The sequence below is a fragment of the Pedobacter aquatilis genome, assembly GCF_030409415.1.
In the GTDB taxonomy this organism is placed as follows: Bacteria; Bacteroidota; Bacteroidia; order Sphingobacteriales; family Sphingobacteriaceae; genus Pedobacter; species Pedobacter aquatilis.
This window is the reverse complement of record NZ_JAUFPW010000015.1, coordinates 57,672-168,950: the sequence shown is the minus strand read 5'-3', so window position 1 is coordinate 168,950 and position 111,279 is coordinate 57,672. Positions and strand designations below refer to the sequence as shown.

Below are 111,279 nucleotides of genomic sequence, written 5' to 3'. Positions count from 1 at the left end.
CGAATCGTAAAAAGTAAAAGAACCAAAGGAAAATATCAAACATGGACCAACTACAAAAGAGCGATATGAGCCTTAAGTTAATGACATTGGGGGTTGGGGGTGGTTAGTTTAAAGTTGGATGATTCTAAACCATTGCCAGCCACTGCCTCAATTCTATACCATTAGTGTCCAGTTCTTCACTGGCGCTCGCGTGCATTAGCCAATTTAGTAAACTTTGCAACTTCAAATAGTAGCAAGGCCTTTGCCTAATAAACGGGATTGAAGTGATATCCTTTTTTGTTGTACTTCGATAAACTCATTATGACAGTAACAAAAAAGATTTAACGTAAAGCCCGAATAACAATTAATAGAAATACTGAATTGCTTTTCTAAAAAAACAATTACAAAATTATGCCGTTCTACTTTTAACAAAATAGTAACTTTGCAGCCTAATTTAGAATGACCGAATTTTGAATGAGGGAATGTATTCTGGAACATTCTATCATTTAATCATTCCATCATTCTATCATTTCAATAAACATGAAGAAAGTAAATGTTGGCTTGGTACAAATGACTTGTACTAATGATAAGCAAGAAAATTTAGATAAGGCGATCGCGAAAGTGCGTGAAGCGGCCGCAAAAGGTGCACAAATTGTGTGTTTGCAAGAGCTTTTTACTTCGTTATATTTTTGCGATGTAGAAGATTATGCAAATTTCGATTTGGCTGAAGCTATTCCAGGTCCATCTACTGATGCTTTGCAAGTTGTTGCGAAAGAGTTAGGCGTTGTGATTATTGCATCTTTATTCGAGAAACGTACAGCAGGGATTTATCATAATACCACAGCGGTTTTAGATGCTGATGGCTCTTATTTGGGTAAATATCGCAAAATGCACATTCCAGACGACCCAGCTTTCTACGAGAAATTTTACTTCACTCCAGGCGATTTAGGATATAAGGTTTTCGATACGAAGTTTGCTAAAATCGGTATCCTAATTTGTTGGGACCAATGGTATCCAGAAGCTTCGAGGATTACGGCTTTGATGGGTGCTGAAATTATGTTTTACCCAACAGCAATTGGCTGGGATACAACACAAGATGAAGAAACTAACAAAGACCAATATAATGCTTGGCAAACGATTCAACGTTCGCACTCGGTTGCCAATGGCGTACCAGTTGTGAGTGTAAACCGTGTTGGTTTTGAGCAAGATGGCGCCATGAAATTCTGGGGTGGTAGTTTCGCAACGAATGCCCAAGGTAAGTTGCTTTATCTGGCTTCGCATGATAAGGAAGAAACCGAAGTGGTTGAGTTGGATTTAGACCAAAGCGATTTTATGCGTAAGCACTGGCCGTTTTTAAGGGATAGAAGAATTGATTCTTACCAGCCAATTACGAAAAGGTTTATTGATTAAAGTTGGAAAGTCCGATGACCGAAGACTGAAGTTTGGATGCAAATAGCAATTAGTTAATTTGGTTTGAACATTAGTATTGTGTAATTTGAGGTTTTATTCAATTATACCTTCTGATATCAGACCACAAACTATGGCTTTCAAACTATATCTTCGGACCTCTGACTACTAACTTCGGAATATAAATTATAAACTATATCTTCTGACTTCGGACCTCTGACTAAAAATTATGGCTTTCAAATTCGAGAAACTAAAAGTTTGGCAAAAAGCTTTAGACTTAGCTGACGAGATAGATAAAATGACTAAAACTTTTCCAAAGGAGGAGGTTTATATTTTGACATCTCAAGTAAAGCGAGCAGCAGATTCTGTTTCGATGAATATTGCTGAGGGAAGCACAGGGCAAAGTAATCTGGAGTTTAAAAAGTTTCTCCGCTATTCACTAAGGTCGGACATTGAAGTTGTAAATTGCTTGCATTTGGCTATCAGACGGGGCTATATTACCGAGGATATTTTTAAAACGCATTACCAATCTTGTGAAGAGATTTTGGTAATGATTTCTGCGTTAATAAAATCTTTGGACTAACACTGTATTATCTTCCGACTTCGGACACCCGACTTTCGGACTAATTAATATAACTAAAACATCGGATTTCGGACACCCGACTTTCGGACTAATTATAAAACTAAAACATCGGACTTCGGACACCCGACTTTCGGACTAAAAAGATATGTCAAATTTTCCTCCAAGAAAAGAATTAAATCTAAATCAATTCGATTATTCTCCAAAACAACAAGCTTATGCTTTCCCTGCTGAATGGGCCAAACATGAGGCAACCTGGTTAAGTTGGCCACATAAAGAGGCGAGTTGGCCTGGAAAGATTGAAACCATTTACAAACCGTATTGCGAGTTTATCAAAATTGTAGCAGAGGGTGAAAAAGTTCGCATCAATGTAAAAGATGAAGAAATGAAAGCTTTTGCAATAGCAGAATTGGAAAAAGTTGATGCTGATTTAACGCAGATAGAATTTTATTTCAATGAAACCAACGATGCTTGGTGCAGAGACCACGGTCCGGCTTTTGTTTTGAAGGGAAATGAAAAAGCTGTTATTGACTGGGGTTATAATGCATGGGGCGGAAAATATCCTCCTTTCGATTTGGATGATGTAGTACCGACCAAAATCGCTAAACATTTTGATTTGCCTTTGTTTACACCTGATATCGTAATGGAAGGCGGTTCGGTTGAATTTAATGGTGCTGGTACGGTTTTAACCACAACAGCTTGTTTGCTAAACGAAAACCGTAATCCACATTTGAACAAAGAGCAAATTGAGCAATATTTGCTTGAATATTACGGGCAAAAGCAGGTTTTATGGTTAGGTGATGGTATTGTGGGCGATGATACCGATGGACACATTGATGATATTACGCGTTTTGTTAATGAAGACACTGTTTTAACGGTTGTAGAAAGTAATCCTTTGGATGAAAACTATATTTTGTTGCAAGAGAATTTAGAGGCTTTAAAGGCGATGAAATTGAAAGATGGTCGCCCATTGAATATTGTGGAGTTACCGATGCCATCGCCTGTGATTCATGAAGACACGCGTTTACCAGCATCATACGCTAATTTTTACATTGCAAATTCGGCTGTTATTGTGCCTATTTTTAATGATGTAAACGACCAAAAAGCTTTAGATATCATTGAAGGTTGTTTCCCAGATAGAAAAGTTGTTGGCATTAATTCGGTTGATATTATTTGGGGTTTGGGCAGTTTTCATTGTTTGAGTCAGCAGGAACCAGCGGTTTAGAATTATCTGTTCTGGGTTTCTAGCGCTAACAATTTAGCAATTAAACAATTTAATAATATTTCATCAGAGTTATTAACTTTACAACTTTAAAACATTTCAACTTTACAACATTTCATAATGAAATTACTAGAAGGAAAAACAGCATTAATTACTGGCGCATCAAAAGGGATTGGTCGTAAAATAGCTGAAAAATTTGCTGAGCAAGGTGCTAACGTAGCATTTACATATTTATCATCGGTAGAAAAAGGTGAAGCTTTAGAGCAAGAATTACAAAGCTTTGGTACTAAAGTGAAAGGTTACCGTTCTGATGCCTCAAAATTTGACCAGGCAGAGCAATTAATTAATGATATTGTTGCCGAATTTGGCACAATTGATATCGTTGTAAACAACGCTGGTATTACAAAAGATGGTTTGTTGATGCGCATGAGCGAAGAAAATTGGGATGATGTCATTAATATCAACTTAAAATCTATTTTCAACGTTACTAAAGCAGCATCTAAAGTGATGATGAAAGCACGTAAAGGTGTATTCATTAATATGAGTTCGGTTGTGGGTGTTCAGGGTAACGCAGGACAAGCGAATTATGCGGCATCAAAAGCAGGTATTATTGGTTTTACAAAATCTGTTGCTAAAGAATTAGGTTCTCGAAATATCCGTGCTAATGTAGTTGCTCCGGGTTTTATCCGTACAGAAATGACGGAAGTTTTAGACCCTGCAGTTGTTGCGGGTTGGGAAAAAGATATTCCACTTAAACGTGCTGGCGAAACAGAAGACATTGCTAATGTTTGCGTGTTTTTAGCGTCAGATATGAGCGCTTATGTAACCGGACAAACTTTATCAGTTTGCGGTGGAATGCTGTAAGATAGGGTATAGGGATTAGAGGTTTAAGGTGGATGGTTTACTTTCATCACCATAAAATGTAAGGCGTAAGGTGGGTTTTTACCCTAAACCTTACGCCTTTTACCTTATAACGTACTTCCCATTCACTTCCTTAATATCTGCTAAGTTTTTATTTTTTTCAAAAGCAATGTAAGCAGGTTGCAACAATTTCCAAAAAGTAGCTTGAGCAGGAAATTCTTTTCCATACTTCTTCAAATTTCCATCGGTTATTTTAAATGGATAAATATTAACCGGAATTTTTTCCTGACCTGAGTTTTTTGCTTCTACAGCTAACACATAAACCTCTTTAATTTTTTCATCAGTTAGTGGAATACAACCTACGGTTACGCAGTTGCCATGAATGTAAATATCTCCACCAGTTTTTTTTTCTTTTCCAGTACGAGCTAGATCAACCGAGTTGGGGTAATTCACACCTAGCGATAAATGGTATGTACTCATCGGATTAAAAACATTAATGTAATAAAAGCCCTCAGGTGTTTGCTTATCACCTTCTATAACCTTTGGACCTAACGTGCCCGAGTATGCACAAAAATCATAGGTTCTAAATAACTTATACTTTTTATCGGAATTGTTTCTTAGCCAAACTTCAAGTTTTCCCTCACTTTTGTAAGCACTTATGAGCATCGAAAAGTCATTGCCAAAGCCATCAGCTTTTAAAAATTTTTGTAAGGTTTCCCATTTTTCACCGTAAGCATTTTCTACTCTTTCGAATTTAATTTGGGTTGCCTTGAAATTGCTTTGTGCAGTTGTCATTATGCTTAGAGAAATTAAAAAGGTTAAAAAGGTTAATTTCATAGATTTTGATTTAGCTAAAGCTAAGATTTTAAAGGTAATGTTTGCCACGGAAGCACGGATTTACACGGAATTATTTATTGTCTGATTCAAATTCAATTATAAAGATTTGAATAGAATTTTTCCGTGCATTCCGTGTTTCCGTGGCAATGAAGCTTTACTTAGCATTTCTATATTTAAAATGATTTTTGCCACTGAAACACAGATTTACACGGAATTATTTATTATTTGATTAAATTCAATTATAAAGATTTGATTAGAATTTTTCCGTGCATTCCGTGTTTCCGTGGCAACGAAACTTTATAGCTTTTTCTCAACGTAAAATCTTTGCATTCTTTGCGGTTAACTACAAAATCGCCATCTTTATAAAATATGGCCAGTTTTTTTTTCGCTACTTCTTTTTTATATCTTATTGGCTGTTTAGTACTAGGTTTATTATACGCCTGGTTGCTTTACAGGAGCAATAAAAACCTCGATAAAAAACTGCAATACGGTTTAGCTGCTTTAAGAATAATTACCGTATCATCAATTGCCTGGCTTCTATTCGCTCCATTAATCAAAACCCTAAATTATACTTTAGATAAACCTGTAATCATCATCGGGCAAGACAATTCATTATCGGTAGGGCAGGTTAAATCTGCAGATTTTGACCAGAAATTGTACGAGCAAAACCTCAAAGCACTTCAAAATAAATTATCTGATAAGTATGAAGTGAAGACCTATAATTTTTCTGATAAAGTAAATGATGGCTTAGACTTTAAAAGCCAGGGAAAATTAACAGATGCATCTGCTTTTTTTCAGAAAATAAAAGACGAATATACCAACAGAAATGTAGGCGCAATGATATTGGCAACGGATGGGATTTTCAATCATGGCGGTAATCCTTTATATAGTATCAACCAAATCAACGCACCTGTTTACACCATTGCACTTGGCGATAGCATCCCGAAAAGAGATATTTTAATCGCTAATGTAAATTATAATAACATTGTTTATTTGGATGATGATTTTACGGTTGAAGTTCAAATTCAGGCCTTTCAGAGTGGTGGAGAAAATACCATGTTATCAGTTAATCAGAACGGAGCAAAGGTTAGTCAACAAAATATTTCAATTACTGGAAATTCATACGTAAAAACCATTCCAATTAAATTACATGCTAGTAAAATTGGCGTTCAGAAATATACTGTTCAGCTAAATGTTTTACCAAATGAAATCACCACAAAAAATAATACACAAACTTTTTATGTTGAGGTAATTGATGGGCGACAAAAAGTATTGCTCGCTGCGGCAGCTCCGCATCCTGATTTGGGTGTTTTAAGAGAGGCGATTTCACTTAACAAACATTATGAAGCCAAACTCGTATTAGCAGATGATTTAAGTACAACAGACCCTTCAAAGTTTGATTTAATTGTACTTTATCAATTGCCTGATGCTCAAAATGCTTCTTTGAGTTTTATTCAAAAAGTGTTGAGCTTGAAAAAGCCAATTTGGTATGTTTTAGGTGCCCAAAGTGGTGTTAATGCTTTTAACCAGCTACAAAATCAGGTTAATCTGGCTTCTGCAAATGGTTCTATTCAGGAAGTTTATCCAGATTTTGCTAATGGCTTCATTAGTTTCAACCTCACTGAGGAAGATAAAAAAACGTTTGCCACTTTCGACCCTTTGCTGGCTCCATTTGGAAGATTAACGGTTAACACAAGTGCAATACCAGTTTTAAACCAGCGCATTGGTAAAATTAGTACACAACAACCATTGCTTTTCTTTACAAATGAAAATGGCTTGAAGACAGGTTATTTAATGGGAGAGGGCTTATGGCGGTGGAAATTGGCAGAAGCTGAAAATGAAGTTTCTGAATCTTCTTTAAACGGTTTGATTTCTAAAACCATTCAATACCTTTCTGTAAAAGATGATAAACGTAGATTTAAGGTTTTTACCTCAAAATCTGCTTACGACGAAAATGAATCCATTCAATTTAATGGAACACTTTACAACGAAAGCTATCAAGCCGTAAACGAGCCAGAAGTAAATTTACAAGTCAAAAATGAGGCTGGTAAAGTTTTCAATTATACCTTTTCGAAAACTGAAAATGCTTACCAACTCGATGCTGGAGCAATGACAGCAGGAAATTATACTTACCTCGCCAATACAACTTTAGGTGGAAAGAAATTTACAGTAACAGGCAGTTTTTACGTAAATGCTTTAATTGCCGAATATCAGCAAACTACAGCTAACCATCAGTTACTCAATACTATTTCTAAGCAAAGCGATGGAAAGTTGTTTATGCCAAAAGATTTACTGAAAATTGCCGATGAAATCCTTAAGAACGAGAACATCAAAACCATCAGTTACGAAGACCGTAAGTATGATGAACTGATTAATATGAAATGGTTGTTCGGGTTAATTTTGATTTTATTGGGTACCGAATGGTTTTTACGTAAACGCAATGGAGAATTATAATATTTCTACTTCTGAAGTTATTGAGGTTTTAGGAACCATTGCATTTGCCATATCGGGTACTTTTACGGCCATGCAACGCAAGCTAGACCCCTTTGGCGTTTTAATTATTGCTTTCGTAACGGCCATTGGTGGCGGAACCGTTCGAGACTTGCTTATCGGTGATACGCCTGTAGCCTGGATGCGAGATATGCAAACCTGCCTGATTATTTTATTCACTGCGTTGATAACCATGTTCTTCAAAACTCATGTGCAGAAAATGAAAATCACGCTTTTCCTCTTTGATAGCTTAGGACTTGGTGCTTTTACAATGGTTGGTTTATTAAAAGGAATGGCGTTTGGGTTAAATCCAGGCATTTGCATTACATTAGGCACAATTACTGGCTGTTTTGGCGGAATCATTAGAGATACTTTACTTAACACCATTCCTCTTGTTTTCCGTAGAGAAATTTATGCTTCAGCCTGTATTTTGGGTGGTTTGCTTTACTATTTGTTAATCAATATCAATTTAGAAAGCGTGGTAGCAAAATTGGCTGTGGTAGCCTTTATTTTTGTGTTCAGAATTGTTGCTGTAAAATTTAAATTATCCTTACCGAAATTTGAGTATTAATTAGTTCTAATAAAATGGATATGGAATAAAGATTGCTTTGGCTCGCTCAATTCCAGCCTCGCAATGACGAAAATCTTTAAATAATCTATTCCCTAACTAAAATCCTGAAAATCCTTTAATCCAGATAATCTTAATCCTAGTCCTTTTTCTCCTCATGAATAATAACAAAAACATCTTCGTTATCTTTTTTCATGAAATATTTTTCGCGGGCAAACTTTTCGGCAGTGTTAAGGTTGGTGTTCAATTCGTTTAAATCCTTTTTAATTTGAGTGGTTTCTTTTTCGAAATATTCTTTTTCTTCCTGTAATTTATTCGCCTGACTGCGGTATTCGTACTGCGACATCATATCATTTTTATCAAAAAACAACATCCAAACAGCAAATGCAGCGGTTGCCAGGAAATACTTGTTACGGAAAAGTTCAATTAAACGCTTCATAGGTTTTAAAAAATTGTCATTGCTTCGCACCTTGCAATGACGTAAATGTATAAAAAAACATCCGAAGATTTGAAATCTCCGGATGTTCTACAAATAAGTTTTTCAACTTGTTAACATATCATTGCCGTTGGTTTTACCCAACGAACAATTATTTCTTAGCGTATTTAAATTTTGAACCAATGAAACGAGCATTCTCGCCTAATTCTTCCTCAATACGTAATAATTGATTGTATTTTGCAATCCTGTCAGAACGAGAGGCCGAACCAGTCTTAATCTGTCCGCAGTTTAATGCAACAGCTAAATCCGCAATCGTAACATCTTCAGTTTCTCCAGAACGGTGACTCATTACTGAAGTATAACCACTGTTTTGAGCTAAAGTAACTGCATTGATTGTTTCCGTTAAAGAACCAATTTGATTCACTTTTACCAAGATAGAGTTTGCAGTTTCTTCATCGATACCACGTTGTAAACGCGTTACGTTGGTTACAAATAAATCATCACCAACCAATTGAACACGGTCGCCAACTTTATCCGTTAAACTTTTCCAGCCAGTCCAGTCGTTTTCATCCATACCATCTTCAATAGAAATGATTGGATATTTTGCAGAAAGGTCAGCTAAATATTGTGCTTGCTCTTCGCTAGAGCGAATTACACCAGTAGCACCTTCAAATTTAGTATAATCGTATTTACCATCTTTGTAAAACTCAGATGAAGCACAGTCTAAAGCCAGGCAAATTTGAGAACCAGGTTTATAACCAGCAGTTTCAATTGCTTTTAAAACCGTTTCAATTGCATCTTCAGTACCATCAAAAGTAGGCGCAAAACCACCTTCATCACCTACAGCAGTAGATAAACCTCTATCGTGAAGAATTTTCTTTAAGCTATGGAAAACTTCAGTTCCCCAACGTAAAGCTTCAGAGAACGATGGCGCACCAACTGGCATAATCATAAACTCCTGGAATGCGATAGGCGCATCAGAATGAGAACCACCGTTAATGATGTTCATCATCGGGATTGGTAAAGTATTCGCGTTAACACCACCAATGTAACGATATAAAGGCTGTCCGATTTCATCAGCAGCAGCTTTAGCAACCGCCAAAGAAACGCCTAAAATTGCATTAGCACCTAAGTTGCCTTTGTTTTCTGTACCATCAAGCTCCAACATTAATTTATCAATCGCATTTTGCTCAAAAACATCAACACCTCTTAAAGCCGTAGCAATTTTAGTATTAACATTTTCAACCGCTTTTAAAACGCCTTTACCTAAGTAAGTCGCTTTATCGCCGTCACGTAGCTCAACCGCTTCGTATTGACCTGTAGATGCACCACTTGGTACAGCTGCACGGCCAAAAGCGCCAGCCTCTGTAACAACTTCTACTTCTATAGTTGGATTTCCTCTCGAATCGAGGATTTGTCTCGCATGGACATTAACAATTATGCTCATTTTATTTGATTTTTGTTGATTTTTTAACCTGCTTAGTGTACAAAGTACAATTACTAAGCTTAACTTCAAAGTTAGTATATTTTTTAAATAAATAAAGCGTTTCAGGCGTTAATGTTACGATAGTAATTTGAGGTTAATTTCGAGTTAATTTTAAATTAATATTGAGTTTTTGGAAAGTAATTGCAGTGGTTTTTCGGTTAGGTTCAGTCCCGCTTTTCGTTGCAATCTTTTTTAAACTTCTGCTGTGCTCAAATGGTTGAGTCATTGCAGGGATGTACATTGCGATCATCTTTGTCGTGAGTACAGTAAAAAAGTATTTTCACTTCAATCGGGGTTTGGGGAACTTAATTCCAGCATTGAAATTGCATGTCTGTTTATCCTTCTGTTCTGCTGAGGTACGAAGCATCTGTTTCATCGGTTGAAGATGTTTTCCCAAAATCAGGGATAGGCTGTACCTCAACATGATAACTTATTCAAGGTTGCTGCATCAAAATATTTAACTATTATAATGGGAGAGGGCCTGCCAAATTCCGTCAGTTAAAACTGACGGCAATGATTATAACAATTCTCTATCCCTTGCTATGGAAATTGAAAGCAATAAATTATAAATGCGATTTGCAATTCCTTACCGTTGACTTCAGTCAACGGTCTAAGAGGAATATTAACAATCCTATCCCTATTTCAATGCATCCAAAACCCTAAACAATTTTTTATTAATTCCGCTTCCACTATAATTATTAATATTAATGACAACAACATATTTGTTTCCTGCAGTATCCGTGTGATAACCTGCAAAAGCCGAAACATCATTAATCGTTCCACTTTTAATTTTCATACCGTTATATTCTGGTAATCCTTTATAAAAATCTGCAAACCAATTTTCTTTTTGAATTTGAAATAAAATACCCGCCATTGCCGAAGTGGTAACTCTGTCGCCTGGTGAAAGTCCGCTGCCATCAATGATATTCAATGCCGATTTATTAATCCCTTTATTCGCCCAAAAATTAATTTCCGTTTCAGTACCTTTAGATGTTGTTGCAGCTTTACCAGATTTTAAAGCAATTGTTTTAAGCAAAGTTTCGCCATAAAGGTTTATGCTTTTCTTTAAAAACCAATAACCAATTTCACTCAAAGTTGGCGAACTAATTGTGTTTATTTTTTGCGTAATTGAAGGAATAGACTGTTTGTTTAATTCCATTAACCTCGCAGTTGTAGCTTGCTCGGTAATTGAAAAGCCTAATCTTTTTAAGGTATCTTGTAGTCGGTAAGCACAATCAAAAGCAGGGTCGGGTAGGGCGACCGAAATGCCCGATTTACCAATTCCTAAACCCCAGCTTCCGCGTAGGTATGCAACATTGCTGTAAGGTGGCAGGAAAGCATAAGTTCTATCACCACTGCCAGAAGCTCCGGTTTTTAATTCATTTACAATTTGAATGTAAGGCGTTTCTGGAACAGATTTTACAATCCGAACGGCATCATTTGTACTTGAACCAGATTTTAAATGAATGTCAAATTGGTTTTCTCTCCAGGCTAAACCTGATGTTCCTGCACCGTAATAATTGCCAATATCTTGCCAAACCCAACCCTCGGGTGTGGTTTGCGTACCGAAAATTCTATCATCGCCAATTATCGAACCCTCAATTTTTTTAATGCCAGCGGATTTAATTGCAGTAACCCATTGCGTTAAAACTGCATTTTCTTTGTTTTGGTATCTCCAAGAACCTAACGTTGGGTCGCCGCTGCCAACAATAATTAAATTTCCTTTTAAGGTGCCATCTGGTGTAATATTCCCAGTATAAGCTAAAGTAGTTTGAAACTGAAAATCCTTACCTAAAATACTAAAAGCAGTTGCTGCTGTAATCGTTTTTAAAGTTGAAGCCGTCGCCAGACCAATTTGCTCATTTTTTGCAAAAAGCACTTTACCGGTATTGGCATCTAAAACGCAAAGCGATGTAATGGCGTGTTTGGTCTGTTCATCCGCCAGTAAATTATTAAAGGCTTTTTCGAGGTTTTGAATGCGGTTTTGGGCAATGCAGCTTATCGAAAGGAGTACAAAAAAAATGACTGACTTTAAAAAATTCATGTTGTAAAATTAAAGGAAAATAAAAAAAGTGATGTGTAACAAACACATCACTTTTATAAAATTTCGCCACGCTGAATTTATTTCAGCATCTTTCTCAAGAAACTCTCAAACAAGTTCAGAGTGACGGGTATAATTATTTAAACCAATTCTTTTTGTAAAAGATATTCGGCAATTTGAACTGCATTTGTTGCGGCACCTTTACGTAAGTTATCCGCAACAATCCAAAGGTTTAAAGCTTTCGGTGCCGATTCATCCCTACGAATACGACCTACAAAAACCTCATCTTTTTCATGCGCATCTTTAGGCATTGGGTACTTTAAATTCGCTACATCATCCACTACGATAATGCCAGGCGACTTTTCTAAAATGCTACGCACCTCAGCCAAATCAAAATCATTTTCAAACTCGATGTTTACTGATTCAGAGTGACCACCCATAACCGGAATACGAACCGTTGTTGCGGTAACTTTAATGCTGTCATCGCTCATAATTTTGTTCGTTTCCTTAACCATTTTCATTTCTTCTTTGGTATATCCGTTTTCCATGAAAACATCGATATGAGGAAGCACGTTTAAGTCGATTTCATAAGCATAAGCTTTCGGTCCATCAACACCTTTACGCTCATTCATCAATTGCTCAACCGCCTTAACGCCAGTTCCGGTAACCGATTGGTAAGTAGAAACCACCACACGTTTGATTTTGTATTTATCGTGTAAAGGTTTTAACACCACCACCATTTGAATGGTAGAACAGTTCGGGTTGGCAATAATTTTATTGTCGATAGAAAGCTCATGCGCATTAACTTCCGGAACGATTAATTTAATCGCTGGGTCCATTCTCCAGGCCGATGAATTATCGATAACGGTTGTTCCAGCTTCTTTAAAGCGTGGCGCATGCTCTAATGAAGTATTTCCACCAGCAGAAAACAGCGCAATATCTGGTTTCATGCCAATTGCAGTATCCATGCTAACGATTGGAAACTTCTTACCCTTAAAAGTAATTTCCTTACCAACACTCTTCTCAGATGCTACGGGAATTAACTCTGTTAAAGGGAAATTTCTTTCCTCCAATACTTTTAACATAACGGTACCAACCAAACCGGTTGCACCTACTACTGCTACTTTCATTTTAAATTTTAATTATTATATTTATTAAACATTGATATAAGCCAAATATGAAGAAAATTCTGCTTATATCCCTATTGTTATTCAGTAAAATTGCATTTTCCCAAGTTTTCGATTCATTTGATGATGGTGATTTCTCCAAAAATCCACCTTGGAGGGGCGATTTAGCTTATTTTCAGGTTAATGCACAAAAGCAGTTGCAATCTATCGGGCAGCAAGTAGCATCTCAAACCATTTTTTTGTCTACAGCATATAAATTAAGTTTAGAAACAAGTTGGGAGTTCTTTGTTCAGCTAAATTTCAATCCCACATCAACTAATTTTGTGCGTATTTATTTAACTTCTGATAAGGAAAACCTCGAAGGAAGTTTAAATGGATATTTTATCCAAATCGGTGAAACAGGCGTTAATGATGGTTTTCATTTGTATCGTCAAACGGGTACTTCAACAACAAAAATTATAAACGGACCGCAGAAAATTAGGGCAAACGCTAATCTTTTTATGGCTAAAGTTAAGGTAACCAGAGATGCGTTGGGCAAATGGAATTTGTTTACAGATATTACTGGTGGAAACAACTTTAATCTGGAAGGAACGGTAATTGACAATACTTTTAAGACTTCAGAATTTGCTGGCGTTTATTGTAAATATGCAACGGCTTCAAGGTATAATCAATATGTTTTTGATGATTTTAAGATTGACGATATAGTTCCTGATGTAACTCCACCAAGTTTGACTGGGATTGCTGTAGTGAATTCAACGGCTTTAGATGTTACTTTTTCTGAAGCATTGGATATAAATTCTGCCCTTGCTTTAAGTAATTACAATTTATCAAACGGTTTTAATACACCGCTTACGATTGAAGCCACAAACTCAGCAAATGTTTATCGTTTAACATTCGCAAACGAATTTATGTCAGGAAATTACAACTTGCTTGTAAATAATGTTAAAGATAAAAAGGGCAATGCGATTTTATCTAATAGTCGCTATGAATTTATTTACATTAAACCATACATTCCAAAATATGGTGATGTTGTAATTAACGAGATTTTTGCAAATCCAACAGGAAGTCCATCTTTACCACAAAAGGAATTTATAGAGATTTGGAATACAACCGATGAATACATTTTAACGCAAGGCTGGAAATATGCCGACCAAACTTCAACCTATACTTTTTTAACGGATACCATTAAGCCAAATCAATATTTAATTCTTACCGCAAAAGCGGATGAACAATTGTTTAAGTCCTTCGGTAAAACCATTGGATTATCGCCTTGGCCGAGTTCAAATAACGATAAAGATATATTGACTTTGACGGATAATTCAGGCAAAATAATTGATAAAGTTGCTTATAGTGATACTTGGTATAAAGGATGATACCAAGAGAAACGGTGGTTTTAGTTTAGAGTTGGTTGACCCTAAAAGCGTTTGTAAAGGCATTCAAAATTGGGTAGCTTCTAATGATGTTTCCGGTGGCACACCAGGAAAACAAAATTCTGTTTATAAAACACAAATAAGCATTGAAATTCCAAAATTATTAGCGGCAAATATAATCGATAGTGTAACTGTGCAAATAGAATTTTCTAAAAGTGTAGATAGTTTATCGGCCAGTATTTTTTCTAATTATGTAATAAATAATGGCGTGGGCAGTCCCAAGTCCGTTGTTGTTCAATCGCCAAACTTCAATATTGTTAATATTCAATTTTCTGCACCTTTTACCAGAGGAATTGAAAATACATTAACTACACAAAATATAACAGACTGTGCTGGAAATTTAATCAGCTCTGCTGCAAATACTGCTAAGTTGTTCTTAGCAAAGAAGATTGAGAAAAATGATATTTTAATTTCAGAAGTTTTGTTTAACCCGAAAGCCAATGGAGTTGATTTTGTAGAAATTTACAACAATACGAATCAAGCATTAGATTTAAAAGATTTACAAATTGCCAACGTAGATAGTAAAGGAGCTATTTCAAGTATCAAATTAATAACAAGCAAAAGTTTGCTGCTAAATCCATCAACCTATTGGATGCTTAGTATAAATCCATCGAATGTAAAAGCCAATTATGGCGTTCTAAATCCAGACAATTTTGTTCAATTGGCTTCCATGCCAGCTTACAATAACGATAAAGGCTCGGTAATTCTTTTGAGTGGTAATTTACCTATTGATAGGTTGAATTATGATGCTAAAATTTATCACCCGCTAATTCAGGATGAAGATGGCATTTCAATTGAACGGGTTTCTTTTTCTGTTGATGCAAATGAACCTGGTAATTTTAAATCGGCAGCCGCAACTGTTGGTTTTGCAACGCCAACCTATAAAAACTCTGTAACATCGTCAGGTAATGAAAACTTCGTTGCCTTAAAAAATAAAACATTTTCCCCTGATGGTGATGGTTTTGAAGATGCTTTAACTTTGGAATATCAATTTGCTGAAAATTCGAGTTTGGCAACCATTAATATTTACTCAGATAAAGGTATTTTGGTGAAAAAGCTATTGAAAAATCAAACGATTGGCACGTCAGGACTGATAAATTGGGATGGTATGGATGATAATGGAAGTTTAGCCAAAATCGGAATTTACGTTGTTGTATTTGAGGTTTTCGATTTGAGAGGAAACACAAAACGATTTAAAAATGCTTGTGTTTTGGCAGGAAAACTAAATTAGATTTTCTGTGCTTGAAATGTAAACTAAGTCGTCATTTCGAGCGAAGCCGAGAAATCTTTGAAAGTTGTAACGAATGCCTAAATAGAATTCCGAAGTTTAATAGTGGAGAAATCTATAAATGTTATTGAGTTTAAAGATTTCTCCACTTCGCTGCGCTTTGGTCGAAATGACGAACGAAGCTATATCAAATTCGCTTTAATATAATCGTAACTTGTTTTTATTGAATCGATTGGTGTAGGATTATAATTTGTTTCGTGTTCTACAAAAAAATGTTTCATTCCTGAAAGCTTTGCTTCGGCGAAAATAGATTTAAAATCAATTGAGCCTTTACCAATTTCAGTATTCCATTCTGGCTTGGCTTTATCCATATCCTTTACATGCCACATTGGGAAACGACCTGGATATTTTTTAAACAAATCTAATGGGTTGTTGCCTGAACGAACAGCCCAATATAAATCCAATTCAAAATTTACCAGTTCCTTATCTGTATCGGTTAGATAAATATCATATCCTGTGGTATCGCCTAACTTTTTAAATTCGAAATCGTGGTTGTGGTAAGCAAATTTTAAACCAGAAGCTTTTGCAATTTCTGCAACTTTATTAAAACCATCAGCAGTTTTTTTGAATCCATCTGCACCTTTGCTTACATCTACATGAGCGCCAGCGATGGTAAAATAATTACCTCCGATAGCTGCAGCTGAATCTATGTCTGCTTTAAGCTTATCAGTGCTTCCGGTTTTCATGAAATCATCCATTCCATAGTGGCCACTCGGTGCTTTTAAACCATTATCTTTTAATAATTTTAAAAACTCTTTAGGTGTTAAACCCCAGAATTTTCCGTTAGAAAAACCATAGGTTTCCACCTCTTTATAACCCGCCTGGGCAACTTTTTCAATCACACCTTTAACATCAGATGGCAATTCTTTTCTCAAAGAGTATAATTGCAAACCAACATTTTTGGTAGCCTTATCAAATGCAAAAGATGGTAGGAGTAGAGCTGCTCCGGCAGCTAAACCTGCTTGCTTAATAAATGTTCTTCTTGAATTCATTTGAGGGTTAATTAAATTAATTCCTTTTTGATATAGCTACAGCTTGCGGTGATTGAACCAATAGGATTTGGTTTGTAATTGGTTTCATGTTCAACAAAAAAGTGCTTCATGCCTGATAATTTGGCTTCAGCAAAAATTGCCTTGAAATTAATTGAACCTGTTCCAACTTCAGCATTTAAAGCCGGATTTGCCTTGTCCATATCTTTAACGTGCCACATTGGGAAACGACCAGGGTTTGCGGTAAACAATTTCTTAGGGTCGTTGCCTGACCGTACTACCCAGTATAAATCCAATTCAAAATCTACCAGATCCTTTTCGGTATTGTTAAGTAGTATTTCGTAGCCTGTTGTATCGCCTTGTTTCTCGAATTCAAAATCGTGGTTATGATATGCCAACTTAATACCGTCTGCTTTGCACATTTTACCAGCTTCATTTATTTTTAGAGCAAGGTTCTTATAATCTTCAGCATTTTTCCTGATTGAAGTATCTAACCATGGGATAGTTACATAACCCATTCCAAGTGCTTTAGCTGCAACGATTGCTGCTTTTAATTCGTCAGTATTACCATCAGTCAAATATGAGCCTAAACCAAAGTGCCCGCTAACTGCTTTTAGACCGTTATCGTCCAAAATTTTCTTTAAATCAGCTGGGGTTAAGCCCCAAAACTGATCTTTAATTGAAAATCCATAAGTTTCAACCTCGGTAAAGCCTGCTTTTGCTACTTTTTCTAAAGTTCCTTTAACGTCTTTCGGAAGCTCATCCCTAAGCGTATACAATTGTAAACCAATATTTTTTTTATCTGCCATGCAGGCAAATGATGGCACCAATAACGCTGCCGCTGCAGCTAAGCTGCTATTTAGGATAAAACTTCTTCTTGATATCATAATTTGAGTTTTTGCTAATAAATGTTTTTTTCACTTATTAGCGAATTTAAAAATAGGCCAGAAGCCGTAATTATTAGCGAGCTGAAGTTTCTATTTCTGCTTTGGAAGAATTATTATCTTTAAAAAATAGTATAAATAATAGTGCAACTGCACCAGCAATACCGGCTGGAATTAACCAGATTGAGTGCCAATCGTGTAAGCCATTTGAAACATATTTATTAACAACCATTCCAGAAATTATTGAACCAATAAGCATCCCAACGCCGTATGTGGCTAATGTAATAAACCCTTGCGCTGCGCTTTTGAATTTTTCTCCAGCTAATCTGTCCGTATAAATTTGACCTGTAACAAAGAAGAAATCGTAACAAATTCCATGAAGAACAATTCCTCCAATTAACATCCAATAATTGGTGTCGGCATTTCCAAAAGCAAAAAATAAGTACCTTACAACCCAAGCGAACATACCAATGGCCAGCATTTTTTTAACTCCTAAACGAGAAAAGAATAATGGCATTAGCAACATAAACAAGGTTTCTGATACTTGACCTAAAGACTGAATTCCAGCAGCTTTTTTCATTCCAACCTCGTTTAGAAAAGGATTGGTGAAATTATAATAAAAGGCTAATGGTATACAAATAGCAACAGAAGCTATAAAAAATAGTAAATATGATTTATTCTTTAACAAACCAATTGCATCTAAACCCAAAATATCACCAATAGATGTTTTCTCTCCTTTTTTTACCGGTGGCGTATTTGGAAGGAAAAAACTAAATGCACCTAATATTATCGAAGCAATGGAAGCCATTTTGAAGGTTAAAATTAAATTTCCACTCTGTTCCCAATTTAGCCATCCGATAACAATTCCAGCAACAATCCATCCAATGGTTCCAAAAACCCGTATAGAAGGAAATTCCTTACCTGGATCTTTTAGTTGCTTGAAGGAAATTGAATTTACCAATGCTAGAGTGGGCATAAATGCAATCATGTAACCAAGTATGAATGGGAAAAATGCATCAAAGTTTAGCGATGTTCCAGCAACCCAGAGAAGAACACCTCCAACTAGATGCAAAACACCTAATACTTTTTGGGCAGAAAAGAATTTATCAGCAATTAGACCGATTAAAAAGGGAGCTATTATTGCCCCTAAAGATTGAGTACTGTATGCTGAACCAATCTGTACATCGTTCGATAATAGGTTTTTACCAAGGAAAGTTCCCATAGTAACAAACCATGCGCCCCAGATAAAAAATTCCAGGAACATCATGAAAGAGAGTTTGAAGCGAGTAGTGCTGTTCATTAGTTTATTTGGTTTTATATATAATTAGGTTGTAAATAAATGTAATATGGATGATTAAAAATGGATAATTTAAGAGGTTTTGATAATTCACATTATACACTTTCCCTCTTACATCATCTATACTTTATAACTCTTTAATTAAGATGTTTTTGTACCATACTTCATCTCCATGATCTTGCAAAGCGATTTTTCCGGTTTTGAAAGTACCCCAATCTTTCCAGGTTGCAAACTTGCTTCCTGCGATAAGGTTTTTCCAGTTTTCATCCCATAGCGTAGTTTTAACAACTTCAACACCGTTTAAAATCAATGTTAAATTTCCTTTTTTGCTGATGATTTCTGCTTTATTCCATTCGCCAACGGGTTTTACAGGTTCTGACGAGCTTTTTACTAAATCGTAAAGGTCGCCTGCACGGTGTTTGGTGATTTTACCATCAGGATGTCCATCGTTATCAATTACTTGCATTTCTAATCCTGTTGAATAAGTAGCGCCATATTTTGGTGCTTCATTGATGTAGAAGATAAGTCCGCTGTTTGCTTTTGGAGCAACTTTCCAATCATATTTCAAGTGGAAATCGCCATATTCTTTGTCGGTAACTAAATCGCCACCACCATCTTTTCCTTTGGTTGCAAGATCTAAATGTAATGCACCGTCTTGAACTTGCCAAGCACTGCCAACCATTGTTTTGTTGTAAGTATGCCAACCTTTTGTTGTTTTACCGTCAAATAACGGCTTAAAGCCCTTTTGTGCGTTTGATATTTGAGTAACCGCCAGTAATATAAAGGCAGATAGGAAGATTTTTTTCATGTTTTATAATATTGTTAACAAAATATGAAGCAATCTAATTTAGAAGATTGCTTCATACCTCGTAATAATGATTTAGTGGAATTTAAAGCGTTAATTCATTCCAACCTTTACGGTATTCACGTTTAACGAATTGGTTTGCTTCATCAAAATTAGTAATTCTCATATTATCATTATCCCAAAGCATTTTCATATATCTACCAGGATAAGTTACTTTTCCGTTAACCGTTTTTTGAATGTCAAAACTTCTTATTGCAAGATTAGCCATTAAAAGTGCTTCGGTAAGTGGACCAGCAATCTCGAAAGGAGAACTAACTTCCTGCTTGCCATAACCAGCTATTGCTGCATCAACCCATTGCGCATAATGTCCATTTGCACCATCTTTTACACGGGCATATTTTTCAGGAACTTTAATGTCTTTGTTTCGGCTAAGTGGCAATAATTTTGGATTAGCACTATAAGTTTCAGCCATCATTTTACCTTTAGTTCCGATAAATAAAGTTCCGTTACCGCCATCACCAAAAGTTTCGTTTGCCTCTAATTCGGCAGGACGCTCAGGTTGAATACCACCATCCATCCAATGCATCGTAACATCACCTTTGGTTTTATTCGTTTTAGGGAATTTCAAAGTAACGTGACTAGAAGGAGGGCAGCTTTCAGGGAAATAACCACGTTTAAATTCATCTACATAAACAGAGCCGACACTTGCTTCAACTTCTTTAGCGTATTTTAAGTTTAAAACGCTAAATGGAGCTTCGATTAAGTGGCAACCCATATCGCCTAAAGCACCGGTTCCGTAATCCCACCATCCACGCCAGTTGAAAGGCACTAGTTTATCTACGTAGTCTTTATCCGGAGCAGTTCCTAACCACAAATTCCAGTCTAATTCTTTAGGAATTTCGGCTTTCTTATCAGGCCAGGGGATACCTTGTGGCCATACCGGACGATTGGTCCAGGCGTAAACAGTATGTACATCGCCGATTAAACCAGCTTCGTACCATTCCTTCATTTGGCGAGGGCCATCATTTGACGCACCTTGATTACCCATTTGTGTAACAACCTTATATTTTTTCGCAGCAGCTGTTAAAATACGAGCTTCGTGGATATCGTGTGTTAAAGGTTTTTGAACATAAACATGCTTACCTAATTGCATAGCTGCAAGTGCTTGTACCGCATGACTATGGTCTGGAGTTGAAACAGAAACTGCATCGAAGTTTTTATGCTCCTTATCAAGCATTTCGCGATAATCTTTATAATATTTAGCTTTCGGAAATGCTTTAACACTGGCTGCGGCACGTCTATCATCAACATCGCATAAGAATGCAATATCGGCTTTGCCACTTTTTGCAAACATAGCAATATCGCTCTGACCTTTACCGCCGGCACCTATTCCGGCGACAAGCAATCTATCACTTGGTGCTAAAAATCCTTTTCCGCCCAAAACATGGCGAGGTACAATCATAAATGCAGCTGCCGCAATGGCGCTGGTTTTAATAAAATCACGGCGGTTACTCGTGTTTTTATTTTCTTGCTCTGTTTTCATATCAATAGGTTTGTTGGTTGGTCTATTTTTTTCTCAACGATAAAATATATTTTGCCATCAATTTGGCATCTTCTTTCTTTAAAGTTGCATGAGCTGTCATTGGCATAGTTCCCCAAACGCCAGTTCCGCCTTTAATAATTTTATCAGCTAAATAGTTTACATTTTTCTCAGTGTTGGCATATTTTTTTGCAACCTCAACATAAGCCGGACCAATGATTTTATTGGTTTTATTATGGCAGCCTAAACAGTCTGATTTATTAATCAGTTTTTCTCCTGCTGATACTTGAAAAAATGCATTGTTTGCTGCTACAACTGTTGCAACAGCTTTCTCCTTCTCTAAATCTGCCTTTGAAAAGGATGCCATAAAAATAACTACGGCTCCTAAAATTAAAATTGTTTTTTTCATGATATTGTTATTTGTGTGTTTTGCTAATTAATTATAAACCTAAAATTCTTCTGTTAAATGCAGCATCGCTACCAGATGCGGCAAAATCATCAAAAGCTTTATCGGTTACGTTTATAATGTGTTTTTTGATAAATTCAGCACCTTCTCTAGCGCCATCTTCCTGATTTTTAATGCAACATTCCCATTCCATAACGGCCCATCCTTTAAAATCATATTGAGCCAATTTACTAAAAATGGTTTTAAAATCAACCTGACCATCGCCTGGTGAGCGATATCTGCCAGCACGATTTGCCCAACTTTGGTATCCACCAAAAGTACCTTGTTTTCCAGTCGGATTAAACTCAGCATCTTTAACATGGAAAGCTTTTATCCTTTCGTGATAAAAATCGATGTACTGGATATAATCTAATTGTTGTAGCACGAAGTGTGATGGATCATACAATAAGCATGCCCGAGGGTGATTGTTTACCGCTGATAAAAACATTTCATAGGTTTCACCATCAAATAAATCTTCTCCCGGGTGAATTTCGTAACAAACATCTACCCCACAGTTGTCAAATTCATTAAGAATTGGTGTCCATCTTTTAGCTAATTCTGCAAAGCCTTCTTCTACCAAACCTGCAGGGCGTTGTGGCCAAGGATGAAAGTATTGCCACAATAATGAGCCACTAAAAGTAGCATGCGCATTCAGGCCTAAGTTTTGTGAAGCTTTAGCCGCATATTTCATTTGCTGAACTGCCCATTCAGTTCTTGCTTTTGGGTTTTTATGAACTTCTTTTGGTGCAAATGCATCAAATAAATCATCGTAAGCCGGATGAACGGCAACCAACTGACCTTGTAAATGCGTAGAAAGTTCAGTAATCTCCAAGCCATAAGAAGCAATTTTACCTTTAAGCTCATCAGCATAGGTTTTACTTTCAGCAGCTTTTTGTAAATCAATAAAACGGCTATCAAGCGTAGGCATTTGAATACCTTTAAAACCTAAGCCTTTGGCCCATTCGCAAATGCTATCTAATGAATCAAATGGAGCTTCATCACTAATAAACTGTGCTAAAAATACAGCTGGTCCCTTTATCGTTGTCATTATTGATTAAATTTTATAGTCCCACCACTTTTGGTCAGAATTACTTGAATTTACTACATTTTCTATAAATGCCATTCCACGAATACCATCTTCAGTGCTTGGAAAATCAAGCATTTCTTCAGTAGGTGTTTGCTTATTTAATTTAGCGTCAACCGTTAATGCAAAGTTTTTATAAATATTTGCAAAGGCCTCTAAATAACCTTCGGGATGCCCGCCTGGTGTACGCGTATTGTGTTTAGCAAAGCTAGCCATGTAACCATTTCCGGTGCGATAGATTTGTGCAGGGGCATCAAGCCATTTTACGATTAAAGTATTTGGCTCCATCTGATGCCATTCAAAGCCACCCTTTTCGCCATAAACTTTTATTTTAAGTGCGTTTTCTTCACCTGCTGCAACTTGTGAAGCTACGAGAACGCCATTAGAACCATTATCAAATTTTAATAGAACGTTACCATCATCATCAATTGCTCTGCCTGGTACAACAATATTTAAATCGGCACAAATTTTAGTGATTTTTAAGCCTGAAATATATTCTGCAAGTTGTGCAGCGTGTGTGCCGATATCTCCCATACTTCCACTTTTACCTGTTTTAGATGGGTCGGTACGCCATGCAGCCTGAGCATTTCCTTCGCGTTCTGATAATTTACTTAACCAACCTTGAGGGTACTCAACAATGATTTTGCGAATCGCACCTAAAGCACCTTCCTTAACCATTTGCTTAGCCTGCTTTACCATCGGATATCCAGAATAGGTATGCGTTAAGCATAATGTTAATCCGGTTTCTTCAACTTTTGCTTTTAGCTGCTTTGCTTCTTCTAAAGTTAGGGTAATCGGCTTTTCGATTACAACATTAAAACCAAGTTCTAAAGCCATCATTGCCGGAGCAAAATGTGCAAAGTTTGGAGTTACTATAGTTACAAAATCAATCCTTTCATCAGCTGGTAATTCGCTTTCCTTTTGCAACATTTCTTCATAGGTTTTATAAATTCTGTTGTCTGGTAGAAATAACATTTTACCCGATTCATACCCAACCTCTGGATTTACACTCAAAGCGCCCGCAGATAGTTCGATTAAACCATCCATGTTTGCCGCAAGGCGATGTACGGCACCGATAAAGGCGTCTTTGCCGCCACCTATCATGCCCATTCTTAGTTTTCTTTGCATAACGATATTAGGATATATGGTAAAAGGTTTAAGGCGATGGATGAATACCCTGCGCCTTAAACCTTTCAGCTTTACCTTTATTTAAATATTATTTTTCTTTAATTCTTTTACTGCATAATCGGCAGCACGTGCGGTTAAAGCCATAAATGTTAACGATGGATTTTGACATGCGATAGATGGCATGCAGGAACCATCGGTTACAAAAACATTACTAACTTCATGCATTTGGTTCCATTTGTTTAGAACTGATGTTTTAGGATCGTTACCCATTCTGGCAGTACCCATTTCATGAATTGCCATACCTGGATAACAGCCATTGTCGAATGTTTTGATATTTTTCATGCCTGCTTTTTCTAACATTTCAGCAGCATCATTCATCATATCAACACGCATTTTTTTCTCGTTCTCTTTGTACTCGCAATCGATAGCCAATACTGGTTGACCCCACTTATCTTTTTTAGTTTTATCGATGTAAACTTTATTTTCGTAATAAGGTAACATTTCGCCAAAACCACCTAAACCCATGCTCCATTTACCTGGTTTGGTCATTTTTTCTTTTAAACCTGAACCAAATGATAACTCAGCAACATCGCTTTGCCAATTGCTTCTGTTCGCACTGCCTTGATAGCCAAACCCACGTAAATAATCACGCTTATCGTTACCAATATTTTGGTAGCGCGGAACATAAATTCCATTGGCACGGCGACCGTAAGTGTATTTATCATCAAAGCCTTCAGCATCGCCAGAAGCGCCACAGCGAAAATGGTGATCCATTAAATTGTGACCTAACTGACCACTACCATTACCTAATCCATTTGGATGTGCATCGGAAGTTGAATTTAATAAAATGAAGGTAGAACCCAATGTAGAACCGTTAACGAAAACGATTTTAGCATAAAACTCCATTGTTTCATTTGTTTGTGCATCAATTACCATAACACCCTTTGCTTTCTTCGTATCCTTATCATGAATGATATGGTTTACGATAGAGTACGGTCTAACAGTTAATCTTTTAGTTGCCATTGCTGCCGGCAGGGTAGAAGATTGAGTAGAAAAATATGCGCCAAATGGACAGCCACGGCTACATAAGTTTCTATATTGACAATTTCCGCGACCTTTGTGAGGAACAGTAAGGTTGGCAACGCGGCCAATCATCATGATACGCTCTCTGTTGTAGGCTTCCTCAATACGTTTCTTAACCGATTTTTCAACAATATTCATGTCCATTGGAGGCAAAAACTCTCCATCAGGACAAGTTGACCAGTTTTCTTTTGAACCACTGATGCCAGCGAATCTTTCTGCATAATCGTACCATGGAGAAAGTTCTTTGTAACGAACAGGCCAATCGTTTCCGTGTCCATCCTTTGCGTTATCTTCAAAGTTATGGTCGCTAAAACGGTAACTCTGGCGACCCCACATCAGTGATTTACCACCAACATGAAATCCACGATACCAATCGAAACGTTTATCTTCAGTGTAAGGGCATTCCAAATCGTTAACCCACCATTTTTCATTTGCTTCCTGGTAAGGATAATCTCTTTTCTGAACTGGGTGCGTACGTTTTTGTTCTTCAGTTAATCTACCTGCATGCTTAAACTCCCAAGGGCTTTTCATAGCGTTTTCATAACCTGTGATGTGCTCTATGTTCATGCCTCTCTCAAGCATTAGAACACGTAAACCTTTCTCAGTAAGTTCTTTTGCAGCCCAGCCGCCACTAATTCCCGATCCTATAACAATAGCATCGTAAGTATTTTCAGCTTTTAAATTTGTATTTAAATTCATGATGTTTTGTTGTTGTTTTAGAAATTAGGTTGCCCAAGATTTTTGACCTGGTTTTAATTTTGCATTGCCATCGTATCTTCCTGGAACAAGAACATACTCGCGGGCTTTTGTGCAACCAATTTCAGAAGAATAGTAGCCTAATAAAGTTAAATCTCTTGCGGTGATGAAGAAATAAACTAAATCTTTGTTTTCTTCAGATTTAGTTTCTTTTTGCGCCAACGACATTGCTCTTAAATCAATCATGAGCTTAGTTCTTTCCGGAACAGTTAATGCAACATAATTTTTCTTGAAATCGCTAAGTGATTTAGCCTGTAGTTCACGAAATCCTTTAGCAAAAGAATTTTGCATTTCTTTAGGATAACAATCCTGCATCATCATTGGGATGAATTTGCCTAACCCGGCAGCCTTTGCTCCGGCAGATGATTTTGTAGTCGGTACAATTATATCAGCAAATTCAGCAAAGATTTTCTCATCCTGCTGAGAGAATGATACAAAATTCTTCTCGTTTTCCGGGAGCGTGAAACCTTCGAATAAAACGCCCATCGTACTTGCCGAGATGGCTCCTCCCAACAAGAAAGCCACGTTTTTTAGTGCTTCTCTTCTATGCATTGTTATAGTATTTTATATATTTTGGTTGTAATATATTGATTTAGTAATATTAGAAAAATATGCCGGAAATATTAAATCGCCTGTGTATAATTAACACTATGCAATGCTATTGTTACTTCGTGGAATCGTTCTAAATAATACTGTATGGATTTCGTTTTGCGCCGTTCTAAATCGATTTTATAATGCTAAAATCATCCAAGATTTAAATGTTGTTTTTACTAATGAGTTAAGTGTTTATATTTGAATTTAATAAAACTTAAATCAGGTTGTTTTTTATGTAATTATAGCTTTCGGCGATGCTTGTATAAACGTCTTTTTTAACTAAATCTTGTTCAGCAAAAATATAGTCTAAACCAGCAGCATTAGATGCTGCAAAAATGCTCTTGAAATCGATCTGTCCGGAACCTACTTCAGCAAAAACACTTTTATCTGTTTTATCCATATCCTTAACATGAAACATTTTATACCTGCCTGGGTTTTTCTTAAACATCTCAACAGGATTTAAACCTGCATTTACAGCCCAGAAAATATCCAATTCAAAACCAACCAATTTTGCATCAGTTTCGTTTAATAAAACATCAAAGCCTGTTTTGCCGTTACCTTGGTCTTTATATTCGAAATTATGATTATGATAAGCCAACTTTAAACCTGATTTTTTACAAAGCTCAGCTGCCTGATTAAATAATGCTGCCATTTTTTTGTAATCATCTAAAGTACCATTAGTTCTAATATCTGTTGGTAAAGCTGGAATTACAAAGTATTTCTGACCAACTGTTGCTGCGGTTTCGATGTGTGATTTTAAAACAGAATCACCTTTACCCGATAAGAAATCACTTGTGTTGTAATGTCCACTTGGTGAAGTAAGGTTGTTGTTTTTTAATAGCGTTACAAAATCCTTAGCTTCTAATCCCCAGAAACCTTTAACTTCATATTTGCCTGGATAGCCGTAATAGGTTTCTACCTGATTATAACCAATACTTGCTACTTTTTGAATGGTTGCGTTTACATCAGCTGCTAACTGATCTCTTAATGTAAAAAGGCCAATTCCAATTTTAGAAATTTTGGTCGGATTTGCTAGGGCTGATGATATAAATGATGGAGACAGGTAAGCTGCTGCTGCGGCTAATCCTGCTTTTTGTAAAAATTCTCTTCTGTTTGACATGATGTTTTTTGTTTAAATGAAAAAGCCGGAACATTTGCTCCGGCTCTATTTGTTAAAATGAATAAGCTAACGAACCCCAGAAAGTACGTTGTAATAACGTTCTTCCTATTAAAAGTGTTCCTGGAGCAATGTTAGAGAAATCTCTAAATTGGTCTCCACGAACATCACCCTCGGTTAAAACTTTTGCATCTAACAAGTTGTCTGCCCAAAATCTTATTGCTATTTTCTTTGTGAAATTATAACCAGCTCCTGCTTTCATTACAACGTATGAAGGTAATTCATAGCTTTCGCTTGGCGAAGTAAATCTGCTACCTACATAATTTGCTGCAACATATAAGTTGAAGTTTTTATACTCGTAGTTTGCACCTAACTCTGTGTTAAGAACCGGTACACGCTCTGTTCTGTTACCAGTAAAACTGTAAACACGGTTGCCAAATTCTGCCGCAACTGCCGCATTTGCACTTGTGTTAGCTTCGTAATCTGTGTATTTTGAATCTTGTAAAGTTCCTGTAAAACGTAAGCTTAAAGGTTTAGCAATTTTGTATGATACTTCATATTCCGCACTCCAGGTACGGGTAGAACCGAAAGCAATTAAAGCTTGCTGTCCTGCTGCAACTGTAGGTACGTTAATAGTTAACGATACATTTTTAATTGCTGAATAACTTCCTGATGCAAATACAGCTAAGTTGTTTTTAGCATATTTAAAACCAACCTCACCTAAATAAACAGGACGTTTTTTAATGTTTGCTGCATTATATGCTGAAGCATTATAATCGCCGATGTTTGGCGCATTGTATGCTTTAGTTGCACGGGCGAACATGCTTGCCGTTGAATTGATTTTGTAGTTTGCACCAATAGATGCAGACCAGTTTGTTAAGGTTTCATTATAACCCGTGTAACCCAGAATGTTCGGACTAGCACCTGCAGCAATATTAACGGTTCCGTTAGCATTTAATGCATAGTATGGTCTATCTCCTTTAACATTTTGATTGTCGATTCTTGCGCCGATATCTAAACGCCATTTTTCGTTGATTTTTATTTCATCGCCAGCATAAAGAGATAAAGTTCTGGTATCACCAATAAATGTATTTTTTGTTTGGATGGTTCTTTCCAACGCAGTTGGCGATTGCAAGATAATGCTTGGATGCTCTTGAAATTCTGTGAAAGAACGGAAAGCAAAACGTAAATCATCACGATTGTATTGATGTATCCCTGCACCTATGTTTAAGCTGTGGTTTTTAAATGTTTTTCTTAAATCTAAGTAATTTACCACTTGAACATCGCTGTTAATCTGCCCTTGTGCGTTAGATGTAACTACATAATCACCAGCCGCAAAAGGTGCAACTGCTCCACCAGGATAATAGTATGGAGTAGCAGCAGTTCTTGCCGTGATACCTGCTGGCGCAGTGTAAGTGCTATTTGTGTGTGTATTTTGGTAACGGAAATTGTTTACAATTTGCCATCCTGCATCAGTAGTATAATTAAACTGGAAGCCAGCCGAACCTAATTTGGTATGAATACCATCAGTTAAACTAAAGTTGTGAAGTCCTGTTGATGGGTCGTTATAGCTCCATTCTGTTTGACGAGGCAAAATTGATTGCTCTGCCATATTGTAATCGCGGTAAGTTGTTGGTTTACCTGTACCATCATAAGGGTAATAGCTGGTTAATAAGAATTGAACTTTATCATTCAAATATTTACCATATACTCTGATGAATCCCTTGTTGTTTTTGAAACTGAAAGTCATGTTACCTTTAATCTGCCCACCTTGGTTAGCCGGATTAAAACCTTGGTCAACAACTCCGTTATCAGTTCTGTAAAAACCACCGATGTTGTATTTAATATGATCGCTTATTTTGCCACCAGTATTTCCATCAAAACGATATAATCCCTGAGAAAAGCCGGTCGTAAATTTGAACTGACCGTATTGTTTATCAGCACCAGCATAGCTGATGTTATTAACTACAGCGCCTGGCGTATTTGCCTGAACAATTGCAGCGTTACCACCTCTAATGGCCTCAATGTTTTGAATGGTTAAATCAGTTTTATAATATTGATCTACCGATGGATTGGTGTTAAAACCGGTAGGTAATAATGGCAAACCATCCTCCTGAATACCCAAGAAAATATAACCACCTTGTTGCGGAAACCCACGTACCCACACGTTACCAGGGCCATCACCACCTGTACTTTCTACTGTTAAGCCTGGTATAGCTTTTAATAAATCTGTACTGTTTAGTGGTGCTCTATTGGTAATGTCTTTATTACTTACAGATGTTAAGGCAACACTACTTTCCAATTTTTTCTTTGGATTTCCGCCTGTTACTACGACACTCTCTAACTGTAAATTATCTTCAGATAAACTGATGCTAATATTTTCATCAGCATTTCCTGGCGATAACATTACTTCTTTAGAAATGTAACCTACATATCTAACCACTAATACGCGACTGTCAACAGTTAAACTTTTTAAAGAGAAATTACCATTTTCATCGGTTGTTGTGCCTGTAGTTTTACCTTTTACGGTTACCGATACGCCCGGAAGCGGGTTACCTTTACTATCCGTTACCTTTCCGGTTACGGTTCCATCAAAAGCCTTTAAAATTTCTAAGTTGTTATTAGCGGGAATAGAATAGAGCAAAATTTGATCTTTAACTATCCTATATCCCACATCATAACGTTTTAGCGAATTCTCAAGAAAGTATTTAAGTTTTTGATTGACAACATTGATTGAAATTTTCCTGTCAGAATTTATAAGTTGTGGGCTGTAAACAAACTTTACATTTGCTAAAGATTCTGTTTTTTCAATAATGGTTTTTATATCTGTTTTATCAGCTTTAATTGAAATTGATTTATTAAGAAATGCCTGAGCATCTGCGTTTTTAGCAAGTGCTGTACAAGAAAATATTGTTATTGCAAGTATTTGGTAAATCGAAACTCTCATTGCATATATTGCCAGCGAAATAAGTTGATTTTTTTTCATAAATTTGGTTATTGTTCATTAAATGATTGGATTTATTGGACATAGAAATACCATGAATACATTCAGATGTATTTAACTCGCCGGCAATGCCCCACATTGTCGGCTTTGTTTTTTAAGAATATATTATGGAAAGGGTGCCGCGGTTACGGGCTGTTGGTAAGTACTGCTCTTTTCATAATTGTTTATATTTGGTTTTAGTTTTTATTTGAAACCACAATGCTGGTTCCTTTTATTTGGTATTTGCTTGAAATAGAACCGCAGACAAGGTCTAATTGCTCATAAAGACCTTTTTTGCTTAAATCTCCGGTAAATGTGTAGGCTAAAATATCTTCATTATCAGAAATGATATCTATGCCATAAGCTTCAGTAAGTGTTTTAAAAATCGATTTTAAACTTTCCTCTTTAAAGTTGTAGTTTAAGTTTGTAGTTATGTTGTAAGCTTCAGCTAATGGAATAGGCTTATCAACCAATGTTTTATTTAAATTATGATTAGCAAAAACCCCCTTTTGGTTTGGTTTTAATAAAATTGGCTTTGCTATTTTTTTATTGCTGTTAAATAATGTGCTTTCCTCATTTTCATTAACCTGAACTTTACCTGTTCTAACACCTACCTGTGCTGGTAAACCATTCTTTGCAGATTTTACATGAAAACTTGTACCTAAAACCTTAACAACAATATTCTGATTGTAAACATAGAAAGGTTTTTTACGATTTTTACTCACTTCGAAAAAAGCATCGCCTTTTAAATAAACTGTTCTTTTATTCGTTGCAAATGCTTCAGGATAAATTATGGTTGCATTAGGTTTCAGTTTTACCCTGCTGCTATCACTCAAAAAGAAATAAATTGGCTCAGTGCCATCATTTGTTTTCGTGATAAGATTCAGGTTTTCATTAGCATTAATAAATGAGTTTTCTGCATGGTTTGTATTTGCCATGTATAAACCACCAATTAAAAAAGCAACCATTATCGATGCTGCAATGGCAATTTTTGGCCAAAGCTTTCTTATTTTAGAAACCGGTCTTACAGTTTTAGCCGGATTTATTTTTTGCCATATGCCATCCTGCATTTCTGCAAGTTCTGCCGATGAAATATCCTGAAAGTTTTTGTTGTTTAAATTATGATACCATTTATCAACCCAAAGCTTTTCGGCTTCTGTGCACAAACCGTTATTATAGCGGTTAAGTAAATCGATGAATGATTTCTGATTCATAAGGAAAAATATTTGGCTTTATACATACAAGTAACGCAAAGCCTATTAACCCCTAAACCTATCCCTTAAATAATTTCAATTATTTTTTAAGTGTCTGATTATCAATTATAAAAATATATAGAAATTCTTAATATATTCTTTAATTCTTTTTATCGAACGAGTGATATGGTACTCCACGGCCTTTTCAGAAATGTTCAATTCGTTAGAAATATCCTTTACAGATTGATATCGATATCTACTCAGCCTAAAAACTTCTTGTGTTTTTGAAGGCAAAGAATTGATGCTTTCTTCTATTATGCCAGATAAATCATTAAGCGCAATACTTTGGTTTGTATCATCGTTATTTTCGGTATAACTTAAAGTTTGGTATTCAATGTACTTATTTTCGGTAACCAAACTGCGGATGTGATTAATCACACTCAGCTTTAACGCACCAAATAGATAAGCTTGTAAATTCTCAATTTGTAGCGTTTCTCTTTTTTCCCAAAGGGTGATAAAAATATTCTGAACCAGTTCCTCTGCTATAACCCTATCGCCGGTTTTTTTAAAGGCAGCAACCAAAAGTTCTTTACTGAAAGCAAAGTATATTTTCTCGTAAGCCAACTTATCACTTTTTTTTAGGCGACTAAGTAAATCAATAGAATTTTCAGGCTCAAAGGGGCTCATTTTTTATTTGGTGTGCTACAATTATAGTAAATGTAATTAATTATTTTAATCGGTAGTGTAAAAAACAACTGCTTTTAGTATGTTACATTAGCATTTTTTCAACGTTAAGCATTAAGTCTAAATACTAAGTTTAAATATTTTATGGCCCTTTTTATCTCATTTTTTTAACTTTGCTCATTCTCCCAAAAATATATGAAAGAAAATATAGTTGTTTTAGGTTCAAACGGACAAATTGGCACCGAATTGGTAACCATGTTGCGCAAAATATATGGCGATGATCATGTTGTTGCTTGCGATATCCGTAGACCAGATTATGATATAAAAAACTCGGCTCCTTTTGAGTTTGTGAATGTACTTGATAAGGAAATGATAAATGGTATTTTTAAAAAGTACAAGCCAACACAGGTTTATTTATTGGCGGCACTTTTATCCGCCACAGGCGAGCAAAATCCAAAACTTGCATGGGATTTAAACATGAACGGATTGTTAAACGTTTTGGATTTGGCACTCGAATATAAAACTGCAAAAGTTTATTGGCCAAGTTCAATCGCGGTATTCGGTCCAAATTCGCCAAAAGATAATACACCACAATATTGTACGATGGACCCAAATACGGTTTATGGTATTAGTAAATTGGCGGGCGAGCGCTGGTGCGAATATTATCATCAAAAATATGGTTTAGATGTTAGAAGCATTCGCTACCCGGGTTTAATCAGCTGGAAAGCCGCTCCAGGTGGCGGAACAACAGATTATGCCATTCATATTTTCCACGATGCATTGAAGAAGGGTAGTTACCAGAGTTTTCTAAATGCAGGCTCCGAATTGCCAATGATGTATATGGATGATGCCATTCGCGGTACTATTGAACTAATGGATGCACCTGCCGATAAAATTTCGGTTAGAAGCAGTTATAATTTTGGAGGTGTTAGTTTTACGCCAGAAACTTTAGCAACAGAAATCAGGAAACATATTCCGGATTTTAAATTAACTTACGGCGATAAAGATCCTCGTCAGCAAATTGCTGATAGCTGGCCTCGTTCTATTGATGATAGCGTTGCTGCAAAAGACTGGAATTGGAAACCTGAGTACGATTTATCGAAACTCACAATTGATATGTTAAATAATTTAAAAAAATAAAAAGGTAAAATTGGTTAACTGTTTAAATTGGTTAATCGTTATTGAGCATAAGTTAAACAGTTTAAGCAATTAAACAATTAACCCTTCTCGATACTAAATACTTGATACTAAAAAATGGGAAGAGCATTCGAATTTAGAAAAGAAAGAAAATTCAAACGTTGGTCTAAAATGGCTGTACAATTTACCCGTATTGGTAAGGATATTGTAATGGCAGTTAAAGAGTCGGGCCCAAATCCTGAAACCAATTCGCGTTTACGTACGGCAATGCAGAATGCAAAGGCTGTAAATATGCCAAAAGATAGGGTAGAAGCTGCAATTAAACGTGCATCGGATAAATCGATGGCAAATTATGAGGAAATTGTTTACGAAGGTTATGCACCACACGGCGTTGCTGTTTTAATTGAAACCGCTACCGATAATACAAACCGTACCGTAGCAAATGTGCGCAGTTATTTCAATAAAACTGACGGCTCTTTAGGCAAAACCGGGTCATTAGATTTTATTTTTAACCGTAAATCTATCTTTAGATTTGTACCTGCAGATGGTTTAGATTTGGAAGAATTGGAGTTTGAATTGATTGATGCTGGCTTGGAAGAATTATATGTCGAAGCCGATGAAGAAGGAAACGATATTGCAGTAGCGCAAGGTGCTTTCGAAAACTTTGGTTCGTTACAGAAAGCGTTGGAAGAAAAAGGCATTGAATTAAAAAGCTCGAAATTGGAGCGTATTGCACTTTCGCACCACGAAGTTACAGAAGAACAAGCTGCCGATGTTTTAAAACTGATTGATAAATTAGAGGAGGATGATGATGTGCAGGCCGTTTATCACAACATGGCAGAATAATTAACTTTTATATTTCATAAAAAGGGCTTGGAGATTATTTCTTCAAGCTTTTTTTGTTTAGCCTATTTTATTTGAAGAGCAAGTTCATTGCTCATCGGTTTCAGCAGTCCCGCCACCATTTCAAGTCCTCGCCCGAAGAAAAATCGGGCTCCGGGCTTTCCATTATGTCGGGTCTAGTTTACTTAGGTTAACTTAAGTAAATCAACCATTGGGTAGCCTCATTGATAGGAATAAATTTTCGAATGCTGAGCAGAATCTATATTTTATGAATAGTTACACCAACATTGGTATTGCCTATGATAAATATCGTAATTGTTATTATAGGTTTTTAAGATTTCCTTCAAGCACAGCTGGGGTAATGATGTGTAGTGTTATTGTTTTAGACAAAGATTTTAATGTTTTAATGGAGCAAAAGATAGATAATAACGTTTATTCAGTTAACCAATATTTCATATCTGAAAAAGGTTTAGCTTTTTTTAACCATAAACTTTACCAAGCCGACAATAGTAAGATTGTTTTTGATGTTTTTACAATAAAGATATAAGTCATGAAAAAATTAACGCATTTATTTTTATTGGCTATTCTGTTTTTCTCTTGTCAACAAAGCAAAACTTATAATAATCAATTTGAAACAAAGCATCTTGAGCTCATTTTGAAAAGAGGCTCGCTGGCAGAAAAATATAAAAAGTTATTGTTATTCCAGGTGTTGGCTGTACAGGATGCATATCAGATGCGCAAATTGCCTTTATTAAAAATTATAAAGATGTAAGCACGCTGTATATATTTACTGCAATTGCCGATATGAAATTATTTAAAAATTCCGTTCCAACCGATGCCTTTAATTACGGCAATACATTTTTAGATATAGAGAATCAACTTTTAAAAATCGGCTTTAATTCAGTATATCCATCTAAATTGATTTTTAAAGATACAATTGTAGAAATACAACCACTTTAAAATAAGAATGATAAATCTGAATTTAAAAAAATAAATGAATGAAAACTATTGCAATAATCATATTTCTTAATTCGTTTCACTTATTCTGCAAAGCTCAAGTAATTGATAGTGCATTTGCTCGTATATTTTACATAATGAACCATAAATGCGATACGCTTAACAAAGATAGCGTTTATAAAGAAAATATGATTTTACTGGTTGGCAAAAATGCTTCCATTTTTAGTAGTTACGATAAAATAAAACAAGCTAAAAATATTAAAGAACAAGCACTTGAACAAGCTAAAAATAGAGTTGATAATAACCCTATAAAGTATAAAGTTACAGGATTAACAAAAATCTACACCGATGAAATATTTCAGCACCAGGCAGAGCGCAAAAGATTTATAAAAGAATTTCTGGTTAGAAATTATTTGTATGAGGAACCTTTAGAAGAAATTGATTGGAATTTGACTAGTGAAACGAAAAATTTTAGAAAAATAATCACCCAGAAAGCGACGGCAACTTATAAAGGGCGGCAATGGATTGCTTGGTTTGCTCCAGATATTCCATTTAGTACTGGTCCCTGGAAGCTACATGGTTTACCTGGTTTAATAATTGAAGCATACGATAAAAATAGAGAAATTGAATTTTTATTTAGTGGTTTTGAAAGTGTAATATCTTCTAAAAGCCAGTCTGATATATTTAGCTACGATAAATCTGCTATTATTACGTTGCCAAAAAAAGTTATTACCGTTTCTATAAGCGAGATTAATAAATTAAAAGATTCCATGTACAAAAATCCAAAGGTATTTACATTGGGTCAATTATTGGCTACTGGTGGTTTCGCCGATGATGATAATGATATGCTGGGCATGAGTTACAGCAAAATAAATAACCCTATAGAACTACCAGTAAAATAAGCAATGGTAAAATGCTGGACTTTGTGTTTTTTTTTATTCATTTCATCATTTTGTTTCGCTCAGATAACCATTAACGGAACTGTAACTGATAGTTTAAAAAAGTCTATTGCTAATGCAACTATCAGTTTAAAAGCAAATCAGTTGGTTTAAAATTTACCCGGACAGATCAGTTTGGGAAATATAGTTTTAACACCAACATACCCGGAGAAGATTCTTATTTAATTGAGGCACGTTGCTTTGGTTACCAAACACGAACAATTAAGTTTAACAAAAACATAACATACGATTTTGTATTAAAAGAGGCAGCCATTAATTTACAGGATGTTAATGTAAAACATAAACCCGTAATTACTCAAAGAGGAGATACATTAAATTATCGAACAGCCGATTATGCTAAAACAGATGATAGAAGTATTGGTGATGTATTAAAAAAAGTACCAGGCATAAATGTGGCAGAGAACGGAAAAATATCTTATAATAATAAACCCATTTCTAATCTCTATATCGATGGAGATAATTTACTTGATGATAAATATAATATTGGCACAAAAAGCATCGAACACAAAATAGTTACCAATATTCAAGTTATCGATCGAGATCAGCCGATTAAAATGCTGCAAAAAAATAATCTAAGTACCGATGTTGCAATCAATTTGGTATTAGATAAAACGGTTATATTGAAGGTAATGGGAAATGCCAAAATTGGAGCAGGTTTACCCGATAAATACGATAGCAATATTGATGTGATGATGTTTAGACCGGAAATAAAATTTTTAAATAATTTTTCAGGAAACAACATTGGCATTGATATAAGCGATGATGTTGTATCGCACAATAAAGGTAATTCTGGCGGTAATGATAAGCTTCCTAATCAACTTTCAAGTGGTGTTGCACAGGTGCCATATTTACAAAAGAATAGATATTTGCTAAACAACTCCGGCATTTTAAATACAAATTATTTATATAAATTTTCTGCTGATAAACAGATTAAAACCAATATTTACTATTTTTTTGATAGTCGCAGACAGCAAAATAGCTATTTCTCAAGTTACTTTTTACCTTCAGATACCATAAGTTATACAGAACATCAATACAATAAAGTTCGAAATCAAAATTTATATGCACTTGTTAACTATATTGATAATAGCGCAAATCATTATATCAATGATAAATTAACATTCGAATACTTTCCGCAGCGTAATAAGGCTGCTATTCAAGGTGTTGAAATGCCTTTTCAACAATTGTTGCTTCAAAAATCATTTAATTTTTCAAATGAGCTTAAATATTTGCAAAATTTAAAATCTGGAAATATATTAAACCTTAATTCTATAATTCAATATACTACACAAGATGAGGAACTCAATTTAAATCCTGGTTTAAATGCTAAATCACTAAACCAGGGTGTAGCTTATAAATTATTAAACCAACAGGTAAATACACCTTCTTTATATACAAACAACTACATCAGCTACAGCAGAAACAGTAATCATTTTGTATACTCTCTACAATCTGGATTTTCATTTCAACATATAGATTTTAATTCAAATCTTTTTAAAACATTAAATAACAACCAAAGGCAACCAATAACTAATGGATTTAATCAGTTTAACTGGAACAAATTGAAGCTATACCTTACACCCCAGCTTGATTATAAAACTGAATCTATACTGTTAACCTTATATGCTCCCATATCTTTTAATCATGTTTCTTATGGAAGAAATTATCAGCGTTTGTTTATTAATCCGTCAGTTAATTTTAGATATATTATAAACCAAGAGAATAAATTAAATGCAAGTTATAGTTTCAGCCAAAATATGGGTAAGGTTGATAATATTTTCGATGGTTATATATTAAAGTCTTATCGCTCATTATACACAAACATTAACGAATTGCCTTTTTACAAAACGAATGCTGCCACGCTTGGCTTTCGCCATCAAAAAGCTGTAAGTTTATTTTTCGCAAATGGGCAATTATCCTACACCAATACAATTTACAATAATATCACTCAAAGTGTTGTAAATGATGTTGCTACCGTATTAAATACACTTCTATTACCAAATAGTGTAAATCAACTCAATATTTCTGCCTCTATTGGTAAATATCTAACCAGCTTAAATACCAATTTAGCAATAGATATTAATATGGGAAATACTACAGGACTGCAACTACAAAATGCAGAAAGTTTTCGTTATCAGAATAGAACTTACAGCGCTGGAATTACTGATAATTCTGCAATTACTAAAAACATCAGTTTAGATTATAGAGGTTTTTACACCTTAGCGGTTAATAATCTTGCGCAAAGCCACAAACTTAAACTTAATCAGATTAGGCAAAATATATCAGTTAGTATGAAGTTGGTTAAAGATATCAGGTTGAATTATAATATCAATCATTATTTTATACATCAAACGGGACGGCCAAACTTGAACTATTTTTTTAATGACGTTTTGCTTAAGTACAGTTTCCTGAAAATAAAAACAGATTTTGAACTAGGCGTAAATAACATTGCTAATATTAAGAAGTTCAATTCCTACTATATTAATCTAAACAATTACATTTCTTCTGAATACGAAATACAAGGTCGTTTTTTAATGCTGAGAGCAATTTTTGCAATAAATTAGAATGAAAAATTTTAGCTAAATAAAAAAATAATTATTTCTTATGAGAAAACAACCAAGGCAAAAGCTGTGGCTCGGCGAATGCGCTGTCCCAGCTATTATGATTTGCATTTGGATACAATGTAAACTTTACTTCTTTACCAACCGTTTTTAAACGCTCTGCAATTGCCATTGAAAATTCTGGAGCAACAACATCATCTTTTGCTCCATGAAATATCCAAAGTGGAATATGCTTATATTTTTTGATGTTATTAGTGTTGTCGCCACCACAAATTGCAAATGCTGCAGCAAAGGTTTTACGCTGTCTTCTCAACAACTCATAAGTACCCATTCCACCCATTGATAAACCACCAACGTAAACCTGTTCTTTGTTAACGAAAGGTTTTTTTAGAAAATCTTTAACCATATTTTGCAAAGCATGCATGGCTTTCGTTGGTTTACCACCTTCTACGAAATTGAAATTTCGCTTGCCTTTATCGTCTGTTGTAATGTTTACGTTTGCCCAATAGCTGTCACTTCCACATTGTGGAAAAACGACAATTGCAGGGAAATTTCTTCTAACCTCATCCTTTACAAATAGTTTTGCACCATGCGTTAGTTGTTTTTCGTTATCATTTCCACTTTCACCACGGCCATGAAGCACTAATAAAACAGGATATTTTTGAGCAGGATTAAAATTTTCTGGGAAAAGGATTCTATAATTAATGGAATCTTTTCCTTTTATAAAGTTGCCTCTCTCATATTTACTTAAGTCCTGGGCTTTCAATGCCAAAACGAATAAAGATATGCAAAACGTTAAAATGATGTTTTTCATAAAACAAAATTAAAAAACCCCGGCTATTTCGCAACAGCTCGGGGTGTAACTAACCATTTTTTTTTAAATTATTTCAATGAGAAAGAAGCTTCTTTAACATCTTTAGAGTTTGTGCCGATATAGAGTTTAAAATCTCCCGGTTCGGCCACAAATTTCAAATCAGAATTGTAAAATTTCAAATCGTTTTCAGCAATGCTAAACGTAACATTTTTGGTTTCGCCAGCTTTTAAATAAATCTTTTGAAAACCTTTTAATTCCTTAACTGGGCGTGTAATGCTTCCGATTAAATCTTGTGTGTAAAGCTGCACAACTTCTTTTCCACCAACGCTTCCATTATTGGTAACCGGAATGGTTGCAGTAAAGCTTTTACCTTTCGTAAGTGTGTTCGAGCTAAGTTTAATATCGCCGTAAGTAAAGGTTGTATAACTTAAGCCGTAACCGAAGGGGAAAAGTGGATCATTGCTTACATCTAAATAATTTGAGCGAAATTTCTCAAACCATTTACCTTCTGCCAATGGGCGACCGGTATTTTTATGAGCATAAAAAATTGGAACCTGACCAACATTTTGAGGGAAAGTAGCACTTAATTTACCTGAAGGATTAACATCACCAAAAAGTACATCGGAAATTGCATTTCCAGCTTCGCTACCCGGAAACCATACATTTAAAATTGCAGGGATATTTTCGTTTTCCCATTTCAAAGCTAACGGACGACCAGTAAACAGAACCAAAACAATAGGTTTACCGGTTTTCGCTAATTCTTTCAATAGATTTTTTTGTGTTTCAGGCATTTGAATATCCGTTACGCTACTCGCTTCGCCAGTAAATTCAGAACCTTCACCAAGAACAGCTACCACCACATCAGATTTTTTTGCAACGTTAACCGCTTCTTTAATCATGTCTTCTTCGCTTCTAGAATCGCGTATGTAAGTTTTATTGTGAATGTTTACGTAACGATGTTCAGCTACTGAATCTGCAAGGAAATTAGCACCGCGAGCCGTTAAAATTTTTGCATTTTCGCCCAAAGCATTTTTCATGCCTTGTAAAACTGTAACTGATTTATCGAATAGTGCAGCAACACTCCATGTTCCATACATATTAGCAGTATTGTCAACCAAAGGACCAACCAAACCGATAGTACCAGATTTTTTCAAAGGCAATACATTATTTTGATTTTTTAACAAAACAAAGCTTTCGGCTGCAATCTCCCTAGCCGCCTGACGGTTTTGAGGGGTGAAAACTTCAGTTTCTGCTCTTTTTTGGTCGCAAAATTTATAAGGGTTTTCGAATAAGCCTAGCTTGTATTTAGCTTGAAGAATTAAACGACAAGCACGGTTAATTTGTTCAATATTTACTTTTTTCTCTGCTAAGGATTTTTTCAGTGTTCCTAAAAATCCTTCGCCAACCATATCCATATCTACGCCGGCGTTTAATGCCAATGCAGAAACAGTTTGTAAATCGCCCATACCATGCGCAATCATTTCTGGAATACCTGTATAATCTGTAACTACAAAACCTTTAAAGCCCCATTGGTTGCGCAAAACCTCTGTCATTAACCATTTGCTTCCTGTTGCAGGTATTCCATCAACTTCGTTAAAAGATGCCATAATACTAGCCGCACCAGCATCTACAGCTGCTTTGTATGGAGGCAAGTATTCATTATACATTCGTACTTTACTCATATCGGTGGTATTGTAATCTCTACCAGCTTCCGCAGCACCATAAAGCGCATAGTGTTTTACACAGGCTAAAATCTGATTGTTCGACTTTAAATCACCTTGGTAACCTTTAACCATTGCTTTTGCAATCGCCGAACCTAAATAAGCATCTTCTCCGTTACCTTCTGAAATACGGCCCCAACGTGGGTCGCGGGAAATATCAACCATAGGAGAGAAGGTCCAGTTAATACCGCTGGCACTTGCTTCTATAGCTGCAATTCTTGCAGATTTTTCTACTGCGTACATATCCCAGGTTGCACTCATACCCAAAGGGATAGGGAAAACAGTATTATAACCGTGGATAACATCCATTCCGAAAAGCAAAGGAATTTTCAGCCTGCTTTCTTCTACGGCAACTTTTTGAACGGCTGAAATTTTATCTACCCCTTTAATGTTAAATAAACCACCAACTTGCCCACTTCTGATTTTTTTACCGATGTCGCTACTATTGGCTTGTCCGGTTGTAATATCTCCCGAACTTGGTAAATTTAACTGTCCGATTTTTTCATCAACCGTCATTTTAGCCATTAAATTATTGATAAAGGCATTCATTTTTGCCTCCTCAGCAGATATGGGCTTTTTTGTTTGGGCGAAACTGTTTATCGCCATCACAAAAATTAAACTAAATAGGATGTTCGCTTTTCTCATTATATTGTGTGTTATTCTTTTACTAATGTGAGTTATGGGTTTAAAAAAACATATCTTGTTCTAAATCTATGTTTCGTGTTAATTGAGAGTATTTTTTGTCTTGGCCAGACGGGCTTCTTTCTTTTGAAACATCAAAAGAAACAAAAATGTCCGGCTGAAAATTTTTCTATTAAGGTCAGTAAGTTGGCTTTGACTTCAGAAAAATTTGTTAGGCCGGTGATGAGTGGAACGTGGATTTTGTGCTCAGGCTTAGCCAATCGTTCATGCATGTTTTTAAATTTAATACTCATAATTCACGTTTTACTAATCAACTTTTTTAACCTCAGTTTTTGATGATACACCATTTTCATTAATAGCCTCTATTGAAAAATAATAGGCTTTTTGGCTATCCATTGCTTTAAACCAATGTTCGTTAAAATCATGTATCATGATGCAATTGTAAAGCTTATCTGGTGCTGTGCCGTAATATAAATTGTAGGCAAAAGCATTATCAACAGGTTGCCATTTGATGTATGCGCTACGCTTATCTTTTTCGGTTCTCAACACAATTAAATTCTTAACTGCATCAGGTTTTTGACCGTTTCCGTTGCCAAATACGCGTAAACCACTAATCGCAAATTTCCCGGTTGGCATGTGGATATTTACCATTTTGAGAAAACGGGTTTTTATTGGTTTTTCTAGCTCGATGTAGTCATGCGGAACATCTGTTTTATTCTGGCTTTTATCTATAAGAATTGTCCAGTTTTTTCCATCCGTGGATGATAAGATTTTATATTGATGGAAGATCCCAGTTTGCTTTCCAATAAATTCAGCATCCTGATCTGCATAATTAATTTGAATGGCATTTACCGTGGCTAAACTTCCTAAATCGGTTTGAATCCATTCACCGTTATTCGATGTTTTGGCGCTCCAATAGGTTTTTATGCTTTCATCTACAGCGTTATTGGCATTAAAACTTCCTAATGTTGATGAAACGGTAACCGGTTTTTTATAGTTAATTAACATCCATCCCGGTCCGGCTGGCCCACCTTCTTTTCTTTCAGATGGTAAATAAAGTGGATAATCGCCAAAGGCTGTATTTGTCCACATTACATCATCCTTATCAAAACCTGTTGGCCAAATACCCATTCTTCTTTCCCAGGTATTTTTTACACAAATTATGCTTGTTGATATGTGCCAGTATTGTTTGTTGTTATCTTGAAATGTTGCCCCATGACCAGCGCCTCGAGAAAATCCACCACCTTTGTAACTTAAAGGATCAGACTGCGGCGTAAATGGACTATCATAAAATAAAGCTTTTGTGCCAACTACTACACCGTCAGAATAGCCACTAAATTCGGTTCCTGGTGCACCATATTGAAAGTAATACTTTCCGTTATGTTTGGTCATCCATGCACCTTCGGCAAAAGGATCGAGAAATGTATCATCCATGTATTCACCAAAGCGCTGCCATCCATACCTCCAACTTTGGAGTAAATACATTGGCGTACGTGTGCCAATTGGTTTAAAAGTTTTTCTGTCTAACTCCACACCATACATTGGGTAATTGTTACTGCTTCCATTGTACATGTAAAATTTACCATCATCATCAGTAAAAAAAGCTGGGTCCCAACCGCCGATTTCCAATGAATCGACCAAAGGGAACCACTTATTACCTAAAGGATCTGTACTGCCCCACAAAGTGAAATTTTTAGTGTATGTACTCCCGAAAACCACTACTGTATCACCAATAATGCCAACGCCTGGCGCACAAAGTTCATCTTTTGTTTTATTCCATGGGCGAAGAAATTTGCGTTCTATAAACTTCCAATTCAACATATCCGAACTGTGCCAATAGCCCCATTGATTTGTGCTGAATAATAAATATTCCCCCTTGTAATTTACGATAACCGGATCTGCAGTAGCACGATGTCTTCCCCATTCTGTAAAAGATTCAAATGGTGTATAACCATAATCAACATTAATCGGATTACAGTACGTTTTTTGCTTTTGTGCAAGTGCCGCGTAAACGGAAAGAAGGAGTGTAAATAATAGTATAGTTTTTTTCATATTTTTAGCCACAGATTAACAGATTATTAATTTATAACTCTTTTATATTGCAAAGATTTTTCATTAAAATTTATTATAAGGCCAACCTCTAATTTGGCAATGCCTAAATAATTAATAAGCTGAGCGTAATGTTCATCAATTATTCCAGCCTTCGATTTTATTTCTACAATAATCTCATCATAAATAAGAAAGTCAGCATAAAATTTATGAGGTAAAATTGTTCCTTTATAATTAATAAGATATTCCTGTTCTCTTTTGTATGGTATATCTCTAGTGATCAATTCATATTCAATTGCATCTTTATAAACTATCTCTAATAAGCCTTTACCTAAAATTCGATGTACTTCCATAGCAATTCCAATAATATTATAGGTTTCATCTTGGAGTGGATAATCATCTTGATTATAAATTTTGGTCTTGTACATTATTGATTTAGCTTTAACCGATAAAGGATAATGACAATTTTAAATCTGTTAATCTGTGGCAAACTTATTTTTTCAGCAACATTAATTACTATAGTTCAGGGCTTGTAAAATCTAATTTTAATAAACCCTTTTTAACATCCGGACTACTCATAAATAATTTCCATAATAAACCTGAGCGGTAATTTTCTATCATCACAACCATAGGGCCTTGGTCTATACCTAAATATCTTTTTGGATACCAGTTATCTGTTTCTGAAAAAGCATCATAAAAACCGTATTTGCCCCAAACCTTGTCGCCTAAATTTTCGTAAAGATGTCTGATAACTTTAATTGACTCATTTGGTGTGTATGGAATAGATGAAATTGCTGCTGTTGGAGAAATTACGCCAAAATCTTCTTGTGGATTATGTGCTGCATAACCCTTAACGGAGTAACTCGCTGTTAAACCCCAATTGTTTGTTCCGTAACCTTTAAATCCCTTTGGATTTTTTACGCAATAGTCGTGAATGGCTAAAGTGTGATTTACGTTATTTTTCCAATAATCTGCATAACGGTCTTTTAAGCCTTTCGGGTTTAAACCTAAATATGAGTAATGTGCCCAAAATAAAGGACCCACAGAATTTTTCGGCCCTTGATAATCAAGTGTGAATGGATGGCCATATAACTCAAACTTAGTTTTAATTGCACCTTGGCGAGCCCAGCCTTCATGGTAAACAGAAGCAGGTACAGTATGAGTAGGAGAGGATGCGGCTAAAATGTACATGATTAAACATTCATTGTAACCTTTAACAGGGAAATTCATTTCCCATTTATATTCTGGCGACCAATGCCAATAAAGCACATTTTGGTTGCCGTTTCTATACCAATTAAAATCGATGCCACGCCAAAGTACATCAGCCTTTTTGGCTAATGCTTTTTCAGCAACTGAACCATTTTTATAATATTGATTTATGCAGATTAATGCTTGTGCAACAAACGAAGTTTCAACCAAATCGCCGCCATTATCTTTTCGTCCAAACGGACGAACTTTCCCAGTTTCGCCATAGATCCAATGTGGCCACGCACCGTGAAAGCGGTCTGCCTTTTCAAGAAAACTTAAAATTTTATTTAATCTGGCTAAGCCTTCTTTTTTAGTAACGTAACCTCTATCTATTCCACTTAAAATAGCCATCAAACCAAAGCCTGTTGCCCCAGTTGCTACAGTACTTTTATCGTTTTCAGGATAAATATTGTCAGCATGGTATCTTTCTCTTCCAGCTCCTGATGTTGGTTCAGCACCGTCCCAGAAATATTGGAATGTTTGTTTTTGCACAACATCAAGCAATTGGTCATCACTAAGATTTTTCTTAATAACAGGTGCACTTTTTATGGTTTCGAAAGATTGAGCGCCTGCGTTAATTTGGCTGCTCGCTACGATTAAAATAATTAGAAAGGTTTTTAAAGTGTATTTCATTTAAGGTAGATAATGATTATAAATTTGGACTTGAGAAACCTAAACTTCGCATGCCGGATTTAACTTCCGGCGCACTCATAAAAAGATTCCATATTAAATTTGTACGGTAGTTCTCAATCATTACAATAATTGGTCCTTGGTCTATCGCTAATGTTGACGATGCAAACCATTGGTCTTTAAGGGAAAATGCATCATAAAAACCATAATCGCCCCAGGTTTTATTTCCAAGCTTATAGTAGAAATATTTTAAGGCAGCCATAGACTCTGTTGGTGTGTAAGGAAATGATGAAAGTGCTGCAGTTGGTGCAATTACGCCGACATCATTTGTTGGCGAACTAGCAGTGTAGCCGCCACTAATATCACTTGCAGTGAGCCCCCAGCAATTTTCACTATAACCATAATAACCTAATGGATTTGTCCTGCAATAATTATAATTAATTTGAGCATGTGCCTTAGTTTGTGTTTCGTAATTCGCATAAGAATCTGTTAAACCCTTAGGGTTGATGCCTAAAAACGAATAGTGCGAAAAGAACATCGGTCCGCCACTTGGAGGCCCTAATGGAAGTTGTACACCGTAATAAGTATTGCCATTTTTCATTGCACCGTTTTGTGCCCATCCGTTATCATAAACAGCTTTTGGTACATTATAAGTTGCAGATGAAGCAGCCATTACATAAGTGATAAGAGATTCATTCCAACCTCTGATGGGTAAGTTCATTTCCCAGTTATAATTCGGGCTCCAATGCCAATAAAGTGTGCTACCATCATCTTTGCGATACCAACTCCACTCCACGCCATTATAAATTGCATTAATATCTGTTCTTAAAGTTGTTTCAACTGCATCAGCACCGTTAAAATATTGACGTGCTGTAATTAAACCAGCCATTAAAAATGAAGTTTCAACCAAATCGCCTCCATTATCTTTTGTACTAAATGGAATTACCTTACCAGTATTTCCATCAAGCCAATGAGGATAAGCACCATGGAAACGTTCTGCTGTTTTAAGAAATGCTACAATTTTTTGCATACGTGCTAATCCCTCAGCTCTGCTGATAAAATTTCTATTTACGCCAGTAACTAAAGCCATAATGCCAAAGCCCGAACCACCTGAAGTAACGGTGTTGCCAGCTGTATTTCTCTCCCTTGCCAAACCACTGTTAGGATGGCCAAAATCCCAGAAATATTTGAAAGTTTGTTTTTGAACAAGGGTTAGTAATTCATCATCGCTAACCCGAGGAAATTTGTCAGTATCGTCAACTGCGGTAATTAGGTTAACACTAATATTGCTTTGTAATTTGCTGCCAGTTTTAGATAATAAACCAGTATTTGCAGTTAAAATATATTTTGTAATAGGTTGTAAGGCCGATGGCGTAATTACAAGCGTATTATCGTTATTCTCTAATGTTGGATTGTATGCAACCGAATTGCCAGTGGCATCAATAAGTGTAACATTTCCAGTTACGGAAGTAAGATTTATAGGAGATGAAAAAGTGATTTTTACAACAGGTATGTTATTCAAACCATAATAAGTAAAACCCGAATAAGTTCCATTTACTTTTAAATCTGAAAAAGAAAAAGATGTAGGCGGTATTACAGGTTCGATAGGAGCAGGTGTGCTGCCTTTTTTGCATGCAAATAAGAAAAGAGAGATAATTAGAACTATTGGGTATACTTTTATCATTACATGGAATTAAAAAGGGTTGCCAATTTGGCAACCCTTTATTGTTATTGCCTTAATATTTGAAATAAAAGGATTATTTACCTCTACCTTCTAATTTAGCAAGGTATCCAACTTCTTCCTCGGTTAATACTTTGTTAAAGATTTTAACCTCGTCTAACTGACCAGTTAAATAACTCGCCCAAGGTTCTTTACCGTGGCTGGTTGTTTGGCTTGGCGTAGTCATAAATTGAGTTGTACCAAAAACCATATTACCTGAATTAACAAAATTTAATTGACCTGCTAATCCATCTACTTTACCAACACTTACTCTTGAGCCATTAACAAAAACCTTAATCGTTGAATTGGTCTCATCATAAGAGAAAGCTAATGCATTCCACTTACCGAAGAAATTTACAACATTACTTACGGTAAAGGTTTTATCGCCACTACCATTATTTGTAAATACAAATTTTAAGGTTGCATTATCATTAGTACTACCATTTTCGATAAACACTTCTAAATTCCCCCAAAATTGAGATTTATTAGATAAGCTAAAAAGTCCAATAATACCATTTGATGGAGCAGGTGTATTAACCCACTCCGTAATTGTAAAACTTTTTAAGCCAGTAACCTTAGTAGAAGGGACACTTAAAAAATAGCTGTCCGTTGCACCTTGTAAAGATTTACCTTTTACACCAGTACCAAAACTTGTTCCTGCGTTAGTACCTGCTGTGTTAGAAACACTATCAATTAAGCTACCATCGAATGCCCAATGAGCTACTAGATTTGCTGCACCGATTTGTTTTGAGGCTGTAAAGCCACCAATATTTAATGCCGGAGCATAACTTGATGGGTCAAATTCTTTTTGGCATGATGATAACCCCAAAGTTACCGCTGCCATTAATAAAAAATATTTTGTTTTCATTTTTATTGAATTAAACAATTAATAACCTGGATTTTGTGTTAAAGTGCCAGCACTTCTATCAATTTCAGTGGACGGAATTGGCCAAACTTCATTTTTGTTAGCTTTCCAACCTTTTGGTCCGAAAACCGCTGCTGCACGACCTTGGCGAATAACATCAAAATAGCGATCTGATTCCATTGCTAATTCAACTTGTCTTTCTTTTTGAATTGCTGTACGTAAAGCATCTTTATCAGAAGTTGTAACATCAGGCAAAACTGTTGCTACACCACCTCTGGCACGTGCTCGTACGCGATTTAATGACGTTCTGGCTAAAGCTGCGTTACCTTGCTCGTTAGCTGCTTCAGCGTTCATTAAAAGAATATCTGCAAAGCGAAGAACCCTTACATTTTGTTGCGCACCTTCATTGAATCCTGTTATAATTTGGCTAAATGGCACATAAGACTTTTGGTTGTACATTGGATTATCACCAGTTGCAGCAATTGCATCTCCCTGTGGTGTAGTTTCACCTCTAAAAATGATTGTTGCATCTCTTCTAACATCGCCAGCTTCGTAGGCTGCGGCTAAAGTTGCAGTTGGAACATTGAAGCCCCATCCGCCAACACTTCCTCTTACACCTTGTACCTGGCTATATTGTGAAGTTGCAGAACCAGCAATTGCAGGAATAATTTCACATTGTATTTCGAAAACAGACTCTATACTATTCTCGTTATTTAAGCGAAAACCTTGTTCATAATTTGGAACTAAGTTGTAACCTAAAGTCATAACTGTGTTGGTTAGAGAAAGTACATCTGCCCATTTTTGTTGATACATTGCAACTTTGGCATGTAAACCTAAAGCAGCGCCTTTTGTGGCTCTACCTAAATCTGCAGCAGTATAACTTTGAGGTAATACGGCTTCAGCATCAGTTAAATCTTTCTCAATAGCCGCCCAAACCTGTGCTTTTGGCGTTCTTGGGATATTAAATTCTGATGCATCTTTTGGAACCGTTAAACGCAAAGGTACATCACCAAAAGCACGTACTAGTCTAAAATAAGAATAAGCACGAACAAATTTTGCTTCAGCCAAGTAGCGTGATTTTAAAGATGCATCCATGCTAATTGCCGGAATGTTATCTAAAACCTGGTTACAAAGGTTAATGTTTTGATATTGTCCGGTCCAAAAACCTTGAAGCTGTCCTTCTGTTGAGGTAACAGTAAATTGATCGAAGCTATTTAGATAACTTGCATCATTTGCCGAACTACCTTTTTCAGCGTCATCACCAGCAATACTTTCAACTGCAAGTGCTGGAAAAGCTGTGTTTTCCCAACTTCTTAAGTTTGCGTAAATAGAGTTTACTGCTTTAGTTGCATCATCTTGTGATTTCCAAAAGGTTACAGCTGGCTGTTGTGCTTGAGGATCTACATCTAAAAAGCTTTTTTTACATGCAGGTAATACAAAAAGACCAGCGCATAAAGCAATAAGTCCAATCTTTTGTATTTGATTATTTTTATAATTTAATTTCATTGCTTTATTTATTAGAAAGTAACTTGAAGACCTAATCTATAAGTAGCCGATAGTGGATAAACGCTGGCATCTATACCCGCATTAGTAGGTGTGCCACCAATTTCAGGAGTGAAACCTTTGTAACCAAATAAATTCACCGCATTTTGCGCATCAACAAAAACTCTAACTTTTTGCATTTTCCACTTGCTCATTAATGATGAAGGTAAAGCATATCCTAATTGAATATTTCTTAAACGGATATAAGAACCATCTTCTACGAAGAAAGAGTTTGGAGCTGCATTTGCAGTAGAGCCAACGTTAGCTGACGGATATGTATTTGATGTACCAGCACCACGCCATCTATTATCATAGAAATCTTTACTATAGTTTTCGTTACCAAAACGGTAAGCTACGTTTGCATTATAAACATCAACACCAGCTACACCTTGAATATCAAATGAAAAATCAAAGTTTTTATAATTGAAAGATGAATTTATACCATAACTGAATTTTGGATTTGGATTACCTAAAACAATGCGATCTCTTCCATCAATAACACCATCACCATTTTGATCAACATATTTAAAGTCTCCAGGTTTAGCATTTGGCTGTGCAGAACCAGTCACCTCTGCAGCCGTTTGGAATATTCCAGCTACATCATAACCGAAAAACTGACCAATTGCACCACCTTGAACAGTACGGGTTGCTAAAGCACCATTTGCAATACCGGCGCCACCTGCATAAATTGGGTTTAGGCCAGTTACAACGGATAATACTTTGTTATTATTGATGCCAATATTTCCACTAACTGAATAACTTAAACCACCTTTTGATTGATTTGAATAGGTAGCTAAGAACTCGAAACCACGATTTTGAAAATCGGCCTGATTACCAATTAAAGTACCTGAAGCTGTTCCAATAGAAGTTAATATAGGAATTTCGAAAATTGCTTGTTCAGTTTTCTTATTGTAAACACCAGTTTCGATAGTTAAATGATTATCTAAAAATCTAGCCTCGATACCGATATCGGTACCTGTTGTACGCTCCCAGTTTAAAAATGAAGGAACCAATGAGTTAACATTTGCACCCGTGTAGCCAACACCATTAAAAAAGGCAACTAAGTTACCGCCTTGCGCTACAGTTAAGGTAGTTGGGTTAATTGGAACACCTGCATTACCTACTTTACCCCAAGAACCTTTTAGTTTTAAGTAGTTTACCACTTTTTGGTCTTTCATAAAGTCTTCGCTGCTAACTACCCAACCTGCACCAATTGCAGGAAAGTAACCCCAAAGTTCGCCACCACCATAAAATTGTGAAGCTGCATCACCACGAAGAGTTGCGTTTAATAGATATTTATCTTTGAACGAGTAATTTACACGCCCAAAATAAGATGCCGAAGTTGATAAACTACCACCATCAACAACAGTGCGTGTTGCTGCAGTACCTAAAGAAAGGTATAAATCGCCATCACTTGTGTTTGGAACATCAAATGCTGTTGCATTTACAAAATAAGTTTTTCTTCTTTGAGCAGTTGTACCTACTAAAGCTGTAATGCTATGGTCGCCAAAGGTATTTTTATAAGTTAATGTATTCTCTAAAATCCAATTTCTGGTTTCATTCCTGTTAATTCTTAAACTACTCTGCGTTGTTCTCTGGCCTTGAGTAGCCGCATAAAGAGGTGTATAGCCTCTAACTTCATTTTGCCCGAAATCTCCACCAGCACTAGTTCTAAAAGTAAAGTTTTTTGCAAAGGTTAATTCTGCGTAAACATTACCATTAATACGGTAGTTTTTAGATTGTTGATTAAAATAATCTAGGGTAACCTGTGGGTTAAAGTTATTACCACCACCTAAACTAAAATCGTTAGCATCACCATAGCTACCGTCAGCATAGTATACAGGAACTACCGGCCCAGCAGCATATAACTGGCGGAAAATGCCACCATCAATATCATTCGAATTTATTGATGTACCTGAAACCGTATAACCAACTTTTAATGGTTTTAAAACCTGAAAATCGTTTGATAATTTTGCTGTATAACGTTTATAGTTCTGAGTTTTAACAATACCATCCTCATTGGTGTAACCTAAAGAGAAGTTATAGGTTGTTTTTTCAGTTCCGCCATTTACAGATATCTGATGATTGGTTTGTAATGCATTTCTAAATCCTTGGTTATACCAGTTAGTACCTGTGCCAAATGATGACGGATTAGAGAATAGCGGATTAGCTCCATTAGATGCAGACAATTCGTTGATAATGGTTGCATATTCTGTCGCATTAGCCATTTCAACTTGATTTGTAACCGCTTTAAAGCCAATAGAACCATTATAGTTGATGGTGGGCTCTCCAGTTTTACCTCGCTTAGTTGTGACCAAAACAACACCATTAGCAGCACGAATACCGTAAATTGATTGAGAAGACGCATCTTTCAAAATGCTTAAGTTTTCAATATCTGCAGGGTTTAAGAAGCTGATTTCATCGTACCAAACTCCATCAACAACATACAAAACCCCAGTGTTACCATAAATAGTTCCAGTACCACGGATTGTAATCTGAGGAGATGAACCTGGTGCGCCATTGTTTGTAATCGAAACACCTGCAACTTTACCTTGTAAAGCACTAATTGGGTTTACTGATGCTTGCTTGGAAATTTCTTCTCCTTTAACTGATGCTACAGAACCTGTAACATCTACTTTTCTCTGCGTACCATAACCAACAACCACAACCTGCTCTAATTGTTGTGATGATGATTGTAATTCTACATTCAATGATGTGCGGTTACCAACTGCTACTTCTTGAGCAGTGTAACCCAAATATTGGAATACCAATGTTGCGTTTGCTGGTGCGCTTATGCTAAACGCTCCTGATGCATCTGTTTGTGTACCAATTGTTGTCCCCTTAACCAATACGCTTACACTAGGGATGGTGGTTTTATCGCCTCCATCTCTCACTATACCTTTTACGGTAATGTTTTGCGCAAATGCTACGTTAATTGCGAGTAAACAAAATACGGCCAGAACAGAAATTCTTGTAAAGATTCTTTTCATGCTTTATTAAAATTTAGTTTAATTGTTAAGATAAATGTGAGGTTGTTTTTTTGCTTGTGCAAGTGATTTTACCTCAACATTAGTACATCAACATAGAAAGAATACTATCTCAAAAATAAATACCAAATAGGGAAATAGGCCAAAAACGCAGTTTTTGAATTTATAATACATAAACCAGAGGTACACAAGTGTAAAAAGTACACGAAGTATTTTTGTGATGCTAAAAATTGGTTTTGAGAGGTAATGATGTAGTGTTGTGTGTAATATGTAATGAAAATGTTATTTACTCAAACGTTCCCGAAGCGTTTGCATACAAATTACATGTTTTAATATTCAAAGTTATTGGAGTAGGGGAAGAGTTGGAAATGAAAAATGGAGTATTGATTTGTTTAATACTCCATTTTATATAAATTGAAATTATAATTATTTTCCAGCTATTGTTAAATCATACATTGCTTTAACAACTGCGTCTGGCATAAAGGCATTATAGATTTTAACTTCATCTATCTTACCTGTCATTAAACCATATTCGGTATTAGTATTAACAGTTTTACCAGGAATTAAATTATAATTAGCACCAAAAATTAATTCATTTGGCTCATTTGATTTGAAAAGGTTATTTCCAACACCTCTATCTGAAAAGCTTCCAATATTCTCACCATTTGTAAGCACATTAAATCTACCGGTTAAACCATTATAACTTAAAACTAAGTGAACCCAGTTGCTTGGTCCAATTTTAGGAGATTTTGTATTGTTAAGGTTATCTTGAGAACCTCCGCCAACCGTTGAAAATCTTGGGCCAACTTTTAAAACATCATTATTAGTTGCCGGAAAACTATTTGTATTTAATCTGATGTCTAAGTTGCCATCAAAAATACCTGGCCTGGCAAATTGTGTGAGCATTGTTCTCTTTGAGCCATTGTTTGATATTTGAATCCATTGGCTAACTGTAAAACTTTTAAAAGCATCTTGCTTAAACGCAGCAAATTGTGTAGCATAATAAAGATAACCTGCATTTAAATTTAGAGCCTTGCCTTTAAAGCCCTCAACAAATGAATCTCCTGTTTTGGAGGTAGGAGCCGTGTTGGTTAGTTTCTCATTGTATGTATCATCAAAACTGAAATATGCAACTAAATTATCTTTTAATATTTCATCTGACGTTTTGAAACCACCAATAGTTCCAACATAATCGTTTGGATCTAATTCAGGCAAATTATTTGGATTCCGATCTTTCTCGCATGCAGAAAACAATGAGAATGCTGGTATTAAAGCCAGTAGATATCTCATTTTATATATTTGTGATCTTTTCATTTTTATATGAATTATTAATAACCATTGTTTTGAGTGAGCACACCTTTACTTAGATCAATTTGTTGTTGAGGGATTGGTAATAACCTATCTCTATTAGGATTGTAAGCAGTTTTACCTGCAGCCTGCATGGTCTCAGCATCAATTCCCCAACGAACAATATCAAAAAAGCGTTCATGCTCCATAGCCAGCTCAATTCTTCTTTCTTGTCTGATGGCGTTTCTAAGTGCAGTTTGATCGGTAGTGGTAATGTTTGGAAGAGTGCCCGTAGGTGCTCCGCTTCTTGCTCTTGCTCTGATACTATTTAAAGCTTCTAAAGCTAAAGTAGTATTTGCTGCACCACCAACTTCATTGGCAGCTTCTGCGAACATTAAAACAATATCCGCGTAACGCAAAATTCTAACATTCATCCACCAACCACTTCTGCTGTTGTATGCGGCAATGTATGTGGGGTTTGCCAGAACTTTATGGTTATATTTTAGATTTGGTACTTCACTGGGATATAACGGAGCTTTCTGATTGTAAATCGTGAAATTATCTTTACCGGCGATGCTACTATAAAGGATTGTTCTTGCTTTTCTAGGATCATTTGGCTCATAAGCTGCTTCTAAAACAGCACTCGGCGAATTCCATCCCCAACCTCTGTTCCATTCTGTTGTATTTCCTCTTGTACCTTGAATACTTGCATACTGAACACCATTTGCGGTTTGTACAGTTGCACTAGCAGTAGCTTGAATTTCGAATACAGATTCTCTGCTGTTTTCACCTTTTTCGCTAAAAATATCATTGTATGAAACACTTAAATCGTATTGACCTGAGTTCATAACCTGACTAGCTAAAGACATTGCCATTCCCCATTTCTTTTGATATAAATAAGCTTTGGCAAGCATTCCATTTGCAGAACCTTTTGTTGGACGACCAATAAATTTGGTAGGCCAGCTTAATGGTAGATTTGCTGCTGCAAACTGTAAATCAGCTTCTACTAGTGCATAAATTACTTCAGGACTGCTTTGTGGTATATTTGAAGTTACATCTAAAACTTTATCAATTTTAGGCACTCTACCATAGGCTCTTACTAAGAAAAAGTAAGAATATCCACGCAAAAACCTAGCCTCTGCTTCTGCTTGTAATTTTTGTTGCTCACTAGCAATGATGTCTTTGCTGTTGTAAATCTGATCGATTATAGTATTACATCTGTTAATCATTGTGTAATATTCTGTCCATAATGTGTTTACCCTTCCGTTGGTTAAAGCTGGAAAGTTATCCATTGCGATTACATCAGCTCCACCATCAGTTGGTGTACTGCCTTTATCAGCATCATCACTTCTTATACTCGTTGCAACCATGAAACCATCTGACACATAATTATAGGCTCTTAATGCACTGTAAGCAGAGAATAAAAATGTGTCGTATGGTGTTCCTCCCTGAGGATATGGATAATCATCGGCAGTATATTCACCTTGCCTTTGGGTATCTAAAAATTTTTGACAACCCGAATTTGTCGAAACTGCAACGATAGCCAACAAGCCAAGTGCAATGTTTCTTTTATAACTATTGAATATTTTCATCATTTAAGCTTTTAATTTTGGTTAGAAAGTAACATTCAATCCGAAAGAATAAATAGCCGGCACCGGATATACACCATTATCTGCACCGCCACCTAAAATACTTCCAATTTGAGCTTCAGGAGTATAACCTGTTGCTTTAGTCCAGGTTTGTATGTTTTGTCCACTCAAGTAAATTCTAAGTTTTTGAGCGCCAATTTTGTTTAACAAAGTAGGAGCGAATGTATAACCAACTTGTACTGTACGAAGTCTGAAATAATCTCCGGGCTCTAAGAAATATGAACTGAATAGGAAGTTATTACCTCTGGTATTGTCTAAAATTGGTTCAACATTTGAAGTTCCAGGACCAGTCCATGCATTTAACCTGTTGCTTTCATAATTCAAGGTTGCAAAATTCGCAGTACGACGTTCGGTATAGATTTTATTTCCTGCAACACCTTGTCCTTCAATAAGCGCATCAAAACCTTTATAACCTAACGATAAGCTCATTCCATAACTATATGGAGGGAATGGAGTTCCTAAATAAGTTCTATCTGCAGCAGTAATTACACCATCGCCATTCGTATCCTGGTAGGCAATATCTCCAAGCTGTGAATTTGAAAATTGAGCCTGATTTAGCATTTCTCTGGCAGTTTGGTAAATTCCGATTTGCTTATATCCGTAGAAATAGCCAATAGATTGGCCAGAGTTTGTTAAATTAACACCACTGTTTCCCGTAATTTGAAATTCGGTTGTATTCCCTAATGATTCTACTTTGTTTTTATTATAACTAAAATTTCCCGAAAGGTTGTAGGTGAAATCTCCAATTTTATCTCCCCATCCTAAGCTTACCTCAATACCTCGATTATTTATCTTACCTAAATTAGTAAAGTATGGTAATTGACCTGCAAGTAAAGGAAAACTAGTTAAAATACCATCAGTTGTTTTGTTGTACAAATTAATTTCAGCGTTAAAACGATTATTGAGAGCTTTTAAATCAAGTCCTAAGTCTAAACCCTGTACAATTTCAAATCTTAAGTTTGGATCTGGAATATAGGCATTTTGTATTGCGGTGTAAACATTTTCTCCAAAAACAGCTGTTGCTCCATTAGATAAACCTTGTTGATACAAATTTGGAGAAACTCCATTAGAATTACCAAGACGACCCCATGAAGCACGTAATTTTAAGTAATCAATTCCTTTGATGTAAGATTTGAAAAATGCTTCTTCACTAGCTACCCAGCCTAAACCTACACTTCCAAAAGTTCCCCATCTGTTTTGAGGAGAAAAACGCGAGCTACCATCTCTTCTAATCGTTCCGTTAAACAAATATTTATCTTTAAAACTATAGCTTACTCTTGCAAAGGCACCAACATTTGTTTCTTCGCTACCACCACCACTGTTTCCTAATATGTTATTTGCATTTACAATTCCTAAATACCATAAATCAGGGTCTCCAGGAACAACTAATGTACTATCAGTTCTGCTACCCCCCACATTTGAACCTGCAAAACGCAATGATGTGAAACCCGCAAGAGCGGTAATTCTGTGGCCGCCTTCTAATGATTTTTCGTACGTTAAAGTATGATCCTGTTGATATCTATGTGTTTCTGATTGGCTTTGGCTGACTGTTGAACGAAATTGGTCATCTCTAACGATTGTAGTTTGAGCACCATTCTCGCCAATATTTGCAACAAAGAATGGAGGTCTTGAATATCCTCTTGAATGATTAAATCCAAAATCACCATAAAAGGTAGACTTAATTTTAAAATCTTTTAGAAACGTTAGTTCTGCAAATATGCTACCATTAAAACGGAACACTTTGTTAATAGATGTTCTATCTGAACGCATTATTGCAGAAATCGGGTTTCCAACCTGTGCTCTTTGAAACGATGGCATAGAATAATAAGTATTTTCATTCAGCTGAATTGGAACAACTGGAGCAGCCCAAACAGCATTGTTTAAACTTACACCAGTTCCATTTGGTTTTGCTAAGAAACCTGTAATATCTCCGCCAATTTTGAACTTATTGCTTACTTTAATTTCTTCGCTTAAGCGTAAAACGTATTTTTCATAGCTGCTATATTTAACAACACCTTCTTGGTTATTATAGCTTAAATTTACCAACGTTGTGGATTTTTCTCCGCTATTGCTAAAGCTTAAACTATTTGTGTTAATTATCGCGTTGCGAAGAATTTCGCTTTGCCAATCTGTATTGGCTGTGTAATTAGAAAAATCGAATGGCGCTGCTCCAATATTGGCAAGCTGTGTAGAATATAGTTTCTTAAAGCCGTCGGCGTCTGTAACGTCAATTTTATTGATAACTTTTTGAATACCAATGTTTGAGTTGAAATTAACTCTAGTTTGACCACGGGCTGCTTTTTTCGTAGTAACAGCAATAACACCGTTGGCACCTCTTAGTCCGTAGATTGCTGCTGAAGATGCATCTCTTAATAAATCAATAGATTCAATATCTGCAGGATTTAAATAGTCGATGTTATCTTGCAATAATCCATCTACAACATATAAAGGTGTAGCACTATTCGTACTGCTAATACCTCTAATACGAATAACAGGTTGTGAACCCGGACCACCTGAGTTTACAACGGTTAAACCTGCAACTTTACCTTGTAAAGATGCCAAGGGATTAACAGCTGGCATTTTGGCAAGTTCATCGCCATTTACACTCGAAATCGAGCCTGTTAAATCTTTCCTTTTTTGCGTACCGTAACCTACAACTACTACTTGTTCTAGTTCTTGGTTAGATGAAGCTAATTCAACGTTTACAGTTGTACGACCATTAACGGCTATTTCTTGCGTAGCATAACCTATAAAAGTAAATATTAGCGTTGAATTTGGTGGTGCACTGATAGTGTATGCCCCTGATGCGTCTGTCTGTGTAGCTATTTGCGTACCCTTAACTAATATGCTTACACTTGGAATTGTGGTTTTGTCGCCACCATCCGTTACCTTACCTTTAATAGTTAGGTTTTGCGCAAATGCTAAATTAGTTGTAAGTAAAAAAAATAGAGCCAGAACAGAAAATTTTGTAAAGATTCTTTTCATGCTTTATAATTTGGTTAAAAATTTGGACAAATGTGCTTTAGTTTTCCCATATGCACAAACATAAGTACCTCAACATTAGTACATCAATAGTTTTGGATTACGGAACCTTTTAATCAAAAAACTTAGTTTGGATGAGTAAAACAGCGATGTTTTATTATTAAAGATATTATTTGCCGAGTATTAGTGTAGAATATACACTTTGATTTTTGTTGAGTAATTTTATTATGTATGAGAGGTAATGATGTAGTAATTTTTTAGTGCTTTATGCGCTTCTTTATGAAGCATTTAGAGGCTTAGAGATACTAGGAATATCCATTTTTACAACTCCATTAAAAACTCTGTTAAGTTTTTATCATGTGGAACATTTAGTTTTTTACGCAATCTGTACCTCCTAATTTCTATTCCTCTAAGGGTAATATTTAATAACGACGACATCTCTTTACTGCTCATATTCATCCTTAAATAAGCACATAGTTTTAAATCATTTGGTACTAAATCAGGGTGTTGAGCTTTTAGTTTTTTAAAGAAACTTTCATGCGCTTCGTTAAAACTGTTTTCGAACAAATGCCAGTCACGCTCATCGGTCATGCCGTCATTTATAACCTTTTGAATTTTGCGGAGCTGGTCCTCGCCAAGTTTCTTTCCGTTTTCGTCTTTAAGTTTAACTAGTTCATCGCTCAGTTTTTGAAGCAATTCATTCTTATAAACAAGTGTCATCGCAGAATTTGCTAATTCACGGTTTTTGGAAGCAAGCTCGGCCTGGAGTTTTTCTGTTTGAAGCTTATGGATCTGTTTTTCGTTAGCTTCTGCTTCAAGTTTTAAAATTTCCTCTTGCTCAGCTTGTAACTTGTCACTAATTTTTTGACTATCCTTTTTAAGCTTAGTCTCATAAATCTTTTTACCCATTATTAATGCAGAAACAACAATTATAAGGTAAAATAAAATCGCCAAGTTGCTTAAATACCATGGTCGGAGAATAGTAAATTCGAAAGTGGTGGTTTCGCTAACCAGAGAGTCGTCTATTTTAGCCCTGACTTTAAAAATGTAAGTACCACTGCTTAAGTTTGTGAAATCTTTTTGCGTTGCTGTGCTCCAGTCCGACCAATCATTAGAATATCCTTCCAGGTAGTATTGAAATTTTATTTTTGATTGCCTAAAGTATGGGAGTGAGAACGATATACGGACATTATTTCTGCTATTTTTAATTTCAATTGAATTTCCATCGTTACCATTTTCACTAATAACAGCATATTTATCGGTAATATCTTCAATTTTTCTGATTAAAACCTTGTGAAGAATTTTACTATAAGCAGCATCTATTTTCTGGTTTGCATTATAAAATACAAAGCCATCATCAACACTTATTAGGTAAATAGAATCGCTAATTCTGCTAATGTTCTCGTAATACTGAACCATTCTACCATCTAAAACGCTAAATCGGTTCGAGTCGATTGAGATTTTGCCTGCTTCACTAAAATTTGCCAAAGCAGTTTTACCATGATTTATAAACCAGTATTTTTTTGCACCAGCACTAATAATTTTATTGGATGATTCAAATGAACCTAAGGCCTTATTTAATGCATTATACTTAGAAAATTTATCGCTGATATTATCGTAGGTAAAAAAGCCTGCATCACTTGCGAAAACAATTTGATTCTCGAGATTGAAAAGGTTTAAATTGTAATTACTGGGCAATCCGCTTTTCTCATCATAATACTTATTAGAAATTACAGTACTATAATCAGCGCTAAGTTTCAATTTGTAAAGGCCTTTGTAAGCATGACTCACCCATATTTCGCCTTTGTGATCTTGCTCTACATATCTCGAGGGAATATTAAAATTTGCTATTTTTTTATAAAACTGCCACTTACCTGCCGCATTCTTATTAAATAAAAGAAGACCTGTATAAGTTCCCTGAATCAATAAATTTTGATTACTATTAAGCTTTTTAATTGTCCAGCCACCACTATAATTAGTTATGGTTTCAATTTTATCGCCAACTACGTTAAATGTTCCGTTATTGTGTCCACATAGTAGTTGATTATCAATAATGGTTAATTCCCAAACCTGGCCTTGAGAGTTTGGGATGAGCTTAAAATTTAGATTTGAAAACTGTTCTCCATTACGCCAATCGCTGTAAAATAAGCCTTGATTTGTGCCAAGATAAATTTTGTTGTTAAAAATTACACTTGAATAAACTGTTCCAAAGATGCCTGTTTTATCTAAATAGAAATATAGTGGAGAATTTAGTTCTATTCGGTCGATGCCATTGTCAAGTCCGGCCCAAAGATTTTGCTCATTATCAATATATAAGCTGAGAACAGTATTGTTTTGTAAGCCGCTTGATTTATTTATTCTCTGAATGATGTTTCCATCTTCGTCGATAATAATAATTCCATTTAAAATAGTGCCATATGCATAATACTTACCTAAAATTTTAACGCCATTATTTAGTTGAAATGTAGATAAAAACGAATTTGCAGGTGTGTTAAATGTTGAGAATGATTTGCCATCGTAAATAAATAAACCATTTTTACCAGTACCAATTAAAAGTGAATTGCCTTTAAATGGTAGGATAGAAAGTACACCTGTTTTACAAATTAAATCACTACCAGGGATAAACTCTAATTTGCCACCTTTGAGTTCATATAAACCTTTATCCTCAACAAAAAAACGGTTGCCAATTCTATAAGAGAATAGAAAATTACCCGTGTTTTTTAATACACCTATTTTGCCATTTTCTAATAAATAAATTGCTTTAAAGGATTGAAAAACTACTTTTTTGCCAAAAATGTGAATTTTCCAGATTTCGTCGTTTAATTTTTCTGATTTTGGTATTAAATGCGTTAATGAAGTATAATTTAACTTGTTCTTTTTGTAAGACCAAAATCCAAAATCTCCGAAACACCCTGTATATATCTTGCCATTGCTATCGGCTGCAACAGATCTAACAATCTGACCATTGGGCATTTTGTACTGCTCCCAATATTTCCCGTCGTATGTAAGCAAACCTTCGGTGTTGCCAAAATACATTACACCATTTTTATCTTTTGATATGCTCCAATTCTGGTTGCCTGAGGCGTAAGTGGTTTTTGAAAAATTTTGAATGTAGGGTACGCCAATACTTTTAATATCAGCTGCATTTAACGTATAGGCAGATAATAGAGCAAATAATAAACAACGGAAGAATTTTTGCATTTAAAAACAGTAAAGCATTGATGCACAAAGTAACAAAATAAAGAGAATATATATCGAAACTGAATGATTAGTGCATCAGATTCATTTATCTATACAAATATCTTATGTTTACTTAGTAAATTATATAAATTTTAAACTGACATGTTTTTATGAACAGGTTGAGGAACTTTTACGTAGTATCCGGTACCATCATAAGGGCGCTTACGTGGATTTGTTGTGCAAGCAGTAGAGCAGCACCCTTGTAATTCGTTGCCGCAATCATCGCATTGCGTAATGTGCTCGTTGCATTCCGGATTTGCACAGTTAATCATTTTTGGCGTTGTTTTGCCACAATTGTAACAAACCGAAACTACAGTTGGATTAACATCATTAACATCGACAGCTATTCGATTATCGAAAACGTAGCATTTGCCTTCAAAATCTTTGCCACCTGCTTCTTTACCATATTTAATAATTCCACCGTGTAATTGGTAAACATCTTCAAAACCATGATGTAAAAGTAGTGCTGAGGCTTTTTCGCATTTGATTCCTCCAGTGCAATAAGTTAAAATCTTTTTATCCTTATACTGCGCCAGTTGGTTTATTTGCTCTGGAAAATCGCGAAAATTTTCAATATCAAGCGTTATAGCATTTTTAAACTTGCCAAGGTTATGCTCGTAATTGGAACGCACATCTAAAATTACAACATCTTCATCATCCTTCATTTTCATAAAATCTACAGGTTCTAAATGTTTACCTGTTTTTTCATTCGGATTTATGATGGATGTATCGCGTAAGCCAGAGTGAACAATTTCAGATTTATAGCGGCAATGCATTTTCAAGAAAGAGAGTTCTTCAACATCATCAATCTTAAACTCAGTTTTTGCGAAACGGTCATCAGCATGAATGGCCTTCATGTAAGTTTCACAAGCTTCTGGAGTTCCGGAAACTGTTCCATTCAAACCTTCATCAGCAACGATAATTCGGCCAACTAAATCTAAAGATTTGCAAAATTTAAGGTGTTCTGCAGCAAATTGTTCTGCATCTGCTATGTAACTATAGCAATAGTAAAGTAGTGTTTGATATTTTTTCATAACGCTGTTGATACCGTTGCAAACGGCGTTTAAAGCGTGGCAAAGATAAGAAATTGAGTTGTAAGTTTTATGTTTTAGGTTATAAGTTTTAAAAAGCTTAGCACTTAATACGTAAAACTTATGACCTAAAACCTTTAAAACCCATACGCAATTCTAAAACCTTGCGTTAATTTTCGGCCACCATCATAAGCAAAGCCATAACTTGCTCTTAAAACCAGGCGTTGTAAGCCAAAATAAAACTCTTTGTAATTCCTTTTTTCTGGCGATGAAAGATAACCTCCACCAATAAATTCTTCAAGTTTCGCCTTGCGTAACAAAGGCACTTTGTTTATGAAGAAACCAGCAAAATTATGCTCTAAATGCGCTTCGAAATATTGTTTGTTTGTGCTGAATTGATAAAAATCAAGATATTGGAATTTTCTCAAATTTGGCGGAAAAAATGTTGAAATGTTACCAGAGAAATGCTTATAATCGGGGTAGTACATTTGTTTGTTGTTTACAAATTTACCTGCGCCAACCAAAAATGAAGTGTAGCCCCATAAGCCTAAACTAATTCTATCCTGATAAACTTCTGCTTTTATAAAGTCGTAATCAACATCACTATTTAATAAGTCTTTAAATCCTTTTTTGTAAAGGAAAGTTATTCTCGGGAATTTAGATTCAGTATAAAATTTCCCATCTGGCCTGGTTATATACTGTTGTCCGAATGTATAAGTTAAGCTTCCAGTTGCGCTAACGGAAGTATAAGTTGGAAACAATGGCGTTTCTGTTGCAGGCGTAAAAGGATTATTAGATGTAAATTCTAACTCCTTATTATCGAAAAATTTGAAATTTGAACTATTGGTTAGTGTATGGTTTCTAGCATAATCAAAACTTAATGAACCTTGTAAACCACTTGCTAATTCTCTGGTCGAATTTATATTAAAGAAACTTTTTTCGTAGAATTTAGGGAAATTCTTCTCATAAAGAAGCGAGTTAATGGTATTGCCAAGTAAAGACATCGAACCAAAATTGTTTAAATCGAAAATACCATTTCCAAACGATACGCCAACACTTGCTCTCTTAAGTGGGTCGTAGAAATAACTACCCGTTAAACTGCCCGTTAGTTTTTTGTTGGCAAAGCCATACCTCAATTCCGGACGAATGCTATAAGTTCTTCGGTTTTCAAAAACTTTTCTGAAGGTAACACCATATTTAATTGCAAAACCTTCTACCGTATTATAAAATATAGATCTAAGAATTGGATCGAATGTGTAATACTCTTTGTGGTAACGATCGTTAATACTGTAACCATTCAAAAGTAGCTTTCCTAAGCCAAATTTGTTATTATCTTTTTCTAACGAATCAAGATAAACTTTGGATTCTTTTCGCTTTGCGATACTATCTTTTACGATGTAATTTATTTTTTCATCTGGTGTTAAAGGAATGGGGCGGTTATTACTCCAATAAAGCGAATCCTTTTTATTAACCATTTCTGTAACCTTCAAAATTTCGCCACTAAAGAAGTTCTTCGGAAAAATTGGAGAGACTTCGTAGTTACTGTAAATTCCGACATAATAACCCGCAAATTTGAATCCTAAAACATTACCATTAAACTGAAAGTTAATGCTTGTTGGCATGTAAACATCTTTAACTTTAGTAAATTGCTGGTTGATGTTTAGCGTATCGATAAAATTAATTCCAGCGCTTTTGGTTAGGTATAAATCAGTATTATATATGCGCCAGCTTTCATCAATGATATATATAATCCCTCTAAAAACAGGGTCGTTAGCTCTACGCGGAATTACTTCAATTTTATTTATAGTTTCTCCGTTTTCTTTTGTTTCACCAAGATATTTGTATTTGTAGTAAAACATTGCGTTTTCTGCAATAGGCGATATAAATCCTCTAGAACTTAGTTTGTTTTCGAGCAAATAATTATCATAAAAATTAATAACTAAATCTGATGCCTTGTTAAAACTAAAGGCATTATTTCTTCCTGCAACTTTTGAAGAAATCATCTCTTCATGAACATCATTCGGTCTGCGGAAACTAAATTTACTTTGCGATTCTGATAAATAAATAATACCTTTTCGGTTAGTGTCAAGCTCCATTACTTTCCTAATATCCTGACCGAAGAACTTTTTAGGTGCACCATTTAAACGTTGCACACCTTTAATGTAAACATCGCAAGTAAAGGAATTAACCTCACTTAAATGTTGCTTTCTTGATGCAATTGCCTTTCGCATAATAGCGTAGGCTGGGTCTTCTGCATTTGCTCTAATCGTAACATTGTTTAGTGTAAAGCTTTCTGAACTTAGTGTTATGTTTACAGAAGATGAGCCATTAACGTTTACGATTTGTTCTTGCTGTTTGTAGCCTACTGCCCTAAATGTTAAGGTGTTTTGTCCCTTTGGTAATCTTAACTCATATAAACCATCAACATTAGCCGATGTGCCTTTTGTTGTGTTTTTTATGTAAACTGAAGCAAAAGGTATTGGTTGGCCCTCAATATCTTTTATTGTACCCGAAATTACAAATTGTTGTGCAATTACTGATTGAGTGAAAAATAAAAGGGAAGCGAGTGCGCACAGTTTGAACATAAATAAAACGAAGGCTAGTTAAGCTATAAATATCGAATAAGTTTTAACACTATACACATAGTGATGTGTTAAAGTTTGTTAAGTTGACTAAAAAATAATTTATCGGCCTTTTTTTAATTGATTTAAAGGCGATGTCTTTTAACAGAAATAACAAACGTTTGTTTTTGAAATATTAGTATTATGTAGTGTATTTTATCTGTTAGAGCTGTTTTTTTTATAACTTTGAGGGCAAAATCAACCGGTAAAACCATGTATAAAACATTACAACCAGTTCTTCAGAAAGAACTAGAAGAGATAGAAAACGCTGGCTTATATAAACGCGAACGCATTATCGTTACACCGCAAGGTGCCGACATTAAAGTTAGCGGTGGGGCAGAAGTGATTAACTTTTGTGCGAACAATTATTTGGGCCTGTCATCTCACCCAAAAGTAATTGAAGCGGCTAAAAATGCAATAGATAATCACGGTTATGGAATGTCTTCAGTGCGATTTATTTGCGGCACACAAGATGTACATAAAGAACTTGAAGCTAAAATTTCTAAATTTTTAGGCACTGAAGATACGATTTTATATGCTGCAGCTTTTGATGCAAATGGTGGTGTTTTTGAGCCCTTGTTTAATGCCGAAGATGCTATTATTTCTGATGAATTAAACCACGCTTCTATTATTGATGGTGTGCGTTTGTGTAAAGCACAGCGTTTCCGTTATAAAAATGCAGATATGGAGGATTTAGAAAAACAATTAATTGCAGCTAAAGATTGCCGACATAGAATTATAGTAACGGATGGCGCATTTTCTATGGATGGTTCTGTAGCACCGCTTGATAAAATTGCTGATTTGGCGGATAAATATGAGGCATTAATTATGATTGATGAATCACATTGCACTGGTTTTATTGGTAAGAACGGGAGAGGTACTCACGAACATTTTAATGTAATTGATAGAATCGATATCATAACTGGAACGTTAGGTAAAGCATTAGGTGGCGCATCTGGCGGTTTTACTTCTGGTAAAAAGGAAATTATCGAAATGCTTCGTCAGCGTTCTCGCCCTTATCTTTTCTCGAACACTTTAGCACCAGCAATTGCTGGCGCTTCTATTGCTGTTTTAGATATGTTAAGCGAAACCACATCTTTAAGAGATAAATTAGAAAGCAATACCAAATATTTCCGCGAAAAAATGACGGAAGCTGGCTTCGATATTAAGCCAGGTTTTCATCCAATAGTGCCTGTAATGCTTTACGATGCTAAAGTCGCTCAAAATTTTGCTGCAAAAATGTTAGAAGAAGGCATTTATGTAATCGGATTCTTTTATCCGGTTGTACCACAAGGAAAAGCACGTATTCGTGTTCAGCTTTCTGCCGGTCATGAGCAACATCATTTAGATAAGGCAATTGCTGCTTTTACAAAAGTTGGTAAAGAGTTGGGTGTAATTTAACTCCTATAAACGCTGAAAAATAAAATCAAAAGCCACTTCAAGTGGCTTTTGTCGTTTTGAGTTCATTTTCTTTAGCTATGATATAACAAACTCATATTTTGAACTGCCCGATACTAAAATTTTAGACAAATTACTTTATATTTGAAGCCATGTTACAGGATAAAATAACACAATACTCAGAAAAAATTAATGCTTTCGTTACCGAAAAAGCAGATGAATTAGAGCAATTCCGGATTAAATATTTGGGTAGCAAAGGTATTATTAAAGAAATTTTTGAAGAATTTAAAACCGTTTCAACTGAAGAGAAAAGATCTTTAGGAAAGGTTTTAAATGAATTTAAGCAACTTGCAGAATCAAAATATCAAAGTTTAAAAGAATCAACTGAAGCATCACAATCTCATGCTGCGGTTAATGAACAAGACTTAACTCTACCTGGTGAAGGTTTTGAAATCGGTTCGCGTCATCCTTTAGCTTTGGTTAGACGAGAAATTGTTGAAATCTTTGCTAAGCTTGGTTTTACCGTTGCCGAAGGGCCGGAGATTGAAGATGACTGGCATAATTTCTCGGCCTTAAATTTTCCTGAGGAACATCCTGCAAGAGATATGCAAGATACTTTTTTCATTAAAAAAGGTGGAGAAAAGGGCGATATTGCTTTACGTACACATACATCTTCCGTACAGGTGCGTATGATGGAGCAAGGTCAGCCGCCTTTCAGAGCAATTATGCCTGGTCGCGTTTACCGTAATGAGGCTATTTCGGCTCGTGCACATTGCTTTTTCCATCAAGTTGAAGGTTTATATGTTGATGAAAATGTATCGTTTGCAGATTTAAAGCAAACCTTATTTTATTTCGTTCAAGAACTTTACGGAGAAGGAACAAAAGTTCGTTTCCGCCCATCATATTTCCCTTTTACAGAGCCATCTGCCGAAATGGATATTTCTTGTACCATTTGTAAAGGAGATGGATGCCAGTTATGTAAATACAGTGGCTGGGTAGAAATTCTAGGTTGTGGTATGGTTGATCCAAATGTTTTGGAAAACTGTGGCATCGATTCTAAAAAATATAGTGGTTTTGCTTTTGGTATGGGTATAGAGCGTATCGCTAACCTTAAATATGTAATCAAAGATTTAAGGTTATTTTCAGAAAATGACGCTCGTTTCTTAAAGCAATATAAATCAGCCTTAATTTAATGGGAAAATACTTATTTAGCTTGTTATTTGTACTTGTATTATTTACAGGTTGCGGCAAAGATGCAAGTTATATACCCGAAGTTGCGGTAAATTTTAACTTGCCATTAGCCGACCCACGATTAAGCAGATTGAGTAGCCCTGGTGGTGCGGTTCTTATAAATGGATATGGTATTGCTGGTTTGGTTTTATATCGCCGCACAGATAATGGATACGTAGCCTTTGATCGTTGCAGCACGGTAAACCCTGAACAGAAATGTGCCGTTAATATTGATGATCCATCATTAACGGTTACTGATCCATGCTCCGGAGCTAAATTTCTTCTTGAAGATGGCAGTCCGGTAAAAGCTCCTGCTGTAAGGGCTTTAAAACAATATACAGTAGCCATCTCTGGCGCCAATTTACATGTAACCAATTAGAATGGAAGCCGAAAAAATTAAAGAAACCGTAAAAAAAGCAGCCAAAGAACTGTTTAGAAAGTACGGGTATCATAAAACCAGTGTAAATGAAATTGCCAAAAAAGCAAGGATAGCAAAGGCAACCATTTATAAATACTTCGAAAGTAAAGAACAGGTATTGGATAGTATTTTAATGGATTATCTTGACCAAAACTTACATGAAATTTTACAAAATAAGGTGAGCTATGCGTCAGAAGAAGAACATTTAAAGGCTTTAGTAATGAAAACCAGCCGACTTTCTTTTACAGCCTGTAACGAATTTATTGGCTGGGATTTCGTTCGTGAAAACGCTAATTCTCAAGAGTTTTTAAAACACCTTTCTGATCAACTTGAAGCTTTGTTACTTGCCGCTTATCTTCAATTGGATAATTTTAAAAATAATCCCGCCAGGAGAGAAGGTTTAGCTTTCTTACTTAAGGCAAGTAAAAGCATCGTATTTTCTTTCGCTTTTACTTCGGTAAGCGATTCTGATGTTCGTAAGAATTTTGTTAGTTTTCAGAAAGAGATTTTGCCGTTTTTGGTTAAAGCGGCTTTATAATACTTTATGCTCATAAAAAAACGGGATGTTGCCAAAAGCTACATCCCGTTTTTTTATTTATTGACTTTTAAAAATTTATTCCCACTTAAAAACCTTTACAGCTACTGCATAAATTCCTATTCCCCAAATAACCAATATCATAATCTGGAATTTCACATCCCACAAACCCAGACCTTCAAAAGCAACTTTTCGCATTGCATCGTTTAAGTAAGTAAGAGGTAAGGCTCTGCTAATTGGTTGTAGCCAACTTGGAAAAGCCTCAATTGAAAAAAATGTTCCTGATAGCAAAAATTGTGGTAATGTTACAATATTTGAAATTGGCGGAACCATACTTTCGTTTTTGGCAATGCCTGAAATGATGAACCCAAAGCCCATAAAAACAATTACCCCGAGCGTTGCAAGTAGAATCATATTAAGAACTGTGAGTGCGCCATGAACAAGGGTAAAGCCGAAAAAGAAGTGGCCTAATAAGATAATGAACAATGCTCCAATTAATGCAAATCCAATTCTTGCAATTCCTTCACCAATTACTATGCTCGAGCGTTTTACGGGAGTGGCAAAAAAACGTTTGATAACCAATGTTTGGCGCAAACTTAAAAACACAAATGCGGTGCCGAATACACCTGTACTTAGTAATGAAAAGCCAAGTTGGCCTGGTAAAATAAAATCTATTGTTTTGTATTCTCTGCCATGAACTGTACTTTCTTTAATCTCTGCTACTGATGGCTTTAGTTTTTGATCGTAAAAAAGGTTGTTTAATACTGATTTTAAAATATTTCCCTTATCCATAGATGCAGAAGTGTAGACAACATTAACGGAGTATGCGGCAGAATTAACTTTTTTATGCACATCTACCATTGCATCTACATTACCTTTTTCCAGTAATTTATCAAATTCTGCTTTTGATTTATCTCTTACTAATCGAATCATTCCAGTATTTTCCATAGTTGCGATTACCGGATTTTGGATATCAGAACCAGGGCTTATACCAACATCTATTTTAGTGCCACCACCACCCAAAAATCCAAATACTAAAATAAAGATTAAAGGAAATGCTAGTGTAAAAACCACTGCCGAAGGACTTCTCATTATAGAGCGGAAACTGGCTTTCGCTAAAGCTAAGGTAGCAGTTGTATTGCTGTATTTTTTCATTGACTATTTTTTAATAGTTGTAGTATTCTAAATTTTAAACCCGATTGAAGCGGCAGCTCCCGATTTTTCATCGGGACTATAGCGGAAAGCGGGAGCGACATTAATTTTTGTATTGTAAGTGCTTTTCAAAAAAAACTATTCTCTCCACTCTTTACCTGTAAGATTGATAAAGACATCTTCAAGATTTGCTTTCTTAACTTCTTTTTTGCGTTCGAAGCCACTGTTTACCAAATTGTCGATTAGGTTATCGGGCGTATCTAAAGCTATGATTTGCCCGCGTTCTACAAAAGCAACTCGGTCGCATAGTTGCTCAGCTTCATCCATGTAATGCGTGGTGATTACAACGGTTGTTCCATTAGCTCTTATCTCGGTTATCAAATCCCAAAGGTTTCGCCTGGCTTGTGGGTCTAAACCAGTTGTCGGTTCATCTAAAAAGATAATTTTAGGTTGATTTATCAACGTTGTTGCGATAGAAAAACGCTGTTTTTGTCCGCCGGAAAGCGCTTTATATTTTGCTTTTGCCTTATCTTGTAGATTTACTTTTTCGAGCATTTCCATCGGTTTAATGTTTGCTCCATATAAACCTGCAAAAAGTTCTATCAGTTCTACCAAATTTAAGTTTGGGTAATAACCCGCCGCCTGTAGCTGCACACCGATAATCTGTTTAATTTCGTGGGCTTGCTTGTCAACTGAAAAACCATCAACAATTATTTCTCCTGATGTTTTATCTCTAAGAGTTTCGATAATTTCTAATGTGGTTGTTTTTCCGGCTCCGTTCGGACCTAAAAGGCCAAAGATTTCGTTTTCATAAACTTCAAAACTTAAGTCTTGTACGGCTGCAAAATCATCGTACTTTTTTACCAGATTTTTTACGCTGATGATGGCTTTTTTTGTTTGCATATGCGAATGTAAGAAGCTTTAAATGAATAGAAAATGAATTTGGTAACAATAAGCGAAAATGTCGGTGAAATGATGTTTTCTGATAGGTGAAAAAGGGTTTAAACAAAATCTGCGAATCTTTAGCCCTAAAATAGCCACAGATTCGCAGATTTAAAAAATATTTTGCTTTAGTCTTTAAGCTTTTATCTTTTTGCTCTTTTTACCAAACTAGTTCGCCTTTCATTACCTCAACAAAATCATCGAAAAGGTAACGAGAATCATGCGGGCCAGGTGATGATTCTGGGTGATATTGTACAGAAAATGCTTTTTTACCTTTAACACGTATGCCTTCGATAGATTTATCGTTTAGGTTTACGTGAGTAATTTCAACTTTATCCGAATTTCTAACCTCATCAGGTACAACACCAAAACCATGATTTTGAGAAGTTACTTCGCAATGGTTTTTAATAATATTTTTAACAGGGTGATTTAAACCGCGGTGACCGTTAAACATTTTCATTGTTCCGATTCCGTTTGCTTCTGCCAATAACTGGTGGCCTAAACATATGCCGAACATTGGTTTATCAACAGCTAAAATTTCTTTAATGGTTTCTACTGCGTAAGGCATTACCGATGGATCGCCAGGACCGTTAGAGATAAAATAACCATCAGGATTAAATTTTTCCATTTCAGCAAAAGTTGTTTTTGCAGGGAAAACCTGAACATAAATATCTCTGTTTTCGAAACTGCGAAGTATGTTTTTCTTGATACCTAAATCCAAAGCTGCAACTTTTAAACTTGCATCTGGATTACCATGAAAATAAGGCTCTTTTGTACTTACTTTTGATGAAAGCTCTAAGCCCTCCATTGATGGAACTTCAGCTAACTTTTGTTTCAATTCTTCTAAATCAGTGATTTCGGATGAAATGATTGCATTCATTGCACCTTTATCTCTAATATGACGCACCAATGCACGGGTATCGATATCCGAAATGGCAACTAAATTATCATTTTGAAAATAATCCTGAATAGATTCTGTTGCTTGCTTGCGACTGTAAACAATGTTGTAATTTTTACAAACTAAACCAGCAATTTTAATCGAATCAGATTCAATTTCTTCTTTTTGGATACCATAATTTCCAATGTGGGAGTTTGTGGTAACCATTATCTGTCCGAAGTAACTTGGGTCAGTAAAAATTTCCTGGTAACCTGTCATACCTGTATTAAAACAAATCTCACCGGTTGTAGTACCAATTTTTCCGGCCGCTTTGCCGTAAAAAACCGTTCCATCGGCTAGTAATAAAATTGCAGGTAACTTGGTGTAGTTAGTCATGGTTAATACAATAAGAATTTTGATTTAAAAAAGAGTAGAAAAAAGGATGGCTTTCGGCATTTAAACCGTATTTGCATAAGGCAAAAAAAGATGAATAAATCCTTTCCATTTCGGGGTACAAAGATAGGATTTTATGGCGTAAAAGTTTAAATTTTTATTCAGTTTTTTGTTACATCACTAATAATTCAATATTATGACCAATTAAACTACTCGTTTTAGAATATAACTTTATATTTTTGGCATAACAAAAAGGAACCAATGTCGGTACATAAAGAAATTAAACGCATAACTACGCACATTTTACAAGAAATGAAACAGCGTGGCGAAAAAATATCAATGCTAACTGCTTATGATTATTCTATGGCAACCATTCTTGATGATGCCGGATTGGATGTTCTGCTTGTTGGTGATTCTGCATCGAATGTTATGGCTGGTCATGAAACAACATTACCTATTACCCTCGATCAGATGATTTATCATGCTGCATCAGTAATTAGAGCGGTTAAACGTGCTTTTGTTGTGGTTGATTTACCTTTTGGTTCTTATCAAGGAAATTCTAAAGAAGCCTTAAATTCTGCTATTAGAATTATGAAGGAATCTGGTGCGCATGGGGTAAAGCTAGAAGGTGGTGAAGAAATTATCGAATCTGTTCAACGTATAATAACAGCCGGTATTCCGGTAATGGGGCATTTGGGTTTAACACCACAATCGATATATAAATTTGGAACTTATACCGTACGTGCAAAAGAAGAAGAAGAAGCGAATAAACTTAAAACTGATGTTCTCGCCTTGCAGGCTGCGGGTTGTTTCGCCATTGTGCTTGAAAAAATTCCAGCCTCATTAGGTAAAGAAGTTTCTGAGAGTTTACATATTCCAACAATAGGCATTGGTGCAGGAAATGGTTGCGACGGGCAAGTTTTAGTAGTTAATGATATGATTGGGTTAACAAAAGGATTTAAACCGCGTTTCTTGCGCCAGTACATTAATTTATACGATGATATTTTAGGTGCAGCGCAGTCTTACATCCGGGATGTTAAAGCGAACGACTTTCCAAACGAAAAGGAACAATATTAGTCCCGGACTTAATGAACAATTAAATAATTAATCATTTAAACAGTTAAACACGCTTTGCCGATTACTGATAAAGACATACTTTTTGAAGATAACCACCTAATTGCAATAAGCAAACGGGCCGGAGATATTGTACAGGTTGATGAAACTGGCGATGAACCGCTTGATGAACAGGTGAAAAAATACATCGCTCAAAAATATAATAAACCGAATGGTGCTTTTTTAGGTGTTGTGCACCGTTTGGATAGGCCAGTTAGTGGTGTAATTCTTTTTGCAAAAACGAGTAAGGCTTTGGAGCGTATGAATGCTGTTTTCAAAAATCGTGAGGTTAAAAAAACGTATTGGGCAGTTGTTAAAAATAAACCTGAAAATCCATCAGGTACTTTAATTCATTGGTTGGTTAAAAATCCGCAGAAAAATGTGGTTACATATTATAAGACCGAGGTAACCGGAAGTCAAAGAGCTGAACTCTCTTACCGATTAATTGGGCAGGTTGGGGATTATTTTTTAATCGAAGTTGATCCATTAACTGGTCGGTCGCATCAAATTCGGGTTCAACTATCATCAATGGGTTGCCCAATTGTGGGCGATAATAAATATGGTTACCCAAGAGGTAGCAGAAAAGGAAGCATTTGTTTACACGCCAGAAGACTTCAATTTCTGCATCCTGTTAAAAAGGAACCTGTTAATATTTTTGCCAAATTACCTGTTGATGGATTTTGGGAAAGATTTGAAAATATGTAATTCTATTTACAATCAGTTTTTTCTAATACTATCGAATTACCATAGGTAAGCTTGCGGTAGTTTTTAAATTTAACAATATCTTTATCTTGATAGGTTTCACCATAACCTTCTAAAAATTTGTCCCCTTGTCTAATCCAGGCAACTTGCCTTTTAGACCATACACCTTCTGATTGAAATTTATAATCTACAATGATTGTATCACCAACGGTATAACCGTAAAAACTTCCTTCGTTTTTATCTTTACCATCAAGGTTGTAATTTAGTTTTCCTAGCACCTTGTTATCTCCGGTGCCATAAATCAAAAGTGAAACATTATCATTATTCTTACTGTATGTAAAACATTCATCCGGACTATTATACTTAACCACTTCATCGCTCATAATGCTCGAATCAACAGTAGTATATTTTTTACTATCACTTTGACAAGAAAATAAAAGAACAGAAATTGCTGCGGTAAGTATGAATATTCTCTTCATTGGTTTTTGCTTAAGGGATTTTATTTGAACTAAATTAGTTATTAAAACTTATTTTGGGAAAATTAACGTAATAATCGTGCCACTATTAATCTCTGACTCTATGTCAATTTCTATTTTATGAAACTTTGCAATACTCTGTACAATCGCTAAACCAAGACCAAAACCTTGTTCTTCATCATTTCCCCTCTTAAATCTTTCGAAAGCATCTTCAAGCAATTCTTTCGTCATTCCAATTCCGCTATCACTAACCTTTAGTCGATAGTTTTCATTTTCATAATTGCCGTAGATATTTATAGAACCACCTTTAATGTTAAATTTTACTGCATTATTAATAACGTTAATCAGTAAGGTATGAACTAAGGCTTTGTTTCCAATAAATTTTAAATTGGTAATTATATTCTGATTAAAGACCAACTTTTTATCTGATATTCTATCTTCGAGAACCTCATAAATATCATCCAATTCGTCCTCAAGATTAATCTCTTCAGTTTTTAAATATTGATTGTTTTCTACTTTTGAAATAAGTAGTAGGCTATTAATAATAACTTTTAAACGGTTAAGGGTTTTAAGTGATGCAAAAATTTTATTTTCATGTTCTACAGGTATATCAGGTGTGTTGAGCATATTCTCAAACCGTGTACTCAAAACCGAAATAGGCGTGAGCAGCTCGTGAGATACATTAGCAATGAACTGTTTTTCCAGTAAAAAAAGCGTGTTTATTCGCTTCATCAACGTATTAACACTGTTATCTAAAATCTTAAAATCATCTGTATTGGTTGGAATATTTTCATAATTGTATAAAGTTGGGTCGTTAACCCGATTAATTTTTTTATCAATTATTAAATAAAAAGGTTTAAGTAAAAAGTTTGTAAAGGCGAAATCGGTAACGAGGGTAATCAACAAAGAAATAACCAATACAATAAGCATGTAAAAACGGATGTAATTTTTGATGCCCTCCAACGCGGTCATACTTTCGCCGAGCTCTAATTTATACCAGTTTTCATGGTATTGAAAATTGTAATTTAGTATCCGATAGAATTCAATATCGCCTTCAATTTCTCGCTTTTCAGTAATGATATCGGCAGGCGTATCAATTTGTTTATCATCAATATCAGTTAGTATTATAAATTCTTCTTTCAGAATATTGTAATCGGTAAAACTCTCCTGATTACTCAATAAACTATCAATTTCTCTGGTATCCAGATGCTCAATAATCCGAGCTTTCTTTTTTAGTAAACGATTATCGAGTTGATTATAAGCTATTCTATCAAGTGAAAACAAAATTATAGCACCTAAAACTAAAATAATGGCAATTTTAGTAATGGCGTTATACAATGAAAACTTGACTTGTAACTTCATTAGTGATGGATGATGTTAGATGTAATATGGATAAATACCAGCAAAAATTAACTTAAAAGGTGATGGATAGTGTTAGATGTAATATGGATAATGGGATTTTATGCATTTACTAATTAATTACATAGATTTTGAGATTAAACAAGTTTCCACTTAGGCAGAGGCTCCGACTACGGTCTTCTCACTTCGGATTAACTAACAATTTATCCTGTAACCAATGCTTCTAACCGTTTCAAACCAATCGATTGGATTTACAGCTGCCAGTTTTTTTCGAAGGTTTTTAACATGCACATCAACAAAATTGGAATCTGAGTTTACTTCTAAAATATCGCCCCAAACATGTTCGGTTAAACTCATTCTGGAAACTACACGATTTTTATTCAGTACCAGATAATTAAAAATTTCAAACTCTTTTTTTGTCAGGTTTAATCGTTCTTCACCATACGATACCGTTCTATTTTGGATGTTAAATGCAAAACCATGAATGTTTACTTCATTTTTCTCCAGTTTATGTTTTCTCCTGATGATGGCATGCATTCTGGCCAATAACTCGTTTAATGAAAATGGTTTCGGTAAATAATCATCTGCACCTTCGTCCAAACCTTTAATTCTGTCGTCAACCGCACTTCTGGCTGTTAAAATAATTACAGCATCATCTCTATCTTTAAGCAATTTAAGCTGCTTCAACACTTCAAATCCATCACCATCTGGTAAACCTAAATCGAGTAAAATAAAATCATAACTGTTTACAAAAATCTTTTCTTCTGCCGATGCCTTTTTCCAGGCATGCTCAATAATAAAGCCTTCTTTGCTTAGAAATTCGTTCATTTCTAGCGCCAGGCTTTTCTCATCTTCAACAATTAGTACGTTCATTTTAAATCAAGTATTTAGTATCAAGTATAAAGATATGGCGTTTTTCATCTTCCATTTTTAACTTTAAGCTTTCCGCTTTCACCCACAACTAAACTAATATTTTTTAAAATAATACTGCAAGCTTCTTCAATTTCTTCTTTTGATATAATTAATGGAGGAGCAATACGCATAGAATTACTGCAATGCAAAAACCAATCTGATAATACGCCATCCAGAATACAAGCATCAATTATTTTTTTATTGATTTCAAAGCTTTCAAACTCCATCGCAAGCATTAAGCCCTTGCCTCTGATTTCTTTAATTGCCGGATGAACCAATAAGTTTCTAAAAAGTAATCCTTTTTCTTCAACTTCATCAACAATATTGTTATCAACTAAGGTACGCAAAGTGGCCAAACCTGCGGCACAACATACAGGGTGACCGCCAAAAGTGGTCATATGGCCGAGAATAGGGGAGTGCGAAAGCACCGACATAATTTCAAGCGAACTAATAAAAGCACCGATTGGCATTCCGCCGCCAATGCCTTTTGCTAAAAGTAAAACATCGGGAACAACATTGTAATGCTCAAAGGCAAACATTTTTCCACTTCTGCCAAAGCCCGATTGTATCTCATCAAAAATTAAAAGTGTTCCGGTTTCTGTACATTTGGTTCTTAAAGCTTGCATATAAGCTAAATCAGCAACTCTAATTCCAGCTTCGCCTTGTATTGGTTCTATAAAAATTGCTGCAATATCTTCAGTAATTTTATCTAAATCACTCAGCTTATTATGCTCAATAAAGCTAACATTTGGTAAAAACGGACCATAACCAGATGAATAAAAATCGCTTTCCATTAAACTCTCCGCACCCTGTGTACTACCATGGTAAGCATTTTTACAAGCAATGAAGCCTTTTCTACCGGTATAACGCTTGGCTAATTTCATTGCACCTTCAACAGCCTCCGTTCCAGAATTTAGAAAATAAGTGCAGCTTAGGCTTTCTGGTAAGATATCTGCAAGTGCCTTAGCAAAGTTAACCTGTGGCGTTTGTACATATTCACCGTAAACCATTAAATGCATATAAGTTTCGGCCTGCTCTTGTATGGCTTTAACCACTATCGGGTGGCAATGGCCAACATTACTTACACCGATACCGGCAATCAGGTCTAAATGTTTTTTATCAGCAGAATCATAAATATAAACACCTTTGGCCCTTACAAATTCGAGCATTATAGGTTCTGGAGAGGTTTGTGCATTATGTTGTAAAAACAACTGTCGTTGTGTAAGCATTGCGCAAATTACGCAAATGATGTGAATAGCTGTTTAAGCTTCGTTGTTTTTTGATGCAACCTTAACAAATCTATTTCTGTAATTTCTACCAATGGGTATTTTAATATTATTAACCATTAATATTTCTGCATTTCCTAAAATTTTTATAAATGTTTTCGATACAATAAAAGAACGGTGTACTTTAATAAAGTTTTCATCGGTAAACAGTTTACTTAGCTTGGCAAAACTTTGGTCGCTTAAAATTTGATTATCTATAGTTTGAATTTTTGTATGGCGCACCTGACTTTCAATAAAAATAACCTCGTTAAATTTTATATTAAATTTCTTTGCTCTATTGCCTGGCTGTTTAATTAAAAATGACTCTGTTTTTGGTGTAATAGAAGGTTGCTCTAAAACTTTCGTAACCAAATTATCGAATTTCTTGTAAGATACGGGCTTTAGCAAAAATGCGGCTTCTAGCTCAATAGAATCATAAGCGTAATTTTTATGGGCAGTTACAAATACAATTCTTTTTGCTTTATGTCCAATTAGTTTTGCCAGTTCTAATCCACTCATTTCCGGCATATCTATGTCTAGAAAAATTATATCTACGGCTTCTGCTTTATTAATGTAACCAAGTGCGGATAACGGATTAGCAAAGGTTTTTAGTAATGTTAAATTTGGTTTTAAACTGATGTAATCTTCTAAAATTTCGAGTGCAGATGGTTCATCATCTACAGCATAACAAGTAAACATATTTTCCTTAATTGAGCATAAATTTGGATTAAACTACTAAGGAATGATTGTAACAAAACTATTGAAATAAAATTATTTAATCAAAAATAAATATTTCGATTAGGCAGTTTAAAAATCAAAATATGTCGTTCATGACATGGCATGTGTCGTTCATGACATGGGAGATGCTGTTGGTGCAAAAAGTTTTATTTTAGTTTTTTTTGAAAGAGGTTTGAGGCAATTAATTAAATATAAACCTTTAACAAAAAACAATGAAAAAATTATTATTTATTGGAATGATGTGCTTTGCGAGTTTTGGTGCGTTTAGTAAAACTGAAGAAATTGTAAAATTTCAATGCACAGCTCATTATTATCGTCATCATTTCGTGGGAGGAAGGGAGTATCTAATCTATACAGAATTTACCGCAGGCACATGTGCAGAAGCGATGCAAGCAGCAAAAAATATTGCAAATGAGATAATTGAAGAAGCCTTTTAATTTTTACTGTAGTTAGAGTTATTGCTAACTACAGTAACATTTTATTTGCTGTTAAAAAAGATAGAATAACAATATATATAAATGAAAATTATAACAATTATAATAATCACGCTTTTCAATTTTAATTTACAAGCTCAAATTAAAGGGAAACTAACATATAAAATTATTAAAAATGATAAGAAAATAGGGTTAAGAGAATCTGAATCGATTATCTATTTTAATGGAAAATCATCTATCGAATTTCCTTTTAAGAAAACTTTGGAAGAGATGAAGTTTAAAAGAGAAGAAAATCATGATTATACAATTGCGAGTAATATAAAACCGTCTTTTATTTATAAAAATTTTTCTAGAAGGAATATTTTTTTTGATGGAATAGTTGGTTTTAAGCCTTACTTGGCTTCTGACAGTATCCCAAATTTTAAATGGAAAATAACTAAGGAAAGGGGTAAGGTTTTGAATTACAGTTGTACAAAAGCCGTAGCGAAATTTAGAGGTAGAACTTATACTGCCTGGTACACTGATGAAATATCAATTCGTAATGGGCCTTGGAAATTTTGTGATTTGCCGGGTTTAATTATTAAAGTCAACGATGAACAAGGAATATTTACTTATATCTTGAGTGGTATCGATATTAAATCTAAATACGATGAAAGCATTATATCAGTTCCCAAAGCATATGAAAAAGATAAAGTGATTTCATATAGTGAATATGTTTTACGTTCAAAGAAAAAGGCATTGGATTTCCTAAAATTATCAAAGGTAACCCAAACTAGCGCAGATGGTAGTTCCGGTTCTGTTACAATATATCAAGCTGAAGAAATGGAAAAATTCTAAATGAAAAATATTCTTACTACCTATTTATTGCTTTTTCTAATATTTCCTTGTTTTGCACAAATGGAGGGGGTATTAAATTACAAATTGAATACTAGAAACTCTATTGGTTCTAATGAAGTAAATATGGTTATCTATTTCAAAGGCACTAAATCTATAGAATTTGGTGTGCCAAAAAATGTTGAGCGATCTTCATCAAAAATATCTGAAACAGAATACCAAGAGGTTGCAGTAATTAAAGCTAAAAAGCGTTCATTTATCTACAAGGATAGAAATAAAAAGGTTCTATTGCTTAGTGAAAATATAATGTCTAAGTTATACCTTATTTCAGATACATTAAATAATTTCAAATGGAAAATTACTTCTGAACATAAAAATATTCTTGGCTATAATTGCGCCAAAGCAACAGTTAATTTTCGAGGTAGAGTTTATACTGCATGGTTTGCCGAAGGTATTGCTTTACCTTTAGGTCCATGGAAATTTGGCGGCTTGCCAGGTTTAATTATAAAAGTAAGTGATAAACAGGAAAAATTTGTTTACGAATTAACAGGAATTGATTTAAAAGAAAAGGTTGATAAAGATATTTTAAATGTGCCTAAAGATTATAAGGATGATAAACCTTTGCTCCATTCAGAATTTATTGCTATTTACAACAAGAAAGTAGCTGATTTTGCCAAAATGAGCAATGTTGTTCAAACATACCCTACTGGCGGTAGCGGAACAGTTACAATTACTTTGCCCGAAAAACAAGAAAAATTTTAATGCTTAAAAGTGCACTTTCTTGTTTTATCTGTCTTTTCACTTTAAATAGTGTTGCGCAAACTACCAAAATCAGTGGTTTTGTAAAATCGGGTAGTCAGCAACTTTCTTCGGCATCTCTACAGTTAAAATCTTTTACCGATGAAGAAGTAATACTCTACAGCTTTGCCGATGAGAATGGCGCTTATCAGCTTTCTGGCAGCCTTAGTTCGTCTGAAAAATTTATACTTATCGCTTCGTACATTGGTTATAAAAGAGATACTTTGATTTTAAGCAGAACACTTTTGGTTGATAAAACCTTTAGCCACGATTTCAATTTACAGGAAGATAAAAAGCAGCTTGATGAAATATATATAAAGGCACCACCTGCAGTCACAGTTGATAACGATACCACGAAATACAACGTTAAACAATTTACCAGCCCTGATGATAGAAATCTGGAAAGTGTTATCAAGAAAATGCCGGGTATGGAAGTAAACAAAGACGGAACGATATTTTTCAAAGACAAAAAGATTAGTAAAGTTTTATTGGAAGGTGATGATTTAACTGGCGAAGGTTATAAGGCAATAACCAAAAATTTAAAGCCCGAATTTGTTGAAGAAGTACAAGCGTTGGAGCATTACGTGGAAGATGACTTGCTAAAAGGTATTATCAATAGTGACGATATAGTACTAAATTTAAAAATTAAAGATAAGAAAGCGAAAAAGGTTTTGGGTAGTATAGATGCAGGTTTAGGCACAATTGATAGGCGGCAAATTTCTACAAATCTTATTTCATTTATTAACAAAACCAAGGCTTTTGCTTTTGCAAATCATAACAACATAAGTAATCAATCAACAGCAAACCTTTTAGATTTGGTTGATGAAAACCGAGCCTTTACTGGCAATAATAAAATTATAAGAAATGATGTTAATGCTGCTAATCCATTTGATGATAAACTTAATGCGATAAGCCATACAACACAAGGAAGTTTAAATGCCATAACTCGGCTGAGTGATAAATTTAAAATTAGTTATGCGCTATTTTACTCCCGAAATAAATTGTTTGGAGAAACTGCCCAGCAAAATGTATTTTTTAGTACTAACGAAGTTTCGTTAGCAACTAACGATAGCAGAAATAGTTTAGTAAATACGTTAAAGACAGATTTTAATGCAGACTATTTGGTAAAAAGTAATGCTCGTTTAACATCAAAATTTTCTTACAGGCAAGAACCAAAATACTTTAATAGCACTGCGTTTTCTACATTTAATAATATTGTTGGGGATAGTGTTTTACAATATCAATATGATGCTGATAAAACTTTTAACGGATTCTTGAAATATACAGTAAAACAAAATAAACGTACTGCTTATTTATTTTCTGCAAAAATTTTGGCCGATAATGTAAACCAGAATTATAATGTAAGCTCAAATTTGTATTACACCATATCGATTTTCAATAATTCAAATAAGCTATTTCAAGAAGTTAATAACTTAAACTTTAAACTTAAATTAGATGCAGAAGCGCTTAAACGGTACAACACCAGTTTTTGTATTTCAATTTTGGCAATGAAATAAACAGGTTAAAACTAAACACAAACCTGCTTAATCAAAATGGTAATTCAGTTGGTAGAAACTATGTTAATAGCAGTTTATTTAGTATCAATCAGACATACTTCAGCACAAAATATGTTTATGATAATCGAACCATAAAAGTTACCGCACAATTAAAATCTACTTTACAATTGTTGCAAAATTTGGGTAAGGATAGTACATATATAATTTTAGAGCCAATGTTTGCATTGGCCTATAAATTTAATCAAACTCAAAATTTATCTTTTTCTTACGGATATAGAAACAACAATCCGCAACCCATTGAATATTATGAAAACTATATACTTACGGGTATTAGAAATTTCAATAGCGGATTAACAAATTTTTATAATTATAATGCCCATTCTGCTTTAATAAATTATGGCTTTAATGATTTTGCGAATAGCTTTTTTAATTTGAATGTTGGGTTAAACGGAAGTTATAGCAAGTATGGCTTTCTATATACCAATTTTTTTAATAACAACCTTAATTATTCCGAAAAGCAACCCTACAAAGGCATTGCTGCATATGGAGGAAATGTGAATGCCAAAAAGTTTTTTCCCATTTTTAGTTTAAATGTTACTGCAACTTACGCTCCATCGATAACAAATTATTATGCTAATGTTAGCGGTGGAGCCAAAAAATATAAAGCGATTAATCAAGCGGTAAGTTTTAAGATTAATACTGGATTTGATTTGCCTGTAAACTTTGGTATAGGTACAGAATTTCTCTTTAGCAAGACACTTAGCGAAGGAAACTTAGTCGCTCAAAACAATATGTATAAAAATTATTTGGAATATAGATATAAAATAAACCGTCGAATTTTTAATACAGCTTGTTATAGCTTGTATCGGATGAATAATCAAAGTTTTAATTTAATAGATACCGAACTCCAATACAATCCATTAAAAGGAAATTTTAAGTATAGTTTGCAAGGAAAAAACTTGGCAAATTTAAAGGCATTTACCAGTGCAAATATCAATGAAATTTCTTCATCCAGATATGCTTCAACAGTACTTGGCAGATATGTAATGCTAAATGTATCCATGTCGATAAAATAGTTCACTAATAAAAAAGACCTTGCGTTCGGCAAGGTCTTTTTTATTACTGTTTATCTCTAAATCTATTTAGTAACTCTCGCTTAAAGGCTTCCTGTGCTCTATAATACTTGCCAACTGTTTTAATTGGCAGAGCAGATTTTAATTTATAGTAGTACTTTTTCTCTAAGTTTAAATCCCTTTGGCGAAAATCGAATTCGCTGGTAATTAAACTTTGAACTTGCGCATCACTTAAGTTGTCAATTTCATCAACCTTTCTAAAAGAAATCATTTTTTGAAAACGTTCTTTTCTAAGCGAATTTTGCTCCGCTTGCATATCATTGTAAATTGGCCAAAAAACCTTTGCTTCATCAGCAGATAAATCTAACTTTTTAGTAAAAAAGGCAATCTTCAGCGATTCTATTTCTTCTCCTTTTGGTCTTTGCGCCAACAATATTGATGGTAACATTAACATAAAGGCGACAAAAAATAAATTCTTCATTTTAGTATTCATATTATAATTCCTGAGCTAAATCTGTTGATGAATAATTACTCAGTATGTAGTTTTCCATTTCTGTATCTGAGGCAGAAACATTTGTTTTAATTGATTTATTTTGTGCTTCAACATGCTCAATAATTGTACTTTCATCAATATCATAAAGCATCAAATCATTTGTCATTTCGGCAGATTGAAGCTGATTTGCACTAGTAGCAATGCTTTGGTTATTTTGATAAAAATACACTCCAAAAGATGCCATTAATACAAAACATGCCGCACTTGCATATTTAATAAAATCTCTTTTCCACAACGGAATAACCTTTGCTTCTTTTGGTTTTGTCTCTTCAGCAGCTATTTTAACGTTTATACGATTTTGAAGCGTTTCAAAGTAATTTTCCGGAACAGCAAAACACTTAATTGGTAAATTAATCTCTTCCAGCGCAATTCTGGTCTCAATAATTTCGGTTAATTCCTCAAAGTAATTTACCGGAACTTCAAATGCATTATTACTGGTGTTTTGTTTTAAACCATCTAAAAAAAGTTGGTTCCAAGCGTCTTGTCCACAATTATCGAAATATCCATTCGGAACTAAAAAAGGATTACGCTTAACCATCTTGGCAAGTGTTGGTGCATCCTCAATCCAGTCGTTATTTTCTAAATTCTCATTCATCACTGTTATATGATATAATAAATGTGAAAAGGTTTAATAGTCAATCTCATCATTTGTAATAAAAGCTTCAATTTTTTTTGCAGCGATGTGAAATGATGCCTTTAAAGCACCTACTGATGTTCCGAGCACTTCAGAAATTTCTTCATATTTCATATCATCAAAGTATTTCATATTGAAGATTATTCTCTGTTTCTCTGGAAGTGTAAGAATGGCCTTTTGCAATTTCAATTCTAATTTATCACCATTGAAATAAGATGAAGCCACTAAATTATCTGCAAGTTCTGAAGAAACTTCATCTAAAGGTGTGTTGTTTTTTTGCTTCTGTTTGTTTAGGAATGTAATGGATTCATTTGTCGCAATGCGGTAAATCCAGGTGTAAAGCTGAGAGTCGCTTCTAAATTTATCGAGGTTTTTCCAAACCTTTACAAAAACTTCCTGTATTAAATCATCACAATCATCGTGGTTTAAAACCAGGCGACGAATGTGCCAGTAAATTTTTTGCTGATATTTTTTTAATAACAAGTTAAAAGCTTCATTTCGAGTGCGCTCAACGGCAAACATGGCAAGAATTTCCGAATCTTCAACTTGTTTCATTAATGGGATTTTGAAAGTAAGCTTTTATCAAACTAAATCTTAATTTTTAGAAAATTTACGTGTACTGTTCTTCCATTACAACAGTCCTGCTTTTCATTACAAGCCGCTCCCGAGAAAATCGGAATTGCGGGCTTTCCACTTCAATCAGGTTTGTGTACAAAGGGTTGGTTTTCAAAATTTCCTCCCCCTGCATCCTTCAAAGGGGGATGCCCCTCAAAGATTTAAAAATCCTCATGCATATTCACCGTAATCAGCTTTATATACAAAGGGTTGTTCAAATTAATGCGCCAAATCAGTAGTTTATGCAAGAACCTTGTTTCTAAACCCGACAGCAGCGGCAGCTCCCGATTCTTCATCGGGACTATAGCGAATGGCGGGACTACAATTGCGAAGTACTTCTGTACGTTCCTTTTCAAAAAATAAACGCCCAAAAATATTATTTATTGGGCGCTTAATATTTGCTTTTTATTTTTTTCTGCCGATTACTTTTTGAGCAGCTTCTACAATATTAACTGCATCTAAACCGTATTTCGACATTAATTGGTCTGGTGTACCACTTTCGCCAAAAGTATCATTAGTTGCAACAAATTCTTGAGGAGTTGGCAATTCTGTTGTTAACAAACGGGCAACGCTTTCGCCTAAACCACCAAATTTATTATGCTCTTCGCAGGTGACTACACAACCAGTTTTCTTAGCCGATTTTAAGATGGCATCATCATCCAAAGGTTTAATGGTGTGGATGTTTATAATTTCAGCATCGATACCCAGCTCTGCTAATTTCTCGCCAGCTTCAATCGCTTTCCAAACCATGTGGCCGGTTGCTATAATGGTTACATCGGTACCTTCATTAACCATCCATGCTTTACCAATTTCAAATTTTTGGTCAGGATCTGTAAAAACAGGAATCACCGGGCGACCGAAACGTAAGTAAACCGGACCTTCGTATTCAGCAATGGCAATTGTTGCCGCTTTGGTTTGGTTGTAATCGCAAGGATTAATAACCACCATGCCTGGTAACATTTTCATTAAACCGATATCTTCTAAAATCTGGTGTGTTGCACCATCCTCACCTAAAGTTAAACCAGCGTGAGATGCACAGATTTTTACGTTTTTATTTGAGTAAGCAACCGATTGGCGAATCTGATCGTAAACACGACCTGTAGAAAAGTTAGCAAATGTACCTGTAAATGGAATTTTGCCACCAATTGTCATACCTGCGGCAATGCCAATCATATTTGCTTCTGCAATACCAACTTGTGTAAAACGCTCCGGAAAATCTTTAATAAAAGCATCCATTTTTAAAGAGCCAACTAAATCGGCACACAATGCAACTACATTCTCGTTTTTCTTTCCGGCTTCATGTAAGCCAGCTCCGAAACCTGAACGAGTATCTTTTTTTTCTGTATATGTGTATTTTTTCACAATCTTAATTTTTTGTTTGTCGTTTTCCGTTTTTCGTTTTAAGCTTTTGCCTTTCGGCTCTAAACTTTTAACTCCGAACTTTCAACTCTAATAATCCCCTAAAGTTTCTGGTAATTGCGCTAATGCTGCGGCTAATTGCTCATCATTTGGTGCGGTACCATGCCATTTGTGCGTACCCATCATATAATCTACACCAGCACCCATTTGTGTGCTCATCAAATTTAAAATAGGTTTGCCTTTTCCGGTTAACGTTTTTGCATAATGTAAACCTTCCACAATAGCTTTCATATCGTTCCCATCTGTATTGATTACATGCCATCCAAAAGCTTCAAATTTTGCTTGTAAATCATCTAAAGCCAAAACTTTGCTTGTAGGGCCATCGATTTGCTGTCCGTTGTAATCAACAGATGCGATTAAATGATCAACTTTATTGAAAGGGGCAAACATTGCTGCTTCCCAGTTTTGTCCTTCTTGTAATTCTCCATCACCTAACAAAGCGAAAACAAGTGATTTATCGCCATTTAATTTCTTAGCCAATGCTGCACCAATGGCAACAGATAAACCTTGACCTAGCGAGCCAGATGCAATACGTATTCCAGGTAAGTGTTCGTGAGTTGTCGGGTGACCTTGTAATCTTGAATCCAGCTTACGGAAAGTAGCCAATTCGCTTTTATCAAAATAACCCGCGTGAGCTAATGTACTATACCAAACCGGAGAAATATGACCGTTAGATAAGAAGAATAAATCTTCTCCATCACCTTTCATTGTAAAATCCGTTTTATGGTTTAGCACTTCAAAATATAAAGCTGTAAAAAAATCTGTACATCCAAGCGAAGCACCCGGGTGGCCAGATTGACATCCGTGAACCATTCTTACGATATCTCTTCTGATTTGAGAGGCAATATCTTCTAGCTCTTTTATTGTATGTTTCATTAAAATATGAGGTTATTGTTACATAGCAAAGTTAATATTTTACTTGCCATATCATAATTAGTTATTGATTAAATCTAGTACTTGCTGAGTAGCATTTTTGGTATCTACTTTTTTAATAATATGAGAGATTTTTCCAGCGGAATCGATAATAAAAGTAGTCCGAACGGTACCCATGTATTTTTTGCCATACATGTTTTTTTCTGCCCAAACGCCGTAATCATTCACGATCTTCTGGTCGGTATCGGCAAGAAGTGTAAAGGGTAAGCTGTGTTTTGTAATAAATTTTTGGTGAGATTTTTCATCATCAACACTTACACCTAATACAACAATATCTTTTGCTAGTAAACCTTGGTAGTTATCTCTAAAATCGCAAGCTTCGGCTGTGCAACCGGGCGTATCATCCTTTGGATAAAAATACAAAACAACTGTTTTTCCTTTATAATCGCTTAAAGAAACTGATTCGCCTTTTTCATTTTTTGAAGTAATTGCCGGAGCAATATCGCCTTCTTTTAATTCTGCCATATAATTATATGAATGATTTTTGTTGGTTATGCAATTTAGTAATATAACAATGAATTGAGGATTAGGTTAGCTTAAATTGCAACTGCTACCTAAAAAATGACACAGAATAACGTTTGATGTTATTCTTCACATCATCAACAACTAATTCTAAAGTGTGCTTACCGGCGCTTGTTCGCTCATCAAAACTGTGCCACAAGGTTGCTGTTTTTGCATCAAATTCCATTAATACCCATTTGCCATCAATATAACCGTTAAAGCTTTTAATACCCGAAAGATTATCACTGATTTTGAATAAAATTTTTGAAAAACCAGCCATACTTTTTCCTTCAGAAATGTTTGTGGGAATAATGCGTGGTGCAATTGTATCAGCAGCAATGTAAAAACTACCAAAGTTTCTAGGGTTTGCCTTAACAAATCCGTTAACAAAACTTCCGCCTTGCGATGAGCCATTTGTATTTATGATTAATGCCTTCTCTCTTAGTTCTTCTGGTAAATTATCTGCTTTTATGGATAGCTCAAAACCTGTATGTAATGGCGTATATCGATTATGGATTTGATGAATGTTTGACCATGCATTTCCAGTAGTTTTAGGCGTTTTTTTGTAGATGAAATTTAAATCATTATATAAAGTTCCCATAGGAAAAATAACCTTTATTTCATCATTATTAAACTCATTTACTTTATTGTAGCTGAAATTAATCCCTGCAGGAATACTTGTTACTGTTGGGGCTGCAATACCCGCCTGAACAGAAAATGATAAGGATGATGCATTCCCTTTTGAATCTGTTATAATGTATTTCAATTGATGAATCCCGCCATCCGTAAAATTTATTTTTCCGCTATTTATTAAATTGCTGTAAATGCTTAATCGGTTTCCGGGTTCTACAAAACTCTTCTGAATACTTCGCTTTGTATTTAAATAAGTTGGATAATCAATATGCGAATTGATGGCTTTACTATCTTCAAATGAAAAACGCTCTAATGCAGAAGTATAAATCATTTTTCCATCGAGCTCCAATTGGATAGAATAAACGCCATTAAGACCTGATAAACCATTATGTCTGTCGGTTGTAACCACGCCAAAACCAATTTCTCCGGTTAAATTTACAGGCACAGCTTTGTATGAGCCACTACCTCCAGTTATCGCAATTGCTTGTTTTGGCGTATTCTCTGTAAATGGTTTACCGTTTAACTTGTAAGCATACAAACTATAAATTACCGGAGGGATATTATCCGGAATATCAATTCCAAAAAACTGAGGGTTAATGGTTTCTTCTGTTTTACTATCTCTAATCTCGAAATGCAAGTGCGGACCGCCCGAGCTGCCTCGGTTCCCAGACCAGGCAATCACTTCACCTTTACGAACCGGAATTTGAGTTTCACTTGGAAATTCATCTATCTCGAATGATTTCTTTTCGTATTCCAGGTTTTTTACAATCGCAGCAATTTTTGGTGCAAAACGTTGTACATGCCCATAAACGGATGTAAATCCATTTGGGTGAGTAATATAAAGCGCTTGTCCGAAACCACTATTTTGCACACGTAAACGCGAAACATAACCATCTGCTACTGCATAAACCGGATAACCCTCACGTTGATTGGTTCTAAAATCAATACCAGAATGAAAGTGATTGCCTCTTATCTCTCCAAAAGAACCAGCTAAAGCAGGTGGTGTAATATCCAAAGGCTGCCTAAAATAAGTAAGCGGATATTTATTGCTGCTAAAAATTTGTTGCGCAAATAATGTTTGTGTTGAAATTAAAAAGCTTAATAATAAGAGGGGAGATATAGATTTGGTATTTATGAATCGCATTTGTTTTATTTAACCTCAAAATTTAATAGTTGTTTTCCTTCCAGCCAAGCTTCTAGCTTATCACCTTTATCTACTTTACCAACTCCGGCAGGTGTACCCGTAAATATTAAATCGCCTTTTTTTAAAGTGATGTATTGTGAAACAAAGCTTATAATCTTCTCAAACGAAAACAACAAGTCTTTAGTGTTGCCTATTTGGCGTTGCGTTCCGTTTACTTTTAATTCGAAATTCAAATTATATAAGTCTTCAAAATCAGATTTTGGTTGAAAAATACTTACAGGTGCTGAATTATCGAAAGCTTTAGCGAGCTCCCACGGCAAACCTTTTTCTTTATGTTTACTTTGAATATCGCGGGCAGTAAAATCGATGCCTAAACCAATTTCATCGTAATAATTTGAAGCAAATTTTTCCGAAATATGTTTTCCTTCTTTACAAACTTTTAAAACTACTTCCAATTCATAGTGTACATCATCAGAAAAATCCGGATGGTAAAATGGCTTATTATCCTTTAGTAAGGCAGTATCTGGTTTTAAAAATATTACTGGCGTTGTTGGAACCGGATTGTTAAGTTCTTTTGCATGTTCTGCATAATTTCTGCCAATGGCTATGATTTTCATGTCGATTAATTTGAGGTATTGAAAACGAGATTTTTAGAAAACCTCCTGAATATCCCAAAAATAGAAAAGATATTGGGGTTATAAAACTGAGATTCGTTTTACCTGGTATTCTGAGCCTGCCAAAACACGTAAAAAGTAAATACCAGCATTTAATCTGCTAGGAATGGTGTAGCTTTTTGTTTGCTCGCCAGAATTTAAACGCTCGTTTGCTAATGTTACCACTTCGTTGCCCAATAAATCAATAATTTTAATGGTAACTTGAGTATCCTTATTTAAGGAAAGGATTATATTTAACTGATCTTGAACCGGATTTGGGTAAATTTTAACTATAGTTAATAATTTATCCTTCGAAGCACTAATTGCAGTTTTTGTATTTGTTCCCGAATAAGAGTTAAACATACCCGAGCCACCAATTTGTGTGTAAAGTGGTTTATATGGCTGTATGTTAGCTTTGATTTCTGGAATTTTACTTGATTTTTTTGCCTTCGACTTTAGGCTGAAATGTATGCTATCTGATTGTTGCCCCCAAGAATTTAATGCGCAAAACATTAGCATGCAAAATACGCATGTAATATTTATGAGAAGCATTATCTTTGGGTAGAGTTTCATCAAATTGTATAGCAAATGTATTAATTTAATACAAAGAAATTAAACATTTTATATAAACATATTATTTTAACACAATTTAACAATAAATTTTGTTTTTTTACGTATCAGGTTTTTTTAAGTTGAACAAAAACGTTTTAGATATGCTTAAATCGTTCATTTCATTCAGAATAAATAGCTTCTCTTCATAGTGTTGAAAATACACAATAAATTGGTTGTTAAATTGTTATAGTTAGTTTACTTTTGCCGCACTAAAATTATTAATGAAGTGTCAAATCATAAAAATGTAAATGCGCTAACAGCTGGCGGAGTTTTGATAAGTTTAGGTATCGTTTTCGGTGATATCGGTACTTCTCCTTTATATACGTTAAACGCTATTTTTACCACCATTTTGGGTGGTAAGCAAAACATTAATCCAACAAATGTTCTAGGCGTACTGTCTTGCATCATCTGGACACTTACCTTACAAACCACCGTAAAATATGTTATTATAACTTTACGGGCTGATAATAAGGGCGAAGGTGGTATTTTTTCGCTTTTCTCTTTAGTAAGAAAAAAAGCCAAATGGTTAGTGTTGCCTGCTGTTGTGGGTGGCTGTGCGCTTTTAGCCGATGGTATTATTACGCCAAGTATTACCGTAACATCAGCAATAGAGGGCTTAACACGCAAGTTTGATATCCAGGTTATACCAATTGTATTGGTTATTCTAACCATTTTATTTATAATTCAACAATTTGGTACTAATCTAGTAGGCAAATTATTTGGTCCTGTTATGTTTATCTGGTTTGCCGTTTTAGGTATTTTGGGTGTAACATTTATAGTTAAAGATTTTTCTATACTAAGCGCTTTTAATCCATATTGGGCTATTCATTTGCTTATAACCAATAAATTAGCATTCCTAATTTTAGGTGGAGTTTTCTTGTGTACAACAGGGGCAGAAGCATTGTATTCAGACTTAGGTCATTGTGGGCGAAATAATATACGAATAAGTTGGATTTTTGTAAAAATTACCTTAATTCTTAATTACTTAGGTCAAGGTGTATGGATTTTACACAATAGTGCAACCTATGTTCCAGGTGCAAAAATGAATCCTTTTTTTATGATTGTGCCAGATCAGTTCCAGGTACCAATGGTAATATTGGCAACAATGGCGGCGGTAATTGCTAGTCAGGCTTTAATTAGCGGCTCGTTCACACTGATATCTGAGGCAGTTCGTTTAAACCTTTGGCCTAAAATTAAAATTATTTATCCATCGGTTTCTAAAGGTCAATTATATGTTCCATCTATAAATTGGATGCTTTGGATAGGTTGCTGTGGTATTGTACTGTTATTCAGAAAATCTGAAAGTATGGATGCTGCTTATGGTTTATCTATAACCATCGCCATGCTAATGACAACCATTTTGGTTAGTTTTTACTTACGAAGCAGACGTTTTCCACGCTATTTAATTGCCATTTTCTTTGCAACTTATGTAATTATTGAAGGCACTTTTCTAATTAGTAATTTAACTAAATTTTTGCATGGTGGTTGGGTAACCGTTTTAATCGGCTCTTTACTTTTTACTATTATGTGGAGTTGGTTTGTAGCAAGAAAAATTAAAAACCGCTTTGTTAAATACGTAGAAATTGAGGATTATTATCAGATTTTAAGCGAGCTGAGTAGCGATGAATCGGTCCCTAAATATTCATCGCAGCTGGTTTATTTAACAAGTGCAAACTTCAAAACCGAAATCGAATCGAAGATTATTTATTCTATTATTCAGAAAGAACCAAAACGTGCCGATGTTTATTGGTTGGTACACGTTGATGTAATGGATGAACCCTATACACTTGAATATAAAGTAGAATTCCTAATTCCCGGTAAGTTAATCCGTATCGATTTTAGATTAGGTTTTAGAATTGAGCAAAGAGTAAATTTGCTTTACCGAAAGGTAGTAGAAGAGCTTGTAAAAAATGGCGAAATCGATATTACAAGTCAATATACCTCGTTAAATAAACATAAAATAGCTGGCGATTTCCGCTTTGTGTTATTAGAAAAACACCTATCGAAATTTACAAAACTGAGTTTTTACGAGCGCACCATTATGGATTACTATTTCATTTTGAAAAAGCTAAGTTTATCAGAAGAGCGCAGTTTCGGCTTGGATAGCAGTTACGTGGATGTAGAAAAGGTACCGCTGATTTTCGTAACTCCAGACGATATCGAACTGCACAGATTGCCAGTTTAGTATGAGAAAATATCTTGTAATTATAGCAATTTGCCTTTTTCTTTTAGGACCAGTTGCGAAAATTTTAAATTGGAATCACGCTGATGTTTTCATGATAGCATCTTTCGCCGGGCTTGGTATTATTACCACAATGGCTTTCGTGAAGAAAAAATAATATGCGAATCAAAGTCTCTTAAATTAAGTTTTAAGAGACTTTTTTCATTGCTTTTAATTATGTTTCATTTCTTTCATTCCGACCGTAGTGCAGAAATCTTTAAGGATAATTTTAATAGATTTTGATATATTTTTTGAAGCGCAAGGAAACTGCTCATCGGTCAATTTGTTCCCGCCAATGCTGCAATCTTTTGGTTAAACTCTGTCATTCTGAGGAACGAAGAATCTGTATCATCGCTTGCAGATTCTTCGTTCCTCAGAATGACATATTATTCAAGGTTGCTACAAACCAAAAGTATTTCCGCGTATGTCGGGGCTAGAATCAAAGGTTGTTCCTAAAGCAACAAGCTAAATGCAAAAACTCATTGTACCGATTTTTATTTCACATTCCAACTTTGGAGAATTGTAAAGCGCTTTATGTAGATAAATCCTTAAAATTAGCTACAAAGATTTCTCGGCTGCGCTCGAAATGACGACTTTAATAGAGTTGGGCTAAAAATAGTTTACTCGATAAACGAACGAAGTCTATTAATAGTGAGCTTATACTTCGTAAGTTTTTGCCATAAAAAAAGCAGGTACAACAAAATGCTGTAACCTGCTCATCTAAATTAACGCTCTCAGCATCATATACGAAAACAAATTGTGGTTGGTTTTTTCGGGAAAACAATTTGCTAAACCCTCATTTAAAGCATTCCATTGATAGGAGTAGCTATTCATTTTGCGCATATTCTTAAGGAGGTATTAACTGCCATCATGTCTGTCCTCTACTTTAACCACAGTGTATTGGTTCAACATTGCCCTAGTACTAATAGACTATTTAATAAGTGTTTAGTAACCCTTTATTAACCCTTAGGGTTAACAATGGGTAATGAATGGGTTAACGAAGGGTAATGAAAGGGTTAACAAATCTGCACCAAAGGGTAAACAAAATCAGGGTCAAATGCTAAGCTTTCTTTCCTCAAGTCAAATGAGAAAATTACACTTGGATTCCCTTATAGAGTTATAGCAAAGATGCCTTAGTCATGAAATTTCAAAGGGTTAGGCAAAATCAGGATTAAATCAATTTTATTATTAACAATAAGCAATTAATTTATATAAATCTAGCGGTTGATGTTTCACCGACCGGAAATTAAAATCCAGGGTAACAACTCAATTGAAAATTAAAAAGAAAAACTGATTGTACTTTTCATGAAAGCAAATTTTTAAGCGTTTTCTTTGGCCAGTTTACTGTTTTTGAAACCGTAAGCAAAATAAACAATTAAACCTACAATTAGCCAGATTCCAAAGCCAATCCAGTTTGAGATACCTAATTCGCACATCATATAAAGGCAGCTGATTAGGCCTAAAACCGGAATTAGGGATAGATTTTTAGTAACACAGTAGTAACATATTATTACACAGATAATCAGGAAAATCCACATTGGTATTTTATGTTTAAATAAACTCCAGCCGCTTTCATATTTCTTCTCTATTGTAATTTTTGAAGCGGAGATAAATTGCTCATATCTATCAGCAGGTAAGCTGCTTAAATAGGATTCAGCATCTACTTTATCACTTAAAATAATTTGTGGCTTTGCATTGGTAATAATCTCCTGTTTAACAATTCTCAACTCATCTCCGGTTAGTGATGTTACAAAATTTACAGTTTGTACCGTTTTTGGCGAGTTTAAAAAGAAAGCTTTTGTTTCTTTGCCATATTGTGTGAATGCGAAAATTAAGCCTGCAATAAAGCCAACCGGAACAATATACTTACTGTTTACATACGGGATTTTGAATTTGCCCCGTTGCACATCTGGACGGTTTTGTAATACCAAAACACCAGCACAAACCAATACAAATGCAAATAAAGTACCGATTGAACAAAGGTCGGTTACGATGGTTAAATTCATAAACAGCGATGGTACAGCAACAACGAAACCTACAACAATGGTTGCGAAAGATGGTGTTTTGTATTTCGGGTGAATTTTAGAAAATGATTTTGGTAGCAAGCCATCTCGACTCATGCTCATCCAAATACGTGGTTGCCCCATTTGAAAAACCAAAAGCACACTAGCCATTGCAAAAACAGCACTTACAGCAATAATACCGCTCATTAATTTCAAATCAATCTGGTCGAAAACGAATGCTAAGGGGTCGCCTACGGCTAATGTATCTGATTTAACAATACCGGTTAAAACCAAGGCGATTGCAACGTATAAAATGGTACAGATGATAATTGCCCACATCATTCCACGCGGTAAATCGCGTTGCGGGTTTTTACATTCTTCTGCCGTTGTTGAAATGGCATCAAAGCCGATATAGGCGAAAAATACTGCCGATACACCTTTTAAAACACCACTAACGCCATTTGGCGCAAATGGATTCCAGTTCCTTGTATCAACATAAAAAATACCGACCGCTAATACCAAAAGAATTACAGCAAGTTTAACCACAACCATCGCATTACTTGCATTTCTGCTTTCCTTCATGCCGCGGTAAATTAACCAGGTAATCAAAATAATAATACCAAGTGCAGGAAGATCGGCAACGATATGAAAGCCACCGATTTGTGGTGCGGTTAACCAGGCATTATTGGCCAAAGCTGTGGCCGTATCTAAATCAGCAAGATTTTTTCCGGCAGCCAATAAAGCTTCGGCTTGTTTATGGCCGTTATAAGCACTCAGGTAATCCATAGTCATCCAATCGGGAACATGAATGCCTTCAATGCCAAGGGCGGGTATTTTTATGGTGGAGAGTAATCCGGTAAAGTAATCAGACCAGGAAATGGCAACTGTAATATTTCCGATGGAATATTCCATAATCAGCGACCATCCAATTATCCAGGCTACTAATTCGCCAAATGCAACATAAGAATAGGTGTAAGCACTACCAGAAACCGGAACCATTGAAGCAAATTCTGCATAAGCAAAGGCCGCAAAACTACAGGCAACAGCTGTAAAAATAAATAAGAAAATTACCGCCGGACCACCATCTGCACTCGCTTTTCCAATGGTGCTGAATATACCTGCACCAATAATTGCCGCAATACCAAAAGCAGTTAAATCGCGAACACCGAGGGTTTTATGTAAGGAACTATCATGGTCGCCATAGCCTTTTGCTGCATCTTGTAATATCTTGGAAATAGATTTCTTCCTGAATAGCTTTTCGAACATTTGTTTTGGTTGTTGTATTCCTCAAACTTAAAAAAATATCAGTTAAAAACGTTTAAAGCAAGGTATAAATTTAATAATGTTGATTTTTGTCAGGGCACAGAGCGTATTTTTTCGGATATCGTGTAATTAGTGAAGAAATATTTGACGTATTGGTTTCTCCTTCAGATTATGGTAATTAGCGTAGAACTTTCTTAGCCAATACATCCATGCACTTACCTGCACGTTAGTTGTAATTAGAAATAAAAAAGCCGCAACATTAATGCTGCGGCTTAATCTTCTTTGTATGCTTCAAAACCATTTCAACTTCTCAACGTTCCAACTTTTCAACGTTCGAACTTTCCAATATTATCCCAATTTTTCCAGTTCTTCTTTTACAAAGGCGGCTAGTTCTTTAACATATTCTGCACTGAAATCAAATTTAATTCCTGCAGTTTCGTAAATCTCATTCATTGGTTTTGTATAGCCTAAAGCAAGTGCATCTAAATATTGTTCTAATGCTTTCTCAGGATTTTCTTTATAGTTTTTCCAAACAGCAATGGCGCCTAACTGTGCAATTGCATATTCGATGTAGTAAAAAGGAACTTCGAATAAATGCAGTTGTTTTTGCCATACGTTTCCAAACTGTTGTTCTAATTCGGTCCAATCTGCAAAACCTGCTCCAAAGCGGTTGTAAATTTGTTTAAAGGTTTCTTCTCTGTCGGCTGCCGTATGTTCTGGATTTGTATAAATCCAATGCTGAAATTGGTCGATAACGGCAACCCAAGGCAGCGTTTTTAAAACATCGGCCAATTGTTCTTTTTTAGCACGATTTAAATCTTCCGGATTATCGAAATAAACATCCCAGTTATCCATAGAAATTAATTCCATACTCATTGATGCCAATTCGGCAACTTCCGAAGGGCAATGTTTAAAATCGTTTAATTCTAAATCAGCCGTTAGGAAAGTATGTATTGCGTGTCCGCCTTCGTGTACCATTGTGGTTAGATCGCGAAGCGAATTAGCAGAATTCATGAAGATAAATGGTGCACCGGTTTCAGCCAATGGATAATTATAGCCACCCGGAGCCTTACCTTTTCTGCTTTCAACATCAAAAAGATTATTAGCTTTCATCGTTGCTAGTTTGCTGCCAAGCTTTTCATCGATGGCATTAAAGCAAGCAATGCTTTTATCAATTAGTTCATCACCATTGTTAAATGGTTTAAGGGCAGGTTTACCGCTAACACTAACTTCTAAATCCCAAGGTTTTAAAGTATCTAAAGCTAATGCTTCACGTCTTTTTTCTGATTGTTCTTTTAAAATTGGCACAATTTCCTTTTCAATTGCATTTGCAAAATCATAGCAATCTTGTGGGGTGTAATCAAAGCGACCTAAAGCCTGAAACATATAATCACGGTAGTTTTCGAAACCAGCATTTAATGCAACCTGATTACGCAATTTAATCAGCTCGTCAAACAAGATGTTTAAATCATCTTTATCAACTAACCTACGTTGCTGAATGGTTTTCCAGGCATGTTCACGAACTTCGCGATTTAAATCTTTAACAAATATTGATGCCTGCTCAAGTGTATATTCCTGGCCATTAATTTCAACACTCATTGAGCCAGTAATGCCTTGATATTTCTGCTGTTTTACCTGTAATTCGGTAAAAAGCTCAATATTTTCATCTCGATAAAGTTCTAAAGCCTTTTTAATCGCTCTGCTGTAAACAAAATATTTTTCCTTGTCTAAGTCATCCATATAAGGACTATCGCTGAATTTTTTATTCAATTCATTAGATAATGGGGAAATTTTTGGTTCTATTTCTGTAGCGAAATACTGGAAGTTTTTAACCAATTCTTCGTTCGCGGTATCGCAACTCATTTTAATATATCGCCAGGCAAAATCTTCTTCTAAAGCAGCTTCAATTTCCGATCTGTCTTTTAACCAGGTTTCCAATTCGGCAGCACTATTAATTTCACGCTGTTGTAATTCAGTAAAAATTGGTTCCAGGCTTTCCCAAGTGATTGTAAGTTCTTGAGGTATATATTTTCTAGGTTTTTTATTAATTATCATAGGTTGGATTAATTAGTGAATTATTGATTTAGAGAATGATAGAATTAGAGAATGCTGCAGAATCAGTCATTTAATCAATCATTCAAAAGTAAATCATTCATTTATTTATGTTTTATGTAAGCGTCTATTAAAAAGCATATTGCAAATACAACCGATGCATAACCATTTAAGGTTTGGAAAGCACGGTTTACCTTGCTGATGTCATTAGGTTTTACAAGTAGGTGCTGGTAAATTAACATCGAACAGAAAAAAATTATCCCAACGTAATAAACCCAGCTAAAGGCTGTAAAAAATACTGGCAAAATCACGCAAAAAGCAGAAAGTATATGCAGTAAAACTGATACGTTTAGTGCATTTTTTATGCCAAGAGCTGATGGAATTGAATGTAATTTTTCCGCTCTGTCGAAATCTTCATCCTGCAAGGCATAAATGATATCAAAACCACTTACCCAAAAAAGAACTGTTAAAGAATATAACACCGGAACAATGGCGAATTGTCCGGTTACGGCAACATATGCACCAATTGGCGCTAAGGCTAAACCCAAACCTAAAACCAAATGGCAAAGTGCAGTAAAACGTTTGGTGTAACTGTAAAATAATACAACAAATAATGCCACTGGCGATAAATACAAGCAAAGTGGGTTGATAAAATAGGTTGTAACTGCAAATAATACACAATTGGCAATTACAAAAATTAATGCTTCACGGGCAGAAACTTTCCCGGCAGGAATATCACGCATTTTTGTTCGCGGATTTTTAGCATCGATGTTCCTGTCCAGATAGCGATTAAAAGCCATTGCCGAGTTACGTGCAAAAACCATACATAGCAAAACTAAAATTAGCTTATACCACGAGAAGGGATTATCAGTAGTGGTAACACTCAGAAAGAAACCAATCATAGCGAATGGTAATGCAAAAACCGAGTGTGCAAATAATACAAGTGAAAAGTATTTTTTCATTAAGAACAGGGTTAGCTGTTTAAATTGGTTAACTGTTTAATTGATTATTGTTGAAATGGTTAATTGTTGAATTGCTCAATTGTTAAACTGCTGAATTGGTAAATTGTTTAATTGATTAATTGCTGAATTGATTATTGGTAAATTGTTCATATGGATATTCCCTAACTAATGAACCAATGACTAATGAACCATTGAACTAAAAGTTAAAACCTCTTATAATCAGTTGGTACAACAAAATCTTTATTTACTTCCGTGATGAAATTTAACACATCATCTTTACCATTCCCTTTTTCTGCAGAGGTAATAAATGTTGCCGGAATTTCTTCAAAGAACTCTCCTAGTTTTTTCTTAAAGGCTGCAACATTTTTTTGAGTAATCGTCATACCTTGCTTATCTGCCTTTGTAAAAATCAAAGAAAAGGGAATTTGTTTTTCGCCCAGCCAATAACAAAATTCAATATCAATTTGCTGTGGTTCAAGTCTGCTATCAATCAAAACAAAAACACATTGTAAACTTTCTCTTTTTGTGATGTAAGCACGAATAAATTTCTCCCACTTTTCTCTGCTCGTTTTAGAAACCTTTGCATAACCATAGCCTGGTAAATCTACTATGTACCAGTTTTCATTTATCAGGAAGTGATTTATAAGCTGAGTTTTTCCGGGGCGTTGCGATGTTTTCGCCAAGCCATGGTGATTAACCAACATATTTATTAGGGAAGATTTACCCACATTCGAACGACCAATAAAGGCATATTCCGGCAATAGCGGAGCAGGCAAGGCCGAAATCTGGGTGTTGCTGCAAATAAAGGTTGCGGTTTTAATAATCATATGGCAAAGGTAGGGTTTTGAGTCGGAAGTCCGAAGACCGAAGTCTATAGTCAAAAAGTATTAATCTGTTTGAAATGTAAAATTGAATTTTAGGTTAATCAACGCGTCTAAGACTTCCAACTCCCGACTTCCGACTCCCGACTTTTTCCCTATCTTTGCCACATATCATGAATCAGAATATAACTCCATACCACGCAGCAGATGCAACTAAAAAAGAGCAGGTTGCAACCATGTTTAATAACATTTCAGGCACTTACGATTTTTTAAATCATTTCCTATCGTTAGGTATTGATGTTTTATGGCGCAAAAAAGCAATTAAGGAATTGGTTTCTATCCAACCTAGAATTATGCTCGATGTAGCTACTGGGACAGGAGATTTTGCTTTTGAGGCGATTAAAAAACTTCGCCCTGAAAAAGTTATAGGTGTGGATATTTCTGAAGGCATGCTTGATGTTGCCAAAAAGAAAATTAATGAACGGAATTTAAATGACGTTTTTTCTGTTCAAGTGGGCGATTCGGAAGGTTTGCATTTTAATGATGATACTTTTGATGCAATTACATGTGCTTATGGCGTTCGCAATTTCGAAAATTTAGAGCAAGGCTTAACAGATATGTTTCGGGTTTTAAAACCAGGCGGAAAAATGGTAATTCTTGAGTTTTCAAAACCAAGAGTTTTTCCGGTTAAGCAGTTGTATAGTTTCTATTTTAAACAAGTTACCCCATTTTTTGGAAAATTATTTTCTAAAGATGCCAGAGCATATACTTATTTACCAGAATCTGTTGCTGCATTTCCGGATGGCGAGGATTTCACGAGATTGATGGAAAAGATTGGCTTTAAAAGTACCAAACAAAGAATTTTAACGTTTGGAATAAGTTCTATATATATTGGTAGTAAATGATAAGAAAAGTAAGCTTAATCATCCCCGTTTTAATGGTAACATTTACCGCTTTTGCCCAAAATTGGGGCGGAGGAGTAGATGATGAAGACTTACATTTTGGTTTCAGTTTCCAGTATATCTCCGCAGAATATAAAATTTTAAAAAAGGCTAACTGGCGTGATGTTTATTTAGATCCTTTGGATGGAAAGCAACTCACTATGCCAATGACAGCAATCTCCAGTCCGCCATCGGTTGGTTTCGGTTTAGGGTTTGTAATAAATAAAAGAATTTCTGAAAACTTCGATTTACGTTCTACGCCATCATTAATTTTTAGCGATAGGATAATTAGATACGAATACGAACCTGCTCCAACAATTGAGCAGCCTGTAGATAATTCGATAACACCGCCAGCTTTTCAAACACTTATTGAAAAAAAGGTTCAGGCAACAATGTTCGAGATTCCGTTATTGTTGAAAATAAAATCTAATCGTTTAAATAATTTTAGGGCATATTGGATTGGCGGTGCTAAATATTCAATGGATATTGCTTCTAAAAAGAAAACTTTTGATGAAGGTGAAATGCCTTTAAATAAATTGCTCAAAAATAGAAGGAATTACTTATCTTACGAAACTGGAATTGGTTTTGATTTATACTTTGAGTACTTCAAAATGTCGCCAGAGATAAAGGTTTCTTACTCCATAAATGATTTGCTTCAGCACGATAATACCGCTTTTGCAAACCCTTTGGATAAAACCAAGTTACGCCATTTTACATTCAGCTTGTTTTTTGAGTAGCTAGGCAATCCAAAAAAACTTACCTTTGTTGCCATAGTTTAGGTAATGTTTGTTGCATTGCTTATACAAGTTCATAAAGAAAAATGTCTAAAATAGCTTTAATTACAGGTGCAACTTCTGGCATTGGCAAGGCTTGTGCTCACATATTTGCTCAAAATGGCTACAACCTAATTTTGGTAGCTCGTCGTGAAGAACGTTTAACCAATGTTTCTCATCATCTGGAGAATAAATATGCAATTACCATTAAACAAATTGTTGCCGATGTTCGGGATAAAAATACAATTACGGATTTGTTGGAGGCCTTGCCAAATGAATGGAAACAGGTTAATGTTTTGGTAAATAATGCAGGCTTAAGTCAAGGTTTGGAGCCGATAGATAAGGGTAATACCGACGATTGGGATAATATGATTGATACCAATGTTAAGGGTTTATTGTACGTTACCAAAGTTGTTTCAAACTGGATGGTGCCAAATAAATCCGGACATATAGTTAACATCGGCTCAATCGCCGGACTAGAAGTTTATCCTAACGGAAATGTTTATTGCGCAAGTAAACATGCTGTTGATGCATTAACAAAAGCCATGCGAATCGATTTATTGCAACATGAAATTAAGGTAACTTCTATCAATCCTGGTGCTGTAGAAACAGAATTTTCTGTCGTTCGTTTTAAGGGAGATGAAGAACGAGCGAAAAAGGTTTATGAAAATTTTGAACCCTTAATTGCAGATGATATTGCAGATGCAATTTGGTACGTAGTAAGCAGACCGAAACATGTAAATATAAACGATATGTTAATTATGCCGAGTGCACAAGCAACCGGAACAATGATTAATAGGAAGTAGTTGTTTGGTTTTTTAGTGATGTAGTTGTTTACCAAACATGCAAATACTAAAAACAAAACACCCAAAAAACTAAAAAACGATGATACAGATTGATCAAGAAATAAAAAAGGCCATGTTGGCTAAAAACGATGCTCAACTTAGAGGTTTAAGAGCGATAAAAGCTGCTATACTTTTGGCTAAAACGGAAAAAGGCGCAACAGAAGAAATTACAGAAGAAATGGAATTAAAGATTCTTCAAAAGCTGATTAAACAACGTCGCGAATCGGCTGATATTTACAAGCAGCAAAATCGCGAAGATCTATTTAAAGTAGAAGAAGAGGAAATAGAAGTTATAAATCAATTCCTACCTAAGCAATTAGATAGAGCAGAAGTTGCCGCAATTATAGAAGATGTTGTCAAACAATCTGGTGCTACATCAGTTAAAGATATGGGCAAGGTTATGGGATTGGCAAACAAAGCTTTAGCAGGCAAGGCCGATGGTAAGTTAATTGCTGAAATAGTTAAAGAGAAGTTGAATTAGACTAAGAGGTGGAAGACGATATCTGAAAGACCAAAAGTGAAAATGAGATATAAAAAAGGTCATTTCGATGCTTTTTGGGTAGTTTTTGAACCGTTTTTAATTTTATTTCAGAAAAATGGCATATAAATGCCAAAATTTAATTTTACTCTACTAACTTAGTATTACAATACCATCAATTAATATATGAACTATCAGGTAATAGAAGAAGAAGGATTCAAATATATAGAAGCCGGAAAAGGTGAAACATTGGTGTTGCTTCATGGTTTAATGGGCGAATTGAGTAATTGGGAGCCTGTCTTAGATCGTTTTAAAGATAGATACCACGTTGTTGTCCCAATTCTTCCGATTTATGAACTACCAATTTTAACATTAGGTGTTAAGGCGCTATCAAGATACCTTCATCGTTTTTTAAAGTTTAAAAACTTAAGCCAGGTTGTGCTTATTGGAAATTCTTTAGGTGGCCACGTTGGCTTGGTGTTTACCGTAGCGCATCAAGAATTTGTAAAAGCTTTGGTATTAACTGGCAGTTCAGGTTTATATGAGAATGCTTTTGGCGGCTCCTTTCCGAGAAGAGAAAGCTACGATTATATTAAGGAAAAGGTTGAGTTTACATTTTACGATCCGGCAACGGCAACAAAGGAACTTGTTGATGATGTATTTAAAACTGTTAACGATAGATCTAGAGTAATTAGAATTCTTACGATGGCTAAATCAGCTATACGGCATAATATGGCTAAAGAGCTAACAAAAATTACTATACCTGTTTCTTTGATTTGGGGTAAAAACGATAAAGTTACACCTCCGGAAGTTGCAGAAGAATTTCATCAGTTATTACCAAACTCAGAACTTAACTGGGTTGATAAATGCGGGCATGCGCCAATGATGGAGCATCCTGAAATATTTAACGTATTTTTACAGAAATTTTTAGATAGAATATTATTGAAGTAATGTTTGCCGAAGAAATCATATCGAATGCTATACATCCATTAAAAACTGAAGATACAGTGCAGAAAGCTTTAGATCGTATGAACGAGTTTAAGCTTAAACATATGCCGGTTATCAATGGTAATCAGTTTTTAGGATTGCTTGCGGAAGATGATTTGCTAGAAATTAGAAATACACAAGCTTTAATAAAAGATTCTTCTTTTAACCTGTTAAATTCTTTTGTTTTAACAAATGCGCATACATACGATGTAATTAAATTGCTAAGCACTTTAAAATTAACATCCGTTCCTGTTGTGGATGCTCAGAAAAACTACGTTGGTTTAATTTCGATAAATACTATGGTTACTGCAGTTGCAGAAATTTACGCGGTTAATGAACCTGGAGGTATTATTGTACTCGAAATTAGCAACAGAGATAATTCATTAGCACACATTTCACAAATTGTTGAGGCTGATAATGCTCAAATTTTATCATCTTATGTAAATTCTTTTGAAAATTCTACACGCTTGGAAGTAACCTTGAAGGTAAATAAAACAGAAATTACTGCTTTAGTTGCTTCTTTCGAACGATACGATTATCAAGTTAAAGAAGTATATAATAATACACAAGTTGATGATGGTTCTCAAGAACGTTACGATTCTTTTATGAACTATTTAAACGTTTAATTTTATGAGAATTGCAATTTATGGTAGAGACTTTAATGATACAGTTTTGCCTTATGTACAGGAAGTTTTCAATCATTTAAAAAGCCATAATATACAGCCAGTTCTTCACTATAAGTTCAAAAACTCGCTTCACGGCAAAATTAAATTACCTGCCAATACCGTAACTTTTCATAACCATAAGGAATTAAAGGAACTTGCCGATGTATTGCTAAGTTTGGGTGGCGATGGAACATTGCTCGATACACTTTCTTTAATTCGCAATTCTGGTATCCCTGTAATTGGTATTAATTTTGGAAGGTTGGGTTTTTTAGCCAGCATAAATAAAACGGAAATTGAATCTGCCTTAACTGCCTTGATAAACGGCGAATATACTTTAGATGAGCGTTCCCTTTTATTGCTTGAATCTGAAAACGGATTGTTTGGAGAAGAAAATTTTGCACTTAATGACATTACCATTCATCGTCGTGATAACTCTGCAATGATGATTATTCATGCTAAAATGAATAATGAATACATCAACTCGTATTGGGCAGATGGATTAATTATTGCCACACCAACAGGTTCAACAGCTTATTCTTTAAGTTGTGGTGGACCAATTATTTATCCAGATTCTAAAAACTTTGTGGTTACACCAATTGCACCACATAATCTCAATGTAAGGCCAGTGGTTTTGCCTGATAATAGCTCATTATCATTCGAGGTTGAGGCCAGAGAATCTAAGTTTTTGGTTTCTTGCGATAGCCGAACTGTTACTGTTGAACGCTCAGTAAAAATATCTATAAAAAAAGCAGATTTTTGCGTTAATCTTATTCGCCTTAACAATGAAACTTATTTAAACACGTTAAGGAATAAATTATTATGGGGCATAGATACCCGTAACTATTAAGTATGACGCAAAACCGATTAAGCTTTTTCATCCTTTTTATGCTTATTACACCCTTTGTACAGGCACAGTATTTTGCTACCTGGGAAATTGGTTTACAGGCTGGTGGTGCAGGTTACATTGGCGATCTCAATCAAAATAATCCTGTTCAGGTAAGCGGTTTAAATGGAGGCCTTTTTGTAAAACGTAATTTTAATGCCTATTTAGGAGTTAGGGCTATGTACAATTATGGTCAAATTAAAGCTAATGATGCCCACTCAAGTAATGAGCAATTTAGAGAACGCAACCTAAGTTTTAAAACAACATTAAATGAAGGTGCAGCAATACTTGATTTTAATTTTTTCGATTATTCCATAAATGGTGGTAATAGAAGATTTACCCCTTATTTGTTTGGCGGTGTAGGGTTTGTAAATTTTAAACCAAGTGTAAAGTATGATGGGGAGAAATACAGGTTAGATTATCTCGCTACTGAAGGGCAATCTAATGCATATAGAAATACAGTGCTAACCATTCCATTTGGTGGTGGTATAAAATATAATTATAAGGATACCTGGAGCATTTTTACCGAGTTAGGTTACCGTACTGCGTTTACCGATTATTTAGATGATGTAAGCGGCGTTTATCCAGCAAATCAAGTATTAGTAGGTAATCCGCCGTTAAATTTAAGCGATCCATCTCTCAACCAAACAGGTGCACCTGGAACACAAAGAGGAGATTTTAGAAAAAGGGACACTTATCTATTTGTTAGTGTTGGCATATCTTTTACCTTTGTATCCTCAAAATGCTATTCCTTTTAAGCTGATTTTGACATAATTAATGGGATTTAAAGAACAAATAGATTATAACCGCCTGCCAAAGCACATTGCCGTAATTATGGATGGCAACGGTCGTTGGGCAAAAGGTCAGGGAAAAATGCGGGTTTTCGGCCATGAGCAGGGTGTGTTATCTGTAAAAGATATTGTAGAAGGTTGTGTGGAAGTTGGTATTGAATACCTAACGCTTTATGCATTTTCTACCGAGAATTGGAGCCGCCCTAAAGAAGAAGTTGATGCTTTAATGCAAATTCTTATTTCTACCATAAATAAGGAAACCGAAACTTTAAATAAGAACAACATCAAGTTGAATGCAATCGGCAATATCGAATCGCTACCTCAAGAATGTATTAATGATTTGAAGGAGGCGATGGATAAAACTGCTCATAATGAAAAATGTACCTTAACATTAGCTTTAAGCTATAGTGCTAAATGGGAAATTGTAAATGCTGCAAAGAAAATAGCTGCTGCCGTTAAGGATAATAATCTTGATATTAACCATATTGATGAAAATCTTTTTTCTTCTCAATTAACTACAGTGAATATTCCAGATCCGGAGTTAATGATAAGAACTAGTGGTGAGCATCGCATAAGTAATTATCTGCTTTGGCAAATGGCTTATACAGAGTTTTATTTCACAGATGTTTTATGGCCTGATTTCAGAAGAGAAAATCTTTTTGAAGCCATCGTAGATTATCAAAAACGCGAACGTCGATTCGGTAAAATTAGCGAACAATTAAACTAATTTTTCTTTTAACACTTTTTAACAAGGGTTTAAATTAACTTAGCCCCACTTTTATACGATAAATGTAACCACACAAAAAGGTAAGAAAACTAAAGCAATTTTGCTTAGTAAAACAATGTTACCTTCGTGGCCATTACTGAACAAATTATTTTAATGAAAAGAATATTTCAAGTATTAATCCTGTTATTTTTAGCCGCTCCGGCCTTTGCTCAAATACGTCCGCAAACCCAGGCTCCTGTAACCCCTTCTTTAAAGGTTGGTAACCTGGATTTAGATTACTTTAGTCCAAAGGAATATATAATTGGTGGTGTAAAAATTATCGGAACTGAATATCTGGATAAAGAAGTGCTAATTACACTTTCTAAATTAGCCAAAGGCGATAAAATAGTTTTACCGGGCGATGCAACAGCTGAAGCTATTAAAACACTTTGGGCTCAGGGCTTATTTGATGATATTAAATTAAATATCGAAAAATTTGTTCAGGATACAGTTTACTTCGAAATTGATGTTGATGAACGCCCTCGATTAAGTTCAATTGAGTTAAAGGGTGTTCGTAAATCTGAAAGAACTGCCATTCAGGAGAAACTGAATGATAAGACTGGTAAAATTGTAAACGATAACTTATATAACACTACTTCTGCAATAGCAAAAAAATATTTATTAGATAAAGGCTTTTTCTTTACCAAGATAAATTATTCTACACGCAAAGATCCAAATTCTGAAAATAGCGTAATTTTAGTTGCTGATATTGATAAAGGGAGCAGGGTTAAGGTTCAGCATATCGATTTTACAGGAAACAAAGATTTCAAAGCAGCTAAACTTCGTAAATATCTAAAAAATCCTAAGCAATTTGCTTGGTGGCGTTTCTGGGGTTCTGGAAAATTCAGTAAAGAAAAATACGAAGAAAATAAAATTAAAATGATAGCCAAACTTCACGAAAAAGGCTATCGCGATGCTGAACTTTTAAAAGACAGTATTTATCAGTATAACAGTAAAAAGGTAAATATTAAAATGGATATTTACGAAGGTAAAAAATACTATTTTGGTGATGTAACCTGGGCTGGTAACGCCATTTACAATACAGATGTTTTAAATAGAGTGCTTTCTATTCAGAAAGGTGATGTATTTAGTGAAGATAAACTTGATAAAAAAATTAATGGTGGTGGCGAGAATGGTGGCGATATCAATAGTTTGTATACTGATAATGGTTATTTAACTTTCAATATTGATCCGGTACAAACAAAAATTTATAACGATACAGTTGATGTTGAAATGCGCATCTACGAAGGTCCCCAATATACCAATAACCGTATTACATTAAAAGGAAATACCATAACAAATGATAAGGTTGTTTTACGTGAGATTCGTACAAAACCGGGACAAAAATTTAGCAAAAGCGATTTAATTCGTACCGTTCGTGAGATTGGACAGTTAGGTAACTTTGATGAGCAAAAAACTGTTCCAACACCTCGCCCTAACCCTGCAGATGGAACAGTTGATATTGAATATGCTGTAGAAGAAAAACCTTCAGATCAGATTGAGTTATCAGGTGGTTTTGGTGGTGGCCGTATCATTGGTACATTGGGCTTAACCTTCAATAACTTCTCTTTAAGAAATTTATTCAATTTAAAAGCTTATAAACCATTGCCTAAAGGTGATGGACAAAAATTAAGTTTACGTGGACAAACCAATGGTAAATTTTACCAGTCTTATAGTTTCTCTTTCTCACAACCTTGGTTTGGTGGTGAGAAACCAGTTAGTTTCGGTGTAAGTGCTTTTACTTCGCTTCAATCTAGTGGTATTGGTGATTCTAGCAATCCAAATTACTTTAAAATCCGTTTAAATGGTGTTACGGTGAGTTTGGGTAGAAGATTAAACTGGCCTGATAACTACTTCCAGTTAAGTCACGCGGTGAGTTTACAGCAATATATCCTTCAAAACTACCCTGGATTTTTATTTAGCACAGGTACATCTTATAACTTAAACTTATCTCAGGAGATTAGTCGCGATTCGAGAGATTCGCCAATTTATCCTTTATCTGGTTCATTTATTCGTTTTACTGTACAGGCTACCCCGCCATACTCATTGTTTAATGGTGTTAACTATGCAACGGCATCTGATAAAACAAAATACAGATTTACAGAGTACCACAAATGGAAATTTGATTCGCAATGGTACCAACGTGTTGGCGGACAATTCGTAATCAAAGCACAAGCTCAATTTGGTTTCTTAGGTCAATATACGGCAGCTACAGGTCAATCAGCGTTTGAGCGTTTCAAATTAGGTGGCGATGGTATGCAAGGTTTCGACTTTTTACAAGGTTCAGAGTTAATCGCTATGCGTGGTTACGCAAACAATACAGTTATTCCGGTAGGTTCAAACCCTAGTATTGCACAATCATCTGGTAGTCCGATTTACACTAAATATGTTTTAGAGGCACGTTATCCGGTAATTAAAAGTCAGCAGGCAACTGCCTTCGTTTTAGCTTTTGCTGAAGGTGGTAATACCTGGAATAGATTTGCTGATTTTAATCCGTTTAATATTAGAAGATCAGTTGGTGTGGGCGCTCGTATTTTCTTACCTATTTTCGGTTTGTTAGGAATCGATTATGGATATGGTTTCGATGCAATTCCAGGTTTGCCTGATTCGAACAAAGGCCAGTTCCACTTCAGTATCGCACAACAATTAGGTGGATTTTAATTGTTTATGATTAAAAAAATAAATAAATATGCAATAAAACATTCTAAGTTGAGTTTATACATGGCTTAGTTTTTGCAAGAAACAATAAAACACACACAAATGAAACCACCATTATTTTTTCATGCGATAAAATCATGGTAGCTTCATCACCTTAAAAAACAATTAATAACTGATGAAAAAGTATTTCTTAATCGCATTTTTACTTTGCACAACTTTTGGCGCTTTTGCCCAGAAGTTTGCTTATGTAGATACAGAGTACATCCTTAAACAAATGCCAGAATATAAATCTGCATTAAGTCAATTGGAAGTAGCTTCTAAACAATGGCAACAACAGGTTGACCAGAATTTCAGTGAAATCGACAGAATGTATAAAGCATATCAAGCCGATCAGGTTTTATTAACTGATGATATGCGCAAACGCAGGGAAAACGAAATTATTGAAAAGGAAAAGGCAGCTAAAGAATTTCAGCGCCAAAAGTTTGGTC

Annotated in this window: 91 protein-coding genes (1 of these 91 cut by a window edge); 36 read left to right on the top strand and 55 right to left on the bottom strand. The window is 35.2% G+C overall.

The window, feature by feature from the left end; translation table 11 throughout:
- Window positions 1–519: 519 nt before the first annotated feature.
- The 4 genes from QWY86_RS09335 (at window position 520) to fabG (ending at window position 4,052) form a co-directional block, all read left to right on the top strand.
- Entirely contained in the window at window positions 520–1,389 is an 870-nt protein-coding gene (locus QWY86_RS09335; RefSeq protein WP_290241221.1) for a carbon-nitrogen hydrolase, read from the top strand.
- Between the two features lie 226 nt (window positions 1,390–1,615).
- A complete protein-coding gene (locus QWY86_RS09330) occupies window positions 1,616–1,969 on the top strand; it encodes a four helix bundle protein (RefSeq protein WP_290241219.1) in 354 nt (117 codons plus the stop codon).
- Window positions 1,970–2,114: 145 nt separating this feature from the next.
- On the top strand, window positions 2,115–3,191 hold the full coding sequence (locus QWY86_RS09325) for an agmatine deiminase family protein (protein ID WP_290241217.1): 1,077 nt from the start codon (window positions 2,115–2,117) through the stop codon (window positions 3,189–3,191).
- Between the two features lie 117 nt (window positions 3,192–3,308).
- Window positions 3,309–4,052: a 3-oxoacyl-[acyl-carrier-protein] reductase gene (gene fabG / locus QWY86_RS09320; RefSeq protein ID WP_010599469.1), complete on the top strand. Its 744-nt coding sequence runs from the start codon at window positions 3,309–3,311 to the stop codon at window positions 4,050–4,052.
- Window positions 4,053–4,151: 99 nt separating this feature from the next.
- On the opposite strand, the gene QWY86_RS09315 is transcribed toward fabG, so the two are convergent.
- Entirely contained in the window at window positions 4,152–4,886 is a 735-nt protein-coding gene (locus tag QWY86_RS09315; RefSeq protein WP_290241210.1) for a L,D-transpeptidase family protein, read from the bottom strand.
- A gap of 369 nt (window positions 4,887–5,255) precedes the next feature.
- Between QWY86_RS09315 and QWY86_RS09310 the strand changes: the two genes are divergently transcribed.
- Both QWY86_RS09310 and QWY86_RS09305 read left to right on the top strand, forming a co-directional pair.
- Window positions 5,256–7,340: a hypothetical protein gene (locus tag QWY86_RS09310; RefSeq protein ID WP_290241208.1), complete on the top strand. Its 2,085-nt coding sequence runs from the start codon at window positions 5,256–5,258 to the stop codon at window positions 7,338–7,340.
- Window positions 7,327–7,947, top strand: coding sequence for a trimeric intracellular cation channel family protein (locus tag QWY86_RS09305; RefSeq protein WP_290241206.1), 621 nt, complete (start codon window positions 7,327–7,329; stop codon window positions 7,945–7,947). Before QWY86_RS09310 ends, QWY86_RS09305 begins: the two co-directional genes overlap by 14 nt.
- Window positions 7,948–8,083: 136 nt before the next feature.
- On the opposite strand, the gene QWY86_RS09300 is transcribed toward QWY86_RS09305, so the two are convergent.
- From QWY86_RS09300 to QWY86_RS09285, 4 genes are all read right to left on the bottom strand, one after another.
- Complete coding sequence (locus QWY86_RS09300) at window positions 8,084–8,383, bottom strand: FtsB family cell division protein (RefSeq protein WP_290241204.1); 300 nt, start codon at window positions 8,381–8,383, stop codon at window positions 8,084–8,086.
- A 148-nt stretch (window positions 8,384–8,531) separates the two neighbouring features.
- Window positions 8,532–9,827, bottom strand: coding sequence for a phosphopyruvate hydratase (eno, locus tag QWY86_RS09295; RefSeq protein ID WP_290241202.1), 1,296 nt, complete (start codon window positions 9,825–9,827; stop codon window positions 8,532–8,534).
- 676 nt (window positions 9,828–10,503) lie between these two features.
- The gene (gene dacB / locus QWY86_RS09290) at window positions 10,504–11,910 is read right to left on the bottom strand and encodes a D-alanyl-D-alanine carboxypeptidase/D-alanyl-D-alanine endopeptidase (protein ID WP_290241200.1); all 1,407 of its coding nucleotides are present in this window, start codon (window positions 11,908–11,910) and stop codon (window positions 10,504–10,506) included.
- A gap of 137 nt (window positions 11,911–12,047) precedes the next feature.
- Window positions 12,048–13,037 carry an aspartate-semialdehyde dehydrogenase gene (locus QWY86_RS09285; RefSeq protein WP_290241197.1) on the bottom strand — a complete coding sequence of 330 codons (990 nt, stop codon included), beginning with the start codon at window positions 13,035–13,037 and terminating at the stop codon, window positions 12,048–12,050.
- A 47-nt stretch (window positions 13,038–13,084) separates the two neighbouring features.
- On the opposite strand from QWY86_RS09285, the gene QWY86_RS09280 reads away from it, so the two are divergent.
- Both QWY86_RS09280 and QWY86_RS09275 read left to right on the top strand, forming a co-directional pair.
- Entirely contained in the window at window positions 13,085–14,407 is a 1,323-nt protein-coding gene (locus tag QWY86_RS09280; RefSeq protein ID WP_290241195.1) for a lamin tail domain-containing protein, read from the top strand.
- Window positions 14,385–15,695 (top strand): lamin tail domain-containing protein, encoded by a 1,311-nt coding sequence (locus QWY86_RS09275; RefSeq protein WP_290241194.1) that lies wholly within the window; start codon window positions 14,385–14,387, stop codon window positions 15,693–15,695. The genes QWY86_RS09280 and QWY86_RS09275 overlap by 23 nt, the downstream gene beginning before the upstream one ends.
- Before the next feature lie 179 nt (window positions 15,696–15,874).
- Here the strand turns inward: QWY86_RS09275 and QWY86_RS09270 are convergent, their stop codons facing one another.
- The 14 genes from QWY86_RS09270 to QWY86_RS09205 form a co-directional block, all read right to left on the bottom strand.
- Entirely contained in the window at window positions 15,875–16,744 is an 870-nt protein-coding gene (locus QWY86_RS09270; RefSeq protein ID WP_290241191.1) for a sugar phosphate isomerase/epimerase family protein, read from the bottom strand.
- 11 nt (window positions 16,745–16,755) lie between these two features.
- Window positions 16,756–17,628 (bottom strand): sugar phosphate isomerase/epimerase family protein, encoded by an 873-nt coding sequence (locus QWY86_RS09265; RefSeq protein WP_290241188.1) that lies wholly within the window; start codon window positions 17,626–17,628, stop codon window positions 16,756–16,758.
- A gap of 73 nt (window positions 17,629–17,701) precedes the next feature.
- Window positions 17,702–18,925 carry a nucleoside permease gene (locus QWY86_RS09260; RefSeq protein WP_290241185.1) on the bottom strand — a complete coding sequence of 408 codons (1,224 nt, stop codon included), beginning with the start codon at window positions 18,923–18,925 and terminating at the stop codon, window positions 17,702–17,704.
- A 124-nt stretch (window positions 18,926–19,049) separates the two neighbouring features.
- Entirely contained in the window at window positions 19,050–19,730 is a 681-nt protein-coding gene (locus QWY86_RS09255; RefSeq protein WP_290241184.1) for a 3-keto-disaccharide hydrolase, read from the bottom strand.
- 82 nt (window positions 19,731–19,812) lie between these two features.
- Window positions 19,813–21,270 carry a Gfo/Idh/MocA family protein gene (locus QWY86_RS09250; RefSeq protein ID WP_290241181.1) on the bottom strand — a complete coding sequence of 486 codons (1,458 nt, stop codon included), beginning with the start codon at window positions 21,268–21,270 and terminating at the stop codon, window positions 19,813–19,815.
- 22 nt (window positions 21,271–21,292) lie between these two features.
- On the bottom strand, window positions 21,293–21,676 hold the full coding sequence (locus tag QWY86_RS09245) for a c-type cytochrome (RefSeq protein ID WP_290241179.1): 384 nt from the start codon (window positions 21,674–21,676) through the stop codon (window positions 21,293–21,295).
- A 31-nt stretch (window positions 21,677–21,707) separates the two neighbouring features.
- On the bottom strand, window positions 21,708–22,760 hold the full coding sequence (locus QWY86_RS09240) for a sugar phosphate isomerase/epimerase family protein (RefSeq protein ID WP_290241177.1): 1,053 nt from the start codon (window positions 22,758–22,760) through the stop codon (window positions 21,708–21,710).
- A gap of 6 nt (window positions 22,761–22,766) precedes the next feature.
- Complete coding sequence (locus tag QWY86_RS09235) at window positions 22,767–23,924, bottom strand: Gfo/Idh/MocA family protein (protein WP_290241175.1); 1,158 nt, start codon at window positions 23,922–23,924, stop codon at window positions 22,767–22,769.
- A gap of 81 nt (window positions 23,925–24,005) precedes the next feature.
- Complete coding sequence (locus tag QWY86_RS09230; protein WP_290241173.1) at window positions 24,006–25,706, bottom strand: GMC oxidoreductase; 1,701 nt, start codon at window positions 25,704–25,706, stop codon at window positions 24,006–24,008.
- A gap of 24 nt (window positions 25,707–25,730) precedes the next feature.
- Complete coding sequence (locus tag QWY86_RS09225) at window positions 25,731–26,315, bottom strand: gluconate 2-dehydrogenase subunit 3 family protein (RefSeq protein ID WP_290241170.1); 585 nt, start codon at window positions 26,313–26,315, stop codon at window positions 25,731–25,733.
- 256 nt (window positions 26,316–26,571) lie between these two features.
- Window positions 26,572–27,477: a sugar phosphate isomerase/epimerase family protein gene (locus tag QWY86_RS09220; RefSeq protein WP_290241168.1), complete on the bottom strand. Its 906-nt coding sequence runs from the start codon at window positions 27,475–27,477 to the stop codon at window positions 26,572–26,574.
- Window positions 27,478–27,529: 52 nt separating this feature from the next.
- Window positions 27,530–30,460 (bottom strand): TonB-dependent receptor, encoded by a 2,931-nt coding sequence (locus QWY86_RS09215; protein WP_290241166.1) that lies wholly within the window; start codon window positions 30,458–30,460, stop codon window positions 27,530–27,532.
- A gap of 194 nt (window positions 30,461–30,654) precedes the next feature.
- Window positions 30,655–31,671 carry a FecR family protein gene (locus QWY86_RS09210; RefSeq protein ID WP_290241164.1) on the bottom strand — a complete coding sequence of 339 codons (1,017 nt, stop codon included), beginning with the start codon at window positions 31,669–31,671 and terminating at the stop codon, window positions 30,655–30,657.
- Between the two features lie 105 nt (window positions 31,672–31,776).
- Entirely contained in the window at window positions 31,777–32,337 is a 561-nt protein-coding gene (locus QWY86_RS09205) for an RNA polymerase sigma factor (protein WP_290241162.1), read from the bottom strand.
- 192 nt (window positions 32,338–32,529) lie between these two features.
- Here QWY86_RS09205 and QWY86_RS09200 point away from each other — a divergent pair, with 192 nt between their 5' ends.
- The 5 genes from QWY86_RS09200 to QWY86_RS09180 all read left to right on the top strand — a co-directional run bounded on the left by QWY86_RS09200 (window position 32,530) and on the right by QWY86_RS09180 (window position 38,794).
- Window positions 32,530–33,474 carry an NAD-dependent epimerase/dehydratase family protein gene (locus tag QWY86_RS09200; RefSeq protein WP_290241160.1) on the top strand — a complete coding sequence of 315 codons (945 nt, stop codon included), beginning with the start codon at window positions 32,530–32,532 and terminating at the stop codon, window positions 33,472–33,474.
- Between the two features lie 114 nt (window positions 33,475–33,588).
- Window positions 33,589–34,317, top strand: a complete 729-nt coding sequence (locus QWY86_RS09195; protein ID WP_290241158.1) for a YebC/PmpR family DNA-binding transcriptional regulator — start codon at window positions 33,589–33,591, stop codon at window positions 34,315–34,317.
- 265 nt (window positions 34,318–34,582) lie between these two features.
- A complete protein-coding gene (locus QWY86_RS09190) occupies window positions 34,583–34,861 on the top strand; it encodes a DUF4221 family protein (RefSeq protein ID WP_290241156.1) in 279 nt (92 codons plus the stop codon).
- A gap of 451 nt (window positions 34,862–35,312) precedes the next feature.
- On the top strand, window positions 35,313–36,173 hold the full coding sequence (locus QWY86_RS09185; protein ID WP_290241154.1) for a GLPGLI family protein: 861 nt from the start codon (window positions 35,313–35,315) through the stop codon (window positions 36,171–36,173).
- A gap of 449 nt (window positions 36,174–36,622) precedes the next feature.
- A complete protein-coding gene (locus QWY86_RS09180; protein WP_290241152.1) occupies window positions 36,623–38,794 on the top strand; it encodes a TonB-dependent receptor in 2,172 nt (723 codons plus the stop codon).
- Between the two features lie 31 nt (window positions 38,795–38,825).
- Here QWY86_RS09180 and QWY86_RS09175 read toward each other — a convergent pair whose 3' ends face one another.
- From QWY86_RS09175 to QWY86_RS09105, 15 genes are all read right to left on the bottom strand, one after another.
- Window positions 38,826–39,605, bottom strand: a complete 780-nt coding sequence (locus QWY86_RS09175; RefSeq protein ID WP_290241150.1) for a carboxylesterase family protein — start codon at window positions 39,603–39,605, stop codon at window positions 38,826–38,828.
- A gap of 68 nt (window positions 39,606–39,673) precedes the next feature.
- Window positions 39,674–41,971, bottom strand: coding sequence for a beta-glucosidase BglX (bglX, locus tag QWY86_RS09170; protein ID WP_290241148.1), 2,298 nt, complete (start codon window positions 41,969–41,971; stop codon window positions 39,674–39,676).
- A 303-nt stretch (window positions 41,972–42,274) separates the two neighbouring features.
- Window positions 42,275–44,020, bottom strand: a complete 1,746-nt coding sequence (locus QWY86_RS09165; RefSeq protein WP_290241145.1) for a discoidin domain-containing protein — start codon at window positions 44,018–44,020, stop codon at window positions 42,275–42,277.
- 26 nt (window positions 44,021–44,046) lie between these two features.
- Complete coding sequence (locus tag QWY86_RS09160; RefSeq protein WP_290241143.1) at window positions 44,047–44,445, bottom strand: GxxExxY protein; 399 nt, start codon at window positions 44,443–44,445, stop codon at window positions 44,047–44,049.
- An 88-nt stretch (window positions 44,446–44,533) separates the two neighbouring features.
- The gene (locus tag QWY86_RS09155) at window positions 44,534–45,898 is read right to left on the bottom strand and encodes a glucoamylase family protein (RefSeq protein WP_290241141.1); all 1,365 of its coding nucleotides are present in this window, start codon (window positions 45,896–45,898) and stop codon (window positions 44,534–44,536) included.
- A 16-nt stretch (window positions 45,899–45,914) separates the two neighbouring features.
- Window positions 45,915–47,579: a glucoamylase family protein gene (locus QWY86_RS09150; RefSeq protein ID WP_290241139.1), complete on the bottom strand. Its 1,665-nt coding sequence runs from the start codon at window positions 47,577–47,579 to the stop codon at window positions 45,915–45,917.
- A gap of 73 nt (window positions 47,580–47,652) precedes the next feature.
- Entirely contained in the window at window positions 47,653–48,483 is an 831-nt protein-coding gene (locus tag QWY86_RS09145; RefSeq protein WP_290241136.1) for a LamG domain-containing protein, read from the bottom strand.
- 18 nt (window positions 48,484–48,501) lie between these two features.
- Window positions 48,502–49,986 carry a RagB/SusD family nutrient uptake outer membrane protein gene (locus tag QWY86_RS09140; RefSeq protein WP_290241134.1) on the bottom strand — a complete coding sequence of 495 codons (1,485 nt, stop codon included), beginning with the start codon at window positions 49,984–49,986 and terminating at the stop codon, window positions 48,502–48,504.
- A gap of 11 nt (window positions 49,987–49,997) precedes the next feature.
- Window positions 49,998–53,012 carry a SusC/RagA family TonB-linked outer membrane protein gene (locus tag QWY86_RS09135; RefSeq protein WP_290241132.1) on the bottom strand — a complete coding sequence of 1,005 codons (3,015 nt, stop codon included), beginning with the start codon at window positions 53,010–53,012 and terminating at the stop codon, window positions 49,998–50,000.
- A 423-nt stretch (window positions 53,013–53,435) separates the two neighbouring features.
- Window positions 53,436–54,323, bottom strand: coding sequence for a LamG-like jellyroll fold domain-containing protein (locus QWY86_RS09130; protein ID WP_290241130.1), 888 nt, complete (start codon window positions 54,321–54,323; stop codon window positions 53,436–53,438).
- 14 nt (window positions 54,324–54,337) lie between these two features.
- The gene (locus QWY86_RS09125) at window positions 54,338–55,891 is read right to left on the bottom strand and encodes a RagB/SusD family nutrient uptake outer membrane protein (protein WP_290241128.1); all 1,554 of its coding nucleotides are present in this window, start codon (window positions 55,889–55,891) and stop codon (window positions 54,338–54,340) included.
- An 18-nt stretch (window positions 55,892–55,909) separates the two neighbouring features.
- Window positions 55,910–58,930, bottom strand: a complete 3,021-nt coding sequence (locus QWY86_RS09120) for a SusC/RagA family TonB-linked outer membrane protein (protein ID WP_290241126.1) — start codon at window positions 58,928–58,930, stop codon at window positions 55,910–55,912.
- Window positions 58,931–59,248: 318 nt separating this feature from the next.
- Complete coding sequence (locus QWY86_RS09115) at window positions 59,249–62,128, bottom strand: ligand-binding sensor domain-containing protein (protein ID WP_290241123.1); 2,880 nt, start codon at window positions 62,126–62,128, stop codon at window positions 59,249–59,251.
- 131 nt (window positions 62,129–62,259) lie between these two features.
- A complete protein-coding gene (gene trhO / locus QWY86_RS09110; RefSeq protein WP_290241121.1) occupies window positions 62,260–63,201 on the bottom strand; it encodes an oxygen-dependent tRNA uridine(34) hydroxylase TrhO in 942 nt (313 codons plus the stop codon).
- Between the two features lie 134 nt (window positions 63,202–63,335).
- The gene (locus tag QWY86_RS09105) at window positions 63,336–65,783 is read right to left on the bottom strand and encodes a DUF5686 and carboxypeptidase regulatory-like domain-containing protein (protein WP_290241119.1); all 2,448 of its coding nucleotides are present in this window, start codon (window positions 65,781–65,783) and stop codon (window positions 63,336–63,338) included.
- Between the two features lie 249 nt (window positions 65,784–66,032).
- Between QWY86_RS09105 and kbl the strand changes: the two genes are divergently transcribed.
- The 4 genes from kbl (at window position 66,033) to QWY86_RS09085 (ending at window position 69,403) form a co-directional block, all read left to right on the top strand.
- On the top strand, window positions 66,033–67,220 hold the full coding sequence (gene kbl, locus QWY86_RS09100; RefSeq protein ID WP_290241118.1) for a glycine C-acetyltransferase: 1,188 nt from the start codon (window positions 66,033–66,035) through the stop codon (window positions 67,218–67,220).
- A 149-nt stretch (window positions 67,221–67,369) separates the two neighbouring features.
- Window positions 67,370–68,410, top strand: a complete 1,041-nt coding sequence (gene pheS / locus QWY86_RS09095; protein ID WP_290241115.1) for a phenylalanine--tRNA ligase subunit alpha — start codon at window positions 67,370–67,372, stop codon at window positions 68,408–68,410.
- Complete coding sequence (locus tag QWY86_RS09090; RefSeq protein ID WP_290241113.1) at window positions 68,410–68,826, top strand: Rieske (2Fe-2S) protein; 417 nt, start codon at window positions 68,410–68,412, stop codon at window positions 68,824–68,826. The genes pheS and QWY86_RS09090 overlap by 1 nt, the downstream gene beginning before the upstream one ends.
- A gap of 1 nt (window position 68,827) precedes the next feature.
- Window positions 68,828–69,403, top strand: coding sequence for a TetR/AcrR family transcriptional regulator (locus tag QWY86_RS09085; protein ID WP_056870108.1), 576 nt, complete (start codon window positions 68,828–68,830; stop codon window positions 69,401–69,403).
- Window positions 69,404–69,478: 75 nt separating this feature from the next.
- Here QWY86_RS09085 and QWY86_RS09080 read toward each other — a convergent pair whose 3' ends face one another.
- The 3 genes from QWY86_RS09080 to carA all read right to left on the bottom strand — a co-directional run bounded on the left by QWY86_RS09080 (window position 69,479) and on the right by carA (window position 72,767).
- Window positions 69,479–70,555, bottom strand: coding sequence for an ABC transporter permease (locus QWY86_RS09080; protein WP_290241107.1), 1,077 nt, complete (start codon window positions 70,553–70,555; stop codon window positions 69,479–69,481).
- 135 nt (window positions 70,556–70,690) lie between these two features.
- Window positions 70,691–71,455, bottom strand: a complete 765-nt coding sequence (locus QWY86_RS09075; protein WP_290241106.1) for an ABC transporter ATP-binding protein — start codon at window positions 71,453–71,455, stop codon at window positions 70,691–70,693.
- 199 nt (window positions 71,456–71,654) lie between these two features.
- Complete coding sequence (carA, locus tag QWY86_RS09070) at window positions 71,655–72,767, bottom strand: glutamine-hydrolyzing carbamoyl-phosphate synthase small subunit (protein WP_290241104.1); 1,113 nt, start codon at window positions 72,765–72,767, stop codon at window positions 71,655–71,657.
- A gap of 258 nt (window positions 72,768–73,025) precedes the next feature.
- On the opposite strand from carA, the gene panB reads away from it, so the two are divergent.
- On the top strand, window positions 73,026–73,841 hold the full coding sequence (gene panB, locus QWY86_RS09065) for a 3-methyl-2-oxobutanoate hydroxymethyltransferase (protein ID WP_290241101.1): 816 nt from the start codon (window positions 73,026–73,028) through the stop codon (window positions 73,839–73,841).
- 54 nt (window positions 73,842–73,895) lie between these two features.
- Window positions 73,896–74,582, top strand: a complete 687-nt coding sequence (locus QWY86_RS09060; protein WP_290241099.1) for an RluA family pseudouridine synthase — start codon at window positions 73,896–73,898, stop codon at window positions 74,580–74,582.
- A 2-nt stretch (window positions 74,583–74,584) separates the two neighbouring features.
- On the opposite strand, the gene QWY86_RS09055 is transcribed toward QWY86_RS09060, so the two are convergent.
- From QWY86_RS09055 to QWY86_RS09035, 5 genes are all read right to left on the bottom strand, one after another.
- Complete coding sequence (locus QWY86_RS09055) at window positions 74,585–75,058, bottom strand: hypothetical protein (RefSeq protein ID WP_290241097.1); 474 nt, start codon at window positions 75,056–75,058, stop codon at window positions 74,585–74,587.
- A gap of 48 nt (window positions 75,059–75,106) precedes the next feature.
- Window positions 75,107–76,417, bottom strand: coding sequence for a sensor histidine kinase (locus QWY86_RS09050; RefSeq protein ID WP_290241095.1), 1,311 nt, complete (start codon window positions 76,415–76,417; stop codon window positions 75,107–75,109).
- 192 nt (window positions 76,418–76,609) lie between these two features.
- Window positions 76,610–77,287, bottom strand: coding sequence for a response regulator transcription factor (locus tag QWY86_RS09045; protein ID WP_290241093.1), 678 nt, complete (start codon window positions 77,285–77,287; stop codon window positions 76,610–76,612).
- A 44-nt stretch (window positions 77,288–77,331) separates the two neighbouring features.
- Entirely contained in the window at window positions 77,332–78,555 is a 1,224-nt protein-coding gene (locus QWY86_RS09040; protein ID WP_290241091.1) for an aspartate aminotransferase family protein, read from the bottom strand.
- Between the two features lie 33 nt (window positions 78,556–78,588).
- Window positions 78,589–79,290 carry a LytR/AlgR family response regulator transcription factor gene (locus QWY86_RS09035; protein WP_290241089.1) on the bottom strand — a complete coding sequence of 234 codons (702 nt, stop codon included), beginning with the start codon at window positions 79,288–79,290 and terminating at the stop codon, window positions 78,589–78,591.
- 251 nt (window positions 79,291–79,541) lie between these two features.
- Between QWY86_RS09035 and QWY86_RS09030 the strand changes: the two genes are divergently transcribed.
- The 5 genes from QWY86_RS09030 to QWY86_RS09010 all read left to right on the top strand — a co-directional run bounded on the left by QWY86_RS09030 (window position 79,542) and on the right by QWY86_RS09010 (window position 83,988).
- Window positions 79,542–79,766, top strand: a complete 225-nt coding sequence (locus QWY86_RS09030; RefSeq protein WP_290241087.1) for a hypothetical protein — start codon at window positions 79,542–79,544, stop codon at window positions 79,764–79,766.
- Window positions 79,767–79,847: 81 nt separating this feature from the next.
- On the top strand, window positions 79,848–80,600 hold the full coding sequence (locus QWY86_RS09025; protein WP_290241086.1) for a GLPGLI family protein: 753 nt from the start codon (window positions 79,848–79,850) through the stop codon (window positions 80,598–80,600).
- Window positions 80,601–81,359: a GLPGLI family protein gene (locus QWY86_RS09020; RefSeq protein ID WP_290241084.1), complete on the top strand. Its 759-nt coding sequence runs from the start codon at window positions 80,601–80,603 to the stop codon at window positions 81,357–81,359. It abuts the gene before it with no gap.
- Window positions 81,359–82,912, top strand: coding sequence for a hypothetical protein (locus tag QWY86_RS09015; RefSeq protein WP_290241082.1), 1,554 nt, complete (start codon window positions 81,359–81,361; stop codon window positions 82,910–82,912). Before QWY86_RS09020 ends, QWY86_RS09015 begins: the two co-directional genes overlap by 1 nt.
- Window positions 82,885–83,988: a hypothetical protein gene (locus QWY86_RS09010; RefSeq protein ID WP_290241080.1), complete on the top strand. Its 1,104-nt coding sequence runs from the start codon at window positions 82,885–82,887 to the stop codon at window positions 83,986–83,988. The genes QWY86_RS09015 and QWY86_RS09010 overlap by 28 nt, the downstream gene beginning before the upstream one ends.
- A gap of 43 nt (window positions 83,989–84,031) precedes the next feature.
- Here the strand turns inward: QWY86_RS09010 and QWY86_RS09005 are convergent, their stop codons facing one another.
- From QWY86_RS09005 to QWY86_RS08965, 9 genes are all read right to left on the bottom strand, one after another.
- A complete protein-coding gene (locus tag QWY86_RS09005; RefSeq protein ID WP_290241078.1) occupies window positions 84,032–84,466 on the bottom strand; it encodes a hypothetical protein in 435 nt (144 codons plus the stop codon).
- A gap of 13 nt (window positions 84,467–84,479) precedes the next feature.
- A complete protein-coding gene (locus tag QWY86_RS09000) occupies window positions 84,480–85,133 on the bottom strand; it encodes a hypothetical protein (protein ID WP_290241077.1) in 654 nt (217 codons plus the stop codon).
- A 33-nt stretch (window positions 85,134–85,166) separates the two neighbouring features.
- A complete protein-coding gene (locus QWY86_RS08995) occupies window positions 85,167–85,727 on the bottom strand; it encodes an RNA polymerase sigma factor (protein WP_290241075.1) in 561 nt (186 codons plus the stop codon).
- A gap of 465 nt (window positions 85,728–86,192) precedes the next feature.
- Entirely contained in the window at window positions 86,193–87,149 is a 957-nt protein-coding gene (locus QWY86_RS08990) for a transketolase family protein (protein WP_290241073.1), read from the bottom strand.
- 87 nt (window positions 87,150–87,236) lie between these two features.
- Window positions 87,237–88,082 carry a transketolase gene (locus QWY86_RS08985; RefSeq protein WP_290241071.1) on the bottom strand — a complete coding sequence of 282 codons (846 nt, stop codon included), beginning with the start codon at window positions 88,080–88,082 and terminating at the stop codon, window positions 87,237–87,239.
- A 57-nt stretch (window positions 88,083–88,139) separates the two neighbouring features.
- The gene (bcp, locus tag QWY86_RS08980) at window positions 88,140–88,604 is read right to left on the bottom strand and encodes a thioredoxin-dependent thiol peroxidase (RefSeq protein WP_290241069.1); all 465 of its coding nucleotides are present in this window, start codon (window positions 88,602–88,604) and stop codon (window positions 88,140–88,142) included.
- Window positions 88,605–88,689: 85 nt separating this feature from the next.
- A complete protein-coding gene (locus tag QWY86_RS08975) occupies window positions 88,690–90,417 on the bottom strand; it encodes a M23 family metallopeptidase (protein ID WP_290241066.1) in 1,728 nt (575 codons plus the stop codon).
- A 5-nt stretch (window positions 90,418–90,422) separates the two neighbouring features.
- A complete protein-coding gene (locus QWY86_RS08970) occupies window positions 90,423–91,034 on the bottom strand; it encodes a fumarylacetoacetate hydrolase family protein (protein WP_290241064.1) in 612 nt (203 codons plus the stop codon).
- Between the two features lie 78 nt (window positions 91,035–91,112).
- Window positions 91,113–91,583 carry a T9SS type A sorting domain-containing protein gene (locus QWY86_RS08965; protein WP_290241062.1) on the bottom strand — a complete coding sequence of 157 codons (471 nt, stop codon included), beginning with the start codon at window positions 91,581–91,583 and terminating at the stop codon, window positions 91,113–91,115.
- Window positions 91,584–91,908: 325 nt separating this feature from the next.
- On the opposite strand from QWY86_RS08965, the gene QWY86_RS08960 reads away from it, so the two are divergent.
- Window positions 91,909–93,867, top strand: a complete 1,959-nt coding sequence (locus tag QWY86_RS08960; RefSeq protein WP_290241060.1) for a KUP/HAK/KT family potassium transporter — start codon at window positions 91,909–91,911, stop codon at window positions 93,865–93,867.
- Window positions 93,868–95,222: 1,355 nt separating this feature from the next.
- Here the strand turns inward: QWY86_RS08960 and QWY86_RS08955 are convergent.
- The 4 genes from QWY86_RS08955 to yihA all read right to left on the bottom strand — a co-directional run bounded on the left by QWY86_RS08955 (window position 95,223) and on the right by yihA (window position 101,010).
- Window positions 95,223–97,172 carry an amino acid permease gene (locus QWY86_RS08955; protein ID WP_290241057.1) on the bottom strand — a complete coding sequence of 650 codons (1,950 nt, stop codon included), beginning with the start codon at window positions 97,170–97,172 and terminating at the stop codon, window positions 95,223–95,225.
- Between the two features lie 345 nt (window positions 97,173–97,517).
- Complete coding sequence (locus QWY86_RS08950; protein ID WP_290241055.1) at window positions 97,518–99,224, bottom strand: M3 family oligoendopeptidase; 1,707 nt, start codon at window positions 99,222–99,224, stop codon at window positions 97,518–97,520.
- A 101-nt stretch (window positions 99,225–99,325) separates the two neighbouring features.
- Complete coding sequence (locus tag QWY86_RS08945) at window positions 99,326–100,183, bottom strand: UbiA-like polyprenyltransferase (RefSeq protein ID WP_290241053.1); 858 nt, start codon at window positions 100,181–100,183, stop codon at window positions 99,326–99,328.
- Between the two features lie 203 nt (window positions 100,184–100,386).
- Window positions 100,387–101,010, bottom strand: a complete 624-nt coding sequence (gene yihA / locus QWY86_RS08940; RefSeq protein ID WP_290241051.1) for a ribosome biogenesis GTP-binding protein YihA/YsxC — start codon at window positions 101,008–101,010, stop codon at window positions 100,387–100,389.
- A gap of 167 nt (window positions 101,011–101,177) precedes the next feature.
- Between yihA and ubiE the strand changes: the two genes are divergently transcribed.
- From ubiE to QWY86_RS08885, 11 genes are all read left to right on the top strand, one after another.
- A complete protein-coding gene (gene ubiE / locus QWY86_RS08935) occupies window positions 101,178–101,909 on the top strand; it encodes a bifunctional demethylmenaquinone methyltransferase/2-methoxy-6-polyprenyl-1,4-benzoquinol methylase UbiE (protein ID WP_290241049.1) in 732 nt (243 codons plus the stop codon).
- The gene (porT, locus tag QWY86_RS08930; RefSeq protein WP_290241047.1) at window positions 101,906–102,682 is read left to right on the top strand and encodes a type IX secretion/gliding motility protein PorT/SprT; all 777 of its coding nucleotides are present in this window, start codon (window positions 101,906–101,908) and stop codon (window positions 102,680–102,682) included. Before ubiE ends, porT begins: the two co-directional genes overlap by 4 nt.
- 83 nt (window positions 102,683–102,765) lie before the next feature.
- Complete coding sequence (locus QWY86_RS08925; RefSeq protein ID WP_290241045.1) at window positions 102,766–103,524, top strand: SDR family NAD(P)-dependent oxidoreductase; 759 nt, start codon at window positions 102,766–102,768, stop codon at window positions 103,522–103,524.
- A 79-nt stretch (window positions 103,525–103,603) separates the two neighbouring features.
- Window positions 103,604–104,044, top strand: a complete 441-nt coding sequence (locus QWY86_RS08920) for a GatB/YqeY domain-containing protein (RefSeq protein WP_290241043.1) — start codon at window positions 103,604–103,606, stop codon at window positions 104,042–104,044.
- A gap of 183 nt (window positions 104,045–104,227) precedes the next feature.
- Window positions 104,228–104,992, top strand: a complete 765-nt coding sequence (locus tag QWY86_RS08915) for an alpha/beta fold hydrolase (protein WP_290241041.1) — start codon at window positions 104,228–104,230, stop codon at window positions 104,990–104,992.
- Window positions 104,992–105,654 (top strand): CBS domain-containing protein, encoded by a 663-nt coding sequence (locus tag QWY86_RS08910; RefSeq protein WP_290241039.1) that lies wholly within the window; start codon window positions 104,992–104,994, stop codon window positions 105,652–105,654. Before QWY86_RS08915 ends, QWY86_RS08910 begins: the two co-directional genes overlap by 1 nt.
- A 4-nt stretch (window positions 105,655–105,658) precedes the next feature.
- Window positions 105,659–106,540, top strand: a complete 882-nt coding sequence (locus QWY86_RS08905) for an NAD kinase (protein ID WP_290241037.1) — start codon at window positions 105,659–105,661, stop codon at window positions 106,538–106,540.
- Between the two features lie 2 nt (window positions 106,541–106,542).
- Window positions 106,543–107,334, top strand: coding sequence for a type IX secretion system protein PorG (gene porG / locus QWY86_RS08900; protein WP_290241035.1), 792 nt, complete (start codon window positions 106,543–106,545; stop codon window positions 107,332–107,334).
- 19 nt (window positions 107,335–107,353) lie between these two features.
- Window positions 107,354–108,094, top strand: a complete 741-nt coding sequence (gene uppS / locus QWY86_RS08895) for an undecaprenyl pyrophosphate synthase (protein WP_290241033.1) — start codon at window positions 107,354–107,356, stop codon at window positions 108,092–108,094.
- Window positions 108,095–108,247: 153 nt separating this feature from the next.
- Window positions 108,248–110,794 (top strand): outer membrane protein assembly factor BamA, encoded by a 2,547-nt coding sequence (bamA, locus tag QWY86_RS08890; protein ID WP_290241032.1) that lies wholly within the window; start codon window positions 108,248–108,250, stop codon window positions 110,792–110,794.
- A gap of 172 nt (window positions 110,795–110,966) precedes the next feature.
- Window positions 110,967–111,279, top strand: partial view of an OmpH/Skp family outer membrane protein gene (locus tag QWY86_RS08885; RefSeq protein ID WP_290241030.1) — the 5' portion only. Its footprint extends 218 nt past the window's final position; the window shows 313 of its 531 coding nt (coding positions 1–313); its start codon is at window positions 110,967–110,969; its stop codon lies beyond the right edge, outside the window.

Excerpts from the sequence above, each read along its gene's own strand:
- QWY86_RS08905 (WP_290241037.1), top strand. The coding sequence starts at position 105,659 with ATGAGAATTGCAATTTATGGTAGAGACTTTAATGATACAGTTTTGCCT.
- QWY86_RS09210 (WP_290241164.1), bottom strand. The coding sequence starts at position 31,671 with ATGAATCAGAAATCATTCATCGATTTACTTAACCGCTATAATAACGGT.
- QWY86_RS09260 (WP_290241185.1), bottom strand. The coding sequence starts at position 18,925 with ATGAACAGCACTACTCGCTTCAAACTCTCTTTCATGATGTTCCTGGAA.
- QWY86_RS09265 (WP_290241188.1), bottom strand. The coding sequence starts at position 17,628 with ATGATATCAAGAAGAAGTTTTATCCTAAATAGCAGCTTAGCTGCAGCG.
- yihA (WP_290241051.1), bottom strand. The coding sequence starts at position 101,010 with ATGATTATTAAAACCGCAACCTTTATTTGCAGCAACACCCAGATTTCG.
- porT (WP_290241047.1), top strand. The coding sequence starts at position 101,906 with ATGATAAGAAAAGTAAGCTTAATCATCCCCGTTTTAATGGTAACATTT.
- QWY86_RS09040 (WP_290241091.1), bottom strand. The coding sequence starts at position 78,555 with ATGCTTACACAACGACAGTTGTTTTTACAACATAATGCACAAACCTCT.
- uppS (WP_290241033.1), top strand. The coding sequence starts at position 107,354 with ATGGGATTTAAAGAACAAATAGATTATAACCGCCTGCCAAAGCACATT.
- panB (WP_290241101.1), top strand. The coding sequence starts at position 73,026 with ATGTCGGTACATAAAGAAATTAAACGCATAACTACGCACATTTTACAA.
- QWY86_RS09105 (WP_290241119.1), bottom strand. The coding sequence starts at position 65,783 with ATGTTCAAACTGTGCGCACTCGCTTCCCTTTTATTTTTCACTCAATCA.
- QWY86_RS09225 (WP_290241170.1), bottom strand. The coding sequence starts at position 26,315 with ATGCATAGAAGAGAAGCACTAAAAAACGTGGCTTTCTTGTTGGGAGGA.
- dacB (WP_290241200.1), bottom strand. The coding sequence starts at position 11,910 with ATGAATTTTTTAAAGTCAGTCATTTTTTTTGTACTCCTTTCGATAAGC.
- QWY86_RS09235 (WP_290241175.1), bottom strand. The coding sequence starts at position 23,924 with ATGCAAAGAAAACTAAGAATGGGCATGATAGGTGGCGGCAAAGACGCC.
- QWY86_RS09270 (WP_290241191.1), bottom strand. The coding sequence starts at position 16,744 with ATGAATTCAAGAAGAACATTTATTAAGCAAGCAGGTTTAGCTGCCGGA.
- QWY86_RS09090 (WP_290241113.1), top strand. The coding sequence starts at position 68,410 with ATGGGAAAATACTTATTTAGCTTGTTATTTGTACTTGTATTATTTACA.
- QWY86_RS09015 (WP_290241082.1), top strand. The coding sequence starts at position 81,359 with ATGCTTAAAAGTGCACTTTCTTGTTTTATCTGTCTTTTCACTTTAAAT.
- QWY86_RS08970 (WP_290241064.1), bottom strand. The coding sequence starts at position 91,034 with ATGAAAATCATAGCCATTGGCAGAAATTATGCAGAACATGCAAAAGAA.
- bglX (WP_290241148.1), bottom strand. The coding sequence starts at position 41,971 with ATGAGAAAAGCGAACATCCTATTTAGTTTAATTTTTGTGATGGCGATA.
- QWY86_RS09125 (WP_290241128.1), bottom strand. The coding sequence starts at position 55,891 with ATGATGAAAATATTCAATAGTTATAAAAGAAACATTGCACTTGGCTTG.
- QWY86_RS09075 (WP_290241106.1), bottom strand. The coding sequence starts at position 71,455 with ATGCAAACAAAAAAAGCCATCATCAGCGTAAAAAATCTGGTAAAAAAG.
- ubiE (WP_290241049.1), top strand. The coding sequence starts at position 101,178 with ATGAATCAGAATATAACTCCATACCACGCAGCAGATGCAACTAAAAAA.
- QWY86_RS09175 (WP_290241150.1), bottom strand. The coding sequence starts at position 39,605 with ATGAAAAACATCATTTTAACGTTTTGCATATCTTTATTCGTTTTGGCA.
- eno (WP_290241202.1), bottom strand. The coding sequence starts at position 9,827 with ATGAGCATAATTGTTAATGTCCATGCGAGACAAATCCTCGATTCGAGA.
- QWY86_RS09050 (WP_290241095.1), bottom strand. The coding sequence starts at position 76,417 with ATGAAGTTACAAGTCAAGTTTTCATTGTATAACGCCATTACTAAAATT.
- QWY86_RS09130 (WP_290241130.1), bottom strand. The coding sequence starts at position 54,323 with ATGAAAAGATCACAAATATATAAAATGAGATATCTACTGGCTTTAATA.
- QWY86_RS09310 (WP_290241208.1), top strand. The coding sequence starts at position 5,256 with ATGGCCAGTTTTTTTTTCGCTACTTCTTTTTTATATCTTATTGGCTGT.
- QWY86_RS08920 (WP_290241043.1), top strand. The coding sequence starts at position 103,604 with ATGATACAGATTGATCAAGAAATAAAAAAGGCCATGTTGGCTAAAAAC.
- QWY86_RS09085 (WP_056870108.1), top strand. The coding sequence starts at position 68,828 with ATGGAAGCCGAAAAAATTAAAGAAACCGTAAAAAAAGCAGCCAAAGAA.
- QWY86_RS09205 (WP_290241162.1), bottom strand. The coding sequence starts at position 32,337 with ATGAGCCCCTTTGAGCCTGAAAATTCTATTGATTTACTTAGTCGCCTA.
- QWY86_RS08985 (WP_290241071.1), bottom strand. The coding sequence starts at position 88,082 with ATGAAACATACAATAAAAGAGCTAGAAGATATTGCCTCTCAAATCAGA.
- kbl (WP_290241118.1), top strand. The coding sequence starts at position 66,033 with ATGTATAAAACATTACAACCAGTTCTTCAGAAAGAACTAGAAGAGATA.
- QWY86_RS09030 (WP_290241087.1), top strand. The coding sequence starts at position 79,542 with ATGAAAAAATTATTATTTATTGGAATGATGTGCTTTGCGAGTTTTGGT.
- QWY86_RS09145 (WP_290241136.1), bottom strand. The coding sequence starts at position 48,483 with ATGAAAACAAAATATTTTTTATTAATGGCAGCGGTAACTTTGGGGTTA.
- QWY86_RS09255 (WP_290241184.1), bottom strand. The coding sequence starts at position 19,730 with ATGAAAAAAATCTTCCTATCTGCCTTTATATTACTGGCGGTTACTCAA.
- QWY86_RS09165 (WP_290241145.1), bottom strand. The coding sequence starts at position 44,020 with ATGAAAAAAACTATACTATTATTTACACTCCTTCTTTCCGTTTACGCG.
- QWY86_RS09160 (WP_290241143.1), bottom strand. The coding sequence starts at position 44,445 with ATGTACAAGACCAAAATTTATAATCAAGATGATTATCCACTCCAAGAT.
- QWY86_RS09155 (WP_290241141.1), bottom strand. The coding sequence starts at position 45,898 with ATGAAATACACTTTAAAAACCTTTCTAATTATTTTAATCGTAGCGAGC.
- QWY86_RS09055 (WP_290241097.1), bottom strand. The coding sequence starts at position 75,058 with ATGAAGAGAATATTCATACTTACCGCAGCAATTTCTGTTCTTTTATTT.
- QWY86_RS09300 (WP_290241204.1), bottom strand. The coding sequence starts at position 8,383 with ATGAAGCGTTTAATTGAACTTTTCCGTAACAAGTATTTCCTGGCAACC.
- QWY86_RS09280 (WP_290241195.1), top strand. The coding sequence starts at position 13,085 with ATGAAGAAAATTCTGCTTATATCCCTATTGTTATTCAGTAAAATTGCA.
- QWY86_RS09005 (WP_290241078.1), bottom strand. The coding sequence starts at position 84,466 with ATGAAGAATTTATTTTTTGTCGCCTTTATGTTAATGTTACCATCAATA.
- QWY86_RS09330 (WP_290241219.1), top strand. The coding sequence starts at position 1,616 with ATGGCTTTCAAATTCGAGAAACTAAAAGTTTGGCAAAAAGCTTTAGAC.
- QWY86_RS09185 (WP_290241154.1), top strand. The coding sequence starts at position 35,313 with ATGAAAACTATTGCAATAATCATATTTCTTAATTCGTTTCACTTATTC.
- QWY86_RS09325 (WP_290241217.1), top strand. The coding sequence starts at position 2,115 with ATGTCAAATTTTCCTCCAAGAAAAGAATTAAATCTAAATCAATTCGAT.
- QWY86_RS09245 (WP_290241179.1), bottom strand. The coding sequence starts at position 21,676 with ATGAAAAAAACAATTTTAATTTTAGGAGCCGTAGTTATTTTTATGGCA.
- QWY86_RS08955 (WP_290241057.1), bottom strand. The coding sequence starts at position 97,172 with ATGTTCGAAAAGCTATTCAGGAAGAAATCTATTTCCAAGATATTACAA.
- QWY86_RS09080 (WP_290241107.1), bottom strand. The coding sequence starts at position 70,555 with ATGAAAAAATACAGCAATACAACTGCTACCTTAGCTTTAGCGAAAGCC.
- QWY86_RS09215 (WP_290241166.1), bottom strand. The coding sequence starts at position 30,460 with ATGAAAAAAAATCAACTTATTTCGCTGGCAATATATGCAATGAGAGTT.
- QWY86_RS09230 (WP_290241173.1), bottom strand. The coding sequence starts at position 25,706 with ATGAATTTAAATACAAATTTAAAAGCTGAAAATACTTACGATGCTATT.
- QWY86_RS09025 (WP_290241086.1), top strand. The coding sequence starts at position 79,848 with ATGAAAATTATAACAATTATAATAATCACGCTTTTCAATTTTAATTTA.
- QWY86_RS08995 (WP_290241075.1), bottom strand. The coding sequence starts at position 85,727 with ATGAAACAAGTTGAAGATTCGGAAATTCTTGCCATGTTTGCCGTTGAG.
- QWY86_RS08915 (WP_290241041.1), top strand. The coding sequence starts at position 104,228 with ATGAACTATCAGGTAATAGAAGAAGAAGGATTCAAATATATAGAAGCC.
- QWY86_RS08950 (WP_290241055.1), bottom strand. The coding sequence starts at position 99,224 with ATGATAATTAATAAAAAACCTAGAAAATATATACCTCAAGAACTTACA.
- bcp (WP_290241069.1), bottom strand. The coding sequence starts at position 88,604 with ATGGCAGAATTAAAAGAAGGCGATATTGCTCCGGCAATTACTTCAAAA.
- QWY86_RS09285 (WP_290241197.1), bottom strand. The coding sequence starts at position 13,037 with ATGAAAGTAGCAGTAGTAGGTGCAACCGGTTTGGTTGGTACCGTTATG.
- QWY86_RS09135 (WP_290241132.1), bottom strand. The coding sequence starts at position 53,012 with ATGAAAAGAATCTTTACAAGAATTTCTGTTCTGGCCGTATTTTGTTTA.
- QWY86_RS09240 (WP_290241177.1), bottom strand. The coding sequence starts at position 22,760 with ATGACAACGATAAAGGGACCAGCTGTATTTTTAGCACAGTTTATTAGT.
- QWY86_RS08965 (WP_290241062.1), bottom strand. The coding sequence starts at position 91,583 with ATGTTTTGCGCATTAAATTCTTGGGGGCAACAATCAGATAGCATACAT.
- QWY86_RS09115 (WP_290241123.1), bottom strand. The coding sequence starts at position 62,128 with ATGCAAAAATTCTTCCGTTGTTTATTATTTGCTCTATTATCTGCCTAT.
- QWY86_RS09035 (WP_290241089.1), bottom strand. The coding sequence starts at position 79,290 with ATGTTTACTTGTTATGCTGTAGATGATGAACCATCTGCACTCGAAATT.
- trhO (WP_290241121.1), bottom strand. The coding sequence starts at position 63,201 with ATGAAAAAATATCAAACACTACTTTACTATTGCTATAGTTACATAGCA.
- QWY86_RS08975 (WP_290241066.1), bottom strand. The coding sequence starts at position 90,417 with ATGCGATTCATAAATACCAAATCTATATCTCCCCTCTTATTATTAAGC.
- carA (WP_290241104.1), bottom strand. The coding sequence starts at position 72,767 with ATGACTAACTACACCAAGTTACCTGCAATTTTATTACTAGCCGATGGA.
- bamA (WP_290241032.1), top strand. The coding sequence starts at position 108,248 with ATGAAAAGAATATTTCAAGTATTAATCCTGTTATTTTTAGCCGCTCCG.
- QWY86_RS09195 (WP_290241158.1), top strand. The coding sequence starts at position 33,589 with ATGGGAAGAGCATTCGAATTTAGAAAAGAAAGAAAATTCAAACGTTGG.
- QWY86_RS09045 (WP_290241093.1), bottom strand. The coding sequence starts at position 77,287 with ATGAACGTACTAATTGTTGAAGATGAGAAAAGCCTGGCGCTAGAAATG.
- QWY86_RS08910 (WP_290241039.1), top strand. The coding sequence starts at position 104,992 with ATGTTTGCCGAAGAAATCATATCGAATGCTATACATCCATTAAAAACT.
- QWY86_RS09140 (WP_290241134.1), bottom strand. The coding sequence starts at position 49,986 with ATGAAATTAAATTATAAAAATAATCAAATACAAAAGATTGGACTTATT.
- QWY86_RS09335 (WP_290241221.1), top strand. The coding sequence starts at position 520 with ATGAAGAAAGTAAATGTTGGCTTGGTACAAATGACTTGTACTAATGAT.
- QWY86_RS09190 (WP_290241156.1), top strand. The coding sequence starts at position 34,583 with ATGAATAGTTACACCAACATTGGTATTGCCTATGATAAATATCGTAAT.
- QWY86_RS08925 (WP_290241045.1), top strand. The coding sequence starts at position 102,766 with ATGTCTAAAATAGCTTTAATTACAGGTGCAACTTCTGGCATTGGCAAG.
- QWY86_RS09250 (WP_290241181.1), bottom strand. The coding sequence starts at position 21,270 with ATGAAAACAGAGCAAGAAAATAAAAACACGAGTAACCGCCGTGATTTT.
- porG (WP_290241035.1), top strand. The coding sequence starts at position 106,543 with ATGACGCAAAACCGATTAAGCTTTTTCATCCTTTTTATGCTTATTACA.
- QWY86_RS09200 (WP_290241160.1), top strand. The coding sequence starts at position 32,530 with ATGAAAGAAAATATAGTTGTTTTAGGTTCAAACGGACAAATTGGCACC.
- QWY86_RS09000 (WP_290241077.1), bottom strand. The coding sequence starts at position 85,133 with ATGAATGAGAATTTAGAAAATAACGACTGGATTGAGGATGCACCAACA.
- QWY86_RS09150 (WP_290241139.1), bottom strand. The coding sequence starts at position 47,579 with ATGATAAAAGTATACCCAATAGTTCTAATTATCTCTCTTTTCTTATTT.
- QWY86_RS09020 (WP_290241084.1), top strand. The coding sequence starts at position 80,601 with ATGAAAAATATTCTTACTACCTATTTATTGCTTTTTCTAATATTTCCT.
- fabG (WP_010599469.1), top strand. The coding sequence starts at position 3,309 with ATGAAATTACTAGAAGGAAAAACAGCATTAATTACTGGCGCATCAAAA.
- QWY86_RS09315 (WP_290241210.1), bottom strand. The coding sequence starts at position 4,886 with ATGAAATTAACCTTTTTAACCTTTTTAATTTCTCTAAGCATAATGACA.
- pheS (WP_290241115.1), top strand. The coding sequence starts at position 67,370 with ATGTTACAGGATAAAATAACACAATACTCAGAAAAAATTAATGCTTTC.
- QWY86_RS09305 (WP_290241206.1), top strand. The coding sequence starts at position 7,327 with ATGGAGAATTATAATATTTCTACTTCTGAAGTTATTGAGGTTTTAGGA.
- QWY86_RS08945 (WP_290241053.1), bottom strand. The coding sequence starts at position 100,183 with ATGAAAAAATACTTTTCACTTGTATTATTTGCACACTCGGTTTTTGCA.
- QWY86_RS09120 (WP_290241126.1), bottom strand. The coding sequence starts at position 58,930 with ATGAAAAGAATCTTTACAAAATTTTCTGTTCTGGCTCTATTTTTTTTA.
- QWY86_RS09220 (WP_290241168.1), bottom strand. The coding sequence starts at position 27,477 with ATGTCAAACAGAAGAGAATTTTTACAAAAAGCAGGATTAGCCGCAGCA.